Source organism: Burkholderia sp. KL41 (genome assembly GCF_057005415.2).
Genome location: NZ_CM174447.1, coordinates 1,718,483 through 1,829,724 on the forward strand (window position 1 = coordinate 1,718,483; position 111,242 = coordinate 1,829,724).

The 111,242-nt window shown below is 67.7% G+C and carries 114 protein-coding genes, 1 pseudogene and 1 riboswitch (2 of these 116 running past the window's edge); of the genes and pseudogenes, 76 read left to right on the forward strand and 39 right to left on the reverse strand.

Annotated features, from left to right (window positions below):
* The 4 genes from PQB87_RS25150 to PQB87_RS25165 form a co-directional block, all read left to right on the forward strand.
* A protein-coding gene (locus PQB87_RS25150; RefSeq protein ID WP_059683765.1) for a dihydrodipicolinate synthase family protein crosses the window boundary here: on the forward strand, positions 1-395 show its 3' end. Its footprint begins 538 nt before the window's first position; only the last 395 of its 933 coding nucleotides appear in the window; the start codon falls outside the window, past its left edge; its stop codon occupies positions 393-395.
* 64 nt (positions 396-459) lie between these two features.
* Complete coding sequence (locus tag PQB87_RS25155) at positions 460-2,046, forward strand: aldehyde dehydrogenase (NADP(+)) (RefSeq protein ID WP_059683764.1); 1,587 nt, start codon at positions 460-462, stop codon at positions 2,044-2,046.
* Positions 2,047-2,261: 215 nt separating this feature from the next.
* Complete coding sequence (locus PQB87_RS25160) at positions 2,262-3,392, forward strand: extracellular solute-binding protein (RefSeq protein WP_059683762.1); 1,131 nt, start codon at positions 2,262-2,264, stop codon at positions 3,390-3,392.
* Positions 3,389-5,179, forward strand: a complete 1,791-nt coding sequence (locus PQB87_RS25165) for a bifunctional diguanylate cyclase/phosphodiesterase (protein WP_489244174.1) — start codon at positions 3,389-3,391, stop codon at positions 5,177-5,179. The genes PQB87_RS25160 and PQB87_RS25165 overlap by 4 nt, the downstream gene beginning before the upstream one ends.
* 103 nt (positions 5,180-5,282) lie before the next feature.
* Here the strand turns inward: PQB87_RS25165 and PQB87_RS25170 are convergent, their stop codons facing one another.
* The 3 genes from PQB87_RS25170 to dsdA form a co-directional block, all read right to left on the reverse strand.
* Positions 5,283-5,582, reverse strand: a complete 300-nt coding sequence (locus PQB87_RS25170) for a DUF4148 domain-containing protein (protein WP_048025041.1) — start codon at positions 5,580-5,582, stop codon at positions 5,283-5,285.
* Between the two features lie 282 nt (positions 5,583-5,864).
* The gene (locus PQB87_RS25175; protein ID WP_027791787.1) at positions 5,865-6,119 is read right to left on the reverse strand and encodes a hypothetical protein; all 255 of its coding nucleotides are present in this window, start codon (positions 6,117-6,119) and stop codon (positions 5,865-5,867) included.
* A 55-nt stretch (positions 6,120-6,174) separates the two neighbouring features.
* Complete coding sequence (dsdA, locus tag PQB87_RS25180; RefSeq protein WP_489244176.1) at positions 6,175-7,500, reverse strand: D-serine ammonia-lyase; 1,326 nt, start codon at positions 7,498-7,500, stop codon at positions 6,175-6,177.
* A gap of 109 nt (positions 7,501-7,609) precedes the next feature.
* Here dsdA and PQB87_RS25185 point away from each other — a divergent pair, with 109 nt between their 5' ends.
* Positions 7,610-8,560, forward strand: coding sequence for a LysR substrate-binding domain-containing protein (locus PQB87_RS25185; RefSeq protein ID WP_111939970.1), 951 nt, complete (start codon positions 7,610-7,612; stop codon positions 8,558-8,560).
* Positions 8,561-8,929: 369 nt separating this feature from the next.
* On the opposite strand, the gene PQB87_RS25190 is transcribed toward PQB87_RS25185, so the two are convergent.
* Complete coding sequence (locus PQB87_RS25190) at positions 8,930-9,778, reverse strand: sulfite exporter TauE/SafE family protein (protein WP_059683756.1); 849 nt, start codon at positions 9,776-9,778, stop codon at positions 8,930-8,932.
* Between the two features lie 318 nt (positions 9,779-10,096).
* On the opposite strand from PQB87_RS25190, the gene PQB87_RS25195 reads away from it, so the two are divergent.
* Together PQB87_RS25195 and PQB87_RS25200 are read left to right on the forward strand one after the other, a co-directional pair.
* The gene (locus tag PQB87_RS25195) at positions 10,097-10,993 is read left to right on the forward strand and encodes a LysR family transcriptional regulator (protein WP_489244180.1); all 897 of its coding nucleotides are present in this window, start codon (positions 10,097-10,099) and stop codon (positions 10,991-10,993) included.
* Positions 10,994-11,116: 123 nt separating this feature from the next.
* Positions 11,117-11,749, forward strand: coding sequence for a LysE family translocator (locus tag PQB87_RS25200; protein WP_042977494.1), 633 nt, complete (start codon positions 11,117-11,119; stop codon positions 11,747-11,749).
* 76 nt (positions 11,750-11,825) lie between these two features.
* Here PQB87_RS25200 and yddG read toward each other — a convergent pair whose 3' ends face one another.
* Together yddG and PQB87_RS25210 are read right to left on the reverse strand one after the other, a co-directional pair.
* Positions 11,826-12,770 (reverse strand): aromatic amino acid DMT transporter YddG, encoded by a 945-nt coding sequence (gene yddG / locus PQB87_RS25205; protein WP_489244182.1) that lies wholly within the window; start codon positions 12,768-12,770, stop codon positions 11,826-11,828.
* Entirely contained in the window at positions 12,754-12,993 is a 240-nt protein-coding gene (locus PQB87_RS25210) for a hypothetical protein (RefSeq protein ID WP_489244184.1), read from the reverse strand. Before PQB87_RS25210 ends, yddG begins: the two co-directional genes overlap by 17 nt.
* Before the next feature lie 175 nt (positions 12,994-13,168).
* Here PQB87_RS25210 and PQB87_RS25215 point away from each other — a divergent pair, with 175 nt between their 5' ends.
* A complete protein-coding gene (locus PQB87_RS25215) occupies positions 13,169-13,780 on the forward strand; it encodes a C39 family peptidase (RefSeq protein WP_489244186.1) in 612 nt (203 codons plus the stop codon).
* A 66-nt stretch (positions 13,781-13,846) separates the two neighbouring features.
* On the opposite strand, the gene PQB87_RS25220 is transcribed toward PQB87_RS25215, so the two are convergent.
* Positions 13,847-15,532, reverse strand: coding sequence for a purple acid phosphatase family protein (locus PQB87_RS25220; protein WP_021162944.1), 1,686 nt, complete (start codon positions 15,530-15,532; stop codon positions 13,847-13,849).
* A gap of 322 nt (positions 15,533-15,854) precedes the next feature.
* Between PQB87_RS25220 and PQB87_RS25225 the strand changes: the two genes are divergently transcribed.
* The 4 genes from PQB87_RS25225 (at position 15,855) to PQB87_RS25240 (ending at position 18,088) form a co-directional block, all read left to right on the forward strand.
* Positions 15,855-16,154 carry a YXWGXW repeat-containing protein gene (locus PQB87_RS25225; protein ID WP_027791779.1) on the forward strand — a complete coding sequence of 100 codons (300 nt, stop codon included), beginning with the start codon at positions 15,855-15,857 and terminating at the stop codon, positions 16,152-16,154.
* Positions 16,155-16,404: 250 nt separating this feature from the next.
* Complete coding sequence (locus PQB87_RS25230) at positions 16,405-17,169, forward strand: RNA polymerase sigma factor (RefSeq protein WP_081057323.1); 765 nt, start codon at positions 16,405-16,407, stop codon at positions 17,167-17,169.
* Positions 17,166-17,588 carry a hypothetical protein gene (locus tag PQB87_RS25235; RefSeq protein ID WP_021162949.1) on the forward strand — a complete coding sequence of 141 codons (423 nt, stop codon included), beginning with the start codon at positions 17,166-17,168 and terminating at the stop codon, positions 17,586-17,588. The genes PQB87_RS25230 and PQB87_RS25235 overlap by 4 nt, the downstream gene beginning before the upstream one ends.
* On the forward strand, positions 17,585-18,088 hold the full coding sequence (locus tag PQB87_RS25240) for a periplasmic heavy metal sensor (protein WP_059650503.1): 504 nt from the start codon (positions 17,585-17,587) through the stop codon (positions 18,086-18,088). Before PQB87_RS25235 ends, PQB87_RS25240 begins: the two co-directional genes overlap by 4 nt.
* Before the next feature lie 168 nt (positions 18,089-18,256).
* Here the strand turns inward: PQB87_RS25240 and PQB87_RS25245 are convergent, their stop codons facing one another.
* Positions 18,257-19,114, reverse strand: a complete 858-nt coding sequence (locus PQB87_RS25245; RefSeq protein WP_489244190.1) for an alpha/beta hydrolase — start codon at positions 19,112-19,114, stop codon at positions 18,257-18,259.
* Positions 19,115-19,866: 752 nt separating this feature from the next.
* Here PQB87_RS25245 and PQB87_RS25250 point away from each other — a divergent pair.
* The 4 genes from PQB87_RS25250 (at position 19,867) to PQB87_RS25265 (ending at position 23,326) form a co-directional block, all read left to right on the forward strand.
* Positions 19,867-21,261, forward strand: a complete 1,395-nt coding sequence (locus tag PQB87_RS25250) for a DUF1800 domain-containing protein (protein WP_153489435.1) — start codon at positions 19,867-19,869, stop codon at positions 21,259-21,261.
* Positions 21,262-21,263: 2 nt separating this feature from the next.
* Positions 21,264-22,421, forward strand: coding sequence for a DUF1501 domain-containing protein (locus tag PQB87_RS25255; protein WP_431189270.1), 1,158 nt, complete (start codon positions 21,264-21,266; stop codon positions 22,419-22,421).
* A gap of 61 nt (positions 22,422-22,482) precedes the next feature.
* Positions 22,483-22,701 (forward strand): YXWGXW repeat-containing protein, encoded by a 219-nt coding sequence (locus tag PQB87_RS25260; RefSeq protein ID WP_027791772.1) that lies wholly within the window; start codon positions 22,483-22,485, stop codon positions 22,699-22,701.
* Between the two features lie 226 nt (positions 22,702-22,927).
* The gene (locus PQB87_RS25265; RefSeq protein ID WP_021162957.1) at positions 22,928-23,326 is read left to right on the forward strand and encodes a lysozyme inhibitor LprI family protein; all 399 of its coding nucleotides are present in this window, start codon (positions 22,928-22,930) and stop codon (positions 23,324-23,326) included.
* Between the two features lie 46 nt (positions 23,327-23,372).
* Here the strand turns inward: PQB87_RS25265 and PQB87_RS25270 are convergent, their stop codons facing one another.
* Positions 23,373-24,566, reverse strand: coding sequence for a tyrosine-type recombinase/integrase (locus tag PQB87_RS25270; RefSeq protein ID WP_489244192.1), 1,194 nt, complete (start codon positions 24,564-24,566; stop codon positions 23,373-23,375).
* A 624-nt stretch (positions 24,567-25,190) separates the two neighbouring features.
* Between PQB87_RS25270 and PQB87_RS25275 the strand changes: the two genes are divergently transcribed.
* Positions 25,191-25,571, forward strand: a complete 381-nt coding sequence (locus tag PQB87_RS25275) for a DUF4377 domain-containing protein (protein WP_059683736.1) — start codon at positions 25,191-25,193, stop codon at positions 25,569-25,571.
* A gap of 9 nt (positions 25,572-25,580) precedes the next feature.
* Here PQB87_RS25275 and PQB87_RS25280 read toward each other — a convergent pair whose 3' ends face one another.
* Positions 25,581-26,969, reverse strand: a complete 1,389-nt coding sequence (locus PQB87_RS25280; RefSeq protein ID WP_059683734.1) for a DHA2 family efflux MFS transporter permease subunit — start codon at positions 26,967-26,969, stop codon at positions 25,581-25,583.
* A gap of 150 nt (positions 26,970-27,119) precedes the next feature.
* Between PQB87_RS25280 and PQB87_RS25285 the strand changes: the two genes are divergently transcribed.
* The gene (locus PQB87_RS25285; protein WP_027791767.1) at positions 27,120-27,980 is read left to right on the forward strand and encodes a LysR family transcriptional regulator; all 861 of its coding nucleotides are present in this window, start codon (positions 27,120-27,122) and stop codon (positions 27,978-27,980) included.
* A 96-nt stretch (positions 27,981-28,076) separates the two neighbouring features.
* On the opposite strand, the gene PQB87_RS25290 is transcribed toward PQB87_RS25285, so the two are convergent.
* Positions 28,077-28,427 (reverse strand): VOC family protein, encoded by a 351-nt coding sequence (locus PQB87_RS25290; protein ID WP_011355015.1) that lies wholly within the window; start codon positions 28,425-28,427, stop codon positions 28,077-28,079.
* 260 nt (positions 28,428-28,687) lie between these two features.
* Between PQB87_RS25290 and PQB87_RS25295 the strand changes: the two genes are divergently transcribed.
* The 7 genes from PQB87_RS25295 to PQB87_RS25325 all read left to right on the forward strand — a co-directional run bounded on the left by PQB87_RS25295 (position 28,688) and on the right by PQB87_RS25325 (position 36,965).
* Positions 28,688-29,827 (forward strand): LLM class flavin-dependent oxidoreductase, encoded by a 1,140-nt coding sequence (locus PQB87_RS25295; protein ID WP_011355016.1) that lies wholly within the window; start codon positions 28,688-28,690, stop codon positions 29,825-29,827.
* Between the two features lie 170 nt (positions 29,828-29,997).
* Positions 29,998-31,191 carry an acyl-CoA dehydrogenase family protein gene (locus tag PQB87_RS25300; protein ID WP_489244196.1) on the forward strand — a complete coding sequence of 398 codons (1,194 nt, stop codon included), beginning with the start codon at positions 29,998-30,000 and terminating at the stop codon, positions 31,189-31,191.
* A gap of 10 nt (positions 31,192-31,201) precedes the next feature.
* Complete coding sequence (locus PQB87_RS25305; protein ID WP_489244198.1) at positions 31,202-32,962, forward strand: FAD-dependent oxidoreductase; 1,761 nt, start codon at positions 31,202-31,204, stop codon at positions 32,960-32,962.
* Complete coding sequence (locus PQB87_RS25310; protein WP_021159417.1) at positions 32,959-33,477, forward strand: flavin reductase family protein; 519 nt, start codon at positions 32,959-32,961, stop codon at positions 33,475-33,477. The genes PQB87_RS25305 and PQB87_RS25310 overlap by 4 nt, the downstream gene beginning before the upstream one ends.
* 15 nt (positions 33,478-33,492) lie before the next feature.
* A complete protein-coding gene (locus PQB87_RS25315; RefSeq protein WP_489244199.1) occupies positions 33,493-34,536 on the forward strand; it encodes a 2Fe-2S iron-sulfur cluster-binding protein in 1,044 nt (347 codons plus the stop codon).
* A gap of 39 nt (positions 34,537-34,575) precedes the next feature.
* Entirely contained in the window at positions 34,576-36,162 is a 1,587-nt protein-coding gene (locus PQB87_RS25320) for a FadD3 family acyl-CoA ligase (RefSeq protein ID WP_489244200.1), read from the forward strand.
* 29 nt (positions 36,163-36,191) lie between these two features.
* Positions 36,192-36,965: an SDR family NAD(P)-dependent oxidoreductase gene (locus PQB87_RS25325; protein ID WP_060217373.1), complete on the forward strand. Its 774-nt coding sequence runs from the start codon at positions 36,192-36,194 to the stop codon at positions 36,963-36,965.
* A 126-nt stretch (positions 36,966-37,091) separates the two neighbouring features.
* Here PQB87_RS25325 and PQB87_RS25330 read toward each other — a convergent pair whose 3' ends face one another.
* Positions 37,092-38,288 (reverse strand): acyltransferase family protein, encoded by a 1,197-nt coding sequence (locus PQB87_RS25330; RefSeq protein ID WP_489244202.1) that lies wholly within the window; start codon positions 38,286-38,288, stop codon positions 37,092-37,094.
* Positions 38,289-38,299: 11 nt separating this feature from the next.
* On the reverse strand, positions 38,300-39,043 hold the full coding sequence (locus PQB87_RS25335) for a class I SAM-dependent methyltransferase (RefSeq protein ID WP_194290317.1): 744 nt from the start codon (positions 39,041-39,043) through the stop codon (positions 38,300-38,302).
* 703 nt (positions 39,044-39,746) lie between these two features.
* Here PQB87_RS25335 and PQB87_RS25340 point away from each other — a divergent pair.
* The 23 genes from PQB87_RS25340 to infA all read left to right on the forward strand — a co-directional run bounded on the left by PQB87_RS25340 (position 39,747) and on the right by infA (position 62,570).
* Positions 39,747-40,424 carry a hypothetical protein gene (locus tag PQB87_RS25340; protein WP_059683723.1) on the forward strand — a complete coding sequence of 226 codons (678 nt, stop codon included), beginning with the start codon at positions 39,747-39,749 and terminating at the stop codon, positions 40,422-40,424.
* A 397-nt stretch (positions 40,425-40,821) separates the two neighbouring features.
* Positions 40,822-41,058, forward strand: a complete 237-nt coding sequence (locus PQB87_RS25345; protein WP_021159426.1) for a FitA-like ribbon-helix-helix domain-containing protein — start codon at positions 40,822-40,824, stop codon at positions 41,056-41,058.
* Positions 40,991-41,461, forward strand: coding sequence for a type II toxin-antitoxin system VapC family toxin (locus PQB87_RS25350; protein ID WP_175755016.1), 471 nt, complete (start codon positions 40,991-40,993; stop codon positions 41,459-41,461). Before PQB87_RS25345 ends, PQB87_RS25350 begins: the two co-directional genes overlap by 68 nt.
* A 199-nt stretch (positions 41,462-41,660) precedes the next feature.
* Positions 41,661-42,557, forward strand: a complete 897-nt coding sequence (locus PQB87_RS25355; protein WP_489244203.1) for a VOC family protein — start codon at positions 41,661-41,663, stop codon at positions 42,555-42,557.
* Between the two features lie 9 nt (positions 42,558-42,566).
* Positions 42,567-43,460, forward strand: a complete 894-nt coding sequence (locus tag PQB87_RS25360; RefSeq protein ID WP_059683718.1) for a CoA transferase subunit A — start codon at positions 42,567-42,569, stop codon at positions 43,458-43,460.
* Between the two features lie 10 nt (positions 43,461-43,470).
* Positions 43,471-44,268 carry a CoA-transferase subunit beta gene (locus PQB87_RS25365; RefSeq protein WP_119337901.1) on the forward strand — a complete coding sequence of 266 codons (798 nt, stop codon included), beginning with the start codon at positions 43,471-43,473 and terminating at the stop codon, positions 44,266-44,268.
* 8 nt (positions 44,269-44,276) lie between these two features.
* The gene (locus PQB87_RS25370; RefSeq protein ID WP_489244204.1) at positions 44,277-45,197 is read left to right on the forward strand and encodes an enoyl-CoA hydratase; all 921 of its coding nucleotides are present in this window, start codon (positions 44,277-44,279) and stop codon (positions 45,195-45,197) included.
* Entirely contained in the window at positions 45,194-46,294 is a 1,101-nt protein-coding gene (locus PQB87_RS25375; RefSeq protein WP_489244205.1) for an NAD(P)H-dependent flavin oxidoreductase, read from the forward strand. The genes PQB87_RS25370 and PQB87_RS25375 overlap by 4 nt, the downstream gene beginning before the upstream one ends.
* Positions 46,295-46,313: 19 nt before the next feature.
* On the forward strand, positions 46,314-47,129 hold the full coding sequence (locus PQB87_RS25380) for an enoyl-CoA hydratase family protein (RefSeq protein ID WP_059683711.1): 816 nt from the start codon (positions 46,314-46,316) through the stop codon (positions 47,127-47,129).
* Positions 47,126-48,295 carry an acyl-CoA dehydrogenase family protein gene (locus tag PQB87_RS25385; RefSeq protein ID WP_021159434.1) on the forward strand — a complete coding sequence of 390 codons (1,170 nt, stop codon included), beginning with the start codon at positions 47,126-47,128 and terminating at the stop codon, positions 48,293-48,295. Before PQB87_RS25380 ends, PQB87_RS25385 begins: the two co-directional genes overlap by 4 nt.
* Before the next feature lie 35 nt (positions 48,296-48,330).
* Positions 48,331-49,398, forward strand: a complete 1,068-nt coding sequence (locus PQB87_RS25390) for an acyl-CoA dehydrogenase family protein (RefSeq protein WP_060052538.1) — start codon at positions 48,331-48,333, stop codon at positions 49,396-49,398.
* Complete coding sequence (locus tag PQB87_RS25395) at positions 49,398-50,549, forward strand: acetyl-CoA C-acetyltransferase (protein ID WP_489244206.1); 1,152 nt, start codon at positions 49,398-49,400, stop codon at positions 50,547-50,549. Before PQB87_RS25390 ends, PQB87_RS25395 begins: the two co-directional genes overlap by 1 nt.
* A gap of 41 nt (positions 50,550-50,590) precedes the next feature.
* Complete coding sequence (locus PQB87_RS25400) at positions 50,591-51,469, forward strand: SDR family oxidoreductase (RefSeq protein ID WP_048025090.1); 879 nt, start codon at positions 50,591-50,593, stop codon at positions 51,467-51,469.
* A gap of 2 nt (positions 51,470-51,471) precedes the next feature.
* A complete protein-coding gene (locus PQB87_RS25405; RefSeq protein ID WP_489244207.1) occupies positions 51,472-52,803 on the forward strand; it encodes an acyl-CoA dehydrogenase family protein in 1,332 nt (443 codons plus the stop codon).
* On the forward strand, positions 52,800-54,002 hold the full coding sequence (locus tag PQB87_RS25410) for an acyl-CoA dehydrogenase family protein (RefSeq protein ID WP_059650534.1): 1,203 nt from the start codon (positions 52,800-52,802) through the stop codon (positions 54,000-54,002). The genes PQB87_RS25405 and PQB87_RS25410 overlap by 4 nt, the downstream gene beginning before the upstream one ends.
* Entirely contained in the window at positions 53,999-54,799 is an 801-nt protein-coding gene (locus PQB87_RS25415) for an SDR family oxidoreductase (RefSeq protein WP_089447760.1), read from the forward strand. The genes PQB87_RS25410 and PQB87_RS25415 overlap by 4 nt, the downstream gene beginning before the upstream one ends.
* Entirely contained in the window at positions 54,799-55,284 is a 486-nt protein-coding gene (locus PQB87_RS25420) for a MaoC family dehydratase (protein WP_111940070.1), read from the forward strand. The genes PQB87_RS25415 and PQB87_RS25420 overlap by 1 nt, the downstream gene beginning before the upstream one ends.
* A gap of 17 nt (positions 55,285-55,301) precedes the next feature.
* Positions 55,302-56,507 carry an acetyl-CoA C-acyltransferase gene (locus PQB87_RS25425; protein ID WP_027791721.1) on the forward strand — a complete coding sequence of 402 codons (1,206 nt, stop codon included), beginning with the start codon at positions 55,302-55,304 and terminating at the stop codon, positions 56,505-56,507.
* Positions 56,508-56,688: 181 nt separating this feature from the next.
* The gene (locus PQB87_RS25430) at positions 56,689-57,666 is read left to right on the forward strand and encodes a WD40/YVTN/BNR-like repeat-containing protein (RefSeq protein WP_111939991.1); all 978 of its coding nucleotides are present in this window, start codon (positions 56,689-56,691) and stop codon (positions 57,664-57,666) included.
* 64 nt (positions 57,667-57,730) lie between these two features.
* The gene (locus PQB87_RS25435) at positions 57,731-60,196 is read left to right on the forward strand and encodes an efflux RND transporter permease subunit (protein WP_489244208.1); all 2,466 of its coding nucleotides are present in this window, start codon (positions 57,731-57,733) and stop codon (positions 60,194-60,196) included.
* A gap of 68 nt (positions 60,197-60,264) precedes the next feature.
* Entirely contained in the window at positions 60,265-61,344 is a 1,080-nt protein-coding gene (locus PQB87_RS25440) for a 3-ketosteroid-9-alpha-monooxygenase, oxygenase component (protein ID WP_059683696.1), read from the forward strand.
* 290 nt (positions 61,345-61,634) lie between these two features.
* On the forward strand, positions 61,635-61,838 hold the full coding sequence (locus tag PQB87_RS25445; protein ID WP_006483056.1) for a cold-shock protein: 204 nt from the start codon (positions 61,635-61,637) through the stop codon (positions 61,836-61,838).
* Between the two features lie 468 nt (positions 61,839-62,306).
* Positions 62,307-62,570, forward strand: a complete 264-nt coding sequence (infA, locus tag PQB87_RS25450) for a translation initiation factor IF-1 (protein ID WP_027791717.1) — start codon at positions 62,307-62,309, stop codon at positions 62,568-62,570.
* Positions 62,571-62,739: 169 nt separating this feature from the next.
* Here infA and PQB87_RS25455 read toward each other — a convergent pair whose 3' ends face one another.
* Complete coding sequence (locus PQB87_RS25455; protein ID WP_489244209.1) at positions 62,740-63,375, reverse strand: alpha/beta fold hydrolase; 636 nt, start codon at positions 63,373-63,375, stop codon at positions 62,740-62,742.
* Between the two features lie 591 nt (positions 63,376-63,966).
* Here PQB87_RS25455 and PQB87_RS25460 point away from each other — a divergent pair.
* Positions 63,967-65,214, forward strand: a complete 1,248-nt coding sequence (locus PQB87_RS25460; protein ID WP_489244210.1) for an alkaline phosphatase family protein — start codon at positions 63,967-63,969, stop codon at positions 65,212-65,214.
* A complete protein-coding gene (locus PQB87_RS25465) occupies positions 65,211-65,453 on the forward strand; it encodes a hypothetical protein (RefSeq protein WP_489244211.1) in 243 nt (80 codons plus the stop codon). Before PQB87_RS25460 ends, PQB87_RS25465 begins: the two co-directional genes overlap by 4 nt.
* On the opposite strand, the pseudogene PQB87_RS25470 reads toward PQB87_RS25465, so the two are convergent.
* The 7 genes and pseudogenes from PQB87_RS25470 to PQB87_RS25500 all read right to left on the reverse strand — a co-directional run.
* Positions 65,454-65,645: pseudogene (locus PQB87_RS25470) on the reverse strand (MFS transporter); the annotation flags it as partial. It lies immediately after the preceding gene.
* Positions 65,646-65,648: 3 nt separating this feature from the next.
* Entirely contained in the window at positions 65,649-66,680 is a 1,032-nt protein-coding gene (gene dmpG / locus PQB87_RS25475) for a 4-hydroxy-2-oxovalerate aldolase (protein ID WP_272546824.1), read from the reverse strand.
* A gap of 16 nt (positions 66,681-66,696) precedes the next feature.
* Positions 66,697-67,596, reverse strand: a complete 900-nt coding sequence (locus PQB87_RS25480; RefSeq protein ID WP_027791711.1) for an acetaldehyde dehydrogenase (acetylating) — start codon at positions 67,594-67,596, stop codon at positions 66,697-66,699.
* Between the two features lie 13 nt (positions 67,597-67,609).
* Positions 67,610-68,392 (reverse strand): 2-oxopent-4-enoate hydratase, encoded by a 783-nt coding sequence (dmpE, locus tag PQB87_RS25485; protein ID WP_060061671.1) that lies wholly within the window; start codon positions 68,390-68,392, stop codon positions 67,610-67,612.
* Between the two features lie 102 nt (positions 68,393-68,494).
* On the reverse strand, positions 68,495-69,877 hold the full coding sequence (locus tag PQB87_RS25490; RefSeq protein ID WP_059683687.1) for a DUF1329 domain-containing protein: 1,383 nt from the start codon (positions 69,875-69,877) through the stop codon (positions 68,495-68,497).
* Between the two features lie 38 nt (positions 69,878-69,915).
* Entirely contained in the window at positions 69,916-71,481 is a 1,566-nt protein-coding gene (locus PQB87_RS25495; protein WP_222154289.1) for a DUF1302 domain-containing protein, read from the reverse strand.
* A gap of 153 nt (positions 71,482-71,634) precedes the next feature.
* A complete protein-coding gene (locus PQB87_RS25500; RefSeq protein WP_059683684.1) occupies positions 71,635-72,414 on the reverse strand; it encodes an SDR family oxidoreductase in 780 nt (259 codons plus the stop codon).
* A gap of 139 nt (positions 72,415-72,553) precedes the next feature.
* Here PQB87_RS25500 and PQB87_RS25505 point away from each other — a divergent pair, with 139 nt between their 5' ends.
* From PQB87_RS25505 to PQB87_RS25560, 12 genes are all read left to right on the forward strand, one after another.
* Positions 72,554-73,390 carry an alpha/beta fold hydrolase gene (locus PQB87_RS25505; RefSeq protein WP_059683683.1) on the forward strand — a complete coding sequence of 279 codons (837 nt, stop codon included), beginning with the start codon at positions 72,554-72,556 and terminating at the stop codon, positions 73,388-73,390.
* 66 nt (positions 73,391-73,456) lie between these two features.
* The gene (locus PQB87_RS25510) at positions 73,457-74,245 is read left to right on the forward strand and encodes an SDR family NAD(P)-dependent oxidoreductase (protein WP_021159456.1); all 789 of its coding nucleotides are present in this window, start codon (positions 73,457-73,459) and stop codon (positions 74,243-74,245) included.
* 32 nt (positions 74,246-74,277) lie between these two features.
* Positions 74,278-75,027: an electron transfer flavoprotein subunit beta/FixA family protein gene (locus PQB87_RS25515; protein WP_489244213.1), complete on the forward strand. Its 750-nt coding sequence runs from the start codon at positions 74,278-74,280 to the stop codon at positions 75,025-75,027.
* Between the two features lie 16 nt (positions 75,028-75,043).
* Positions 75,044-75,988: an electron transfer flavoprotein subunit alpha/FixB family protein gene (locus PQB87_RS25520; protein ID WP_489244215.1), complete on the forward strand. Its 945-nt coding sequence runs from the start codon at positions 75,044-75,046 to the stop codon at positions 75,986-75,988.
* 2 nt (positions 75,989-75,990) lie between these two features.
* Positions 75,991-76,518 carry an acyltransferase gene (locus PQB87_RS25525; RefSeq protein ID WP_059589114.1) on the forward strand — a complete coding sequence of 176 codons (528 nt, stop codon included), beginning with the start codon at positions 75,991-75,993 and terminating at the stop codon, positions 76,516-76,518.
* Between the two features lie 94 nt (positions 76,519-76,612).
* Entirely contained in the window at positions 76,613-76,861 is a 249-nt protein-coding gene (locus PQB87_RS25530) for a hypothetical protein (protein WP_059683678.1), read from the forward strand.
* Between the two features lie 42 nt (positions 76,862-76,903).
* A complete protein-coding gene (locus PQB87_RS25535) occupies positions 76,904-77,317 on the forward strand; it encodes a hypothetical protein (RefSeq protein ID WP_489244217.1) in 414 nt (137 codons plus the stop codon).
* Between the two features lie 39 nt (positions 77,318-77,356).
* Positions 77,357-77,656, forward strand: a complete 300-nt coding sequence (locus PQB87_RS25540) for a hypothetical protein (RefSeq protein ID WP_021164379.1) — start codon at positions 77,357-77,359, stop codon at positions 77,654-77,656.
* A gap of 178 nt (positions 77,657-77,834) precedes the next feature.
* Positions 77,835-78,479 carry a DUF1326 domain-containing protein gene (locus tag PQB87_RS25545; protein ID WP_027791701.1) on the forward strand — a complete coding sequence of 215 codons (645 nt, stop codon included), beginning with the start codon at positions 77,835-77,837 and terminating at the stop codon, positions 78,477-78,479.
* Positions 78,476-79,267 (forward strand): DUF2182 domain-containing protein, encoded by a 792-nt coding sequence (locus PQB87_RS25550; RefSeq protein WP_489244219.1) that lies wholly within the window; start codon positions 78,476-78,478, stop codon positions 79,265-79,267. Before PQB87_RS25545 ends, PQB87_RS25550 begins: the two co-directional genes overlap by 4 nt.
* Positions 79,268-79,333: 66 nt before the next feature.
* Positions 79,334-79,681: a copper-binding protein gene (locus PQB87_RS25555; RefSeq protein WP_059683673.1), complete on the forward strand. Its 348-nt coding sequence runs from the start codon at positions 79,334-79,336 to the stop codon at positions 79,679-79,681.
* A 280-nt stretch (positions 79,682-79,961) separates the two neighbouring features.
* Complete coding sequence (locus tag PQB87_RS25560; protein WP_489244220.1) at positions 79,962-81,428, forward strand: collagen-like triple helix repeat-containing protein; 1,467 nt, start codon at positions 79,962-79,964, stop codon at positions 81,426-81,428.
* A gap of 121 nt (positions 81,429-81,549) precedes the next feature.
* Here the strand turns inward: PQB87_RS25560 and PQB87_RS25565 are convergent, their stop codons facing one another.
* Complete coding sequence (locus tag PQB87_RS25565) at positions 81,550-82,011, reverse strand: Lrp/AsnC family transcriptional regulator (RefSeq protein WP_027791696.1); 462 nt, start codon at positions 82,009-82,011, stop codon at positions 81,550-81,552.
* A gap of 116 nt (positions 82,012-82,127) precedes the next feature.
* On the opposite strand from PQB87_RS25565, the gene PQB87_RS25570 reads away from it, so the two are divergent.
* Positions 82,128-82,760, forward strand: a complete 633-nt coding sequence (locus PQB87_RS25570; RefSeq protein ID WP_489244222.1) for a LysE family translocator — start codon at positions 82,128-82,130, stop codon at positions 82,758-82,760.
* Here PQB87_RS25570 and PQB87_RS25575 read toward each other — a convergent pair.
* The 7 genes from PQB87_RS25575 to PQB87_RS25605 all read right to left on the reverse strand — a co-directional run bounded on the left by PQB87_RS25575 (position 82,757) and on the right by PQB87_RS25605 (position 90,661).
* A complete protein-coding gene (locus PQB87_RS25575; protein ID WP_059683668.1) occupies positions 82,757-83,182 on the reverse strand; it encodes a DUF6331 family protein in 426 nt (141 codons plus the stop codon). The genes PQB87_RS25570 and PQB87_RS25575 overlap by 4 nt on opposite strands.
* A gap of 19 nt (positions 83,183-83,201) precedes the next feature.
* A complete protein-coding gene (locus tag PQB87_RS25580) occupies positions 83,202-84,197 on the reverse strand; it encodes an alpha/beta hydrolase (protein WP_489244223.1) in 996 nt (331 codons plus the stop codon).
* Between the two features lie 22 nt (positions 84,198-84,219).
* The gene (locus tag PQB87_RS25585; RefSeq protein WP_489244224.1) at positions 84,220-84,792 is read right to left on the reverse strand and encodes a TetR/AcrR family transcriptional regulator; all 573 of its coding nucleotides are present in this window, start codon (positions 84,790-84,792) and stop codon (positions 84,220-84,222) included.
* Positions 84,793-85,194: 402 nt separating this feature from the next.
* Positions 85,195-86,040: a GNAT family N-acetyltransferase gene (locus tag PQB87_RS25590; RefSeq protein ID WP_489244226.1), complete on the reverse strand. Its 846-nt coding sequence runs from the start codon at positions 86,038-86,040 to the stop codon at positions 85,195-85,197.
* Between the two features lie 204 nt (positions 86,041-86,244).
* A complete protein-coding gene (locus PQB87_RS25595; RefSeq protein ID WP_059650580.1) occupies positions 86,245-86,814 on the reverse strand; it encodes a YdeI/OmpD-associated family protein in 570 nt (189 codons plus the stop codon).
* Between the two features lie 235 nt (positions 86,815-87,049).
* Positions 87,050-88,978 carry a TonB-dependent receptor domain-containing protein gene (locus PQB87_RS25600; RefSeq protein ID WP_489244227.1) on the reverse strand — a complete coding sequence of 643 codons (1,929 nt, stop codon included), beginning with the start codon at positions 88,976-88,978 and terminating at the stop codon, positions 87,050-87,052.
* A gap of 342 nt (positions 88,979-89,320) precedes the next feature.
* Positions 89,321-89,513: riboswitch (cobalamin riboswitch) on the reverse strand.
* 89 nt (positions 89,514-89,602) lie between these two features.
* A complete protein-coding gene (locus PQB87_RS25605; protein WP_489244229.1) occupies positions 89,603-90,661 on the reverse strand; it encodes a helix-turn-helix transcriptional regulator in 1,059 nt (352 codons plus the stop codon).
* A 167-nt stretch (positions 90,662-90,828) separates the two neighbouring features.
* Here PQB87_RS25605 and PQB87_RS25610 point away from each other — a divergent pair, with 167 nt between their 5' ends.
* Genes PQB87_RS25610 through PQB87_RS25630 form a run of 5 tightly spaced genes read left to right on the forward strand, consistent with a single transcriptional unit; the run spans position 90,829 to position 94,593 of the window.
* A complete protein-coding gene (locus PQB87_RS25610; protein ID WP_134255826.1) occupies positions 90,829-91,173 on the forward strand; it encodes a hypothetical protein in 345 nt (114 codons plus the stop codon).
* Positions 91,163-91,819, forward strand: coding sequence for a Dabb family protein (locus PQB87_RS25615; RefSeq protein ID WP_489244231.1), 657 nt, complete (start codon positions 91,163-91,165; stop codon positions 91,817-91,819). Before PQB87_RS25610 ends, PQB87_RS25615 begins: the two co-directional genes overlap by 11 nt.
* Before the next feature lie 44 nt (positions 91,820-91,863).
* A complete protein-coding gene (locus PQB87_RS25620; RefSeq protein WP_489244233.1) occupies positions 91,864-92,856 on the forward strand; it encodes an NADP-dependent oxidoreductase in 993 nt (330 codons plus the stop codon).
* 31 nt (positions 92,857-92,887) lie between these two features.
* Entirely contained in the window at positions 92,888-93,763 is an 876-nt protein-coding gene (locus tag PQB87_RS25625) for an SDR family NAD(P)-dependent oxidoreductase (protein ID WP_301861512.1), read from the forward strand.
* Positions 93,764-93,768: 5 nt separating this feature from the next.
* The gene (locus tag PQB87_RS25630; protein ID WP_059677260.1) at positions 93,769-94,593 is read left to right on the forward strand and encodes an SDR family NAD(P)-dependent oxidoreductase; all 825 of its coding nucleotides are present in this window, start codon (positions 93,769-93,771) and stop codon (positions 94,591-94,593) included.
* A 33-nt stretch (positions 94,594-94,626) separates the two neighbouring features.
* On the opposite strand, the gene PQB87_RS25635 is transcribed toward PQB87_RS25630, so the two are convergent.
* From PQB87_RS25635 to PQB87_RS25655, 5 genes are all read right to left on the reverse strand, one after another.
* Positions 94,627-94,875, reverse strand: a complete 249-nt coding sequence (locus PQB87_RS25635) for a hypothetical protein (RefSeq protein WP_301861511.1) — start codon at positions 94,873-94,875, stop codon at positions 94,627-94,629.
* A gap of 151 nt (positions 94,876-95,026) precedes the next feature.
* The gene (locus PQB87_RS25640; protein WP_027791681.1) at positions 95,027-96,001 is read right to left on the reverse strand and encodes a threo-3-hydroxy-L-aspartate ammonia-lyase; all 975 of its coding nucleotides are present in this window, start codon (positions 95,999-96,001) and stop codon (positions 95,027-95,029) included.
* Between the two features lie 66 nt (positions 96,002-96,067).
* Entirely contained in the window at positions 96,068-96,706 is a 639-nt protein-coding gene (locus tag PQB87_RS25645) for a helix-turn-helix transcriptional regulator (protein WP_021162168.1), read from the reverse strand.
* A 69-nt stretch (positions 96,707-96,775) separates the two neighbouring features.
* A complete protein-coding gene (locus PQB87_RS25650; protein WP_059683646.1) occupies positions 96,776-97,279 on the reverse strand; it encodes a YbaK/prolyl-tRNA synthetase associated domain-containing protein in 504 nt (167 codons plus the stop codon).
* 315 nt (positions 97,280-97,594) lie between these two features.
* Entirely contained in the window at positions 97,595-97,729 is a 135-nt protein-coding gene (locus PQB87_RS25655; protein ID WP_256626316.1) for a hypothetical protein, read from the reverse strand.
* Positions 97,730-97,860: 131 nt separating this feature from the next.
* Between PQB87_RS25655 and PQB87_RS25660 the strand changes: the two genes are divergently transcribed.
* The 3 genes from PQB87_RS25660 (at position 97,861) to PQB87_RS25670 (ending at position 100,414) form a co-directional block, all read left to right on the forward strand.
* On the forward strand, positions 97,861-98,262 hold the full coding sequence (locus PQB87_RS25660; RefSeq protein WP_059683644.1) for a TetR family transcriptional regulator C-terminal domain-containing protein: 402 nt from the start codon (positions 97,861-97,863) through the stop codon (positions 98,260-98,262).
* Positions 98,263-98,403: 141 nt separating this feature from the next.
* Positions 98,404-99,273: a hypothetical protein gene (locus PQB87_RS25665; RefSeq protein ID WP_301861510.1), complete on the forward strand. Its 870-nt coding sequence runs from the start codon at positions 98,404-98,406 to the stop codon at positions 99,271-99,273.
* A gap of 175 nt (positions 99,274-99,448) precedes the next feature.
* On the forward strand, positions 99,449-100,414 hold the full coding sequence (locus PQB87_RS25670; RefSeq protein ID WP_301861509.1) for an alpha/beta hydrolase: 966 nt from the start codon (positions 99,449-99,451) through the stop codon (positions 100,412-100,414).
* A gap of 90 nt (positions 100,415-100,504) precedes the next feature.
* Here PQB87_RS25670 and PQB87_RS25675 read toward each other — a convergent pair whose 3' ends face one another.
* From PQB87_RS25675 to PQB87_RS25690, 4 genes are all read right to left on the reverse strand, one after another.
* Positions 100,505-101,896 (reverse strand): trypsin-like serine protease, encoded by a 1,392-nt coding sequence (locus PQB87_RS25675; RefSeq protein WP_301861508.1) that lies wholly within the window; start codon positions 101,894-101,896, stop codon positions 100,505-100,507.
* Entirely contained in the window at positions 101,893-103,293 is a 1,401-nt protein-coding gene (locus PQB87_RS25680) for a hypothetical protein (protein ID WP_175830170.1), read from the reverse strand. Before PQB87_RS25680 ends, PQB87_RS25675 begins: the two co-directional genes overlap by 4 nt.
* Positions 103,294-103,787: 494 nt before the next feature.
* Positions 103,788-104,504 (reverse strand): EthD domain-containing protein, encoded by a 717-nt coding sequence (locus PQB87_RS25685; protein ID WP_489244239.1) that lies wholly within the window; start codon positions 104,502-104,504, stop codon positions 103,788-103,790.
* A gap of 51 nt (positions 104,505-104,555) precedes the next feature.
* Positions 104,556-105,068: a nuclear transport factor 2 family protein gene (locus PQB87_RS25690; RefSeq protein ID WP_489244240.1), complete on the reverse strand. Its 513-nt coding sequence runs from the start codon at positions 105,066-105,068 to the stop codon at positions 104,556-104,558.
* A gap of 212 nt (positions 105,069-105,280) precedes the next feature.
* Here PQB87_RS25690 and PQB87_RS25695 point away from each other — a divergent pair, with 212 nt between their 5' ends.
* From PQB87_RS25695 to PQB87_RS25715, 5 genes are all read left to right on the forward strand, one after another.
* Positions 105,281-105,781 (forward strand): nuclear transport factor 2 family protein, encoded by a 501-nt coding sequence (locus tag PQB87_RS25695; RefSeq protein WP_489244242.1) that lies wholly within the window; start codon positions 105,281-105,283, stop codon positions 105,779-105,781.
* A gap of 50 nt (positions 105,782-105,831) precedes the next feature.
* Positions 105,832-106,698, forward strand: coding sequence for an SDR family NAD(P)-dependent oxidoreductase (locus tag PQB87_RS25700; protein WP_489244244.1), 867 nt, complete (start codon positions 105,832-105,834; stop codon positions 106,696-106,698).
* Positions 106,699-106,707: 9 nt separating this feature from the next.
* On the forward strand, positions 106,708-107,463 hold the full coding sequence (locus PQB87_RS25705; RefSeq protein WP_489244246.1) for an SDR family NAD(P)-dependent oxidoreductase: 756 nt from the start codon (positions 106,708-106,710) through the stop codon (positions 107,461-107,463).
* Positions 107,464-107,579: 116 nt separating this feature from the next.
* Entirely contained in the window at positions 107,580-108,356 is a 777-nt protein-coding gene (locus PQB87_RS25710) for a glucose 1-dehydrogenase (RefSeq protein ID WP_048025179.1), read from the forward strand.
* A 525-nt stretch (positions 108,357-108,881) separates the two neighbouring features.
* Positions 108,882-110,747: a phosphoenolpyruvate carboxykinase (GTP) gene (locus PQB87_RS25715; RefSeq protein WP_113046500.1), complete on the forward strand. Its 1,866-nt coding sequence runs from the start codon at positions 108,882-108,884 to the stop codon at positions 110,745-110,747.
* Between the two features lie 97 nt (positions 110,748-110,844).
* Here PQB87_RS25715 and PQB87_RS25720 read toward each other — a convergent pair whose 3' ends face one another.
* Positions 110,845-111,242 carry the end of an NAD-dependent epimerase/dehydratase family protein gene (locus PQB87_RS25720; protein WP_489244248.1) on the reverse strand. 511 nt of this gene lie beyond the right edge of the window, so the window shows 398 of its 909 coding nt (coding positions 512-909); its start codon lies off the right edge, out of view — the gene reads right to left on this strand; its stop codon occupies positions 110,845-110,847.

Genomic DNA, 111,242 nt, shown 5'->3' on the forward strand with positions numbered 1-111,242 from the left:
CGAAGCTGCGCGAGCTGATCGCGCTCGGCGGCGACGCGATCGTCGGGCCGTGGGACGGCGAGGAGGCGATCACGTTGATGGCCGATCTCGAAGCAGGCGCGACGGGGGCCATGACGGGCGGCGCGTATCCGGACGGGATCCGCCGGATCGTCGACGCATGGGCGGCCGGCCGTGCGGACGAAGCCGAGCGCGAGTACGGGCGCTGGCTGCCGCTCATCAATCACGAGAACCGCCAAGGCGGCATCGCGACCGCGAAGGTGCTGATGAAGGCGGGCGGCGTGATCGCGTCGGACGCCGTGCGTCATCCGCTGCCGTCGATGCATCCCGACACGCGCGCGAGCCTGCTGCGGATCGCCCGCTCGCTCGATCCGCTTGTGCTGCGCTGGGGCCGCTGAGCGCTGCGCGCGACGGCACGGTTCAACGATTTCACGATTCAACGATGTTCAACGAGGACGATTTATGCAGATTTCTGGCGCTTCCCTGATCGGTCGACGCAGCGCGGCCGGCGCCGCGGGATTCCAGGCGATCGACCCGGCGACCGGCGCGGTACTTGCCCCCGTGTTCGGCCGCGCATCGGCGCAGGACGTCGACGCAGCCTGCGTGCTGGCCGCACAGGCATTCGACGCGTATTCGCATACGTCGCTGCACGCGCGCGCGGCGTTTCTCGACACGATCGCCGAGAGGCTGCTCGCGCTCGGGGATTCACTGGTCGAGCGCTGCGTCGCGGAAAGCGGTCTGCCGCGCGCGCGCATCGAAGGCGAGCGCGCCCGCACCGTCGCGCAGCTTCGGATGTTCGCGCAGGTCGTGCGGGCGGGCGACTTTGTCGGCGTGCGCATCGATCCCGCGCAGCCGGCGCGTCAGCCGCTGCCGCGCGTCGACCTGCGCGTACAGCACGTCGCGCTGGGCCCCGTCGCCGTGTTCGGTGCGAGCAATTTCCCGCTGGCATTCTCGGTCGCGGGCGGCGACACGGCGTCGGCGCTGGCGGCCGGCTGCCCGGTGATCGTGAAGGCGCATCCCGCGCATCCGGGCACGTCGGCGCTCGTCGGTCGCGCGATTCAGCAAGCCGTGGAGGCATGTGCGATGCCGGATGGCACGTTCTCGCTGCTGTTCGACGACGGTTACGAGGTGGGTGCCGCGCTCGTGCGCGATCCACGCATCCAGGCGGTGGGCTTTACGGGCTCGCGCGGCGGCGGCGTCGCGCTGATGGCGCTCGCGGCTGCGCGACCGCAGCCGATACCCGTCTACGCGGAGATGAGCAGCGTGAATCCCGTGCTGCTGTTTGCGCATGCGCTCGACGCGCGCGCGGAGGCGATCGGCCGCGCATTTGCGGCGGCGCTGACGCTCGGCGTCGGTCAGTTCTGCACGAATCCGGGCCTGATTCTCGGCGTCGACGGCCCCGCGCTGCGGCGCTTCGAGGCCGCCGCCGCCGCCACGCTGGCCGATCTGCCCGCGGCTGCGATGCTTACGCCCGGCATTCACCGCGCGTACGACGAGGCGGTCGTGCGCCTTGGTGCGCAGGCCGGTGTCGAATTGCTTGCGCGCGGCGCGGCGGCCGATGACGGGATCCGTCATGCGGGCCGCGCGGCGCTGTTCGCGACGCAGGCCGACCGGTTCGCGCATCAGCCCGGGTTGCACGACGAAGTGTTCGGCCCCGCATCGCTCGTCGTGCGCTGCCCGGATCTCGACACGATGCATGCGCTCGTCGAGCGGCTCGACGGGCAGCTCACGACAGCGCTGCATGTCGACGACGGCGATCACGACGCGGCGCGTGCATTCATGCCGCTGCTCGAACGGCGCGCGGGGCGCATTCTCGTGAACGGCTTCGGCACGGGTGTCGAGGTCGCGCATGCGATGGTGCACGGCGGTCCGTATCCGGCGACGTCGGACGGCCGCTCGACATCGGTGGGCAGCCTCGCGATCGGCCGCTTCCTGCGCCCGGTCTGCTATCAGGACGTGCCCGATGCGCTGCTGCCCGATGCGCTGCGCGATGCGAATCCGCTGGGCGTGCCGCGCGCCATCGACGGACATCGCGATGCGCAAGCGTGACGGGCCGGTTCCCGAACCGGTGAAGCGACGACGGCGCGCTTTCGACTGATCATTGGCCGCTCGCCCGACGGCGTTTCATGCGTGTGCGGCGATGTGCCGGCGAAGCGGCGCCGTCGTCGCCGCGCACGCGCTGCGTGCGGCTTCTGCCGATTGCGCGGCGATGCGTTTTATGGTCTCGTTGCGGGATATCGCATCGACTCGAAAAAGGACGTCGAATGCAGCCGGGCGATTCACACGGGGTCCGATTAGTCAGGGGAATCGGCGCACGTACGCGCGCCCGCGGCGCCGTGCGCAGGCTGCTCATCATATTGACACTGGGCTTGCTCGCGCCCGGCCTGCCGGCTTTCGCCGACTCTCCCGAAACCGTCAACGACAACGTGCTGCGCGTGCTGGCCTGGCCCGGTTATGCGGACCGCGATGTCGTCAGCGCGTTCGAGGCGCAATTTCACGTACGCGTCGAAGTGACGTTCGTCGACTCCGACGAAGCGTTGTGGACGCGGATGCACAGCGCGGCGCCGCCGCCATACGACGTGCTGGCCGCAAACACGGCCGAGATCCAGCGCTACGCGCACGAACGTCTGCTCGCGCCGATCGACCTGTCGCGCATCCCGAACCGGCGGCGGCAGTTGCCGAACTTCCAGCAGCTCGCGACGATCGACGGGCTCGTGGAAGAGGGGGCTACCTATGCGATCCCGTTTACGTATTCGTCGATGGGGCTGATCTACGACCGCAAGCAGGTTTCCGCCGCACCGCGCTCGATGCGGGAGCTGTGGAATCCGCGCTACCGCGGCAAGGTGCTCGACTTCAACAGCGCACAGCACAATTTTTCGTTCGCGGCGCTGGCGCTCGGCTATTCCGATCCGTTCCGCCTGTCGCCCGCGCAGACGCTCGCCGTCGCGTACAAGCTGATCGACCTGCGCCGCAACCTGCTGACGTACTACACGCTTCCTGAAGAGGCGACCGCGCTGTTCGTCCAGCATCGCGCGGCGCTGATGTTCGGCAATTACGGCACGCAGCAGGTGGAACTGCTGCGGCGCGCCGGCGCGGACGTCGGCTACGTGATCCCGGACGAAGGTGCGCTCGCGTGGCTCGACTGCTGGGCCGTCACGCGCGGCGCGCAGCATCCCGAGCTCGCGTTCGCATGGATCAACTACATGCTGGAACCGGCGATCGGCGCGCTGCTGACCGAACGCCAGGGCCTCGCGAACACGCTCGCGCCGCCGCCGGGCCTCGACACCGGGCACCAGCATCTCGTCTGGCTCCAGCCCGTCGAGGACATCGCGCGGCGCGAATCGCTGTGGAGCCGCATCGTGTCGGGCGATCGTCCGGAGCGGTTCGGAAAATGATCCGGCTCGGGCTCACATCGAAACTGTCGGTGCTGTTCGCATGCATCGGCGTGATCGCGTCCGGCACGACCGGCTATTACGCGTATCGCGCGAACCGCGCGATGCTCGTGCAGGAGGCACAGCACAGCCTGCTGATGTCGACGCAACTGCTCGGGCAACGGTTCACCACCGCGCTGTCCGACGTCGCGGACGATGCGCTCGTGCTCGCGCAGATGCCGTCGTGCGCGCTGGTCTCGGGTGGCGACAACCGGGATGGCGCGCCACGCGCGCGGCTCGAGCAGGTGTTCTACAGCTTCATGAGAAATCACCCGGAATACCTGCAGGTTCGCCTGATCGCGCGCGGGGATTTCGGGCTCGAACGCATTCGCGTCGATCGCGATGCGCACGGCATCGTCGTGCTGCCGGACAGTGCGTTCCAGGAGAAAGGACAGTTTTCCTACGTATTCGATACGCTCGCGACGGCACCGGGTCATATCTACCTGTCGCCGATCGTGATCAACCACGAGACGGGAACGCACGCGGCCGAGGGGCTGCCGATCCTGCGCGTGGGCACGCCGGTCGTCGACGCGTCGGGCCAGACAGTCGGCGCACTCGTCGTCGATGTCGAACTGTCGCGCGTGTTCGACCGGCTCGAGCGCGATCTGCCGGAAGACTACGCGGTGTATCTCGCGAACGAGTGGGGCGATTTCCTCGTGCACCCCGATCCGTCGCAGACGTTCGGCTTCGATCGCGGGCGGCGCGTGCTGATGCAGGACCGCTTCGCCGTCACGCGCGCGCTGTTCGACAGCGCACGCACGAACGTTACCCTCAATGGCCTGACCGATCCCGCCGATGCGCCGGGGCAGATGTTCGCGTTCTCGCGCACGCCGTTCGGGCACGACGAGGGCAACCGCTTCGTCGTGCTCGGGATGGGGCGTCCGCTGGCCGACGTGCTGGTGCCGGCCGGCGTGCTCGGCGAACGGATCATCCGGATGGTGCTCGTGTCGAGCCTGATGGCGGTCATCCTCGCGATCCTGTTCGCGCGTGCGATCACGCGGCCGCTGCAGACGCTCGCGCGCGCGGCGACGCACGTGTTCGACGATCCGGCCGCCGAGCAGCTGCCGGTCGGGCGCGCCGACGAGATCGGCGTGCTCGCGCGCTGTTTCGACAGCATGCGCGTCGAGATCCGCACGCAGGTCGCGATGCTGCGCGCGAAGCAGCTGGAGCTCACGCACCTCGCCGGCCACGATGCGCTGACCGCGCTGCCGAACCGCCTGCTGTTCATGGAGCAGCTCGACGCCGCGATCCGGCGTGCGGCCGCGATGCATGAGGGGCTGGCCGTGATGTTCGTCGATCTCGACCGCTTCAAGCAGATCAACGACCAGCACGGGCACTCGGCCGGCGACCGCGCGCTCGTCGCGGTCGCCAAGCGGTTGAGCCTCGTGCTGCGCGGCGGCGACATGGTCGCGCGGCTCGGCGGCGACGAGTTCATCGTGCTGATTGCGGACGTGCGCTCGCCGGCGGTGATCGGCGACGTCGCGTCGCGCATCCAGCTCGTGATGGCTGAAGAACTGGAGTTCGGCGACCGGCGCATGGCCGTCGGCGCGAGCATCGGCGTCAGCGAGTTTCCGGCCGACGGCGCGTCCGCCGAGGAACTGCTCGTCAAGGCCGACGCGGCGATGTACGCGGCGAAGGCGTCTGCGCAATGCGCATACGTGCGCTACCAGGAACTGGTCGGCAGCGGGGGTGCCGCCGGCGGCGGGGCCGACGAAGCGACCGGCCGCGTTGCGTCGGGCGGAAGCCGGTGACGGCCGGCCGCACGGTACGTGCGATGCAGACGCAACGAGCCCGTCGCGGGACGGGCTCGTTGACGGTGCGGACTACCGCGCGCGAAGGCGCGCGGCGGCAGGCTTAGTGGCCGAAGTAGACCGAGTCGCGCGGGTTCTGCACCTTGACGGCCGGTGCGCCACCCTGGACGGTCGCGGCCGGTTGCGCACCGTAGCCGCTGTTGTCGGCGCCGCGCACGCGGGCTTGCGCGGCTTCGATGTCGGCCGGGTAGTGCGGGCTCGCCTGGCTCGGCTTGTAGCCGGCTTGTTCGAGCTGAACCAGTTCGTTCTTCACTTGCGCGCGGGTGACGGTGCTTTGGGCGAATGCGCCGAACGAAGCGGACAGGGCGACAGCGGCAACGACTGCGGAAACGAGCGATTTCATGATGACCTCCGATGTTTATTGGCTTTCCGCGTTCGACACCATGTCGTAAGCGGTTGATTACATCGTAGGCGCCGGTTGACCTAGGGTAAACGTGAGTTTTGGTGAAAGATCGTTGTCGCTGGAGTAATAATTCCGGGATATACGCGTTCCGTCCCTATTCGATGTTGCCGGATTTGCAAGGGAGCGGAGCGAATGCGCGCGACGCGGATGGCGTACACGGGCGGGTGCCCGGCGGCGAATGCGCGGGCGGAGAGGCGGCGGACGGATTGCGTTGCCGACGGGTCAGACGTCGTCGTCGATTTCCTTGCGTTCCCGGCGTTCCTCGTTGCCGCGGCGCGCGCGCAGGCGCTGGCGCGACAGCACGGCGATCACCTGCTGGGTCGGCGCGCCGGACGGCAGTTCGTTGCGGATGCGATCGGGCACCATGGGCAGGCCCGCGCGCTGCCGGCGCAGCGCCTTGGCGATTGCCCGGCGGCATTCGTCACCGTGGCAATCCCATTCATCGCGGATTCTCTGGCAATAACGGCATTGTTCCATCCGGACAGTCTAACGCGTCTTCGGGAACGGGGCTGGACGCGCCGGCCTGAGTGGATCACGCGCCGGGTGCGGCACCGGCGAGCGCTTTCGCATGCGACTGGAAGCGGCGATGTTCTTCCGGTGGTACGAGCGAGCCGCCCGTCGCCCAGATGACGTGCGTCGCCCGGCGCAGGTCGATCGCATGGCGATGCACGTAGTCCTTTCCGGCCGGGGAGTGCGTCAGCCAGCCGGGGCCGCCGACGGCAGCGGCGGCCGACGGCTCGAGTTCCACGCCCGTCGCGCGCCGGACCGCGAGCAACTGCGCGTAAAGCTGCGCGTCGCTGACGGTGAAGACGCCCGACAGCTGGGACGCCATCAGCGGGCTGACGAGGTGCGACGCCTGCGCGACTGCCAGGCCATCGGCCTCGGTCCGGTTGTCGAGCCCCGCGTCGTAGACGGAGACGGGCTTCCCGGGGCCGGCGGCCAGCTGGACCAGCATGCACGGCGAAGCGACGGGTTCCGCGAAAAAGCAATGCACGTGCTCGCCGAACAGCGCCTTGAGACCATAGGCGATGCCGCCCGGCGCGCCGCCGACGCCGCACGGGATATGGACGAAGAGCGGATGCGCCGCATCCACGTTGCGGCCTGCCCCGGCGAGCTGCGCGGCGAGATGCCGGGCACTGGCCGCGTAGCCGAGGAACAGCATCAGCGAGCCTTCGTCGTCGACGAAGTGGCTGCGCGGCTGATGGCGTGCCTGCGCGCGTCCCGCCGCGACGGCTTGCGCGTAGTCGCCGTCATGTTCGATCACGCGAACGCCGCGTGCTCTCAGGCGCGCCTTCTTCCACGGCTTCGCGTCGGTCGACATGTGAACGACCGACTTGAACCCCAGCGCGGCGGCCATCACGCCGATGCTCAGGCCGAGATTGCCGGTGCTGCCCACGATGACGGTGTGCGCGGCAAACAGTTCGCGTGCGGCGGTCGATGCGAGGAGCCGACGGTCGCCCGCGGGTTCGAGCAGGCCGTGTTCGAGCGCGATCGACTCCGCGAGCGCGAGCACTTCATGAAAGCCGCCGCGCGCCTTGATCGAGCCGGCGACCGGCAGTGCGTCGTCGCGCTTGATGAACCACGCGCCGTGTTCGTCCGCCGGGAGCGACAAGCTGCGCTGCAGGCTGTCTGCCGGCATCAGCGGCGATTCGATTTTTCCCGCGCTCGCCGCGAGTTCGGGAAACAGCTCGGCCATCAGCGGTTCGCAGCGCGCCAGCCGCGCTTCGGCCATCGCAATGGCGTCGATCGCCGGTGCGTCGTGCGGCAGCGGGCTGCCGGCATGGGGGTTCAGCCACAGCAGCGGGTGGCGAGATTGCAGCTTGGCTAATAGATCGGAAGGCTGGAGCGTGAAGGTCATGGATCGGTCTTGCGTCGGATGAACGGCGAATCAGGCTTGAATGCTACGATTCGAACCGGTTGCGCGAAAGCGCCGATTTCTAATGAATGCATTAGCCTGACTTATAACGATGCGACTCGATGGTTCGATCCTTGGTGCGTTGCTGTGCTTTGAAACGGCCGGCCGGTTGCTGAGCTTCACGAGGACGGCACAGGCGTTCAACCTGACGCAAAGCGCCGTGAGCCAGCAGATCCGGAACCTGGAGGACCGGCTGGGTTACCCGCTGTTCGTGCGTCAGGCGCGCGGGCTGAAGTTGACCGAGAAGGGCGCGACCCTGCTCGGAACGATGTCGAGCGCGTTCGGCGACATCCATCGCACGCTTCAGGCGCTCGGCATGCCGGATGCGCCGCTGCAGGTGAGCTGTCTGCCGTCGCTCGCGCTGCAATGGCTGATGCCGCGCCTGTCCGAATTTCATCGGCTGCAACCGGACGTGCCGGTTCGCGTGAAGGCCGAGTTTCAGGTGCTGGATCGTCAGGCCATGGAGACCGACGACATCGACGTGGCAGTGCGCTACGACCCGGTGCAATACGGGCGGCTGCATGCCGAGGCCATCCTCGACGAAATCCTGTTTCCGGTCGCCACGCCCGCGTATCTGGCGCAGCATCCGTCCTTTGCCGGCGGGGAGTCGCTGGACGGCGTCGTCCTGCTGCACGACGCGGCTCCGTGGGGCGGCGCACCCGAGTTCGTGGAGTGGCGCACGTGGCTGGAGGCGGTTCGTCCCGCGTGGATGGCGCATCTTGACGGCCCGCAGTTCAATTTCTCCAGCCTCGCAATCACGGCCGCGCTGAACCATCAGGGCGTCGCGATGGGGCGCGCCGCGCTGGTACACGACGAGATCGCGAGCGGACGGCTCGTGGATGTATTCGGCAGGCACGTGCGTGCGCCGGCGCGCTACATGCTGTTGTCACGCAATCCCGACGATCCGCGCACCACGGTTTTTTCGGACTGGCTCAAGGCCGAGTGCGCACGCTTCGATGCGGCTCGGTCACGCCTGCTTTCGAACGGAAGCCGGCACGGGTAGCCGAAGCCGCCGGATGGCTGGGTCGGAGTGCGAAGTAGTTGAGAAACGAGTGCCGCCGCACACTACGATTTCCCGTCCGTCTCCATACGGAATGCTTGCGCACGGACGCGGCTGGCGAGCGTTACTTGAGTTGCCAGATACCCCAGATGGCGATCAACAGGCCAAGGCCGAATCCGCAGCCGAGCAACACGTAGGTTTCCATTGCAGGTCTCTGAAAGCGTGGCAGCGCCGATGCGGACATCGGCGTGCGAGCAGGACAGTCGGTGACGTATCGTTCGCATCGTCGGGCGCGGCGATACGCCGGGTCCGCGAATACTACGCTCGGCAGCTTTCAGAACGCATGCGGGATCGATGGCAATCCGCCGCCCGTCATTGCTTGCCCGCGTGCGTGTTGTCCACCTGGGTAACGTGCGATCCGCCGTGCCGGAACACGCCCGATTTCCAGATCATCTGCGATGCCGCGACGAGCACGAAGAGCAGCACGACCATCCTGAAGCTGCGGGGCGACATCTTGTCCCGCAGCGGGCGAACGAGCCACATGCCGGCAATCGCCGGCAGGCTGGCCGCCGCCGAGATCGCGAGGTCGGCGGCGCTCGCGTGCGCGGCGCCGCTGAACGTCGTGAGCAGCGTGACGATCGACACCACGAGGATGATCGCGATCTGCTTCGTGAAGACGCGCCCGGTTGCGCCGGACGAAATCAGGTAGGTGGCGAGCAGCGGGCCGGGAACCGACGCGATGCTTTCCATCAGCGCGGCGCCGAAGCCGAGTGCGAAGCCGACGGGCTTCTGCCACGCGGGAGGCAGGTTGAGCTTCGGCGCGGCGAGCATCAGCGTCGCGGCGACGATCAGCAGTGCGCCGGACGCCGCCTGCGCATGACCCGGATTGAGCGAGAGCAGGATCGCGACACCGACGATATTGCCGATCACGGTGCCCGCGATCGGCGCGGCGATCTTGCGTGCCGTCGCCAGCACCTGGCCGCCTTCCAGCGCTTGCGGAATGTTGCCGAGGATGATCGGCATCGACAGCAGCAGCACCGCATGCCGGATCGGCAGGAACTGGCTGAGTATCGGCATCGCGATCAACGGCACACCGATGCCCGTGATCCCCTTGGCCATGCCGCCCAGCAGCAGCGCGACGGCGATGCCGGCCAGATCGAACGCGCCGAGCCCCTGCAGGCTGGAAACCAGCACACCTTCAGTCAGATTGAAATGCATCATGGATTGGCTTGTCGCGGCATATCCGGCAGCGAGCGCTGTCGAATGAGCCCGTTGCGGCGCGTGCGTGTTGCACGCATGTGTTCTGGATCGGCTTGACCGGGCGTCGATTGCACGGCGCCGCACCGTTGCGCGGCTGGGTGCGCAGGCAATCGACGCGCGGTTCGAGGATGCATCTTACCCGAGCGCTGCGGAGGGCATTCGGCGCGGGGCGCGGCATGCCGCCGGTATCGTCGGCGCGACTAGGTACGCGGTTCAATATAATTCATGACTGTGTGTCGCCTCATGCGCGATATGCATTCACTGGAACAAGGAGACCCGATGACGCTTGCGCAGTTGCAGGCCCTGGCGGCCGTGGTCGAACTCGGCTCGCTCACGGCCGCGGCCGACCGGCTGAGCCGCAGTCAATCCGCGATCAGTCATGCGCTGACCGAGCTGGAAGACCTCACGGAGGTCAAGCTGCTCTGGCGCGACCGGCAGCCGGTCGTCCTGACGGCGGCGGGTGAACGCCTGTGGCCGTACATCCAGAACGTGGTGCGCGAAGCGCAGTTGCTGCGCCAGCAGTTCAGCGTGTCGCGCGGCAAGCTCGAAGGGAAGCTGGTGGTCGCGTCGCTGCCAAGCGTGTCGCTGGCATTCGTCGTGCCTGCGCTCGAGGCGTTGAAGGAGATGCACCAGGGCGTGTCGGCGGTGCTGCTCGAAGGCACGGACAGCGAAGTCGAAGGGTGGATCGAGGACGGTACCGCCGACGTCGGCGTGGTGGCCGGCACGAAGACCTTCGCGCACACGCTGCCGCTGCTCGACGAGGACTTTGTCGCGGTGGCGGCGGATGACATGTTCACGGGCCGCAAGAGCGTGTCGGCGAAGCAGTTGTCCGCGGCTCCGTTCATTTTCTCGAAGGCAGGATGCGGGCCGGTGATCGCGGATTACTTCGCGCGCAGCGGCACGCCGCTGCACGCTGCATTCAACGTGGTCGAGATGCGCACCATCCTGTCGATGGCGGAGGCCGGCATGGGCGTGTCGATCGTTCCGCGCATCACGCTCACGTACACCCCGTTCGGCGGCCGCGTGCTGGCGCTTTCGCCGCGGCTGCATCGTTCCGTCCGGCTGTCGTGGAACACGTCCGGCAATGCGATCGCCGATGCGTTCGTGCGGCTCGTCGACGCGCAACGCGCGAAGGCGGCGAAGGCGATTCACGCGCGCGCGAAAAGGAGCCGGTAACGAACGGCCGGTGCGATGAAAAGCGCTCATGGGAGGCTTGCACTTTATTCATGCCGATGGTGGTCGAGATGCAATACATTGATCGAACTCGCCCCTGACCGCTTCGCCCCGAAGGAGATTGCCGTGCCGGCCTTGCCCACCTTGCTTGCATTCGGACTCGTGTCGCTCGGCATGGTGCTGACACCCGGGCCGAACATGATCTACCTGGTGTCGCGCTCGATCTGCCAGGGCCGCCGTGCCGGGCTGGTGTCGCTCGGCGGCGTCGCGCTGGGGTTCGTCTTCTACATGGTGTGCGCGGCGCTGGGCATCACCGCGCTGGTGTTGGCCGTGCCGTATGCGTACGACGTGCTGCGCTTTGCCGGTGCGCTTTATCTGGCGTACCTGGCGTGGCAGGCGCTGAAGCCGGGCGGCCGCTCGGCGTTCCAGGTCAGGCAACTGCCGCACGATAGCCGCGCCAGGCTTTTCACGATGGGCTTCGTCACGAACCTCGCGAATCCGAAGATCGCCGTGATGTATCTGTCGCTGCTGCCGCAGTTCATTTTGCCGGGGCACGGCAGCGTGCTCGCGCAATCGCTGGCGCTCGGCAGCGTGCAGATCGCGGTGAGCGTCAGCGTGAACGCGCTGATTGCCTGCATGGCCGGCGCCATCGCGGGTTTTCTGGCGGGGCGGCCGGTCTGGGCGTCGGTTCAGCGCTGGTTGATGGGCACGGTGCTGGCGGGACTCGCCGTGCGTATCGCACTGGAGTCGCGCAGCTGACGCGAGTGAGTGGCCGACGGGTTGCGGGATCGCAGGGTGCTTCCGAGTTGCATCTTGACGAACGCGCCCGGTTTCGTCAGCCCTGTCTGTTGCCCTGCGCTTCGTTGCCGGCCCGCACGGGCGCGGCTTTTGCGTTGCGCCGGCCGCGCGTCGCGAGCCAGCACAGGATCGACCCGCCGCATACCATCGATGCGCCTTGCCAGAATTCGATCGACAGCGGCGCATGCAGCAGCGTCGCGGCGAGCATGGCGGCGAGTACCGGGGTGAAATACGATGCGCCGACGATGATCGTCACGTTGCCGTGCATGATGCCGGTGTTCCAGGCCGCATAGCCGAACCCCAGCGCCGATGCCGCCAGCACGATGTAGATGGCCGCCTGCAGGCTGAACGTCATGCCGCCGCCGCCTTCGATCGCGAACTTGATCCAGAGCGCCAGCGCAACCAGCATGAAGAACGGCGTGACGCCGTTCTTGCCGTCGGCGATGCGCGCCGTCACCGTGCAATAGCCGGCCCAGATCAGCGCGCCGAAGAACGCGAGGCCGTAGCTCAGCGGATTGTCCGTGACGTTGTGCAGCATGCCGGCCGGATCGAGCCCCTGGTCGCCGCCGAGCACCCGGCAGATTCCGAGCATCGACAGCAGGACGCCGGGCACGACCAGCAGGTTGGCGCGCTGCTTGTTGAACACGATTGCCGCGACCAGCGTGAAGCTCGGCCACAGATAGTTGACCATCGCGACTTCGATCGCCTGCCGGCCGTTGCTGGCATAGCCGATCGACAGCGACAGGCACACCTCGTAGGAGACGAACAGCAGCCCGCCCCAGAGCAGATAGTTTTTCGGGAATCGGCTCAGGTCGGGGAACCCGACCGAAAACAGCAGAAGCACGGATGCCACGGTATAGATCATCGCGGCGCCACCGGTCGCGCCGAGGCTTTCGCTGACTCCACGAACGAGGGCGACCACGGAGGCCCACAACAACACCGCGCCGAGCCCGGCGAGCGTTGTCTTATTCTTGCGCTTCATGCGTCCTGCCTGTTTCAACATTCAAATTCGCTATCGGATGATTCGGTTCCGCCTGCGCGGGACCCACGGGTACGTCGATCCGGATGGTCTCGATCCCGGTGTGCCGGCCGCGCACCGGGATCGACATGTCACGGCCGCCGCCCCCGGACGCCTTGTCGCCGTCGAACGGCGTCGTCCCGTCGTCTTCGCCGAAGCAGTTGACGGTCGCGAACGTCTCGCTCATGGCGGAGTACGAGGCGCGCAGTCTACCGCGTGTCGTCGCGCAATGGCTTGTGACGGGCGTACGACAGGTTCCCGTGCGCCATCGCGGTATAGTCGCGCGGCAGATTCGCATCGAGCAGGTGGTCAGGTTTTCGTGGAAGCCAGTCGCCCGTATCGCGCTTTCAGGGAGGGAAGCCATGAAGGAAGTGCCGTATTTCTCGCAGTGGGAATCGATGCACCTGGTTTCGCGGTTCGTGTCCCGCGAATTGCGCGCGGAGGACGACCCGTTGTGGCATCGCTCCGGCGCAAGCACGCCGGAGGAATACGCGCAGTGGAGCCCGAACATCTGCGGTATCGCGTGCCTGAAGATGCTGCTCGCATACCGCTCGGACACGATCGTGCCGCTGCTCGAACTGGTACGCGAGGCCGTCGGGTTCGGCGTCTACCGGCCCGAACTCGGCGACACGGGCAAGCGTCTGCATTACCGGCCCTTCGTGCACTGGGTGCGCGAGCGCTACGGGATCGATGGCGATGTGGTGGAAGGAGTCGATTCGGCCGCGCTCGAACCGAAGCTGCATGACGGGCACATGCTGATGGCGTCGGTGCATCCCGGCATCCGGCACGACGGCTTCGAGCCGCCGTCGCGGGGCGGGCACCTGGTGCTCGTGTTCGGCGCGAATCGCGACACCGGCGACTGGCTGTTCCACAACCCGTCCGGGTTCGACGCGCGCACGCAGCGGAACGTGTCGATGCCGCGCGCCACGTTCGACCGCTATTTCGCGAACCGCGGCATCCTGATTGCCCCATGACGTTGCGCATGCAACGAATCCTGCGCGCGCAGCATCAGGCGCCCGTCGCAACGGGCGCCTGACCGATCACCGGTCGTTGCGCTTCTTGCTCAGCTCGATCGTCTCGAACAGCGCGTAGTCGGCGGTCGGGTGCTGGTCGGCGCCCGGCGCGTGGTAGTAGCGCATCGTGATCGTCGTATGCCCGCCCGGCTTGCCCGGGTCGTGGTCGAACACGGCAATCCCGTAGCCGGTACCCGTATCGCGACGCGCGGACCAGATCGCATCCTCGAGTGCATCGGCCGGCTGGCGCACGAACGTATTCGGCGCCGTGCCCGGCACCGGCCGGTTCGGCTTCGTGAACACCTTCGCCCGCGCAAAGCCGGTTGCCGGGTTCTCGCCGTATACGTCGAGCGGCGCGCTGGTGCCGCCGCCGCCCAGGATCAGGTGGATCGTGCCGTGGCTCGTGTCGAACGTCGTGCGGTCCGGGTCGTTCGATCCGACCGGGCGCGGCTGCAGCGTCTCGACCACTTCGCCGGTCGTCGCATCGACGCCCGCGCGGTGATTGCAGCCGCGTACCGGGTAGCTGCGCTCGTAGTCGTGATCGTGGCCGCACAGCACGAGGTCGACGCCGTAACGGTCGAACAGCGGCAGCCATGCTTCGCGAATGCCCTTGTCGGAACCGTTGCCCGTCTTCGACGAACTGAGCGCGTCCTGGTGCATCTGCACGACGATCCAGTCGATGTCGTCGTCGTGCGCGGCATGACGCAGCGTGTGTTCGAGCCAGCGCGTCTGCTCGCCGTTGCTGTAGCCGCGCACGTAGAACGACGTGCCGGGCTCGATCGGCGGGCGGCCCGTGCTCGCGGCCGGCACGAGCGGCGCGGGGCCGCCGACGAACGCGGCGGCATCCTGGTACACGACGTCGTCGGCGTCGAGCGACACGAACAGCACCGAGCTCACGCGGAAGCTGTACCAGCGGCCCGGGAAGCGCGTGCCGTTTTCCGGCAGCGTATAGCGAGCGAGATACGAGTCGAGCCCCTGCGGACCATTGTTGAACTCGATCTCATGGTTGCCGGGGCACGGCATCCACGGACGATTCGCGGCAGACGTCTGGTTGTTGTTGCCGAAATCGCGCCACACCTCGGGCTGGTGCGCGGGGTTCAGGTTCGCGTAGCAGAGGTCGCCGTTCAGCAGGTGGAACAGCGGCTGGAACTGCTCGACGGCCTGCACCGCGAAGCGGCTCTGCGGCGACGACAGCACCCACGCACCGTTCGGCGTCGCAAGGTCGCCGTAGCTCGTGAAGCGGAACGGCGCGCGGCCGCGCGGTGCGGTCGAGAAATTCGCGGAGAACGGCTGCGCGGCATTGCTGTCGTTGTCGGCCGTGATCTCGTAGCGGTAGCGCGTATTCGGCTTCAGGCCGTGCACGCGCGCGTGGTACGCGAACACGGTCTCGCCGTTCAGGCCGTCGGTGTACAGGCGCTGGACGCCATGCACGGTGCGCGGCGGCTCGCCGTCGGCGACGATGCGCGCGCGCGGATTGACGGCCGACGCGAGCGATGCCCACGAGATCACGACTTCCGACGTCGGGTCGTTGCCCCACGTCAGGTGGACCTGTTCGGGCGTGCCGTCCGGGGTCGACGCGGCGGCCCGGGCCGCCGCGAGGCCACCGGCGGCGGTGGCGAGGCCGGATACGCCGGCGAGTTTCAGGAAGCCGCGGCGCGAGACGGATGCGGCGGGCTCGTTCGGCTGGATCGGGGAGTTGTCCTGGTTCGACATGGTCGGTGTTTTCGTGGATGGAGACGCGAGATGCGGAACCACCCGGCCGTGCGTGAGCGTGGCCGGGGCGTGGGCCGGAAACGAGCGGGATCCCGGTGCCGCACATTGTCGGAGCGCAGTTTTGCCGGGTTGTGACAGCACGGCAGCCCCGCGGGAACCCCGGCACCTGCCGAGCTTGCGGATCGGGGCATCCTGCCCGCGCCGGCGCGCGTCCGCTTCGGCCGATATTTATTTGCCGACATCGCGACGGATTCTGATCACCTGCGCCGTTTAACGCATGAACGGCCGCTTCCGGTCGATACCTGCTACATCGGAGTCTTTCATGAAGCTTTCCATCCCGTTGCGGTTTGCCACGGCATGCGTGGCCGCGCTGGCTGCGTCCGCTGCGTTCGCGCAGGCCGTCATCGTCGCGCCTTACGCGCCGCCGCCGCCTCGCGTCGAAGTGATGCCGGCGCCGCGCGCGGGCTATGTGTGGGACCAGGGCCACTGGCACTGGCGCCAGGGTCGTTATGTCTGGATTCCAGGCCACTGGCAGGTGGTTCGCGTCGGTTATCACTGGGTGCCGGGCCACTGGGCCGCGCGCGGTCCGGCGTGGCGCTGGGTTCCGGGTCACTGGGCCTGATGCGCACGCCGCCGCACGGCACGCGGTGCCGGCGCGGCGGCGCATTCCCGCAACGTCATGAGTCGCAGCCATGCCCTATCGAACCGTGGTGATACTGGCAGCCGCAGCCATCGTGCTGGCCGGCTGTGTCGTGGTGCCGGCGCGTCCGGTCTATTACCGGCCCGCGCCGGTCGTCGTATATTGAGCGCGCCGGCCGCCGCTCGCGCGACCGGGCGGCCGGCATCCGATCGAACCGATCGACACGATCGCCATGCGGCCTGAAACGGATGCCGATGAAACGGACCTTGCCGATGCCGTGCGCGATGCGTGCGGCGATCCCGAACCGCCAGCGTGGCGGGGCCGGGTAATGGCGCGGCGCATGCAAGGAGAGCACGACGATGAGCTTCGGTCTGCCGGCGGGCGCATTGACGAGCGCGCCGCGGCACAGACGCGCGATGCGCTGGAGCGCCCCGCGTTGAGCGACGGCGATCCGGACGCCGCGCTGGTGGCACGGGTCGGCGCGCGCGACGCGTCGGCCGTGCGCGTGCTCGTCGCGCGCAAGCTGCCGCGGCTGCTCGCACTCGCGACGCGCATGCTCGGCGACCGCACGGAAGCCGAGGACGTCGCACAGGAGACGTTCTTGCGGATCTGGAAACAGGCGCCGGGCTGGCGCGAGGGCGAGGCGCGGTTCGACACGTGGCTGCATCGTGTCGTGCTGAACCTGTGCTACGACCGCTTGCGCGGCCGCCGCGAGGAACCGGTCGACGTGTTGCCCGACGTGCCCGATCCGCAACCGGAACCGGCCGCCCGCGCGGAGACCCGCTCGCGCGACGCGCGCGTGCGGCAGGCGCTCGCGGCGTTGCCGGCGCGGCAGCGCGAAGCGCTCGTGCTCCAGTACTATCAGGACATGTCGAACATCGAGGCGGCCGACCTGATGGGCATTACCGTCGACGCGCTGGAAAGCCTGCTTGCGCGCGCGCGGCGAAACTTGCGCGCGCAACTGGCCGGCGATTCACCTAGCGAGGACATCCGATGACACCCGAACGATTTCGTACCATCGTCGCCGCGTACGGCTCGGATGCGCGGCGCTGGCCGGACGGCGAGCGCGCGGCTGCCGAGGCATGGGCGCGCGCGCATCCGGGCGACGCGTTGGCGGCGCTGGACGAGGCCGCCGAACTCGACGCGTGGCTCGCCAACGATACGGTCGCACCGCCCGCGCCGGCGCTCGTCGAGCGCATCGTCGCGACGGCGCCGGCCCCGGCGCCGCGGCGCACGCGGCGGCGGGGCACCGTGTGGTGGTCGGGCGCGGCATTCGCGGGCGTGGGCCTGGCCGGCGCGCTCGCGGGCGCGGTGGCCGTGTCGATGCTGATGCTCGGGAGCGTGCCGCCTGCGCACGAGCAGGGCTACCTGACAACGACGTTCGGCGGACCGAGCGTGGACTGGAGTGATGAATGAGTGAGCGTGGCTGGAAATTCGTTCTCGTCGGTTCGGTCGTGCTGAACGTATTCATGCTCGGCGCGATCGGCGGCGGCGCGTATCAGTGGTTCTCGACGCATCGCGACCTGCGGGCCGCGGGCGCACCTGCTTCGCGCACCGCATTGCGTTTCGCCGCGGACGAGTTGCCGGACACGCGCCAGCAGGAATTCGCCGCCGCGCTGAAGGCGGCACGCAAGGACGGTCGCGATTTCGCGCGGGAAGGGCGCGACGACCGGATCACCGTGCTGGATCTGCTCGCCGCGCCGCAACTCGATCGCACGGCGATCGACGCCGCGCTCGACCGCACGCGTGCGGCCGATACCGCGCTGCGTGCGCAGGTGGAGCGCAGCGTCGTCGATTTCGCGGCGACGCTGACGCCGGACGAGCGCGCGAAGTTCGTCGACGGGTTGCGGCGTAGCGGCAATTGGCGGTTGCCGCCGAAATTGCAGAAGAAGCAGGGCGAGGCGGGGAGTCAGTAAGGAAATGCTGCGCGGGGGACGTGCGGCGGCGCGCCTTTCCTGCGCTGTGCAATGCGTACGCGGAACACCGGTCGGCGATGCTTTCAGGCACGCGTTCGCGAACGATCGCAACGCGACCGCGACCGCGACCGCGACCGCGACCACGGCCACTTGACGCGGCGGGGACGTTCAACGTGCCAGCATCCAGGCGGAGATCGCGTCGACCACGCCGCTCTCCAGGCCATTGAAGCCGTGATAGGCGAACGCTTCGCATGGATCGCCCCGGGACGTGCCGCCCGACACGATCATCCGTTCGGCCTTCGGCGACGCATCCAGTTTCTTCAACAGCGTATCAGTGTCGGACACGGGGCAATGCTTGCAGCCGTCCTTCTCGTGGTGAACGACGAGCACCGGAATCCTGAGGCTGGCCAGGTTCATGTCGGTGACCGCGGTACCGCCTCGATCTTCACGAAGGATGGTGGACGTCAGCACGATACCGTCCGGCCCGCCGCCGCCGGCCAGCGCGATCGCAACGGCAGCGGCGGACTGGGTGCCGCGGCTCGTCCCGACCAGCCAGACCGGTACGTGCAGTTGCTCCCTCAACCACGCGATCACGGCACGCGCGTCGTCGGCGTGTTCCTTCGAGAGTCGAAAGCCGTTGAGGTAGGGCGCGGATTGCCGGTCGCTCGGTGCATCGATGACCGCGACAGCGATACCGTCATTCACGAACAGCTGCCTGGCGCGGACGAGAAAGTTGCCTGCGCCCCATCCGAACCGGCCGGACGGGTCCAGTTGCAGCCCGCCGTGTCCGCCGGCGTAAAGGATGGCCGCGGCTTTCGGCGCATCCGGCGCGATGAAGAGAAACCGCTGGGTGACCCCGGGACGGGTCGGGACGTCGACGACCCTCGGCTGACCCTGCGCGTGAGCGGGATAACCGTGCAGCGCCAACACCATGGCGAGCAGCCACGCGCGTGCCCGGCGCAGAGGCGGACGCTTCGCACCGAAGCAACGAAACCGCGCGTGCAAGCTGACAGGAAGTGGGTTCATCGTAGCGGTGGCCGGCGCATTCCGCCGTGGCCGGCCGGAGTGCGGCAGCTTCTCCTGTTCAATGTAGCGGCGCCACGTCGACGCGAGTGTGTCGGGCCGTGGCTGCCCGAACCGTCGTGTTCCACCGGACGCGCGGCATTCAAGGCGATTCGGCACACTGAACGATTTCGCCGGTGTAGCGCTTGAGGTCGCGTGCGTCGTCCTTCATGCGAATCGATCGGCAAAGGCGACAACGGGAGCGGGCAGCAGGATGGCGAGCAGCTTGGTCACGGCCGATCTCCTGTGGCTCGAATTCTTGCTCCGGGGCGGGGCGACGATACCTCCGTGACCCGGAGCGATACATTCCATTGAGTCTAGGCCGCTTTCCGGGAACGGCAAGCGCCGGGCGGATATCGGCGACAAGGCGGCATTCGACCCGTCCAGGGTTTCGGCCGACGCACGTTCCGGCCGGGGCCATGCCGGTCAGGCTGGCGAAAGCCTGTCGGCCGAATGTCGAAGCGTGCCCGTCCCTCGGCGGGGCACGGGGCGGCGTTGCGGCGGCTGAGCGATCCGTCGATGCGCTGCCACCGTCGGTTGAATCCGCGCAGGAAACTCGAACGGCGACACACACGCATTCAAGTCCGCGCAGGAAACTCGCACGCCGACACACACGTTTTCAACCCCGCGCGCCAAACCCGAAATATTCGTCTTCCCGGCGACGGATTTCCCGCCGGCCGACGTTTAACACGGGTACGCATCGCAAGAGCCCCGCCATGGACCACCCGAACGACATCACCCCGGCCGCGATCGCGCTGAACCGCTTCGGTCTCGGCGCGCGGGCCGATGAAGCGCCGCCTGCCGACCCGAAGGCGGCGCTCGTCGCGCAGTTCGACCGTTACGAAGCGCGGCCGGCCGCGTGGGCCGGCGAGCCCGACGCGGTGGCGCTCGCCACGCGCTTCGCGAACGCGCGCAATGCGATGACCGGCGACGATCCCGCAACGAAGCGCGCGACCGAGCAGTCGATCCGGCGCGACGGCAACGACACGTATCGCAGCGCCGTCGTCGCGCGGGTCAACAGCGCGTTGAACACGTCCGCGCCGTTCGTCGAGCGTCTCGTGCATTTCTGGGCGAACCATTTCGCGGTATCGGTCGACAAGGGGCCGGTGGCGGCCTACGCGGGCGCGTTCGAACGCGACGCGATCCGCCCGCACGTGCTCGGCCGTTTCGAGGACATGCTGGTCGCCGTCGAGCAGCATCCCGCGATGCAGCTGTTCCTCGACCAGGCGCGCTCGGTCGGCCCCGACAGCCCGGCCGCGCTGCGTGCCGAAGCGCGCAATCCGTCGGGCAGGCGCGGGCTCAACGAGAATCTCGCGCGCGAAATCATGGAGCTGCATACGCTTGGCGTACGCACGGGTTATACGCAAGCCGACGTGACGGAATTCGCGCGCGCGCTGACCGGCTGGAGCATCGCCGGCGGGCGCGGCCCGCAGCCCGGCGATGCGGCGCCCGGCGCGTTCGTGTTTCGCCCGAAACTGCACGAGCCCGGCGTGCGGACCGTGATGGGGCGCAGCTACGACCAGCCCGGCGAATCGCAGGCCCGCGCGATCCTGCACGACCTCGCGCATTCGGAGGCGACCGGTCGGCATATCGCGTTCCAGCTCGCCCGTCATTTCGTCGCCGACAATCCGCCGCCCGCGCTGACCGACCGGCTCGCCCGCGCATTCGACGCGAGCGGCGGCGATTTGCCGACCGTCTATCGCGCGCTCGTCGACGCGCCCGATGCGTGGTCGCCGGTCAACCGCAAGTTCAAGACCCCGTGGGAGTGGGCCGTTTCTTCGCTGCGCGGGCTCGGCTGGCACGACACGGGCGACCTGAAGGCCGCGCCGCTGCTCGCGCAGCTCGGCCAGCCGGTGTGGCGGCCGGGCTCGCCGGCCGGCTACGACGACGTGGCCGCGAGCTGGGCCGCGCCCGACGCGCTCGTGCGCCGCGTCGAGCTGGCGCAGCGGCTGGCCGCGCGCACGGGCGACCGGCTCGATCCACGCACGCTCGGCAACACGCTGCTCGCGGGTTCGTTGAGCGCGCCGACGGCGACCGCGCTGTCGCGTGCCGAAAGCGCGACCACGTCGCTCGCCTTGCTGCTCGTATCGCCCGATTTCCAACGGAGATGACCATGGCACTGTCCCGCCGACAATTCCTGCGCGTGGCGGCCGCCGGCGCCGGCGCGATGCTCGTCGCGCCGCGGATCGTGTTCGCGAACGTCGAGACTGACCGGCGCTTCGTGTTCGTGATCCAGCGCGGCGCCGCCGACGGCCTGAACACCCTGGTGCCGTATGCCGAACCCGCGTATGCGTCGCTGCGCGGCCCACTGGCGATCGACACGGCGGCCGCGACGCGGCTCGACGGCACGTTCGCGTTGCATCCGTCGCTCGTGCAGACCGCGCAGTTGTACCGCGACGGGCAGGCGCTGTTCGTTCATGCGATCGCGTCGCCGTATCGCGACCGCTCGCATTTCGACGGCCAGAACGTGCTCGAGACGGGGGGCCGCGCGCCGTACCAGGTGAAGGACGGGTGGCTGAACCGGCTCGCCGCGCTGCTGCCGGCGACACGCGAAAGCGCGATCGCGTTCGCACCGACCGTGCCGCTCGCGCTGCGCGGCACCGTGCAGGCGGCGTCGTACGCGCCGTCCGGTTTGCCGGCCGCGCCGGACGACCTGCTCGCGCGCGTGTCGGCGCTCTACGAGGCCGACGCGCAGCTCGGCCCGCTGTGGCAATCGGCGATGGATGCGCGCGGCCTCGCCGGCGATGCGCATGCGCGGCAGGATCCGGCGGGTGTCGGCAAGCTCGCCGCGACGTTTCTCGCGCGCGACGACGGCCCGCGCATCGCGATGATCGAAACGGGTGGCTGGGACACGCACAGTGCGCAGAACGGACGGCTCGCGAATCAGCTGAAAGCGCTCGACACGATGCTCGCCGCGCTGCGCGACGGCCTCGGGCCCGCATGGCAGCAGACCACGGTGCTGGTGGCGACCGAGTTCGGCCGCACGGCCGCCGCGAACGGCACGGGCGGCACCGATCACGGGCAGGCGTCGGTCGCGATGCTCGCGGGCGGCGCGGTCGCGGGCGGCCGCGTGATCGCCGACTGGCCGGGTTTGCGGCCGGGCGACCTGTACGAAGGACGCGACCTGAAGCCGACCGCGTCGCTCGACGCGCTGATCTCGGGCGCCGCCGCCGAAAGCCTGCGGCTCGATCCGCACCGCACCGCGTCCGCGCTGTTCGCCGAAAGCGGCGCGATGCGGCCGATGAGCGGGCTGATTCGCGGCACGGCGTGATGCGCCGGGTTGCCGCTTCCGCGCCGATTCATTCACGACACAAAAGGGAGAATGCAAGATGATGAAGATCCGCTCCGTTTCGCTCACCGTGCTGGTAGCGGCCAGTGCGACGTTGATGTCCGCCTGCGTGGTCGAGCCCGTGCGGCCGCCGCAGCCGGCGCCGGTCGTCGAGGTGCCGCCGCCGATGCCCGCGCCGGGCTATCGCTGGGCGAAAGGGCATTACCGGTGGGCCGGCAATCACTGGGCGTGGGTGCCCGGGCACTGGGTGGGCGTGTACTGATCGGGCGTGACGTGCCGCGCGGCGTGCGGCGAGGGTGCGGGGAAGCGGCGCTGCGTATTGAACTGCGATGCGCGTTGCCCTAAGCTGCCGGATCGTGGCGACGGGCAACCGGCGACGGGCATCCGGCGACGGGCATCCGGCGACGGGCTTCCGGCGACGCGCATTCCCGTTCGTCCGCCACGGCGAGCCGATCCGCGGCCGCCGGTTTCTTCGTTACGGCACCCACATGAAAGCATGGCTCGTTGCGCTGGCCGTCGTCGCCGGCATGACCGGCGCGCACGCCGCGTCGTTCAACTGCACGAAGGCGTCCACGTTCGTGGAGCGTGAAATCTGCACCAATCCGACGTTGTCGCGTCTCGACGATGCGCTCAACGCGGATTTCCAGCACATGCTCTACGACTTCAGCAACTATCCGGTCGAGGATCCGCCCGAGTACGAGCAGTTCATGGCGACGCAGAGGGCGTGGCTGAAGACGCGTAACCGCTGCACGACGACGCAGTGCCTGATCGACAGCTACCGCAAGCGCATCGACGTGCTGTGCGGCCAGATCGACGTGCCGGCGAAAAGCGACCGCGCGAAATGCCGCAGCAACGGCGGCCTGGGCGGGCTCGAACTCGATCACTGAGCGCCGGCGTGGCGTGCGAGCCGGGAGCCGCCAGGCCGGTGCGCGCCTACCATCCGATCCGGTGTTTCTCCTCCGTCTCGCGATGCCGCCAGTCGTCGTCCGCATGCAGGTACTGGCTCGTCGTCGTGAGCGACGCGTGGCCGAGGTTGTCGCGCACGAGCCGCAGGTCGATGCGGCCGTCGGCCATGTGCGAGCCCGCGCTGTGGCGCAGCCAGTGCGCGGATGCCTGTTCGAGCACGCGTGCCTGCTGCTCGCCGGCTTCGCCGTTCGCGCGCAGCCGGTCGGCCGCGTGCCGGAACACCTGCTTCACGATCCGGTGCAGCGCCGCGCGCGTGAGCGGCTTGCGTGCCTGGCCGACCGGCAGCACGAGCGGCGTGGGCTCGCCGTCGGACGGCAACGCGGGCAGGCCGTGCGCGCGCCGGTAGCGCGACAGCTCGGCCATCATTTCGTCGGTGGCCGGCACGAGCCGCTGCCGGCCGCCTTTGCCCGTCACGTCGAGCCACCAGCGGTCGCGCCCGTCCGCGTCGCGCCGGCAGAAGAACTGGCCCATCGTCGTGTCGGCCGCTTCGGTGATGCGCAGCCCGCCGAGATACAGCAGCGTGAACAGCCACCGCGCGCGGTCCGCGTGGAAGCCTGCCCGCGCGTCGTCGCGCGGCATCGCGGCGATCGCCTCCTTGACCGACTGCCACAGCGGTTGCCCGAGATGGCGCGTGACGCGCGGTGCGGGCCGGCGCTGCCGCTGGCGCGACAACGCGAGCGGATTGCCGGCCAGGTAACCGGCCTGCACGAGCCACGAGAACATCACGTTCAGGATCACCAGCGCCTGCCGCTGGCTGGCCGCCGACAGCGGCCCGTAGAACGGCCGCCAGCGCGGATCGTCGCGCGGATGCTTGCGTCCGCCGTTCGCGCACCACAGCTCGGCCGGCGCGGGCGCGAGCAGGAACTGCCGGTAGACGATCAGATCTTCGTGCGTGAGCGACGACAGCGGCTTGCCGCACGCGATCACGGCCCACAGCAGCAGGCGCTCGGCTTCCTTGCGGTAATTCTGGAACGTGGTCGGTGTGTCGACGAAGCGCGCGAGCCAGGCGCGCACCGCGTCGAGGTCGTTGGTCGCGGCAATCTGCGGATGCGTGCCGGTCGAGCGGTTGGTGCCCGTGCGTCCGTCGAGCGCGGCCGGCACGGTCAGCGCATCGATCGGCAGCGGGCGCAGCGCGGCGTCGGACGGAACGGGTGAGGTCATGCGAAACGGGGTGCGTTGAGCGGATCGTACGCGTGGAGGCGGGCGGACGAACGCGGCGCGATCAGGCGAATCAGGAAGCGTCGATGGTACACGATCATCACACGGCGAACCCGCCGTCGACGGCGATCGCCTGACGGGTAATGAAGCGCGCGGCGGGCGAGCACAGCCGCGTCATCGTTTTCGCGATGTGGCGGTGACTCGCCGAGCCGCGCCATCCGCGTGGCCGGTGTGCGTTGCGCGTTGTCGTCGCGGTTTTCCGGGCGGCCGGTGCTCGCCGAACCGGCGATGCCGCCCGGGCACACGCGGAAACGGCACTCGATTCCGTCGGGCGTGCGCAGGCCCGCGCTGGGCGAGATACGGCGGCAGGGCCGCGGGCGCCGCGGTCATTCGGGTTGTCTCCTGTTGCGGGCACCGGGCCGGCAGGGCTGAACAGGCCGCGTCGCCCGGCGTGCGCGTGCGAGCCGCCGGCGGTGATGCGCGCGGCTGAACCGGATCACGGTAGCGTACCGGCGCGGGCGACATCCCGCGAATGAAGGTGGTGGTCCGATATCTGTAAGGTGTTTGTGAACTTTCTTGCGGCGAGGGTTTCTAATCGGCCCGCCAACGTTTCCTGAGGAACATCAGATGATTCGCCAATCCAGAACGCTGCTCGGCGCGGCCGTCATTGCCGGCAGCACGCTCCTCGCCGGATGTCAGACCGACGCGGTCGCCACGGCGCCGAACGCGGTGCGCCCGGCCGACGGCAAGCCGGTGACCAGGACCGTCCAAGTCGCGCCGCAATCCGCGCGATGCACGGGCGTCGCGCCGATGGAGTGCCTGCAGGTGCGAAACGGCCCGAACGAGCCGTGGAGCCTGTGGTACGCGGGCATCGAAGGCTTCGCTTACCAGCCCGGATACCTGTACACGCTTGAAATCGACGAATACCGCGTGGCTCAGCCGCCGGCCGACGGCTCGTCGATTCGCTGGGTGCTCAAGCGCGTCGTCGAGCGCCGTCAGGTGAACTGACGGCCGCGCTCACGCGGACGGGCGCGCTGCGGCACCGGCCGCCGGCGCGACCGTGTCGATCCGCCGGAACACGACGGACGACAGCAGCGTCACCCCACCCATGCACGCGAACGACAGCATGAATCCGTGCGCCATCGAGCCCCGACTGGCGGCAAACAGGCTGACGAGGCCGCCGCCGATCGACACGCCGAGCCCCATCGCCAGCATCTGCATCATCGTGAACAGGCTGTTGCCGCTGCCGGCGTCGGCATGCGACAACCCCTTGAGCGTCACGCCGTTCATCGCCGCGAACTGCATCGAGTTCGCGGTGCCGAACACGATCAGCAGCGCGCTTTCCAGTAGCGGCGCGGGCCGCACCGACACCAGCGCGAACCCCGCGATCGCGCACCCGACGATCCCCGTATTCACGACCAGGAACGCTGCATAGCCGAAGCGCTTCACGAGCGGCGCGATCCAGCGTTTCGCGATGACCCCCGCGATCGCGGCCGGCAGCATCATCAGCCCCGATTGCAGCGGCGTATAGCCGAGCTGCACCTGCATCAGCAGCGGCAGCATGAACGGCACCGAGCTCGTGCCGATCCGGCACAGCAGGTTGCCGAGCAGCCCCGAACCGAAATTCGGCTCGCGGAACAGCCCGAGCCGGAACAGCGGCTGCGCGCGGCGCCGCGCGTGCGGCAGGTACGCGAGCGCGCTCGCCAGCCCGAGCACCGCGAGCCCGGCCGCCCATGCGGCGCGATGCGCGGGCATCGGCGGGTCGATCGCGAGCGACAGCGCGATCATCGCGACCGACAGCAGCGCACAGCCGACGAAATCGAAGGGCGGCGCTTGTGTCGCCTGGTCGTGCGGCAGGTAGCGCTGCACGGTAAGAAAGCCGACCACGCCGACCGGCACGTTGACGATGAACACCCAGTGCCACGAAATCGCCTGCGTGAGCCAGCCGCCGAGCGTCGGCCCGACGATCGGGCCGAGCTGGCCGGCGGTCGACACGAACGCGATCGCCGCGACGTACTGTTCGCCCGGCACGCGGCGCAGCACGGCGAGCCGCCCGATCGGCAGCAGCATCGAGCCGCCGATGCCCTGCAGCGCACGCGCGGCGACGAGCTGGCCGAGCGTATGCGACGCCGCGCAGCCGATCGATGCGAGCACGAACACGAGAATCGCAATCGAGAACACGCGGCGTGTGCCGAACCGGTCGGCCAGCCAGCCGGACGCCGGCGTGAGCATCGCCATCGTCAGCGTATAGACGACCACGACGGGCTGCATCGCGAGCGGCGACGCGTGCAGGCTTTGCGCGATCGAAGGCAGGGCGGTGTTGACGATCGTCGTGTCGAGCGACTGCATGAAGAACGCAGCGGCGACGATCCAGAGCAGCGCGGAGTGTGTGGGTTCCCGGGACATGGCGAATTCGATGGTGCGAAGGCCGGCGCGGGCGGCGCGTCGGCACGGCGCCAGCCGGTCTTCAAGCGCATGATGGTACCGATTCCGGTAGTCATCGGGAAGCTGCCTGAATACGTTGACTGTCATCGGAAACAACGATGACAATGCGGGATGCTCAATCCCGTCTGGCTCAAGACGTTCGCGACCGTCACGAACTGCCGCAGCTTCACCGAAGCGGGCCGGCAGCTCGGGCTCAACCAGTCGAGCGTCAGCGAACACATCCGTCGTCTCGAGGAAAGCGTCGGGCGGCGCCTGTTCGTGCGCGACACGCATTCGATCGCGATGACGGCCGACGGCGAGGCGCTGCTCGTGCATGCGAACGTGATCCTGCAGGCGCTGAACCGCGCGGAATCGCAATTCCGCAAGCCGAGGCTGCAGGGCCTGGTGCGGCTCGGCGCGCCGGACGATCTCGCGCTCGTCGCGTTGCCGGACGTGCTGGCCGGGTTTCGCGCCGCGCACCCGGACGTCGCGCTGGAGATCACCACCGGCATGACGAGCCGGCTCTACGAAGGGCTGGACGCGGGGGCGCTCGACCTGATGATCGGCAAGCGGCGGCTCGGCGAGCGGCGCGGCACGCCGCTCCTGCGCACGCGGCTCGAGTGGGTTGCGCGGCCCGGCACCGTCGTCGATCCGGAGCGGCCGCTGCCGCTCGTGCTGGTCGCCGAGCCGAGCGTGACGCGCGCGATCGTCCTGAACGCGCTCGCCGAGAAGGGCATCGGCTGGGAAGTCGTGTGCTCGAGCAGCAGCCAGCCGGGCTGCATCGCGGCCGCGCGCGCGGGGCTCGGCTTGACCGCGACGTCGCACTATTTGTCGACGGGCGGGCTGGCGCCGCTGGTCAACGGCGGCGCGCTGCCCGAGCTGCCCGACATCGAATTCATCGCACTGGCCGCGAAGCGGCTCAGCCAGCCGGCGCGCACGCTGCTCGAATTGCTGGAAGCGAGCGACCTGAGCACACCGGGCGCGAACGCGTAACGGGCTCGCCACGTGCGACGCGCCCGGTTCCGGCGCCCGCGCAACGCGATGTGACGCGCTCCGTCACGCGACCATCATGCGACCGCCATGCGACCATCATGCAGCCCGCTTCTGCGAAATCACCAGCAGCGCGCCGTTCTTGTCCTCCAGTACCGCGCGGTATTCGTGCGGCCCGGCCTGCACGGGCACGCGCACCGACGCGCCGGCCTTCACGACCCGCGCCATCGCCGCATACAGGTCGTCGTCCTCGTCGACGCGCAGCGTGAGCGCCGCGCGCTCGACGATCTGCTCGTCGCCCGCGACCAGCGCGATCGTCAGCGGGCCGCCGTCGAGCGCGCAATAACGATCGCCGTCGCGGAACTTCACGTTCAGGCCCAGCCCGTCGACGAACAGCGGCAGCGCCGTGTCGATGTCGTCGACGGGATACAGCAGCATCGATACCTTCATCCCGGATCTCCCTTGTCTTGATGTGGGCGGCGTGCAACGTGCCGCCGTTCGATGCTAGCGCGCCGTTCGCGCGCTCACGCAGTCCGATCGGATGACCGTGAAACCCCTCTGTCCCCGCATGCGTGCCGATACTCCGAACAGACGATGCCCGCGCCCGGCCGCGCGCCGACACTCCCATCCGTGGACCGTCGCTATTCGTCCGTATCGTGCGGGCGGGCTGCGCGACCCCGACTCGTCCAACATACATGGAGACGCACGCAATGAAGTTTTCCCTCATCTACGAAGCCCAGACCACCGACGCATCGCGCGAGGGCGACCACCGGGTGTTCAAGGAGACGGTCGAACAGGCGCTGCTCGCCGAGCAGGTCGGCTTCGACACGATCTGGTGCGTCGAGCACACGTCGCTGACCAACTATGCGCATATGAGCGCGCCGGAAACCTTCCTTGCGTACCTGGCCGGCCGCACGACGCGCATCGGCCTCGGCCACGGCGTCGTGTGCCTGCCGCCCGCGATGAACCACCCGATCAAGGTCGCCGAGCGCGTCGCGCTGCTCGACATCCTGTCGGGCGGCCGCGTGCACTTCGGTGTCGGCAAGGGCGGGAGCCAGCAGGAAGCCGGCGCGTTCGGCTACGACCTCAACGAGCTGCAGCCGATGATCGACGAATCGATGTACCTCGTGCCGAAGATGTTCGTGCAGGACGAGATCGAGCACGACGGCAAGTACATCAAGATCCCGAAGCGTCCGATCCACCCGAAGCCGTTCCAGGACCCGCACCCGCCGATGTACCTCGCGTGCACCAACACCGACGCGCTGCTGCGCGCCGGCCAGCGCGGGATGGGCGCGCTGGTGCTCGGCTTCGGCGGCCCCGATGAAGTCGCGAAGAAGAACGCCGTGTATCGCGAAGCGTGGGCGAACCGCAAGCCGGAAGACCAGGTCGGCTTCCGCCCGACCCAGCACCTCGCGGCGCTGTGCCCGACGGTCGTGATGGCCGACGGCCAGGCCGCCCGCAAGATCGGCATCCGCGGTCAGCGCTACTTCATGGAATCGCTCGCGTACTGGTACACGGGCGGCGAGCGTCCGGACCCGGCGAAGTGGGGCGACGACCTCGTGCAGGCCGACACCGGCGAGATGGTGATCCGCTCGCGCTTCGCGTCGGAGGAAGTCGTCGTGAACTTCGCCGATCCGGCGCTCGCGATGATGAACCCGAACCACGCGTACGGCACGGTGGACGACTGCATCGGCTATGTCGGCCGCCTGCAGGAAGCCGGCGTGGACGAAGTGCTGTTCCTGTGCCAGATGGGCACGGTGCCGCACGAAGCGCAGATGGAGACGATCCGCAATATCGGCGAGCACGTGATCCCGTTCTTCAACAAGGAGAAGGAGCGGGCCTGCGCGTAAGGCGGGGCGGGCCGCGCCCGTCGTCCCGTCCGGTCGGACGATGCGGCGCGGTCGCGCGACGCCGACCATCGGTGGTGGCGAGCATCGCCCGCGGCCAGGCCGCGCAGAACAACCATGAACGAGAGCGGGGCGGGCGCCGCGGCGCAGCCCCCGTTCCACAGGAGACATTCGTGCATCGCGACAACGATTCGAACGCATTGGCCGCCACGCTGGTCGCCCGGGCCGAGGCGCTGGCGCCGACGCTGGCCGGCCGCGCCGCGCAGGCGGAAGCGCAGGGCCGCATCCCGGCCGAGACGATCGCCGACATGCAGGCCGCCGGTTTCTTCAAGGTGCTGCAGCCGAAGCGCTACGGCGGCTACGAGCTCGATCCGCAGGCCTTCTTCGACATCCAGATGGCACTCGCGCGCGGCTGCATGTCGACCGCGTGGGTGTACGGCGTCGTCGGCGTGCACAACTGGCAGCTCGCGCTGTTCGACGAGCGCGCGCAGCAGGACGTGTGGGGCAACGACCCGGCGACGCTGATCGCGTCGACCTACATGCCGGTCGGCCGCGTCACGCCGGTCGACGGCGGTTTTCGCCTGTCGGGCCACTGGAAGTTCTCGAGCGGCAGCGAACTGTGCGAATGGGTGTTCCTCGGCGCGCTGGTGCCGCCGGCCGAGGCCGGCCAGCCGCCCGAATACCGCACCTTCCTGCTGCCGAAATCCGACTACCGGATCGAGCAGGACTGGGACGTGCTCGGCCTGCGCGCGACGGGCAGCCACGACATCGTCGTCGACGACGTGTTCGTGCCCGCGTACCGCACGCACAAGGCGATCGACGGGATGATGGGCACGAGCCCGGGCCTTGCCGTCAACGATGCACCGCTGTTCAGGCTGCCGTTCGCGCAGATCTTCGTGCGCGCCGTGTGCACGTCGTGCATCGGCGCGTTGCAGGGCGCGCTCGACGATTTCACCGGTTATGCGGCCACGCGCGTGTCGGCCAACAGCGGCGCGAAGACGACCGACGATCCGGGCGCGCAGAACGCGTGCGCGAACGCGGCCGTCGCGATCGACGAGATGAAGGTGCTGCTCAAGCGCAATTTCGCGGAACTGATGGCGTCGGTGACCGGCGGCCCGGTCGTGTCGATCGAGCGCCGCGTGCATTTCCGCTACCAGTCCGCCCAGGTCGCCGAGCGCTGCGCGCAGGCGGCGAACGTGCTGCTGCGCTACGCGGGCGGCAACGGCATCTATCACCGCAATCCGCTGGTGCGCCGCTTCCTCGACCTGCATGCGGCCCGCGCGCATTACGCGAACAACGTCGACCGTTTCGGCCAGAACCTCGGCGCCGTGATGCTCGGCCGCGAGAACACCGACTTCTTCATCTGACGGAGACGCGATGAACGACCCGCAAGCACAGCAATACGTGTTCGACGTGGTGGTCGTCGGTTCGGGCGCGGGCGCGCTGCTCGCCGCGTGCCGCGCGGCCGACCGCGGCCTGTCCGTCGTCGTGATCGAGAGGACGGCGCTGTACGGCGGCACGTCGGCCGTGTCGGGCGGCGGCATCTGGGTGCCGTGCAACCACCATATCGCCGAGCTGGGCGCGACCGATTCGCGCGAGGCCGCGCGCGGCTACATCGAAGCCTGCGTGGCCGGCGCGTCGACGCCCGAGAAGCTCGACACGTATCTCGACCGCGCGCCGGAGATGCTGCGCTACCTGGAATCGAAGACCCCGGTGCGCTACCAGTCGCTGCCGAAGTACGCGGACTATTTCCAGAAGGTGCCGGGCGCGATGCCGGGTTATCGCGCGCTCGATCCGCTGCCGTTCGACGGCGCGCTGCTCGGCGACGAGCTCGACCGGCTGCGGCCGCCGTCGCCCGGCACGCTGATCGGCGGGCGCGTGGCGGTGACGTCGAAGGAAGCGCACACGCTGTTCTCGCGCGGGCCCGGCTTCATGAAGCTCGCGATCGCACAGTTCGGCCGTTACTGGCTCGATATCGGCATGCGCCGCCGCACGCGGCGCGACCGGCGCCTGACGCTCGGCAACGCGCTGATCGGCGGGCTGCGCCGCGCGCTGCTCGAGCGCAACGTGCCGGTGTGGCTCGACACGCCGATGCGCGACCTGCTCGACGCGGACGGCCGCGTGACGGGCGTGCGCGCGCAGCGTTTCGGGCAGCCCGTGACGATCGCCGCGCGACGCGGCGTGATCCTCGGCGCGGGCGGTTTCGAGCGCAACCAGCCGATGCGCGAACGCTACCTGCCGCAGCCGACGCAGGCGCAGTGGAGCGCGACGCCGCCTGCCAACACCGGCGATGCGATCGCCGAAGGCCATCGGCTCGGCGGCGCGCTGGCGCTGATGGAGCACGTGTGGGGCGCACCGACGGTCGGGGTCGCCGGCGAGGAGAAACAGCGCGCGCTGTTCGTCGAACGCAACCTGCCGGGCTGCGTGATCGTCAACAGCCTCGGCAAGCGCTTCGTCAACGAAGCCGCGCCGTATTCCGAATTCGTGCCGGCGATGTATCGCGACCATGCGCGCACCGGTGCGAGCGTGCCCGCATGGATGGTGTTCGACGCGCGGTTTCGCCGCAAGTATCCGTGCGGGCCGATCATGCCGGCGTCGATGATGCCCGATGCGCGGATTCCGGCGGCGTTTCGCGACGTGCTCGTGAAGGCCGACACGATCGACGCGCTGGCCGCGCGCATCGGCGTCGACGCGGCCGGGCTGCACGACACGCTGCGCGACATGGCGCGCTACGCGGCGACCGGAATCGACGAGGCGTTCGGCAAGGGCGACAACGCGTTCGACACGTACTACGGCGATCCGCGGAACGAGCCGAACCCGTGCCTCGGGCCGGTCGATCAGGCGCCGTTCTACGCGGTGCGGATCGACGCGGGCGACATCGGCACGAAGGGCGGGCTCGTCACCGACGCGCTGGCCCGCGTGCTGCGCGCCGACGGCGAGCCGATCGCCGGCCTTTACGCGATCGGCAACACCAGCGCGTCGATGATGGGCGCGAGCTACCCCGGCGCGGGCTCGACGCTCGGCCCGGCGATGACCTTCGGTTTCATCGCCGCCGACCACCTGGCCGCGCACGCGACCGACGCCGGCGCCCGGCCGGCCCGGCCATCCACGACTGAACTTGACGGAGTCCAAAGATGAGCGATCTCACCCCCCATCCGCTGCGCACCGACATGCTGCTCGCGATGCGCCGCCTCGCGCGCTCCGTCACGGTCATCAGCAGCGCGCACGACGGCCGGCGCTACTCGATGTCCGCGACGGCGGTCGATTCGCTGTCGACCGATCCGCCTTCGCTGCTGATCTGCATCAACCGCACCGCGTCGCTGTATCCGCCGCTCGATGCGGGCGCACCGTTCTGCGTGAACGTGCTGTCGGCCCGCCACGAAGGCATCGCGATCGACTGCAGCGGCCGGCTGAAGGGCGAAGCGCGCTTCACGACCGGCGACTGGCACACGTCGCCGCACGGCGTGCCCTATCTGCGCGATTCGCAGGCGAGCCTCGTTTGCGAGCAGGACGGCCGCTTCGAATACGGCACGCATACGGTGTTCATCGGGCGCATTCGCGAGGTGCTGATGTGCGGCGACGTCGATCCGCTCGTCTATCTCGACGGCGCCTACACGACGCCCGGCGCGCCGGTGGCCCGTGCGGCCGCGTGACGTGAGGAGCCGGCGATGAGCGATTCGCGCTTCCATCGGCTGACCGTCGCCGAAGTGATTGCCGAAAGCGACGACGCGTGCTCGTTCGTGTTCGACGTGCCGGCCGCGTTGCGCGACGCATTCGCGTACCGGCCCGGGCAGTTCCTGACGCTGAACGTGCCGTGCGCGGACGCAACCGTTGCGCGCTGCTATTCGCTGTCGAGCGCGCCCGGCATCGACGCCGCGCCGAAGATCACCGTCAAGCGCGTGCGCGACGGCCGGGCGTCGAACTGGCTGTGCGACCGCGTGCGGGCGGGCGACACGCTCGAGGTGCTGCCGCCGGCCGGCGTGTTCACGCCGCGCGCACTCGACGGCGACCTGCTGCTGTTCGCGGGCGGCAGCGGCATCACGCCCGTGCTGTCGATCCTGAAATCGGCGCTCGTGCACGGGCGCGGGATGCTGACGCTGATCTACGCGAACCGCGATGAACGCTCGGTGATTTTCCGCGACGAACTGCAGCAGCTCGTGCAGCGCCATCCCGGGCGCGTGCGCGTGATTCACTGGCTCGACAGCGTGCAGGGCATTCCGCAGCAGCGCCATCTCGAGGAACTCGCGCGGCCGTTCAGCCGGCAGGAGACGTTCATCTGCGGGCCCGCGCTGTTCATGGAGAACGCGCTGGCCGCGATGCTCGGCCTCGGGCTGCCGCGTGCGCGCGTGCATGTCGAGCGGTTCGCGTCGTTGCCCGATGCACCGGCGCAGGCCGCGACTACAGCGGCAACGGCGGCAGCGTCGGCGCCCGGCGACGGTGCGGCGATCGAGACGGTGCTCGACGGCGACGCGTTCGCGTTCGACAGCGCGCCCGGCGAAACGCTGCTCGACGCGATGCTGCGCGCGGGTGTGCCGGCGCCGAATTCCTGCCGGATGGGGCAATGCGGCGCGTGCATGTGCCGGATCGAGCGCGGCGAGGTCGCGCTCGACAGCAACCACGTGCTCGACGACGACGAGATCGCGGCCGGCTGGACGCTCGCCTGTTGCGCACGGCCCGCGAGCGATGCACTGCGCGTGGTGTTTCCCGACTGAGCCGACGCGCGCCGGCGGCGCGCACGGCCACCCTGATCTATGACGATGGACAACGAAATCCTGACCACGCCCGCGCTGATCGCGCGGGCAGCCGCGCGCCACGGCGCGCATCCGGCGATCGAGTCGGAGCACGGCCGGCTGACCTACGCGGAACTCGACACGGCCCGCCTCGACGCGGCTCGCGCGCTGCTCGCGAGCGGCATCGAGGCCGGCGACCGCATCGCGGTATGGGCGCCGAACCTGCCGCAATGGATCGTCGCGGCGCTGGCGATCCACACCGTCGGCGCGATCCTCGTGCCGGTCAACACGCGGATGAAGGGGATGGAGGTGGGCGGCATCCTGCACGACGGCGGCGCGCGGCTGCTGTTCTGCTGCGGCACGTTCCTCGGCGAATCCTATCCGGCGATGCTCGCGCCGCACCGCCCCGCGACGCTCGAACGTGTCGTCGTGTTCGATGGCGAACCGCCGCGCGGCGCGCATGACGAGACCTGGAACGCGTTCCTCGCGCGCGGCGCCGAGGTGCCGCTGGACGCGGTGCGCGAACGCGAGGCACAAGTGACGCCCGACACCGTGATGGACCTGATGTTCACGTCCGGCACGACGGGCCGCCCGAAGGGCGTGATGACCGCGCACGGCCAGAACCTGCGCGCCGCGCAGGCATGGGCGGCGATCGCCGGCGTGCGTCCTGACGACCGCTACCTGATCGTCAATCCGTTCTTCCACACGTTCGGCTACAAGGCGGGCTGGCTCGCCGCGCTGTCGAGCGGTGCGACCGTGCTGCCGCATCTCGTGTTCCAGCCGGCCGACGTGCTGCGGCGCGTTGCCGTCGACCGCATATCGGTACTGCCCGGCCCGCCGACGCTGTACTACGCGCTGCTCGACGCGCCCGATCGGGCGACGCACGACCTGTCGTCGCTGCGGATCGCGGTCACGGGCGCGGCGGCGATCTCCCCGAGCCTGATCGAACGGATGCGCGCCGAGCTCGGCTTCGAGACGGTGCTGACCGGCTACGGGCTGACCGAATCGTGCGGCTTCGCGACGCTGTGCCGTCAAGGCGACGATGCGCAGACGGTCGCCTGTACGTCCGGCCGGCCGATGCCGGATGTCGAATTACGCATCGCGGGGCCGGGCGGCGCGCCGCTCGGGCCGGACGAGACCGGCGAGATCTGGGTGCGCGGCTACAACGTGATGCGCGGCTATTTCAACCAGCCGGACGCGACGCGCGAAACCGTCGATCCCGATGGCTGGCTGCATACGGGCGATCTCGGCTGCGTCGACGCGAACGGCAACCTGAAGATCACCGACCGCATCAAGGACATGTTCATCGTCGGCGGCTTCAACTGCTATCCGGCAGAGATCGAGCGGCTGCTCGCCGCGCATCCGGCGATCGCGCAGGTCGCGCTGGTCGGCGTGCCCGATACGCGGCTCGGCGAGGTCGGGCACGCGTATGTCGTGCTGCGGCCGGGCGCGCATGCCGACGCCGACGAATTGAACGACTGGGCGCGCCGCAACATGGCGAACTACAAGGTGCCGCGCTATTTCACGTTCGTCGGGCAACTGCCGACGAGTGCGGCCGGGAAGGTGCTGAAGTACCGCCTGCGGGCGGGGACCGAGGCGGCGGCCTGAGCGCCGCCGTACACGAACGGGATGAACGCATGAACGACAACGGGTTTCCGCAGGGTGCGGTGCTGGTGTTCGGCGGCAGCGGCGGGATCGGGCAGGGTGTCGCGCTCGAGTTCGCGCGGGCCGGCGTGCCGGTCGCGGTGGGCTACCGCAGCAAGGCCGACGTGGCCGAGCGGGTCGCGCGCGACATTCGCGGCGAGGGTGTCGCGGCCACCACGCACTGCGTGGACGTGACCGATCCCGCACAGGTCGACGCCGCGTTCGCGGCCGCGATCGGCGCGCATGGCCGCGTGCACACGGTGGTCTGGGCGGCCGGGCCGTTCGTGAACCAGCGTCATATCGGCGACATGACGCACGACGACTGGCGCCGCGCGATCGACGTCGAGACGATCGGCTTCTTCGTGGCGGCGAAGGCCGCGCTGCCGCACTTCCGTGCGTCGGGCGGCGGATCGTTCGTGACGCTCGGGTCGGCCGGGCATCTGCGCTGGCCCGACCGCGACGGGCTGTCGGTCGCACCGAAGGCGGCGAACGAGGCGCTGGTGAAAGGGCTGGCGCGCGAGGAAGGGCGCTACGACATTCGCGCGAATTCGATTCTGGTCGGCGTGATCGAGGCCGGGATGTTTCCGGTGCTGCTCGAACAGGGGCAGTTCGACCAGGCGTGGATCGACGAGACGCAGAAGATGCTCGCGCTCAAGCGCTGGGGGAAGGCGCACGATGTCGGGCGGGCGGCGGTGTTCCTGGCGTCGGATCGGGCTGGTTACATTACCGGGCAGCAGTTGAATGTTTCGGGTGGGTATGGGGTGTAGCGCGGAGATTGACACATCGGAAGGGCCGCTCGTTGCGAGCGGCCTTTTGCATGACGGAGCCCGGGTAATTCCTGCCGCGTCGCGGCAGATGTCGGCACGGACTTGCCGATGCCGTCAGGTGTCGAATCAGCGTGAGCTCGATGCCCCCGGCGACAGGAAATCGGTTGCGTTTTTGCCCAGCGTGATGCCCGGACGTTCCACGAATCGGTGGATGAGTGTCGATATCAGGAACGAGCCCGGTAAAGTAACTGCCAGCAGGACGAGCGTCCTGAGGTTGCCGTGCGCGGCCAAGCTGGGAAACGCACCGGACAGCGCTAATCCGGTAAACGAAATAAAGAAGCCGTGAAAAAGATACATGCCGTATGAAGCGTCGGACATCGCGTGGGCAATCCGTCCGCCGAGGATTTTGTCGATGGGCTGCAGCAGCGATGACACGGATTGACTGTTGACCGTCAGCCCATAGAGCGATGCGGAAATGACCGGAAGTACCCAGGACTGGGTTGCGTAGCTCGACGTTTGAGCGAACGGCAAAAGCAACGCCAGCATGCCGATCAGGATCGTTGCGATTCTGCCGGTGCCGAATGGAATTTCGGCGATGAGCATGCCGGTCACGAACAGCGAGAGCTTCAATGGCAGGAAGCCCGGCTCGGGATATACGCCCGAGAGCGCGTGGCTTGCAGCGAGCGCGATGATCGCCAATCCGACCGACGCGGCCAATGGACCGATTTTTCGCATCAGCAGATAGAGCAACGGAAAGATGAGATAGAACTGCATCTCGAGGCTGAGACTCCAGTCGGGAAGCATGGTCGCAAACGTGTATTTCGGTACTGCGCCGAAAACGAACGTGGCATGCGCGAGCAGGTTGGCTGCGGTGAATTTGATCGTGTAGGGATCGTAAGTGCCGCCGACTCCCCAGAACTCCGGGTTCATCAATTGCAGGGCCTTGTAGCCGTCGAGAAAAGGTGCCGACGCGACGACCGCGAACGCGAGCGACAGGTAATAGGCCGGCGCAATGCGAAAGTACCTGCGGATATAGAACCGGATCCAGGTAGCGGGCTGCGTCATGGGCTCGACCGATGCCCGGCGACGGGCATTGTAGGCCATCAGAAAGCCCGATATCGTCATGAACAGATCGACAGCGATTTTCGGGTCCGGTATTGCGGTAAGCGTCCAGCCACCCCAGATCATGCAATGGGCGATCACGACCCAGGTCGCGGCAACGCCGCGCAAGCCGTTCAGGTAGGGGACGTCGCTCGGTATCCTGAAGTCGCGGGGAATCGGAGTGCGCGGTTGCGCACCCGTGTCATTCTGATGGATTGTCACTGATGTATCGGCTAAAGCTTCTGGATCACACAACCGATGTAGTCGGAATGATCGGGAGACAGTTCAACGATTCGCGCGGTGCCTTCAATCGCCTGCGAGACACTGAAGGTGTCCGTTCGGTCTGAAATCCTGAAGTCGCGCCCTTCGACGTGGAAGTTCCATTGATGGAAGCCTTCCCAGTTCTCGGTCAACGCTTCGTTAGCTGCATGCTCCGTCGCGACGTAGCCGCCGGGTTTCGTCACGGCGATCATTTGCCGAAACGCTTCGATCGGATTGTAGCTATGGTCGAGCGTGTTCTTCGCATACGTCAGGTCGAATGTATTCTGCGGGAACATCGTGCTCAGGCATTCGCTTTCACACTGTCGGGTTTTGATAAGAGGGAGCCCGGCGGGGAAGTTCAGGCGGCTGTACAGGTCGCCCAGCGCGTCGACCGCGGTGATATTCAGCGGTATGCCGTTCATTTTCTTGCCAAGCACCGTCATTGGGCCGGCGCCTACGTCGAGGATCTTCGGGTTCCGGATGCCGTTCAGAAGCTCGGCGATCCATTCGTGTATTTCGGTATCGGGGTTGATACGGAACTGAAAGTCTTCCGGCCATGCACCACCCTTCGTCTCCAACCACTTTGACCAGAATTCGATTTCGTTATCGATTCCGCTAGACCACTGCATTTTTCGCATTGTGTCCGCCCAGAGGGTATGGACGGACGATTCTATCATCCGATTGCAAGTTGTCCCGGACGCTGAAATTTCAGGCATCGCAACAATCCGTACCGCGTTTCGATTCCGCGCTGCGTACCGATCGGACTGCGATTCGCGCACTGGTTCTTTCGCGTGACCCCGGGAGTCAGCACGCGCGAGCATCCGTATTCACCCTGCCTCGTCGCGGACGATTACGCATCTGCATTGTGTGCCAAGGCTCGAGGTCACTTCTTTGCAACGCTTTCTTCAATACATTTCGCCACAAACGATTGACTGCAACGACGACTCACACCTGCTGAGGGCTGTCCAGCCTTGACCAACGAGCGTTGCGACATCGATGAGCGACACGCCGGATCGCACGCTCCGGCATCGTCTGCCGAATAAGGATGCGTTCCTGAAACATTTCCTCCGATTACAACCGGCGTGAGCTTCCGTGTTTTGCGGTGACCCTTGTCCCGCTTCGATTTGCGCCGCATGGCACGTGCCTTGCGGTTGACCCGGTGCCGCTGGCGCAAACGAATTTCGCGAGAACGACGAACGCGTCGGCGGCATGCAACGACATCGAAACAAACGGGGAATCGGATCGGGCCGCGGGGGCCGCCTGTCACGGCGTACCAGCCGCGCATGTCATATCGGTCATGCGCATGGGCAACGTGTTCCCGATCCGTCGAACAGCAAGCGTGCTTGCAAGGTGTCGTGCCGGGGTTCGCATCACGCATGGCGACGCAGGCCGCATGCGTTGGCGAGGCGCGCCCGGCACATGTCGGGGGAGGCGCCCGTGAAAACGACAGTGAACCAATGGGCATTCGTCGCGGTGGTGTTTGCCGCGAGTGCGCATGCGCAGGAAATCTACCTGCAGGGCGGTACGCAGGGCGTCGGCATCGGCGCGGCCGTGAGCTTCAATTCGATGCTCGGTGCGCATGCGGATTTCAATGCGATCGATCTTTCGCATGACTTCACGGTGGCCGGCAATCGCTACCAGGACGACCTGAAGCTGCGCCAGGGCGGCTTGTACGCGGACATCTTTCCGTGGCGAGGCAGCGGCTTCCGCGCGACGCTCGGGCTACGCTTCAACGACGACGAGCTTCGCGGCGTATCTGTGCCGACCAATGGCACTTACGTGTTCGGCGGCAAGCGTTATCCGGCGCTGCCGGGGATGTACGCGGTGGCCGAAGCGCGCTATCCGACCGTGATGCCGTACTTCGGGATCGGTTACGGGCACCGGCCGGCGTCGAAAGGGTTGGGATTCGTCGCCGATCTCGGCGTTGCGTACGGGATACCGAAATGCTCGTACACGCTGTCGCCGGAACTGGCGGCCGCGGCCGGGCCCGCGAAGAGCCAGATCCTGGCCGCGAGCGGGCTGGATTCGCTGCGGCAGGTGATGTCGCGCTACCGGTGGTATCCGGTGTTGCAGATCGGCATTTCGTATCGGTTCTGAGCGGCGGGGCGTCGTTGCGTGTGCCGGGCGGGGAATGGCCGGCATCGCCGATCAGGCCGGGCCAACGGATGTCGGCACGCGAGGGCCGACGATCCTCGCGAGCACCGCGCGCGGAGTCGGTGAATGCAGCCGTCCCGCATCGATCGGCGCGCGCCCGCGCAGGCCGTTCAGCCGTGACTAGCCGATCGGCCGTCTTTCCCGCCGTTCCGATCCGGCTTACCTTTTCAAACAGCAGTTCGACGTGTCGGGCGAGCGGCGCATGCCGAAAGGGTTCATGCGGCCCGTTGCCGTTCGCTAACGCCGACCACCGTCCTCCTTCCGTTGCTGGCGATGATAGCAATGATTGCAATTCCCGGTCATGGCGCTATCATTGATATCAATCTGGATGGAGGGAATCATGGCAAATCTACTGGTGCGTAACGTGGATGACAATATCGTTCAGAGCCTGCGCGAGCGGGCTGCGGCAAATGGCCGGAGTGCCGAGGCCGAACATCGGGCCATTCTGGCCGATGCGCTCGGCCGGCCGAAGCGAAAGACATTTGCGCAAGTGCTGATGAGCATGCCCGATGTCGGCGAAGACGCGGATTTTCAACGTATTCAGGATTCCGGCGAGGCCAGGCGTGTATTTGATTGATACCAACGTCATCAGTGAAATCAGGAAGGGCAAGCGAACCAACCGTGGCGTGCGGGCGTTCTTCAGGCAGGCCGCGGCGGACGCCAGCCCGCTTTACCTGTCCGTCGTGACAGTTGCTGAACTTCGCCGCGGCGTCGACCTGATCCGCCATCGCGGCGATCACCCCCAGGCGTCGGCGCTCGAGGCCTGGGTGGCAACCATCCTGGCCGGCTATGCACCGAACATCCTGCCCGTCGACATCGAGATCAGCCAGACGTGGGGGCATTTGCGCGTGCCCGATCCGACGCACGAACTCGACAAGCTGATCGCGGCCACCGCGCTGATCAACGATCTCACCGTGGTTACGCGCAACGTCGCGGATTTCGCCCGCACCGGCGTCAGGTTGCTGAACCCGTTCGACTGATCCGGGTTGCCGCGTCGCGGCAACCTGTACCGGCTCCCCGTCTCCTTCCGCAGGCATGGCCCGTTCCGCCGGGCTGCCGCGCGCGTCTGCGCCGCTCCGATTCCCCGCCGCCTCTCGTCCCAACAGACGATGTAACACCACCCCCGACCGGCCAGAATCCTTTCACGAACAACGGATTCTGAACCAGGAGGAGGCCGACATGATCGATGTCCGTGCACTTGGCTATGTCGTCGTCGAGGCGACGCGCGTCGATGCGTGGCGCCGCTACGCGGAAGACGTGCTGGGCATGCAGGCGCTCGACGCGCCCGACGGTGCGTTGTACCTGAAGATGGACGAGCGCGATTTCCGCTACGTGATCGTCCCCGGCTCGACCGACCGCTATTTCGCGTCGGGCTGGGAACTGCCCGACGGCGCCGCATTCGACGCCGCGCTTGCGGTGCTGCAGCGGGCAGGCGTCGAGCCGATCCGCGCGACGCCCGCCGAAGCCGCGCTGCGCCGCGTGCAGGCGATGGCGTGGTGCACCGACCCGTCCGGCAACCGCCACGAGCTGTACTGGGGCGCGCGCTGCGATTTCCGCCGTTTCGTGTCGCCGCTGGGTGTTGCGCACTTCGTCACCGGCGACATGGGGCTCGGCCACGCGGTGCTGCCCGCGCCGGAGTTCGACGCGACCGACGCGTTCGTGCGCGGCGTGCTCGGCTTCGAGCTGTCCGACATCTATCGCGTGAAATTCACGCCCGATCCCGCCGAACCTGAAAAGCGCATCCACTTCATGCACTGCCGCAACGCGCGCCATCACAGCCTCGCGCTGTTCGAGATGGCCGTGCCGTCGGGCTGCGTGCACGTGATGGCCGAAGTCGACTCGATGGACGAAGTCGGCCGCGCGCTCGACCGCGTCGCCGCGCACGACGTGAAGATGTCCGCGACGCTCGGCCGTCACTGCAACGACCAGATGATCTCTTTCTACATGAAGACCCCCGGCGGCTTCGATCTCGAATACGGCTTCGGCGGCCTCACGGTCGACTGGTCGAAGCACGCGGTGTTCGAGGCCACGAAGGTGAGCCAGTGGGGCCACGATTTCAGCATCGGATACCGGTAAGCCAGCAGGATGACGATGAAACCTCTCGACAAGACGATGTCCGCGCGCGACGTGGTCGCGCAACTCGCCGACGGCATGACGATCGGCATCGGCGGATGGGGGCCGCGGCGCAAGCCGATGGCGCTGGTGCGCGAAATCGCGCGCTCGAACCTGAAGGACCTGACGATCGTCGCGTACGGCGGCGCCGATGTCGGGCTGCTGTGCGCGGCCGGCAAGGTACGCAAGGTGGTGTTCGGCTTCGTGTCGCTCGACGTGATCCCGCTCGAACCGCAATTCCGTCGTGCGCGTGAACAGGGCCGCATCGACGTGCTGGAACTCGACGAAGGGATGCTGCAGCTCGGCCTGCGCGCGGCCGCCGCCCGGCTGCCGTTCCTGCCGACGCGTGCCGGGCTCGGCACCGCGCTGCTCGATCACGCGCCGCAACTGCGCACGGTGCAGTCGCCTTACGACGACGGCGAAACGCTGCTCGCGATGCCGGCGATCGATCTCGACGTCGCGCTGCTGCACGTGAACGCGGCCGACCGGATGGGCAACACGCGTATCGACGGCCCCGATCCGTTCTTCGACGCGTGGATGGCACGTGCCGCGCAGCGTTGCTACGTGTCGGCGGAAACGGTCGACGCGTCGCTCGCGAGCGAAGACCTCGACGCAGCGAAACGCAATCCGTTCGAGCGCTCGCTCGTCACCGGCGTCGTGCACGCGCCGGGCGGCGCACACCCGACGTCGTGCGGGCCGGCCTACGGCTGGGACCTGCCGCACCTGCGCGCGTACTGCGCCAGTGCGGAAGACGATGCGAAGACGGCGGCGTACCTGCGCGACGTGGTCGGCCAGGACGAACGCCAGTACCTCGAAGGCGTCGGCGGGCTGTCGCACGTGACGACGCTGCCGTTGCCGATTCTGTAAAGGAGCGCCTGTGAGCGAATCTCTCGACCATTCCCTCGCGGAACTGATGATCGTCGCGTCCGCGCGACTCTGGCGCGACGACGGCGAAGTGCTGGCGACCGGCATCGGCACGGGCCCGCGGCTCGCGGCCGGCCTCGCGCGGCTTGCGTACAACAACGGGCTGATGCTGACCGACGGCGAAGCGTATCTCGTCGAGGAGCCGGTGCCGCTCGGCCCGCGCCCCGACGGCTACCGCGTGAAGGCGAGCGGCTGGATGACCTACGAACGCGTGTTCGACTGCCTGTGGCACGGCCGCCGCCACGCGCTCGTGATGCCGACGCAGATCGACCGTTTCGGCCAGGCCAACATCTCGTGGCTCGGCGACGACTACGCGCGCCCGAAAACCCAGCTGCTCGGCGCGCGCGGCTTCCCCGGCAACACGACGAACCACGCGAACTCGTTCTTCGTCAGCGGCCACGGCAAGCGCACGTTCGTCGCGGGCGAAGTCGACATGGTGTGCACGGTCGGCCACAACCCGGCGCGCCGGTTGCCCGGGATGAAAACCTTCGTCGACCTGCGCAGCATCGTCACCGACCTGTGCGTGATGGATTTCGGCGGCCCCGACCACGCGATCCGCGTGCGCTCGCTGCACCCGGGCGTGAGCTTCGACGAGGTGCAGGACGCGACGGGCTTTCCGTTGATCGCGCATCCGGAGCTCGGCACGACGGCCGCGCCGAACGCGGAAGACCTGCGCATCGTGCGCGCGCTCGATCCGCACAACCTGCGCGCGACGATCGTGCGCAACAATCCGGCGCCGCGCCGGGGATGAGGTCCCACATGGAAGCGACCCAGATGACGTTCGGCGACGGTGTCGTCGACTACGCGGTCGACGGCGGCATCGCGACGATCACGATGAACCGCCCCGAGTATCACAACGCGCAGAACTCGAAGATGACGTATGCGCTCGACGCGGCGTTCCGGCGCGCGGCGCACGACGACGCGGTGAAGGCGATCGTGCTCGCGGGCGCCGGCAAGCATTTCTCGGCGGGCCACGATATCGGCACGCCGGGCCGCGACATCCACGAGTCGTTCGATCGCGCATCGCTGTGGTACGACCACGTCGACAAGGACGGCGGCGAATTCCTCTATGCACGCGAGCAGGAGGTCTACCTCGGGATGTGCCGGCGCTGGCGCGACCTGCCGAAGCCGACGATCGCGATGGTGCAGGGCGCATGTATCGCGGGCGGGCTGATGCTCGCGTGGGTGTGCGACCTGATCGTCGCGTCCGAGGATGCGTTTTTCGCCGATCCGGTCGTGCGGATGGGGATTCCGGGCGTCGAGTATTTCGCGCATGCGTACGAACTGAACCCGCGCATCGCGAAGGAATTCCTGTTCCTCGGCGAACGGATGCCGGCCGAGCGTGCGTACCAGATGGGGATGGTCAACCGCGTCGTGCCGCGCGAACGGCTGCACGACGCGACCTATGCGATCGCCGCGAAGGTCGCGACGATGCCGCGCCTCGGGCTCGCGCTGACCAAGCAGGCACTGAATCACGTCGAGGAACTGCAGGGCAAGCGCGCGGCGATGGATGCGGCGTTCGCGTGGCATCACTTCGCGCATGCGCACAACGAGCTCGTGAGCGGCGACCGTCTCGGCGGCTACGACGCGCGCAGCATGGCCAGTTCGCAGCGTCAGCCGAACGGCGTTGATCGCGGCGACGCGCCCGCACCGGTCGCCGTCAACGGAGCGGCCGCATGAGCACGACGCTTCAAGGCCCGCTGCAAACGCCTTTGTGCGACCTGCTCGGCTGCCGTTATCCGATCGTGCAGACCGCGATGGGCTGGGTGGCCGATGCGCGGCTCGTCGCGGCGACCGCGAACGCCGGCGGCTTCGGCTTCCTGGCCGGCGCGACGCTCGAACCCGAGCAGGTCGAGGCCGAGATCCTGAAAGTGAAGTCGCTGACGGACAAGCCGTTCGGCATCAATTTCCACATGTTCCAGAAGAACGCGCAGCAGGTCGTCGAGCTGGCGATCCGGCACCGGCTGCGCGCGGTGAGCTACGGCCGCGGGCCGGATGCAAAGACGATCCGCCGCTTCAAGGACGCCGGCATTGTCTGCATGCCGACCGTCGGCGCACCGAAGCATGCGGTGAAGGCGGTCGAGCTCGGCGCGGACATCGTGACGGTGCAGGGCGCGGAAGGCGGCGGCCACACGGGCTCGGTGCCGACCACGCTGCTGCTGCCGAAGGTGCTCGATGCGGTGCGGGTGCCGGTGGTCGCGGCCGGCGGGTTCTTCGACGGGCGCGGGCTGGCTGCCGCGCTCGCGTACGGCGCGGCCGGCATCGCGATGGGCACGCGCTTCCTGATGAGCGCCGAATCGCCGGTGCCGCGCGAGACGCTCGAACGCTACGTCGCGGTCGGCGACCCGGCGCGCATCCGCGTGTCGGACGCGCTCGACGGGCTGCCGCAACGGATGATCGACAACCCGTACCTGCTGAAGCTCGAACGCTTCGGCCCGCTGCGCCGCACGCTGTTCGCGCTGAAGACGGCCGACGCATGGCGCCGCCAGAACGGCCTGAGCACGGGCGACATGCTCGGCCTCGCGATCAAGGCGCTGCGCTCGCACGACTACACGGCGAGCCAGACGCTGATGGCGGCGAACGCGCCGTTCCTGATCCAGCGCGCGATCGTCGAGGGCCGCCCCGATGAAGGCGTGCTACCGAGCGGCCAGGCGGCCGCGATGATCGGCGTGATCGAACCGTGCGACGCGCTGATCGCACGGATCGTCGCGGAAGCCGGCGAGCGACTCGACGCACTGGCCGCGCTGCGCGGCACGGCGGCAGCGCAGGGCGCATGAACAACATCACAGGGAGGCAATGGAGATGACAGGATCCAACCAACCGGCCGGCGCGATGCCGTTCCGGATCGATCGCGCCGACGGCATCGCCGAACTGGTGATCGCCCATCCACCCGTGAACGCGCTCGACGCGCAGGGCTGGCATGCGCTCTCCCGCGCGCTCGATGCGCTCGGCGAGGACGACGAGGTCCGCGTGATCGTCGTGCGCGGCGAGGGGCGCGGCTTCTGCGCGGGCGTCGACATCAAGGAGCTGGCCGCGCATCCGGAACGGATCGTGGCGGTCAACGCGGGCAATTACGAGACGTTCCGCGCGGTGCACCGCAACCCGAAGCCGGTGATCGCGGCCGTGCACGGTTTCGTGCTCGGCGGCGGGATCGGCATCTGCGGCGCGGCGGACATCGTCGTCGCGGCCGACTGCGCGCGCTTCGGCGTGCCCGAGATCGACCGTGGCGCGATGGGCGGCGGCGCGCACCTGCAGCGGCTGTTCGGCGTGCAGAAGGTGCGCGCGATGTACTTCACGGGCGAGATGATCGACGCGGCCGAAGCATACCGGCTCGGTGCGGTCGAGCAGGTCGTGACGCGCGACACGCTGCGCGACGCGGCGCTCGCGCTCGCCCGCAAGATCGCGGAGAAGAGCCCGGCGATGGTGCGGCTCGCGAAGGAGGCGCTGAACGGCGTCGAGGACGGCGATCTCGAGGACAAGTACCGCTGGGAGCAGGGCTTCACGCTGCAGGCGTACATGACGAACGATTCGACCGAAGCGCGCGCCGCGTTCGTCGAGAAGCGCGACGCGCGTTTCGATGCGCAGGCCACCGTCGAGGAGGCACGTGCATGAACCTGACCTACACGCCGCAGCAACAGGCGTTTCGCGCGGAGATCCGCGAATGGCTCGCCGCGCACGTGCCGCGCGAGCGGCTGCCGAGCTTCGACACCGAGGAAGGCTTCGCCGCGCACCGCGAATGGGAGCGCACGCTGCACTCGGGCCGCTGGAGCATGGTCACGTGGCCGCGCGAGCTGGGCGGGCGCGGCTGCGACCTGATCGAGTGGCTGATCTTCGAGGAAGAGTACTGGCGTGCCGACGCGCCGATGCGCGTGAACCAGAACGGCATCTTCCTGCTCGGCCCGACGCTGATGGATTTCGGCACCGCGGAGCAGAAGGCGCGTTTCCTGCCCGCGATGGCGGCCGGCGAGCACGTATGGGCACAGGGCTGGTCGGAGCCGAATGCAGGTTCCGACATGGCCGCGATTCGCACGACGGCCGCCCGGATCGGCGACGAATACGTGTTGAACGGCCAGAAGATCTGGTCGACGCGCGCGGTGTGGGCCGACTGGCTGTTCGGGCTGTTCCGCAGCGACCCGGAATCGTCACGCCACCACGGGCTCACGTTCCTGATGGTGCCGCTGTCCGCGCCGGGCATCACGGTGCGGCCGATCCGCCAGCTGAACGGGCAGACGGGCTTCGCGGAAATCTTCTTCGACGACGTGCGCGTGCCGGTCGAGAACCGGCTCGCGGCCGAAGGCGCGGGCTGGCAGGTCGCGATGGCGACGGCCGGCTTCGAGCGCGGGCTGATGCTGCGTTCGCCCGCGCGCTTCCAGCGCACCGCGCAGGCGCTGCGCGACCTGTATCTCGCCCATCGCGACAGCGCGGATCGAGATCCGACGCTGCGCGAGCGCGTGGTACAGGCGTGGATGGATGCGCAGGCGTATGCGCTGTCGACCTACGCGACCGCGAGCCGGTTGCTGAAGGGCGGCCATATCGGCGCGGAGTCGAGCACCAACAAGGTGTTCTGGTCGGAGCTCGACCTGCGCATGCACCAGACCGCGCTCGACATTCTCGGCGCGCACGGCGAGGTCGTCCCGCAGACGGCCGCGCAGCACGCGACGCTCGGCCACTGGCTCGACGGCTTCCTGTTCGCGCAGGCCGGCACGATCTACGCGGGCACCAACGAGATCCAGCGGAACATCGTCGCCGAACGGATGCTCGGCATGCCGCGCGCATGACGGCGCCGGCGCCACCCTCACTGAACGGACATCGTATGGATTTCGTATTCGATGAAGACCAGGAAGCGCTCGCGGACAGCGTGAAGCGCCTGCTGATGACCGAGATGACGCCCGAGCTGATCCGCGAGCTCTGGGCCACGCCGACCGGGCGTTCGGACGACCTGTGGGCGCTGTTCGCGTCGCAGGGGCTGACCGCCGTGTCGGTGCCCGAGGCGCACGGCGGCCTCGGCCTGAGCGAAGCGGAATGGGCGCTGCTCGCGCAGACCTACGGTTACTTCGGCAGCCCCGAGCCGTTGCTCGACACGGCGCTCGTCTCGGCCGGCGTGCTCGCGCGGCTGCCGGCGAGCGACTGGCGCGACGCGCTGCTGCGCGACATCGCCGAAGGGCGCGCGCGCGTCGCGCTCGTGCATCCGGCGAACCCGTATGCGGCCGACGTGCACGTCGCGCAGACGCTCCTGTGCGAGCACCGTGGCGAGCTGCACCGCGTCGATCCCGCGCAGTGCGCGTGGCGCGCGGTGGACAGCGTCGACCCGTCGCGGCGGCTGTTCACGCTCGACTGGGAGCCGTCGGCGGCCACGCGCATCGCAGGCGCCGACGAAGCCGCGCCGCTGCTGGACCGTGCGCTCGACCACGGCGCGTTCGCGGTCGCCGCGCAACTGCTCGGCCTCACGCAGCGCGTGCTCGACGTCGCGATCGACTACAGCGCGCAACGCAAGCAGTTCGGCAAGGCGATCGGGTCGTACCAGGCGCTCAAGCATCTGCTTGCCGATGTCGCGATCCGCTACGAGTTCGCGCGGCCGGTGGTCGCGCGCGCCGCGCAGGCGATCGCCGACGATCACCCGCAGCGCGCGGTGTTCGTGTCCCACGCGAAGCTCGCGGCGACGTCGGCCGCGCAGCTCGCCGCGCGTCACTCGATGCAGGTGCACGGGGCGATCGGCTACACGTGGGAGCTCGACCTGCAGATCTTCATGAAGCGCATCTGGGCGCTCTCCGGCAGCTGGGGCGACAGCGCGTTCCACAAGGCCCGCGTGGCCGACGCGATCCTCGGCGACGCGTTGCCGATCGGCCCCGCGCAGACCTTCGACCTCGAGGAATCCAACTGATGAGACAAGCCTATATCGTCGACGCGCTGCGCACGCCGACCGGCCGCCGCAAGGGCGGGCTCGCGCACGTGCATGCGGCCGACCTCGGCGGCTTCGTGCTGAAGACGCTCGTCGAGCGCAACGCGATTCCCGCCGACGAATACGACGACGTGGTATTCGGCTGCGTCGACACGATCGGCCCGCTCGCGGGCAACATCGCACGCACCTGCTGGCTCGCGGCCGGGTTGCCGCTGCAGGTGCCGGGCGTGACGGTCGACCGCCAGTGCGGCTCGTCGCAGCAGGCCGTGCATTTCGCCGCACAGGCCGTGATGAGCGGCGTGCAGGACGTGGTGGTCGCGGGCGGCGTGCAGACGATGACGCAGATCCCGATTTCTTCCGCGATGACCTGCGCGGCCCCGCTCGGCTTCGACGACCCGTTCTCGGGCAGCACCGGCTGGCGCGCGCGCTTCGGCGATGCGCCGGTGTCGCAGTTCGTCGCCGCGCAGCGGATCGCCGATCACTGGAACCTGTCGCGCGATGCGATGGAGCGCTATGCGCTCGAAAGCCATCGCCGTGCGGTCGCCGCGATCGAGGCCGGTCATTTCAAGCGGGAAATCGTGCCGCTCGAAGGCGTACTGCACGACGAGACGCCGCGCCCCGACACGTCGCTGGAAAAGATGGCGACGCTCGAGCCGCTGACGCCGGGCGGCTCGCTGACGGCCGCCGTCGCGAGCCAGACCTGCGACGCGGCCGCGGCGCTGCTGATCGTGTCGGAGGGCGCGTTGAAGCGCTACGGCCTCACGCCGCGCGCGCGCATCCATCACCTGAGCGTGCTGGGCGACGATCCGCTGTGGATGCTCACCGCGCCGATCCCGGCGACGAAGGCCGCGTTGAAGAAGAGCGGGCTCGACTGGTCGCAGATCGACGTCGTCGAGATGAACGAGGCGTTCGCGTCGGTCGCACAGGCGTGGCTGGCCGATACGCGTTTCCCGCATGAAAAGACCAACCCGAACGGCGGCGGCATCGCGCTCGGCCATCCGCTCGGCGCGACCGGTGCGCGGCTGATGACGACGCTGCTGCACGAGCTGGAACGCACCGGCAGTCGTTACGGATTGCAGACGATGTGCGAAGGCGGCGGCCTCGCGAACGTCACGATCATCGAGCGCCTGTGAGCGCGTCACTTTCACGATCTCACGATCCAAGAGGCACCAGCATGGGAATCTGTAACGGACGCACCGTCATCATCACCGGCGCGGGCGGCGGGCTCGGGCGCGAATATGCGCTCGCGTTCGCGGCCGAAGGCGCGGCGGTCGTCGTCAACGACATCCGGCGCGAGGCCGCGCAGGCCGTGTGCGACGAGATCGCACGACGCGGCGGCAACGCGCTTGCGAATGCGGACGACATCACGCGCGTCGAAACGGCGCAGCGGATCGTCGACGCGGCCCGCGAAGCGTTCGGCGATGTGCACGTGCTCGTCAACAACGCGGGCATCTGCCGCGACAAGATGTTCACGAGCATGACCGAAACCGACTGGGACGACGTGATGCGCGTGCATCTGCGTGGCCACTTCTGCCTGTCGAGCGTGCTGGCGCGTGTGTGGCGCGATGCCGCGAAGGCCGGCCACGCGGTCGACGCGCGGATCGTCAACACGAGTTCCGGCGCCGGCCTGCAAGGCTCGATCGGCCAGTCGAACTACGGCGCGGCGAAGGCCGGCATCGCCGCGCTCACGCTGATGCAGGCGGCCGAGTTGCAGCGCTACGGCGTGCGCGTGAACGCGCTCGCGCCGGCCGCGCGCACGTCGATGACCGAAGGCGTGTTCGCCGACATGATGAAGAAGCCCGAGGACGGCGGCTTCGACTATTTCGACCCGGCCAACGTCGCGCCGCTCGTCGTGTGGCTCGGCAGCGCGCTGTCGGCCGACGTGACGGGCCAGGTGTTCGAGGTCGCGGGCGGGATGATCGCGGTCGCGGAAGGCTGGCGCACGGGCCCGAGCGTCGACCGCGGCGCGCGCTGGGCGGCGGCCGAGGTCGGCCCGGCGGTCGCGCGGCTGCTCGCCGACGCGCGGCCCGCGCAGCGCGTGTACGGGAGCTGAGCATGGATCTGGCGCTCACCGACGAACAGGCGATGATCCGCGACGCGGCCGCCGACGTGCTCGCCGAACGCAGCGCGTCCGCCGACGTGCGCCGCGCACTCGAGCAATCGGCCGGCCGCGACGATGCGCTGTGGGCTGCATTGGCGGGCGAACTCGGCTGGAACGCGCTCGCGCTGCCGGAGGCGGCGGGCGGGCTCGGGCTCGGCGCGGTCGAGCAGACGGTGCTGATGGAACAGCTGGGCCGGCGCATCGCGTGCGTGCCGTATTTTTCGACCGCGTGCCTCGCGGCGACCGCGCTGGGCGGCTGCGACACGTCGCTGGCGACCGGCTGGCTCGCGAAGATCGCCGAAGGCGCGTGCAGCGCGACGCTGGCGCTGCCGTTCGACTGGCTATTCGGCGAGCCAGGTGGCGCGCGGGTCGGCCGGCCATATGGCCGGCCGGGTGCCAATGCGTTCGGCGCATCTTTCGGCGACTCGTGCGACGAACCGGCCAGTGCGCGATCGCTTCCGTTCATCGCGGAAGAAACCGCGGCTGGCTTCGCACTGTCCGGCGTCGCAGCACAAGTGCTCGACGGTGCGCGCGCCGACCTGCTGCTGGTTCCGGCGCGGATCGCGAACGAAGGGCAGTCGGTCGGCCTGTTCGCGATCGACATGACCACCGGCGCGGCCGGCGTTGCGGTGACGCCGCTCGACACGCTCGACGCGACGAGGCCGCTCGCACGGATTGCGCTCGACGACGTGCGCGTGAGCCGCGACGCGCTGATTGCAGGCCGCGACGCGGCGCAGGTGCTCGAACGCGCCGCATGGTTCGCGGCGCTCGCGCTGGCCGCCGAACAACTCGGCGGCGCACAGCAATGCCTCGACCTGACGCTCGACTACACGAGCCAGCGCGTGCAGTTCGGCCGCGCGATCGCGTCGTTCCAGGCCGTCAAGCACCGTTGCGCGCAGATGATGGTGCTGATCGAATCGGCGCGCTCGGCCGTGCTCGGCGCCGCGCACGCATGGGACGCGGAAGCCGGCAGCGTGGTGCCGGGCAACGCATTGCGTGCCGACATCGCCGCGGCGAAATCCGCCGCGAACGACGCGTATGCGTTCTGCGCCCAGGAAGCGATCCAGTTGCACGGCGGCGTCGGCTTCACGTGGGAATACGACCCCCATCTCTACTTCAAGCGCGCGCAGGCGTCGGGCGCGCAGTTCGGCAGCACGCCGCAACTGCTCGAATGGATCGCATGCCATGCGATCGAAGGCGGCGCATCGCAGCGTGGCGAAGCGTTCGAGCCACCGGCTGCAGCCGCATCCCGTCCGTCCGCCGCACGCGCAGGAGCCCTTCAATGAACAGCGAAACGCGCGAACAGCAATTGCGGCACGAAGTGGCCGACTGGGTGCAATCGCACCTGACCGGCGAATTCGCGTGCCTGAAATATCGCGGCGGCCCCGGCGACGAGGAAGCGTTTCCCGACCTGCGCAAGGCATGGGAGCGGGAACTGGCGCAGGGCGGCTGGACCGGCCTTGGCTGGCCGACCGCCGCCGGCGGGCGCGGCTTCTCGGTGGCCGAACAGGTGATCTTCCACGAGGAATACGCGCGCGCCGGAGGCCCGGGAAGGATGGGCCACATCGGCGAAGGGCTGCTCGGGCCGACGCTCGTCGCCTGCGGCACCGACGACCAGCGCGCGCGCTTCCTGCCCGGCATTCTCGCCGGCACGCAGTTCTGGTGCCAGGGCTATTCGGAGCCGGGCGCGGGTTCCGACCTGGCCAACGTGCGCACGCGTGCCGAACAGGATGCGGACGGAACGTGGCGCGTCCACGGCCAGAAGGTCTGGACGTCGCTCGCACACGATTCCGACTGGATCTTCGTGCTCGCGCGCACCGATCCCGCGTCGAAGGGCAACAAGGGGCTGTCGTTCCTGCTGATGCCGCTCGACCAGCCGGGCATCGAGATCCGGCCGATCAGGCAGCTCAACGGCGGCGCGGAATTCAACGAAGTGTTCTTCGACGGCGCGCGCGCGGAAGCACGCGACCTCGTCGGCGCGCCCGGCGACGGCTGGCGGATCGCGATGACGCTGCTCGGTTTCGAACGCGGGATGTCGACGCTCGGCCAGCAGATGCAGTTCGTCCGCGAACTCGAATGGGTGATCGACGCCGCGCGCGAATCGGGCGCGGACCGCGACCCGGTGCTGCGGCAGCGGATCGGCCGCGCGTGGGCCGGGCTGCGCGTGATGCGCTACAACGCGCTGCGCATGCTGTCCGGCGCCGACGACGCCGATGGCGGTGCCACCGCGCCGCTGCGCCGCGAGGCATTGATCTACAAGTATTTCTGGTCGAACTGGCACCGCGACCTCGGCCAGCTTGCGATGGATGCGCTCGGGCCCCGCGCGAACGTGATCGATCCGGCCGACGAGAAGCTCACCCATCTGCAGCGCGTATTCCTGTTCTCCCGTGCGGACACGATCTACGCGGGTACCAACGAAATCCAGCTCAACATCATGGCCGAGCGCGGGCTCGGCATGCCCAGGGAACCACGAGGCACAGCATGACCGAACCCCAGATCCAGAAAGCGCCGGCCTACGTGCCGGGCCACCAGCTGCTCGCCGGCAAATCGGTGCTGATCACGGCCGCCGCCGGCGCCGGCATCGGCTTCGCGGCCGCGCGCCGCTGCGCGGAGGAAGGCTGCCGCGCGCTGTTCATCTCCGACATCCACGAAAAGCGCCTCGAACAGGCCGTCGAAACGCTGCGTGCCGAAACGGGGCTGCAACAGGTCTACGGCCGCCTGTGCAACGTCGCGGTGGAGGCCGACGTGCAGGCGCTGGTCGCGGAGGCCCAGGACAAGCTCGACGGCGTCGACGTGCTGATCAACAACGCGGGGCTCGGCGGGTCGACCCGCATCGTCGATATGGACGATGCCGAATGGTCGCGCGTGATCGACATTAGCCTCACCGGGACGTTCCGGATGACGCGCGCGATGCTGCCGCACATGCAGGCCCGCGGCCGTGGCGCGATCGTCAACAACGCATCGGTGCTCGGCTGGCGCGCGCAGGCGGAACAGGCGCACTACGCGGCCGCGAAGGCGGGTGTGATGGCGCTCACGCGCTGCGCGGCGCTCGAGGCGTCGCCCTACGGCGTGCGCATCAACGCGGTCGCGCCGAGCATCGCGATGCACGATTTTCTGAAGAAGTCGGCCCCGGCCGACCTGCTGAATCAACTGGCGTCGCGCGAAGCCTTCGGGCGCGCCGCCGAAGTCTGGGAGGTCGCGAACGTGATGGTGTTCCTTGCAAGCGATTACGCGTCGTACATGACGGGCGAAGTGCTGTCGGTCAGCAGCCAGCACGCATGATGAGCACGACCCTCGACCCCGTGCGCGCGACGCCCCGCGTGTTCGCGCATCCCGGCGAACTCGCGGCGGCCGTCGGCAACACGCTCGGCGCGAGCGCGTGGCTCGCGATCGACCAGATCCGCATCGACGGCTTCGCCGACGCGACCGGCGATCACCAGTGGGTGCACGTCGATCCGGTGCGCGCGAAGGACGGCCCGTTCGGCGCGTGCATCGCGCACGGCTACCTGACGCTGTCGCTCGTCAATCATTTCCTGCCGCAGATCGTGCGCATCGACGGCGCGCGGCTCGGCGTCAACTACGGCTGCGACAGGATCCGTTTCCCCGCGCCGGTGAAGGTCGGCGCGCGCGTGCGCGGCGTCGGCGAGCTGCTGCGCGTCGAGCCGCTCGACGGCGGCGTGCAGGCATGGATTCGCGTGACCGTCGAGATCGAAGGCGAAGCGAAACCCGGCTGCGTGGCCGACACGATCAGCCGTTATTACTTCTAGATTCAGAGAGCCAGCCCATGGAAGACGCAGTCATCGTTTCCGTCGCACGCACGCCGATCGGCAAGGCGTTTCGCGGCATGTTCAACGACACCGAGGCGCCCGCGCTGGGCGGCCACGTGGTGCGCACCGCGCTCGAGCGCGCGGGCGTCGCGCCGGCCGACGTCGACGACGTGCTGATCGGCTGCGCCGCGCAGCAGGGCACGCAGGGCTACAACATCGGCCGCCTGTCGGCGGCGGCGGCCGGGCTGCCGGCTTCGGTGCCCGGCATGGCGATCGACCGCATGTGCTCGTCGGGCCTGATGTCGATCGCGAGCGCCGCGCGCAGCATCGGCGCGGGCGATGCGCGGATCGTCGTCGCGGGCGGCGTCGAGTCGATCTCGCTCACGCAGAACAAGCACAAGAACGCGTATCGCGCGCGTTCGCAGGCCGTGCTCGACCACCAGCCGGCCGCGTACATGGCGATGATGGAGACGGCCGAGATCGTGTCGCGCCGCTACGGAATCTCGCGTGCGGCGCAGGACGAATTCGCGCTGCAGAGCCACCAGCGCACGGCCGACGCCCAGGCGGCCGGCCGCTTCGATGCGGAAATTGCGCCGCTCGACGTGCGGCGCGCGCTGTTCGACAAGGAAGGCAATCCGGCCGGCCACGAGGATCTGCGTGCGGCGCGCGACGAAGGCGTGCGCGCCGACACGACGGCCGAACGGCTCGCGGGGCTGAAGCCGTCGTGGAGCGGCGGCAAGGTCGTCGAGCAGGGCGAGTTCGTGACGGCCGGCAATGCGTCGCAGCTGTCGGACGGCGCGGCGGCCGTGGTCGTGATGTCGCGCAGCGAGGCGCTACGCCGTGGGCTGACGCCGCTCGGCGCGTTCCGCGGCCTCGCGGTGGCCGGCTGCGAGCCCGACGAGATGGGCATCGGCCCGGTGTTCGCGATTCCGAAGCTGCTGGCGCGCTTCGGCATGACCGTCGGCGACATCGGGCTGTGGGAGCTGAACGAGGCGTTCGCGTGCCAGGCGCTGTACTGCCGCGACACGCTCGGCATTCCCGACGCCCGGCTGAACGTCGACGGCGGTGCGATCGCGCTCGGCCATCCGTTCGGGATGTCGGGTACGCGGATGACGATGCACGCACTGCTCGAAGGCGCGCGGCGCGGCGTACGGCACGCGGTCGTGACGATGTGCATCGGCGGCGGGATGGGTGCCGCCGCGCTGTTCGAGGTCGGCGCATAGCGCACGTAGCGCACGTAGCGGACATAGCGGCACGCGGATGGGCCGCGCCGCACACGCGGCGAACCATTCACGAACGACGATTCGAGGCCGCGGCCATGACCGGCGGCCCGGAGACTTGCAGGCGACGGTCGTCGGCGCGCATGCGCCAACGGCCGTCGAACGCAGAAACAGGAGACAAGCAATGAAACGAACCTTGCCCGGACTCGCGATGTCGGCGCTCGTGCTCGGCGCCGCGCTGTTCGCGTTTTCGCCGCGCCCGCTGCCGGCGTTCCCGGTCACCGCGATCCATGCGGACCGGCTGCAGATCAACGGGCTCGCCCGGGCCGGCGCGCGCATCGTCGCGGTCGGCGAACGCGGCGTGATCCTGCTGAGCGACGATTCGGGCGCCCGCTGGCGGCCGGCGTCGGTCACGCCCGACCAGGCATCGACGCTCACGCAGGTGCGTTTCATCACGCCGACGCTCGGGATCGCGGTCGGCCACGACGGCCGGATCGTCCGCAGCGACGACGCCGGCATGCACTGGCGTGAAGTGCACATCGACCATGAGCATTCCGATCCGCTGCTGTCCGTGTGGGGCGCGGCGGGCGGCCCGCTGTTCGCGGCCGGCAGCTTCGGCCAGCTGCTGCGCTCGGACGACGCGGGCCTCACGTGGCAGCCGCTGAAGACGCCGGCCGGCGACCGTCACCTCAACGCGATCGTCGGCGACGGCCACGGCAACCTGCTGGTCGCGGGCGAGAGCGGCACGCTGCTGCGCTCGACCGACAACGGCGCGACGTGGGACAAGCTGCCGTCGCCGTACGCCGGTTCGCTGTTCGGCGCGCTGATGCTCGCGAACGGCGACTGGGTCGCGTACGGGATGCGCGGCAACGTGGTGCGCAGCACCGATCGCGGCGCGACCTGGACGCATGTGGACAGCCACGTGCCGGTGTCGTACTTCGGCGCGACCCAGCTCGCCGACGGCGAACTCGTGCTGGTGGGCCAGGGCGGCGCGATCGTCGCGTCGCGCGACGGCGGGCTGACCTTCGACGTGCGCAAGCTCGGCGGCGTGCAGAGTCTCGCGGCCGTGCTCGACATGGGCCACGGCGCGCTGCTGCTCGGCGGCGAGGCCGGCGTCGCGCCGCTGGCCGGCGCGCTTGCGTCGACGCCGTCGCCGTCCTGACGCCGGCCGCCCGCACCGCCAGCTTCCGTTCGTTTCGCATCGTCCGTCCCGACCCGAGAATTCCATGAACGACCTGTCACGTCCTCCCGAAGCCGTTTCCGCGTCGCGTCTCGCCGCGTTCGTCGAGCGCTGCGCCGACACGATCATCCGTCGGCGCAAGCTGCTGATGCTGCTGTGCGTCGCGGTGACGCTCGCGCTCGGCTTGTCGGCCACGCGCCTGAAGCTCGATCCGGGCTTCAACAAGATGATCCCGATGCAGCACCCGTACATGCAGGTGTTCGAGCGCTATGCGGGTGCGTTCCCCGGCGCGAACACGATCCTCGTGAGCCTGCGCTGGAAGGGCGACGGCGACATCTACAACCAGACGTTCATGGACGCGCTGCGCCACGCGACCGACGACGTCTTCTTCATCCCCGGCGTGAACCGCTCGCGCGTGTTCTCGCTGTTCACGCCGAACGTCCACTACACGGAAGTGACCGAGGCCGGCTTTCGCGGCGACGTGGTCGTGCCCGGCCAGTTCTCGAGCGCGAACCCGGACGATCTCGCGAAGGTGCGCCGCAACGTCGCGCGTTCGGGGCAGATCGGCCGCCTCGTCGGCAACGACCTGAAATCGGCGCTGATCCGCGCGGAACTGCGCGAGACAGACCCGGCCACCGGCAAGCGGCTCGACTACAGCGCGGTCGCGCGTCAGCTCGAGGAAATCCGCGCGCGTTATGCGAAGCAGGGCATCGACGTGAACATCATCGGTTTCGCGAAGCTGGTGGGCGACGTCGAGAACGGGATCGCGGGCGTGATGGCGTTCTTCGCGCTCGCGTTCCTCGTGACGGCCGCGCTGCTGTTTGCCTACACGCGCTCGCTGAAGACCACCGTGCTGGCGCTCGTCGTCGCGCTGCTGCCGGTCGTGTGGCTGCTCGGCGCGCTGCCGCTGCTCGGGCTCGGCATCGACCCGATGTCGATCCTCGTGCCGTTCCTGATCTTCTCGATCGGCGTGTCGCACGCGGTGCAGATGACCAACGCGTGGAAGCAGGCGCTGGTGCGCGGCGCGTCGCCGGCCGACGCCGCGCGCGACGCGTTCCGCAAGCTGTTCGTGCCGGGCACGGTCGCGCTGCTGACCAACGCGCTCGGCTTCATGGTCATCATGCGGATCAGGATCGACATCGTGCGCGAGCTCGGCATTACCGCGTGCCTCGGCGTGCTGCTGATGATCGTCACCAACAAGGTGTTCCTGCCGATCCTGCTGTCGTACACGCGCCTCGAACGCGGCACCTTGGCGCGCGCGCAGCGCACGGCGGCGGCCGGCGGCAGCGGGAGGTGGTCGCGCTTCGCGGTATTCGCGCGGCCGGCGCCCGCGCTCGGCGTGTTCGCGGTGGCGCTGGCGCTGCTCGCGTACGGCACGCTCGAATCGCGCAAGCTGGAGATCGGCGACATCGGCACCGGCGCGCCGGAGCTGCGCGCGAACTCGCGCTACAACATCGACAACGCGGCGATCACGCACCAGTACAACATCGGCGTGGACGTGCTGTCGGTGATCGTCGAGACGACCGGCTTCGACGACGCGTGCCTGCATTACCCGGTGATGAGCGCGATCGAGCAGTTCGAGATGAACATGCGCGGCGTGGCCGGCGTGCAGTCGGTGACGAGCGTGTCGTCGCAGGGCAAGGTGTTCATCGCCGCATTCAACGAGGGCAACCCGCGCTGGGCCGCGCTGCCGCGCTCGAGCGACGGGCTCACGCAAGGCTCCAACGCGTTCGACCCCGACAACGGGATGAACACCGCGAACTGCAAGGCGATCCAGGTCCTGATCTACACGAAGAATCACGAAGGCACGACCATCGCGCACATCGTCGACGAGATCAAGCGTTTCGCGGCCGAGAACCCGACGCCGAACGTCGCGTTCCGGCTCGCGGGCGGCAACGTCGGCGTGATGGCGGCGACCAACGAGGCGGTCGGCGACGCGGAGATCGCAATGCTGCTGTCGATCTTCGGCGCGATCGCGCTGCTCTGCGCGGTCACGTTCCGCTCGTGGCGCGCGGTGCTGTGCATCATCGTGCCGCTCACGCTCGTGTCGATCCTGTGCAATGCGGTGATGGCGCTTCTCGGCATCGGGCTGAAGGTCGCGACGCTGCCGGTGATCACGCTCGGCGTGGGCGTGGGCGTCGACTACGGGATCTACCTGTACGAACGCCTGCAGCACGATCTCCGCCACGGCGAGACGCTGCCGGACGCGTTCGCCGACGCGATGCGCCAGCGCGGCACGGCCGCGCTGTTCACGGCCGTCACGATGTTCATCGGCGTCGGCACGTGGGCGTTTTCCGCGCTGAAGTTCCAGGTCGACATGGGCGTGCTGCTCGCGTTCATGTTCCTCGTGAACCTGTTCGGCGCCGTGTTCCTGCTGCCCGCGCTCGCCGCATGGCTCGGCGTCGAGCGTGCCGAGCGCCGCGTGCAGCAGGCGCACGCGCAGCCGTCGCCGGCGGCTCCGGCAACGCTGAAACCGTCGCCCGCGCTCGAACCCGGCAACCCGATGCGCTGACCGGCGCCCCCATTTCCCCCTGCGCGCGGCCGGCCGCCGCGCGTTGTCCACAAGAGGAGTCAACCCACATGTCCGCACGCCCTTACAAGATCGAAGCCCAGCCGCTCGCGCAGCGCTATGCGCGCGGCTGGCACTGCCTCGGGCTCGCCCGCGACTACAAGGACGGCAAGCCGCATACGCTGAATGCCTTCGGCCGCAAGCTCGCCGTGTTCGCCGATTCGACCGGCAAGGTCAACGTCGTCGACGCGTACTGCCCGCACATGGGCGCCGACCTGAGCCTCGGCACGGTGCAGGGCGACAACCTCGTGTGCCCGTTCCACGGCTGGGCGTGGAGCGGCGAAGGGCAGTGCGCATCGATTCCGTACTGCAAGCGGATCCCGCCGAAGGCGCGCATCGGCACATGGCCGACCTGCGAGGAAAACAACCTGCTGTTCGTATGGAACGACCCGGAAGGCAACGCACCGCCGCCCGAAGTCGCGATACCGCGCCTCGACGTGTGCTTCTCCGACGAATGGTCGGGCTGGGTCGTCGACAAGATGGTGATCCAGGCCAACTGCCGCGAGCTGGTCGACAACATCTCGGACGTCGCGCACTTCGCGACCGTGCACCGCGCGCCGATCGACTATTTCGCGAACCTGTTCGAGGACCACAAGGCGACGCAGCTGATGGTCGGCCGCAGCGAGAAGCTCGGCGGCGACGCCCTGACCGCGCTGTCGACGTATTTCGGGCCGGCCGTGCACATCACGCAGATGACGGGGCAGAGCGGCGGGCAGCCGATCCACTCGGTGCTGCTGAACTGCCACGTGCCGATCGACATGAACAGCTTCGAGCTGCGCTACGGCGTGATCGTGAAGAAGGTGGCCGGGCTGTCCGACGAGCAGAACACGGAGATCGCGAACGCGTACGTGAAGGAAGCGCAGCGCGCGTTCTACGAGGACGTCGACATCTGGCACAGCAAGACGCGGATCGACAACCCGCTGCTGTGCGAGGGCGACGGGCCGCTGTACCAGATGCGCGACTGGTATTCGCAGTTCTACCTGGACGTGGCGGACGTGCGGCCGACGAGCGTCGCGCGCAAGGCATTCGAGATGCGGATTCGCGAAGGTGATGCACCGCCGGCGCTGCATCACGTGTTCGAGCCGCGGTAAGAACCGGCGGGCCGTCCGCCGGCCGGAAAGCGGGGGCGCATCGAAATGCGTCCCGTCGGCCGGCAACACCCGCCGCGCAAGGCGCACGCGGCGGGTGGGCTTGTGCGCCGCATCAAAATGACTTGACGAAACGGCCGCTACCGCGTAGTGTCCATGGCCGAAGTGTTCAAGAAGTTCGATTGCTCATCATTGGCCGCACTCCGTGCGGCGGTCGTTGGTCTCTCCCTCTTTTGAGTCTTTCTGTGCCCGTTGCGGGCGCATGTTCAATTATTCGTATTAAGGAAGTATTTGTGGATACCGGTACCGTCAAGTGGTTCAACGAAACCAAGGGCTTTGGTTTCATCTCCCCGGACAACGGCGGCGACGATCTGTTCGCCCATTTCTCTGAAATTCGCGGCACGGGCTTCAAGACCCTGGCCGAAGGCCAGAAGGTCAGCTTCGAAGTGAAGCGCGGCCCGAAGGGTCTGCAAGCGTCGAACATCACGCCGCAGTAAGCCGCATCGGCAGCGGCCGCCAAACGGTGGCCGCCGCCGGACGGATTGGCGCGCACGGCGCCGCTTCGGCGGCAGCCGGCGCGTTTCCGATGCGCACGACCGATGCATCGCGACATTCACGATGCATCGGTCGTGTCGCCTCCCTCATCGCATGCCTGAACGGCGAGCGACGCAACGCCCTCGCGAAGCGCCCGCCGCTTCGCCAGCGCATCACCGCTTCAACGCATCAACCCGAGCAGACCGCCGCCATGCCTTGCCGGCGCGGTCCCGACTTGCGCGGCGCTTTATGCGCCGCCGCCACCGACCGCCTGAACGCCGCAACGCGCCGGGCTCCGATCGCAAGACAGGCCCATGGCCCGTCTGAACGAACCGATCCCCGGCAGCCTGCCGGCCGCCGTCCCGTTGCGGGACACGGCGCCGGGCAGATCGCCGCGGCTGCGGTCAATTACCTTGTCTGGAGGAATTGGTTTGGCAAAAGAAGAACTGCTGGAACTGGACGGAATCGTCGACGAAGTGCTGCCGGACAGCAAATACCGTGTCACGCTGGAAAACGGCGTCGTGGTGGGCGCATACGCGTCGGGCCGCATGCGCAAGAACCACATCCGCATTCTCGCAGGCGACCGCGTGACGCTGGAACTGTCGGTCTATGACCTCACCAAGGGCCGCATCAACTTCCGGCACAAGGACGCGAATTCGCCGCGTCCGCAGCGCACCGGCGGGCCGCGTCGTTAAGCGGCAACGATCGGGCGCGCAGCCGCGTGCCGATCGAATCCCGTCCGGCCCGCGCGGCCGGACGAACCGGATGGACGGCCCGTTGCTTGCCGTTTACCGGCCGCCGGCGGCGTCGTCATGCCGCAGCGGCCCACATCGCCTTCACCGGCCGCCGCGCGTGCGCCAACGCTCAGGCAGCCGCGTCCCGCAGGAAATCCTCGATGACCATCGCGAAATACGGCGGGCACTCCTGCATCGGGTAATGCCCGCTATTCGGTATCGTCGCGACCCGCGCGTTCGGGTGCCACGCGAGGAACGTCGCCTGCATCGCCGCTTCGTCGAGCCCCGGATCCTTGTCGCCGACGATCACCAGGAAGCGCGTGTCGAGCCCGCGGATATCGTCGACGAAATCCGTTCCGGTCAGCATGTCGAGATACGCGAGCCGGCAGGCCGGCGCCACGCGCTCGCGGTTCTGCCGCAGCTTCAGGTCGGCCCAGCGCGCTGACAATCCACCCGTCACGAATCGCATGAGCCGGCGAAACGCATCGTCATCGACGGCCGTGCTCGCGAAGAACGCGCGTGCGTCGTCGTTCAGGCGGTTGCCGGCGGCCGACACCGGGCACACGGCGATCGCGCTCTTGATGCGGGAGGGCGCATCGGCGGCGAGCCGTTGTGTCGCCATGCCCGTCATCGAATGGCCGATCACGTGAAAGCGCGGCCAGCCGAGACGGTCCGCGAGCGCGAGGCAGTCGGCCGAGATCTCGTCGACGGTACAGTTGCCGCTCAGGTGGATGGATTCGCCGTAGCCGCGCAGGTCGACGAACACGTACGTGAATGTCGATTCGTCGAGATACGGGAGCAGCGCCGCGTAGTTCGCATGGTCGCCGAGCTAGTCGTGCAGGACCATCACGCATTCGGGGCCGGTACCGTGCCGCAGGTAGCCGAGGCCGTCGTGGTCGGCGTTCGGCCCGGAGGAGAGGGTGTCGATACGGTTCATTTCAAGGCGTTTCCTTTTGGTGGGTGAACCAAAACGAAACGCCCTCCCGGCGGACCGGGAGGGCGTCTTGAAAGTGCGTCGATCGTATCGGGCCGACCGGCGAAAGTCAACGTTCGATGCACCGTCCCGCCCGATACGTCGATGCGGCGCGCATTGGCCGTTGTCGTCCGACAGCCGCACCGCGATCGTCAGCCCGATGTCGTGACGCGGAAAACCGCGCCGGCCTGCGGCTGACCGCACGCGCGGCGACGCGGTTCGCGTTCGGCTCGCGTATGGCTTTACGTGCGGGCCGGCGCGGTCGTACACTCGTCGGCAATTCGCGGCCCGCGCCGCGCGTGCGGCTTTCAATTCCTTCAGCGTCTTTCAGCGGGCCAACGGCCGTGCCAGCCGGACTTTCGTCGCGCGACGCCAGGAGGCGCCATGAGTGCAGACGCAGCCCCCGCATCCCCGTCGGTTCAGGACCGCATCCGGCACGTGTTCGTGCTGATGCTCGAGAACCGCTCCTTCGACCACCTGTTCGCGCTGTCGGGCTACCCCGGCATCGTCGCCGCGTCGCCGGGCAACAGCAACGCGTATGGCGGCGCGGTCTATCCGTTCGGCGGCGGCGCGCCCGACCGGATGCCGACCGATCCTTGCCACGAATTCACCGACGTGCTCGAGCAGCTCTGCGGCGCGGGCGTGCCGTTCGTGAAAGGGCAGGCCTATCCGCCGGTCCGCAATACCGGATTCGTGTCGAACTACGCGACGTCGCGTTCCGAAGGCAAGCCGCCGCAGCCGGCCGACGCGGGCAAGATCATGCAGGGCGTCGACATCGCGACGCAGGCGCCGTCGCTGCACGCGCTCGCGAACGCGTTCGTGCTGTGCGACGCGTGGCACGCGTCGATGCCCGGGCCGACCTGGCCGAATCGCTTTTTCCTGCACGGCGCGTCGTCGGCCGGGCTCGACCATTCGCCGACCAAGGAGGAAATGGCCGGGTGGGACGCGTTCGACGGTTTCCCGTATCCGAAGGGTTCGATCTTCGCCGCGCTCGGCGACGACAACTGGCGCATCTACCAGGACCAGACGGGCAATCCGGTCGGCCACGTGCCGCAGGTGGCGTCGCTGAAGGGCATCAGCTTCTTCGACATCGACGACCTCGCGCATTTCGAGGCCGATCTCGCGGCGGGCTATACGGCGCGCTATACGTTCATCGAGCCCGGTTACGGCGACATCGTGCACGGCACCTACCAGAACGGCAGCTCGCAGCATCCGATGGACGGCCTCGCCGGTGGCGACCAGCTCGTCGCGCGCGTGTACAACGCGATCCGCAATTCGCCGGTGTGGAGCAGCAGCCTGCTCGTGATCTGCTACGACGAGCACGGCGGCTTCTACGATTCGGTCGGGCCGGGCGCTGCGCCGCCGCCGAACGATGGCGCGGCGGCGACGCTGAACGCGAGCGGCTTCGGGTTCGACGTGTACGGCGTGCGGGTGCCGGCGATCGTGATTTCGCCGTGGGTCGCGGCCGGGCGGGTCGACCATACGGTGTACGACCATGCGTCGGTCGCCGCGACGCTCGAGCGGCTGTTCGGCCTGGCGCCGCTGACCGACCGCGACCGTCTCGCGAACGACCTGCTGGCGCTCGTGACGACTACGTGCCGGACGGATTGTCCGCAAAGGATCGGAACATGAGTACGACATTGGACCCGCGCGATGCGCTGCCCGTGCGCGACGGCACGAGCCTGATCGCGTACCTGCACATCCTGAAGAAAGCGCATGCGGCGCTGGTCGGCCATGACAAGGCCCATCAGCGCTTCAGCGAGATCGTGACGCGAGGGCAGGCGCGGCAATACATCGAGGAACTGATGCCGTCGCTGCTGCGGGCGCGCGAAGCGCATCGGCGGCGCAGGCACGGCGGGAAGCATCGGTGATGCGGCGAGCGGCACCGATACCGAAGGCGCGAGCGTGCACAGCAGTGATGCGACGGTGAAGGGGGCCGTGCCCGCGATGAAGATGCGGCGCCGGCCGTGCAAATCGGCGAGCAGCCGGCCCGTCGGCAGCAGTGCCGCGCAAGCGAGGTTGTCGATGCCGACAACCCGTTGCACTGCGCCGACGCCCGCGTTCGCTTACGCCGCCACCTCCCGCGCCCGCACCATCGTCAGCGCCGCATCCTCGATCATGTCCTCCTGCCCGCCGACGAGCCGCTGCCGGCCCAGTTCGACGAGGATGTCGCGTGCGGGAATCCCGTACTTCGCTTCCGCGCGCTTCGCGAACAGCAGGAACGACGAGTAGACGCCCGCATAGCCGAGCGTCAGCGCATCGCGGTCGAGGCGGATCGGCGCATCCATGATCGGCACGACGAGATCCTCGGCGACGTCCGAGATCGCGAACACGTCGACGCCCGTCTCGATCCCCATCCGGTCGCACACCGCGACGAACACTTCCATCGGCGTGTTGCCCGCGCCGGCGCCGAGGCCGGCCGCGGCCGCATCAATCCGGTTCGCACCGGCCGCCACGGCCGCGACCGAGTTCGCGACTCCCATCGCGAGGTTGTGATGGCCGTGGAAGCCCAGCTCCGTCTCCGGCTTCAGCGCGTCGCGCACCTGGCCGATCCGCGCGGTCACGTCGTCGGGCAGCATGTGGCCGGCCGAATCGGTGATGTAGATGCAGTTCGCGCCGTACGATTCCATCAGCTTCGCCTGCACGACGAGCTGCGCCGGCGACGACATGTGCGCCATCATCAGGAAGCCGACCGTATCGAGGCCGAGCGTGCGCGCGAGGCCGATGTGCTGTTCCGATACGTCCGCTTCGGTGCAGTGCGTCGCGACGCGGATCGTGCCGACGCCGAGTTCGTGCGCCATGCGCAGATGCTCGACGGTGCCGATGCCGGGCAGCAGCAGCGCCGACACCTTCGCCTGCTTCAGCTCCGGGATCACGGCGCCCAGGTACGCCTCGTCGGTGTGCGCGGGGAAACCGTAGTTGACCGAGGCGCCGCCGAGCCCGTCGCCGTGCGTGACCTCGATCAGCGGCACGCCGGCCGCGTCGAGCCCGCGCGCGATATTGCGCATCTGGTCGAGCGTGATCTGGTGGCGCTTCGGGTGCATCCCGTCGCGCAGCGACATGTCGTGGACGGTGATCTTCTTGCCTGCAAGTGACATCGTGTGACTCCTCGACTCAAGCTGTGGCGGCCGTCGCGGCCAGCATCTGTTCGGCGAAACGCTCGGCCGTGGCGGCCGCGGCGGCGGTCATGATGTCGAGGTTGCCCGCGTACTTCGGCAGGTAGTCGCCGAGCCCTTCGACCTCCATGAACACCGACACGCGATTGCCGTCGAACACCGGGCCGTTCTTCAGCGTGTAGCCGGGCACGTAGCGCTGCACTTCCTTGACCATCGCATGCACGGACGCGGTGATCGCGTCGACGTCGGGCGGGCCGTCGGTCAGGCAGTGGATCGTGTCGCGCATGATCAGCGGCGGCTCGGCCGGGTTGATCACGATGATCGCCTTGCCCTTGCGTGCGCCGCCGACCTGTTCGATCGCGCCGGACGTCGTGCGCGTGAATTCGTCGATGTTCTTGCGCGTGCCGGGGCCGACCGAGCGCGACGATACCGTCGCGACGATCTCGCCGTATGCGACCGGTTGCACGCGCGACACCGCGTACACCATCGGGATCGTCGCCTGGCCGCCGCACGTGACCATGTTCACGTTCGCCTGCGCGCTGTCGAGATGCGCGTCGAGGTTCACCGGCGGCACGCAGTACGGCCCGATCGCGGCGGGCGTCAGGTCGATCATCTTCACGCCGAGCGCGGTGAGCTTGTCGGAGTTGTCGCGGTGCACGTAGGCCGACGTCGCGTCGAACGCGATGCGGATCTCGTCGGCGGCGACGTGCGGCAGCAGCCCGTCGACGCCCTTGTCGGTGGTCTTCAGGCCGAACTCGCGTGCGCGCGCGAGGCCGTCGGAGGCCGGATCGATGCCGACCATCCACACGGGTTCGAGCACCGGCGAGCGGCGCAGCTTGACCAGCAGGTCGGTGCCGATGTTGCCCGGCCCGATCAGTGCGCATTTGATTTTTTTCATCAGGATGGTTCCTTTAGATAAAGCGGACGTCGCAACTGCCGATGCCGGAGATATGCATCGACAGCGCGTCGCCGGCCGTGACCGGAATCAGTTTCGCGAGCGAGCCGGACAGCACGATCTCGCCGGCGAGCAGCGGTACGTCATACGCGGCGAGCGTGTTCGCGAGCCACGCGACCGCGTCGGCGGGATGGCCGAGCGCCGCGTCGCCGCGGCCTTGCGCGACGGGCTCGCCGTTCTTCTCGATCGTCATCTCGCACGCGGCGAGATCGAGCGTGCGCGGGTCGACGCGCGTTTCGCCGAGCACGTACACGCCGCACGACGCGTTGTCGGCGACGGTGTCCTCGATGCGGATCGCCCAGTCGCGGATGCGCGAGTCGACGATCTCGAAGCAGGGCGCGACGGCGGCCGTCGCGGCGATCACGTCGGTGCGGTCGATGCCGGGGCCGCGCAGGTCGCGCGCGAGGATGAACGCGATCTCGCCCTCGGCGCGCGGGGCGATCAGCGAATCGGCGGCGATCGCCTCGCCGGCCGCGTAGTGCATGCCCGACAGCAGGATGCCGAAATCGGGCTGGCGCACGTTCAGCATGTCCTGCACGGCCTGGCTCGTCACGCCGATCTTCTTGCCGACGACCGCTTCGCCGTGTTCGACGCGGCGTTCGATGAAGCGCTGCTGGATGCGGTACGCGTCGTCGAGCGACAGGCGGCGCGCACGGCCCGACAGCGGCGCGACCGGTGCGCGCGCGTGCCATGCGGCGTACAGCTCGTCGCCGAGCGTCGTATGCAGGCAGGAAGACATGAAAGGGCCCTCGAATGGAAATGGCCGCCGTCACGGGCGGCGTCGTGCGCCGGAGCGGGGCTCCGGCGCGTGGCTCGCGGGCATGCCGCGTCGGTCGGTCGATCAGTTGCCCGAACTGCGGATCGCGTCAGGCGAGAAATACGCCTCGTTGAACTGCGGGCTGTTGTCGAGCTTCGGCATCGGGCCTTCGTTCGTCAGTCGGTCGGCCATGTACGCGCCGGAGATCAGGTCGTGGAAGAACACCGCGCTCGGGTAGAACACCTTGGCGTCGTAGGCGTACAGCGACGTCGCGACGTTGGTGCGCCACAGCTGGCCGCGCGCGTCGTAGTTGTCCGCGAGCAGCGATTGCCACGAATCCTCGTCGATGTACAGCACGCGCTTCGCGTACTGGTGACGGTAGCCGCTCTTCAGCGTGGCCTGCAGCACCCACACGCGATGAAGTTCGTAGCGGATGTAGCTCGGGTTCTCGTGGCCCTTGGTCAGCAGTTCGCCGTACTTCACCGCGCTGTCCATCACCTTGTAGTTGTTGTACGGCACGTAGATCTCGCGCTTGCCGACGATCTTCCAGTCGTAGCGATCGCCGGGGCCGTTGTACAGGCGGTCGTCGTCGACCGTGCGGAAGCCGCCCGGGCCCTGCGGCTGGTCGTAGCCGTATTCAGGCGCCTGGCGCACGCGCCGCGTGCCGGGGTTGTACATCCACGTGCGCGACGAGTTGTCCGCGCCGGCCTTGTCCCAGTTCGTGAAGCCGACGATCAGCGAGCCGCGATCGGACAGCGGCAGCTCCGTCGCGTTGCGGTAGTACGTGCGGTTGTTCAGGTCGCTCTTTACGTCGTACTTGCCGACGTTGCGCGGCGAGTAGATGTCGTAGCGCACCTTGCCCCACGCGATGTTGCCGTCGGAGTAGACGACTGCCTGGTCGTAGGTGGCCTGCTCGGTGCCGATCGACGACGAGAAGCGCTGGTTCCACAGCAATTCGGCGGCGGTCTTCGGGATCGGATAGGGCACCGTCGGCGGCGCGTTCGTGAGGCCGTTCGCGTCGGACGTCATCGTCGAATCCGGCGCATACGTGCGAATGTCCTTGTAGACGGAATCCGGGTAGCGGAAGTCGCGGTGGGTCGGGTAGACGTTGATCTTGAACGTGGCCGGATAGCGCTTGAACATCGCCTTCTGGCCGTCGGTCAGGTGCTCGGCGTACTGCGCCATGTTCTCCGCGGTGATCGTCGCGACCGGCTTCTCGCTTGCGTACGGATCGGGGTAACGGCTGCCGCGCTTGTACTGCACGTCCGGCGGCGTGCCGAGCCACTTGCCCGACCACTCGGGCACGCCGCTGTCCTTGCTCGCGGCGCGCACGGCGCCCATCGGGGTCAACTGGCCGTCGAGCGCCTTCAGGTCGTCCGGCGTGACCTTCGGGTACGACGCCGTCGCGGCGAGTGCGCACGCGGCGATCACCGACGCGCGCAGGAGGGGGAGACGAATTCGCTTCATGACAAATCCTCTTGCTGAGTGACGAGCGGCCGGGCCGCTCAGAAGTGGTAGGTGGCCGTGGCCAGCACGTAGTCGCGATCCGCGAGCGGGCGCGTGACCGGGTTCGGCGAGCCGAGGAACTTCGCGTAGACGAGCGACAGCTGCAGGTTGCTCAGGCGCGTGAACGTCACGCCGGCCGTCACGCGGTGGTCGCCCTGGCCCGTCAGCGAGCCGAGCGCGCCGGCGAGCGGCGACGTGCCCGTCAGGTCGTGCGTGTAGGTCAGCGGCACGTCGAGATCCCAGCCGTTGAACACGTTCTTGTAGCTGAGCGTCCACGCGATCTCCATCGCGAGCGCGTTGCGCGAATTCGCGAGCGTGGTCGACCCGCCTTGCTCCGAGATGCTGCCCGCGTGCACGTACGTGAGTTCGCCGATCAGCGACTGCGAATTCGCGAGGAAACTCGGCCCGATCGAGTAGATGCCGGACAGGTTGGTCTGCAGCACGTTCGCGCGCGTCGACTGCGGGCCCATCGCGGTATTGACGAGCACGGCCGCGCCCTGGCGGTACGACACTTCGCCCGCGACGTTCACGGGGCCGACCTGCGTCGAGAAGCTCGCACCGGTCAGCTTGATGTTGTTGAAGTAGGTCTGCTGGTACTGGAGCGTCGGGAAGTACGTCGTGACGACACTCGGGTTCATGTCGTTGTAGTGCAGGTGATACACGCCCAGCTCCGTGTCGCCGAACACGCGGAAGCGCGCGCCGATCCCCCACTGGTTGCGCGCGCTCGGCTTGTCGTCGGCGCCGCGCGGAATGATCATCCCGCCCGGGCCGATGATGAACTGCGCGCCCGGGCCGACCACGTCCGAATAGCTCCAGTAGGTGCCCGGCGCGGTGAGGCGGTTCTCCTTGAACGCGAACTGGTAGTACGCGAGCAGGCTGAAGTTCGGCGTGATCTGCCACTGCGTCGAGATCTGCGGCACCGGCAGCAGGATGTCCTTCACCTCGGCGCCGGCCATATACGACTTGGTCGCGTCGGCGGGGCCCTGCGCGCCCGCGATGTTCGGGAAGAACAGGCTTTCGCCCCATGCGACCACTTGATCGCCGACCTTCACGTTCAGGCTCGTCGAGCCGATATGGAACGTGTTGTACGCATACGCGGCGAGCAGCGTCGTGTGGCCGCCCGACCAGTAGCGCGCGTCGCTCGTGAAGTTGTTGTACTGGCCCGAGTGGTTCACGGTGCCCGGCGCGTCGTTGTAGTTCGGGCGGTGGTACGCCTGGTCGTAGAACGTGTCGGCACGCACGAACACACCCCAGTCGTCGTGCTTCAGGTTCACTTCGCCGAGCAGGCTGACCTGGTTCTCGATCAGCTTGTTCTTCGCGAAGTTGCGGTCGCCGTCGTCGCCGTTGATGTTCGCCGGCGTGAGGAGATTGCCGCTCGGTGCGCGGGTGCGCATGCCGAGGCCGTAACTGAGCGTGAACGTGTAGTCCAGCGTCGTGTCGGCGCCCAGCTCGATCGTGCTGCCGGCGTGCGCGTTGGGAACGGCGCACGTCAGCAGCGCGGCGGCCAGCGTCGACAGCGTGGCGGTTGCCCGCTTGTCGGTACGGCGCGAAATCCGTTGATGCATGGTGTCTCCTCTTGGGGGTATCGACGACGGTCGACTATGTGTTGTCGTGAGAGGCAGAGTAGGGAGATCGCGGTAGCAGGGAATCGTCAAAATGAACTAGATGACTTCCCTAGGACTGGCAACGATCGCGCGATGCCGCGTGCGCGACGCGTGTCATCGCGCGTTGGCCTGTGTCGCCGACAGGAACGCGGGCCGTTCGCCGCCGCCGTCGAGCCGCAGGTTCGCGCCCGACGTGTACGACGCGTCGGGCGACGCGAGAAAGAGGCATGCGGAGGCAACGTCGTCGGGTGTCGCGAGGCGGCCGGCGGGAATCGTCGCGCGGATCGCGTCGAGCGCATCGTCGTCGCCGTAGTGGCCTTCGGTGGCCGATTCCGTCTGCACGAGGCTCGGGCTGATCGCACACACGCGCACCCGCGGCGCCCACTCGACCGCGAGCGACGTGACCGCATTGACGAGGCCCGCTTTCGCGGCGCCGTACGCGGCCGTGCCGGGCGACGGCCGCGACGCGCTGACGCTCGCGATGAACAGCATCACGCCGCCTTCGGGCTGCGGCTGCATGATCGCGTTCACGCGCTGCGCGAGCTGCAGCGGTGCGATCAGGTTCAGCCGCACGATCGATTCGGTGAAGCGCGGCGACGCATCGGCCGCAAGCGCGAACGGCGAGCCACCCGCGTTGTTGACGAGCACGTCGAGGCCGCCGGCCTCCGCGCGGATCGTCGCGAGCATCGCGTCGACCTGCTCGATGTCGCGCAGGTCGGCCGCGACGAATGCCGCCGTGCGGCCGCCGGCCGCGGGCGGCGTGTCGGGCGCGCTGCGTCCGCAGACGAACACGCGCGCGCCCGCCGCGAGAAACCGTTCGGCGATGCGCCGCCCGATGCCCTTGGTGCCGCCCGTCACGAGCACCGTCTTGCCGCTGTAGTCGAATCCGTTCATCGTCTGCCTCCGTTTCGGTGGGCCGATGATAGGAAGAAGCGCGCGCGGCTTCGTAGTCTGAAAGGATGATGCCGGCCGGCGCCGGCGACGCAATCATCGTGGTCAGGCATCCATCGAACGACGAAGGAGACAACCCGCGATGACGATCCCCACGACGCCGCCGGCCGGCATCTTCACCGACGTGCCGGGCGGCCTGCGCCTGCACCATTACGAGGCGGGCGAGGGCCGGCCCGTGGTGTTCATCCACGGCAGCGGCCCGGGCGCCAGCGGTTTCAGCAACTTCAAGCACAACGTGCCCGCGTTCGCGGCGGCCGGCCATCGCGCGATCGTCGTCGACCTGCCGGGCTACGGGCAGTCGTCGAAGCCGTCCGACGTCGCCTATACGCTCGATTTTTTCGTCGGCGCGCTGCATGCGCAACTGGACGCGCTCGGGATCGGGCCGGCCGTGCTGCTCGGCAATTCGCTCGGCGGCGCGATCGCGCTCAAGTACGCGCTCGACTACCCGGACGAAGTCGACGGGCTGATCATGATGGCGCCGGGCGGCGTCGAGGATCGCGACACCTATTTCCGGATGGAAGGCATCCAGCGGATGGTGAAGCTGTTCACCAATCGCCAGATGAATGACGACACGATGCGCGAGCTGCTGACGCTGCTCGTGCACGATCCGGCGATCGTCACCGACGCGCTCGTGGCCGAGCGGATGAAGGTGTGCGTCGAGCAGCCGACCGAAGTGCTCTCGACGATGAGCGTGCCGAACCTGACCGGTGCGCTCGGCGACCTGCGCTGCCCGGTGCTGGGTTTCTGGGGAACGGACGACCGTTTCAATCCGGTCGGCGGCGCGCTGAAGTTCCTCGAACGCTGCCGCGACGCGCGTTTCGTGCTGATGAACCGGTGCGGCCACTGGGTGATGGTGGAACACGCCGACTATTTCAATCGGGAATGCCTCGATTTTCTTGCGGCGCGGAATACGCGATAACGCCGGATGCCCGCGAGGGCCTGCCCCGATGCGGGCGGGCCGTCTGATCACATACATGGAGACGACATGAAGCTCATCGAAGACCTGTTCGACCTGCGCGGCAAGGTGGCCGCGATCACCGGCGGCGCGCGCGGCATCGGCGCGGAGACCGCGCGCACGCTGGCCGCGGCCGGTGCGAGCGTCGCGATTCTCGACGTGCTGTCGCAACCGGCGGAAGCGCTCGTCGAGGAAATCCGCGCGCAGGGCGGCCAGGCCGCGTTCTGGGCGCTCGACGTGACGCAGGAAGCCGACGTGGCACGCGTGTTCGGCGAGATCGTCGCGCGCTTCGGGCGCCTCGACGTGCTCGTGAACAACGCGGGCATCGAAGGCCACAACGTGCCGACGCACGAGCTCACGCTCGCGCAGTGGCAGCGCGTGCAGGACGTGAACGTGAACGGCGTGTTCCTGTGCACGCGTGCCGCGATTCCGCATATCGACGCGGCCGGCGGCGGGTCGATCGTGAACCTGTCGTCGATGTACGGGATCGTCGGCGGCCCCGACGTGCCCGCGTACCACGCGTCGAAGGCCGCGGTGCGGATGATGGCGAAGGTCGACGCGATGCTGTACGCGGCGAAGAACATCCGCGCGAACTCGGTACACCCCGGCTATATCCGCACGCCGATGCTCGAGGACGCGTTCCGCCAGATGGGGCAGGACCCGGACAACGTGTTCGGTTATCTGCAGACGCACGTGCCGATGGCGAAGATCGGCAGCCCGCGCGACATCGCGGCCGGCATCCTGTATCTCGTGTCGCCGGCCGGCCGTTACGTGACGGGCGCGGAGCTCGTGATCGACGGCGGTTATACCGCGCGCTGACGCGGCTATTGCATCACAAGGGAGGCGTGCAGTTGAAAGTGCTCGTGGCAGTGAAACGCGTGGTCGACGCGAACGTGAAGGTCGGCGTGAAATCCGACCGGACGGGCGTCGACATCGCGAACGTGAAGATGTCGATGAACCCGTTCGACGAGATCGCGGTGGAGGAGGCCGTGCGGTTGAAGGAGGCCGGTGTCGTGACCGAAGTGGTCGCGGTGTCGGTCGGCGTCGCGCAGGCGCAGGAAACGCTGCGCACGGCGCTCGCGATCGGCGCGGATCGCGCGATCCTCGTCGAATCGAACGACAGCGTAGAACCGCTGGGCGTCGCGAAGGTGTTGAAGGCGCTGGTCGACAAGGAACAGCCGTCGCTCGTGATCCTCGGCAAGCAGGCGATCGACGACGATTCGAACCAGACCGGGCAGATGCTGGCTGCGCTGGCCGGTTTGCCGCAGGCGACGTTTGCGTCGAAGGTGGTGGTAGCCGACGGGCGTGCGACGGTTGCACGCGAAGTCGACGGCGGCGCGGAAACGCTGTCGCTTCGACTGCCGGCCGTGGTGACCACCGACCTGCGTTTGAACGAGCCGCGCTACGTGACCTTGCCGAACATCATGAAGGCGAAGAAGAAGCCGCTTGAGATCGCGCAGCCCGGCGACCTTGGCGTGGATGTGACGCCGCGTTTGAAAGTGCTCAACGTGAACGAGCCGCCGAAGCGCGCAGCCGGCATGAAGGTGCCGGACGTGCAGACGCTGGTCGCGAAGCTGAAGACCGAAGCCAGGGTGCTGTAACAGGGAACGCAACGAAATGACGATTCTGGTAATTGCGGAACACGACAACGCATCGATCAAGGCCGCGACGCTCAATGCGGTGGCGGCTGCGCAGGCGCTCGGCGCGGCAGGCGGCGGTGACGTGCATGTTCTGGTCGCGGGCCACGACGCGCAAGCGGCGGCCGACGCGGCAGCGAAGATCGCCGGGGTATCGAAGGTGCTGCTGGCCGACGCCCCGCAACTCGAAGCGGGCCTCGCGGAAAACGTCGAAGCGACCGCGCTGAACATCGCGAAGGACTATTCGCACATCCTCGCGCCGGCGACTGCATACGGCAAGAACATCGCGCCGCGTATTGCCGCGAAGCTGGACGTCGCGCAGGTCTCCGAGATCACGGCGGTCGTGTCGGTCGACACGTTCGAGCGCCCGATCTACGCGGGCAACGCGATCGCGACGGTGCAGTCGGGCGACCCGGTCAAGGTCATCACGGTGCGCGCGACCGGCTTCGATCCGGTTGCAGCGGAAGGCGGCAGCGCGTCGGTCGAGAAGATCGAAGCGGCGGCAGACACAGGCAAGTCGCAGTTCGTGAGCCGTGAAGTGACGAAGCTGGACCGTCCGGAACTCACGAGCGCAAGCATCATCGTGTCGGGCGGCCGTGGTCTGGGCAGCGGCGAGAACTACACGAAGGTGCTGGAGCCGCTGGCGGACAAATTGAGCGCAGCGCTCGGCGCATCGCGCGCGGCAGTCGACGCCGGCTACGTGCCGAACGACTACCAGGTCGGCCAGACCGGCAAGATCGTCGCACCGCAGCTGTACATCGCGGTGGGCATCTCGGGTGCGATCCAGCATCTGGCCGGCATGAAGGATTCGAAGGTGATCGTCGCGATCAACAAGGATCCGGAAGCGCCGATCTTCAGCGTGGCCGACTACGGCGTGGTCGGCGACCTGTTCACGCTCGTGCCGGAAGCGGTCGCGGCGCTCTGACGATGCCGCTGTTCGAATTCAACGGGATGCGGCCGCGCGTCGATTCGTCCGCTTACGTCGACCCGAGCGCGGTCGTGATCGGCGACGTGACGATCGGCGCACGCTGCTACATCGGCCCGCATGCGAGCCTGCGCGGCGACTTCGGCGCGATCGTCGTCGAAGACGGCAGCAACGTGCAGGATGGCTGCGTGCTGCACGTCGGGATCGGCGAGACGTGCCGGCTCGGCGTCAACAGCCACATCGGCCACGGCGCGATCGTGCATGGCGCGACGCTCGAACCCGACACGATGATCGGAATGAATGCGGTCGTGATGGACGGCGCGACCATCGGCGCCACGACGATCGTCGCCGCGTGCGCATTCGTGAAGGCCGGCTACGACGTGCCGCGCGGCGTGCTGCTCGCGGGCATGCCGGGGCGCGTCGTGCGTCGGCTGAGCGACGCGGAGATCGACGCGAAGGCGAACGGCACGCGGATTTATCAGCAGCTGGCGGCGGATTGCCTGAGGACGATCAGGCGGATCGACGCGTGAGCGAAGGGCATCCGGGGGCAGGATGCGACGGATTGCCGGGCAGGTTGCCGTTGCCGTAAGATCGGCACTGGCTTTCCACCGGCATTCGCGTCACATGAAAAAGAACGTCCGTTTGCGGCTCACGGTCATCGCGTCGGCTTTTGCTGTCTACAGCGTTTATATGCACATCCAGCAGTTCATCAGCGGCTGCGTGTGGGTCAGGGGCCATCAGCGCTGCAGCTTCGAAAACAGCACGAATTTCGAAGGCTGGATGGATCTCGACCTGATGATCGCCTGTTGCTGGGTCGCCGCGGCGGTGGTGGGCTGGATTTCCGTCGTGCAGGCCACGAAGAAGCCGGGTTGAAGGCGGGCACTTCCGTCGCGCGAATCCGGTTTCTGTCAATCCGTGACAACGATCATCGGCGCCGCGCGGTCCGTGATCGACACGCATGTGCGGCTGCTCGAGGAGGCGACCGGCGTATCGTTGCTCGAGCGCGCGCCACGCGGGCTGCGGCTGACGCTGACGCCGGCCGGCAAGATACTGCCGGCGCCCCCTGCGCAAGACGCCGCCGGAATGCCGGCAGGTCGACCTCGTGTTCCGCCCCCATTCGATCGGGACGATGAAGCGCGTTGCCGGCGCAAGCGAAAGCATCGCGATCCTGAGCAAGTTCGATATCGCCGCGTAGTACCGTCAGCGATCCCGACTTGCCGGCCGATCCGCGATGCCGCGTTTCGCCGCGACGTGCTTGCGCTTGCGCGCCGCGAACGGCGCGGCCTGCTGCCGGCCGGCGTTGTGCTTTTCCCCTCCGCGCCGGGATAATGATCCGGCGTCGCGCGCGATGCGCGAGGGGAGGCTCCCATGCAATTTCCGACGGGATCGGTGGTCGCGCTCAGTTCGGCCGCCGCGACGATGTTTTCGATGGGCATGCTGTTTCTCGGCTACTGGGGATTGCACGAACCGTTGCCCTGGCGGTTCGGCGATTACGTCGTGATCGTGCTCGCGCTCGCGGGTTTCGCGTGCCTCGCCAGCGTGCCGTTTCTCGCGACTTCGCCGATGAAGACCGCCGGCGACGAGTCGCGGATGCTCGTCGCGCGGCGCGTGTTTCTGTGCGGCGCAAGTGCCGTGTGGTGTGCGATCGTCGCGTCGCTGGTCGTGTGACGTGCGGGCGTGACGTCTCGACCTGGGCGGCTGTCCGCGAGCCGGTCGACGCGTCATGCGCGACACCGGAATTCGCGGGTTTCTCCTGTCGTATCGGTCATCCGTTCCCGCTTTGATTTCCCCGATGCCGTGCACTAGATTCGAAACGTTCATGTGTTACAGCGCGCGAGGTGAAGCCATGACGCCGTGGGAGATTCAGGGTACCGAAATGATGAGCTGCAATTGCTCATACGGATGTCCTTGCCAGTTCAATGCACCGCCGACCCACGGCGGATGCGAAGCAATGGGTGCGATTTCGATCGACAGCGGTCACTATGGCGACGTGGTGCTCGACGGCGTCAGGATTGCGGTCGTGTTTCAGTGGCCGGGGGCGGTCCACGAAGGCCGTGGCAAGTGCCAGCCGATCGTCGACGAGCGCGCGAGTCCGGCGCAGCGCGAAGCGGTGCTGAAGATCATGACCGGTCAGGATACCGATCCGTTTGCGACGATGTTCGCGGTATTCGCGTCGACGCTCGAGCACGCGTTCGAGCCGATCTTCACGAAGATCGATTTCGACGTCGATGTCGATGCGCGGCACGGCCGGATTCATGTCGACGGCGTGTTCGACGTCGCGGGCGATCCGATCCGCAACCCGGTGACAGGCGCCGAGCATCGCGCGCGGATCGACCTGCCGAACGGTTTCGAGTACGAACTCGCCGAGATCGGTTCGGGCACCGGGCGCTCGCAAGGCAACATCGTGCTGAACCTCGACGGAACCTATGCGCAGTTCGCGCGGCTGCACCTGAACAACCACGGGCTGATCCGGCATCGCGCGGCGGCATGACCCCGTTCGACACCTGGCTCGGGCGCGAGCGCGTCGTCACGCTGCTCGGCATGGCCGCGCTCGTCGGCGTGTGCTGGTTCTACCTGTGGACCGGCGCGGGCACCGGCATGTCGGCGCTGCAGATGACGGCGATCGCGCTCTTTCCGCATCGGCTGGCGGGCGACATGGGCAGCATGGATCCGTCGCTGCCGACCGTGATCGCGATGTGGTGGGTGATGATGATCGCGATGATGACGCCCAGCGCGGCGCCGCTCGTGATGCTGTACCGGCGCGTGCTCAGGCATCGCGGCGCGGACGGCGCGGCGGCTGCGTTGACGTCGATGTCGCTGCTGGCCGGCTATCTGGCCGCGTGGCTCGCGTTCTCGGTCGGCGCGGCGTTGCTGCAGGAATTGCTGCAGCCGGCCGGGCTGATCTCCGCGATGATGCTGTGGTCGAAGAGTGCGGTGCTTTCCGCGGCCGTGCTCGCGCTGGCCGGGCTCTATCAATTCTCGCCGCTGAAACGTGCATGCCTTCGGCAATGCCGCGCGCCGGCCGCCTTTCTGGTTGCGCACTGGCGTCCGGGCATCGCCGGCAGTTTCCTGCTCGGTGCGCGACACGGGATGTATTGCGTCGGGTGCTGCGGGTTGCTGATGGCGCTGCTGTTCGTCGGCGGCGTGATGAACGTCGTGTGGATCGCCGCGCTGTCGGTGTTCGTGTTCGCGGAAAAAATCCTGCCCGGCGGCGAGCGCGCCGGGCGCGTGCTGGGCGTCGTGCTGATCGCATGGGCCGGTGCGACGTTGTTCGTTTGAGCCGGGTATCCGCGTCGCGGCCTCGATGAACAACGGGAATGTCTTCGGGGCCGCGGGGGACGATCGATGAAGACCTGCTTTCACGCTTTCGCCGCGTGGTGCGCGGCGGCAGTCGTTGCGATGCCGGCGTTCGCGGGCAGCGACATGCCTGCGATGAGCATGGGGAGTTCGAAGATGTCGGCGCCGGATGCGGCGCTGACCGATGCCGAGGTCAAGGAGATCGATGCCGGGCGTGGGCTGGTCATGTTGAAGCATGGCGCGCTCGACAACGTCGGGATGCCGCCGATGACGATGGCGTTCAAGGTCGGCGATGCGGCGATGCTGACGTCGCTTCATGTCGACGACAAGGTCAGGGTACGGGTCGAAAGCGTGAACGGCACGCTTACGATTGTGAAGATCGTGAAGCGTCGGTGACGACGCGGGGTATGTGCAATGTGCCGGGACCGGCGGTGTGCGGTCCCGGCCGTTTTTTTTGCGTCGTGCTACGTAACGCCGGATCGGTGTTACGTCGGTGCTGCCGGAACGCACGGCCGGATCGAACGCCGCGGGTGGAGGCGCGGGCGATGTGCTGCGCGGGAGTATGGCGCCGGCAGGGGCGCTGCGGTGCGCCGGCGGGATCGGTACTGGAACCGACGGGCATGGCACGCTAGATGCTTGCAGGAAGGATCGCGCTGAATTGTGGACGGGGGCTTCCATGCAAAATCATTTCATCAAGGCGAACGTTGCGCTCGCCGCGATTGCCGCGGCGTGTGCGCTGGCGGCGTGCGGCGGCAGCGATGTCACGGCGCCGAAGCCGGGTGGCAACAACATCGGAACGAGTACGAGCGGGACGGGCGGGACGAGTGGAACCAGTGGCACGAGCGGCACGAGCGGAACCAGTGGCACGAGTGGGACTAGTGGCACGAGTGGGACTAGCGGAACGAGTGGAACCAGCGGCACGAGCGGAACCAGCGGCACGAGTGGAACCAGCGGCACGAGTGGAACCAGCGGCACGAGTGGAACCAGCGGCACGAGTGGAACCAGCGGCACGAGTGGAACCAGCGGCACGAGTGGAACCAGCGGCACGAGTGGAACCAGCGGCACGAGCGGAACCAGTGGCACGAGCGGAACCAGTGGCACGAGTGGGACCAGCGGAACGAGCGGAACGAGCGGAACGAGCGGAACCAGCGGAACCAGCGGAACCAGCGGAACGAGTGGAACCAGCGGAACGAGTGGAACGAGTGGAACGAGTGGAACGAGTGGGACGAGTGGAACGAGTGGGACTAGCGGAACCGGCGGCACCAGCGGCACCAGCGGAACCCCCGGCACGAACGGCATCGTCAGTTCCGTCGGCGTGGTCGTCATGGATGCCGGCGCCACGATCAGCGGCGTGAGCCCGCCCGGAGTCGGCAAGGGCGTGACCACCGGCCTCGGCAACACGGTCACGGGCGTGGGCACGATCGTCCGCGACACGTCGAACGCCGTGAGCAACGGCATCGGCCAGACCGGTTTCACGGCGAACCCCGTCGGCACGACGGTCGCCGGGCTCGGCTCCATCGTCGGCTCGGTCGGCAATCCGGTCGCCGGCCTCGGCGACACGGTGAAGGCGCTCGGCGCCGGCCCGCTGTCGCCACTGGCGCCGCTCACGACACCGGTCGGCGGCCTGCTCGACACCGTGTCCGGCGGCATCAAGACGGGCGGCGCCATGCTCGGCTCGGCCCTGTCGTCGGGCCCGGTCCAGCAGACGACGCAGGCGATCAGCACGGCGATCACGCCGCTCGTCACGACCGTCGGCCAGGTCACGCAGCAGGTCGGCACGGCGACCGGCCTCGGGCAGCCGGTTGCGGGCCTGCTCGGACAGATCGGCGGCGCGATCACGTCGGCGGGATGGAAGGTGACGTCCACGTCGCCCCAGCCGCTGGTCGGCGGCGTCGGCGGGCTCGTTCGCGCGGTCGGCAACACCGTGACCAATGTGGGCGGCCTCGTGAACCCGAGCGGCGCGAACGGCGCGGTGCCGGTGGCGGGCCTGGTGACGAGCGTGGTCGGCGGCATGCCGGCGACCGTTCACAACGGTTCCGCGACCGGCGCGGACGGCGGCTCGCCGCTGGGTGCGCTCGCCAATCCGCTCGCGCCCATCACGGGGCTGGTGGGCGGCCTGCTTGGCGGCGTGGCCGGCAAGTAGCCGATCGGTCCGGATCGTCACGGCGGTAACCGGCCAGATGAAGAGTGGCCGCCGGTTACCGCCGGCCGGGTTTCTTGATGGTCTCCTGCGGAAAGCGGATCGGGCGGGGCCGCTCGATGCGTCAATCGCGAACGATGTCGCGCGGCGACGGCGGCCGCGCCAATCCGCGTGCGGGCAGCGGCGTCGACATCACGATCGACGTGCGTGTTTCGCCGTACAGGTTGATGCGTTCGATCAGTTGTTCGAGATGGGTCATGCTGATCGCGACGAGTCGCATCACATACGAGTCCGCGCCCGTCACGTGATGGCATTCGACGACTTCGGGAATCGTCTCCAGCAACCGGAGGAATTTCGCTTTCGCCGGTTGCGGCACCGTGATGCCGATCAGCGCGCTGACCGGATAGCCTGCGGCGGCAGGATTGATCCGCGCGGTGTAGCCCTCGACGACGCCGGCCGCTTCAAGGCGCTTCACGCGCTCCGTCACCGCCGGCACCGACAGATGCACCTGGCGCGCCAGCTCCGTGTAGCTGATGCGGCCGTTGGCCTGCAGCAGCGCCAGTACCTTCCAGTCCAGGTCGTCCATCGCGGTGGAATTTTTTAAGGTGGAGCCGCCATTTTTCCTTAAAAACCGCATTCAGCGATGACCGGATTTTCCCTACGATGCCTGTTCAACGCGTCACAAGTCGCAAGGAGCAGGCGATGCTGTTCATCAAGTCCGTCGTCATGGGGCTGTCGATCGCGGTGCCGGTCGGCCCGATCGGCATTCTGTGCATCCAGCGCAGCCTGAGCCGCGGTTTTCAGGCGGGATTCGCGACGGGCGTCGGCGCCGCGTGCGCCGATGCGATCTATGGCCTGCTCGGTGCGCTCGGCATCGCGGGTATCGTCACGGCGTTCCCGATGCTGACCGTCGGGTTGAAAATCGCCGGCGGCGCATTCCTCGTGTGGCTGGCGTGGACCATCGCGCGCCAGGCGCCGGCCGCGTCGACGGCGCAACGCGACCTGCCGCGCACGACCGTCCTGCGCGATTTCCTGACGACGTTCGGCCTGACGCTGTCGAACCCGATGACGATCCTGTCGTTCGTCGGGATCTTCGCGGCGCTCGGCCCGCTGTCGGGGGCGCGGGAAGGCGCGATGTGGCCGGCCGTGGCGCTGATGGTCGCCGGTGTGTTCATCGGCTCCGCAACGTGGTGGCTGTGCCTGAGCGGTACGACCGCCGCGCTGCGCACGCGGATGTCGTTCGCGTTCATGCACGGGCTGTCGCGCGTGTCGGCCGCGGTCGTCGCGGTGTTCGGCGTGGTTCAGGTGGTCGCGGGCGTGCGCGGCGTCGTTTAGGTCGATGCGTCGCGCGCATCGCGCTGCGACCGGATCGCGTCGATAGTCGTCCGGATATGCGCGAGCAACTCGAGTAACACCGCCTTCCTGAAAAACTGGTTCATCCGCGTGCTGACGACGAGATCGGACGGCAACGCGTCGATCGCGCGCTGAACCGACAGCAGATCGTCGGCGAGCCGTGCCAGCGCAGCGCGATCGAGCGTGCTCACGGCAACCGCGATCTCGTCCGGCCAGAAACCGAATGCGTCGATGCCGCAGCATGCGGCGACACAGTCCGTCTCCAGTGCATCGATCAACGACATGACCCCGGCCAGACAGGGATCGATCGCGACCGCCTGCGCCTGCCCGCCCGACAGATCGCCGAATTCGATCCAGCGATCCGGGCCGATGCCGATGTCGTCCTTGTGGGGTTTGCCGTTCATCGTCCGACGCTCGACGGATTCAATTCAATGCAGGCAAATGCGCGCGCACGAAGCGCGCGATTTCCTGGCCCAGTTCCATGTCTTCGGGCGCGCCCATGAACCCGCCATGCGGCATGCCTTCGAACAGGTGAAGCTCGGTCGGTACCTGCGCGCGCCGCAATGCGCGGTGCAGGCGGACCGCGTTCGACAGGAACAGGTCGCGCGTGCCGCTCTGGATGAAGGTCGGCGGGAAACCGGCAGCGAAATCGCCGAACAGCGGTGACAGATACGGATGCGCGAGATCGGCGCCGTTCGCGTAGAGCAGGTTGTTCGGCATCAGCGACGTCGGCAACACCACGTCGACGAGGCGGTTGGTCTCGAAGCTGTCGCCGGATTCGGTCAGGTCGACTTCCGGCGACAGCAGCACCAGCGCGGCCGGGAGCGGCAACCCTTCGTCGCGGGCGCGCAGCACCATCGCGGCGGCGAGGTTGCCGCCCGCCGAGCGCCCGCCGATGACGATGTTTTCCGGTGCGTGGCGCTCCAGCACGGACGCATACGCGGCGATGCAATCGTCGAGTGCGGCCGGATACGGATGTTCGGGCGGCAGGCGATAGTCGACGCCGTAGCATCGAATGCCGAGCCGGTCGGCTTGCATCTGCGCGCCGGCGCGGCATGCGGCGCCGCCGCCGAGAACCAGCGCACCGCCATGCAGGTCGATGTACGCGCATTCGCCGGAAGCCATTGCCTCGGGCGTGGCGACGTGCACGTCCGCAGCGCCGGCCCGGATCGTCTCCACGCTTGAACGCAGATGACCGCCGAGCTGCTCGATGGCCGCCGCGTAGTGCGCGTCGGCGGCCGCCTTCACGCGCATCCATGCGTCGAAATCGTCCGGGGCAGGCATCACGTGCAGCGCGTTCAGCGGCACGCCGTCGCTGCCGACCAGCCGTTGCAACGCGGCTCGCGCCTCTTCGCTGATCGAGGCCGGGAAGGGGACGACACGGCTCGGCAGGACCACGCCGTCGGGTTGGTCTTTCATCGATTCAGCTCCGTTGGGCGAGTCATGCGGCGCAAGGCCAGTGGCGCAGCATCACGTCCAGCGCATCGAGACTGCGCAACCACGACGCGTCGGAAGCCGGTGCGCTGTGCGAGAACCCGCCGGCGCTTTCGAGTGTGACGTAGCCCATGAAAAAGCCGCCGAGCAGCCGGATCGCATGCGGCTGCTCGGCTTCCGGCATGTCGTAGCTGCGCAGCACGGCCGAGGTCATCCTGACGAGCCGGCCGCCGGCGCTTTCAGTGGCGCGCTCGACGCTCAGCGGGTGGCGCGCGGCTGCAAAACGGCCGGGGTGCTCGCGCGCGTAGTCGCGATAGACGTTGGCGAGCGCTGTCAGCGCGTCCTTGGCGCTACGGCCGGCCAGTGCTTCGGTTGCGCGATCGGCGAGTTCCCTCAGCGCGAAGAGTGCGATCCGGCTCTTGAGGTCGTCGAAACTCGGGACATGGGAGTACAGGCTGGCGAGCTTGACGTCGAAGTGACGCGCGAGCGCTGCGCCGGTCAGGTGCTCGAAGTCGGTCTCATCGGCGAGCTGTGCGCCGGCTTCGACGAGTTTGTCCAGGGTGATGCCGGCGCGTGCCATGACGGATGCTATTCAAGTTAGTCAAGCGGCTAATTGTATTAGGTTTGGTGGGGTTGTCAATTTTCCGGGCGTACCGCTTCTGCCTGTGCGTCATTGGGGTGACGTGTTCCGGTGCGTCGAAGCGCTATGGCTTCATGTGATCGGGGATGGCCGCTTTGGTCGGGTGTCGTGCGTCAGGAAGCGGAGACAAACACGTGCCGGGCATGTAAGCCATATCCACCCGGCTGTCGCGGCGATCGGGATCTGCGTCGTCTGCGCATCACCCGTTCCGACGGGTGGCCCGTTGATGCCCGCACGATGCCCGTACCTGCCGTACAAGGGCCGTAGAGGGCGGAATTACCCAGCCACGCTTGCTGACGTTGCATCGCGTAGCGACTTGGGCGTCCGCCCTGTTCGTGACGATTACCCCAGCTCGAACGACGTCACCCCGAACACGCGATCGATTGCAATCGACGGCGCGTCTTGCGTGTACATCCGCGCGGTTTCGAAGACGCTCGTCATGCCGTGCCGTTCCGCCAGCGCGACGGCTGCGGGGTTCGTTTCCGGCACGTCGAGCACGATGACCTCGCCGGGCATGCGCGCGGCCAGCGCGCGAAACAGCCCGGTGGCAACGCCTGCGTCGTCGGCGAACAGCGGGCCGACCTTGCAGCCCGCCTTGCAGCGGCGCACGACACCGTATCCGGCGATACGGCCGGCGTCGACGGTCACGAGCGCGACGGCATCCGGCTGCGCGATCCACGCGGAGACGAAACGCGCGCGTGCCGCTGGAAAGCACCGGCGGTCGTAGGCGAGCAACTGCTCGAACGGCACGTCGGCCGCGGCGGTCACGTGCGCGCACCCGATGCCGTCCACGCGCCCCTGATAGCGGATGTTGCGGTACGCGAGCGCGAATCCGGACTTCCGGTAGTTCGCCTGCTGGGCCACGACACCATCGAGTCCGATGTTGCGATCGGCGAGGTAACGCATGCCGTGCTGCCAGATTCGGATGCCGAAGCCCTTGCCGCGAAACCCGGGTTTCACGATGTAGAGGCCGATGAAACCAAAGCGTTCGTCGTAGGCGACGGCGGCGAGGCACGCGACGGGCTCGCCACGCCAGACGCCGACGAAGAACCCGGCCGGGTCCGCTTCCCAGAAACAGGAAGGATCATGCAGGCCGGGGTTCCAGCCTTCCGCCGCCGCCCATTCGATCGACATGGCTACCTCGTCGGCCGACATGGTGCGCACGATGAAGTCTTCGTGTTGATCCATGATTCACCCCGGTCGCAGCGCTAGGGAATGCGCGTTGCGTTACGTGAAATGTATCGAGGAAGCGTGAGCCGGCAGCCCCGTGGCTGCCGGCCGGATCATCATAGTCCGAAGAATGGAACGAGTGTGTGATGACCGATGCCGAGCCGAAGCGGCCATGACGGGTTGTATCCCCCACGTTCGGGAAAATCTCCGTCGGCGAAAAACTCATGGATGGAACGTTTCGCCACGCATCAGCATGTCGATGAACTCCCCGATTTTGCGCGCCCTTGTTTCGGGCTTTTTGGCATTCTGTATGCGATACAGGATCGCATAGCGGTTACGGCTGTTCAGGGTTGCGAAGAATTTTTTGGCTCCGGGATTGGCGTCCAGGGCCGCCTGCAGGTCGTCCGGCACGGTCGAGTTGCTGGCCGACGTATAAGCAGCGTTCCAGCGGCCGTCCTTCCTGGCCTTCTCGATTTCGCCCATGCCGGGCGGGCGCATTCTGCCTGCGGCGATCAGTGCTTCGGCCCGGTCCTTGTTGAGTTGCGACCACAGGCTTTTGGCAGTGCGTGGGGTGAAACGTTGTAACCAGTATTGGTCGTTCCCGGCCCGCTTTTGACCATCGATCCAGCCATGGCAGAGGGCGCTTTCCAGCGCCTGTTCGTAGGTGACGGTTCGCTGCCCGGTGCCTTTTTTCGCGAGACGCAGCCATGCGCCGGTTGACGTGCTGCCGTTTTCCCCTAACCAGCTTTCCCATTCGATCTGACTGGCAAACGTGAGCGTGCATTCGGTCATGTCGATGTCCTGAATGGTGAGTACATCTACGGGGAAGGCGTCCGCAGTCTAACAGTGTTGATACGGACATTGACGCCCGTGGCGCGACCGAAAGACCGGCAGATCCGCAGTCACCAGCCCGTAGACGGGTTTGGGTCGCAATACCGTTTCCCATACCCGGTGACGGAAGCATCAAACTCTGCTTCCCGACGGGAGACCTTGCCGCCCACCGCGCCAAGGTCTCCTCAATCACCCGTCAGAACGTGTAACTCACTTTCCCGAACGCCGTCCGCCCAAGCGTGTTGTATCCATACGCGGTCATGTACTGCCGGTCGAACAGGTTCGACACCGTCGCCGACACCGTCAGGTGCGAATTGATCCGGTACGACGCGCGCAGGCCCACCGTCAGGTACGACGGCAGATAGGTCGAGTTGGCCGGATCGTCGAACGTCGTGCCGCCGTAAAGCAGCGACGCCCCCGTGCTCAACGCATGCAGGTGGAGTTCATCCCACGTGTGATCGATGTTGACGCTGACCGTCTGGCGCGGACGGCGGCTGAGCCAGGAGTCGTTGGTCTCGTCCTGCGGATTGAGGATCCCGACCGCGACGCTCACCGGCGTCGAGCGGCCGATCGTCCCCTTGTACGACAGGTCGATGCCGCGAATATGCGCGCGACCGATGTTCATCGGCGAGAACGTCGCCGGGTTGTACGCGATCAGGTTGGTGACCCGCGTGTCGTAGATCGCGGCCGTGAACGTACCGTACGACGTGTTCGCATCGACCGCGGCCTCGACCGACGTGTTGCGTTCCGGGCTGAGATCCGGATTGCCGTAGCCGGGGTAGTACAGGTCGTTGAACGTCGGCAGCTTGAACGCATTGCCGTACGACACGCGCGCCGTATACACCGGCGTGATCGCCCACGACAGCGCCGCGTTACCCGTATTCACCGACTGCCCGGCGATGATTTCATGGCGCCCCGCGAGGAACATCGTCACGCTGCCGAGCGTCGCCGACTGATGCAGCGAGAACGCGGAATCGTTGCGCGTCGGTATGCCGCCCGGCATATCGACCGGCAGGAACGCCTGCTCGCGCGTGAAGTCGTAGGCGAGCTTGGTCTCGCCCGACAGCGGCAGCCCGAACAGGTGGAACCCGCGTTCCTGATGCGTCAACGACGTCGACGTGCTGATGCGCTGCGAATTGATCTGGTCGGTCGGGATGGCCGGATCGCTCGCGTAGAGGAACTGGCGATCGTTCGCATAACCGAACGACTGGTCGAGCTGCGTGTCGGGTGTGATGTCGAGATGGAACGCGATACCGGTCGTCAGCTGATGATCGAGCTGGCGGTTCGCATAACCGCTGTTGTCGTAGGACAGATCGGACCGGTGATACAGCGCGAACGTCGAGATCGACCAGTTGTCGCGCGCGTAGCCGAGGCGCGCATCGAGATCCTGCGCGTGGTACGGGTTGCGGCCGGCCTCATGGTACGGCAGCACGGGCCGCGTCGAGTCGATGCCGGCCGTGTTGTACGAGCGCAGGCCGAGCGAGTAGGTGAGCCCGCCGAGCGCGGCGAGCGGCCCGGTCGACGGCACCGTGCCCGACGTGCGGAGCTGCGTGTCGAACGTCTTGTTCGACCCGCCGCCGAACGACACGGTCGTCTGGTTCGGCTGGTTGGCGGCGCGGCGCGTGAAGAGCTGCACGACGCCGCCCATCGCATTGGCGCCGAACGACGCGGCAGCCGGCCCCGAAATCACTTCCACACGTTCGAACGCTTCGGTCGGCAAGTCGGCCCACGGCGCGATGCCGGTGGTCGGCGAGCCGATCCGGATGCCGTCGATGAACACGGCGACCTGGTTGGCCGACGAGCCGCGGATGCTGACCGACGCGGACGAACCGGGGCCGCCGTTCTGCGAGACGGTCACGCCGGGCAGCGTCGCAAGCGCCTGCGTGATGCTCGGGTCGCTCGGCGACAGCCGGTCGAGATCGGTGCGCGTGAGCACCTGGGTCGTCGCATAACGCTGGTCGAACGACTCGGGCAGGCGCCGCGTGTCGGTCACGTCGATCGTCGGCAGGTCGGTGCCTTCGGCGGCCGGGGCCGGTTGCGAAACCGCGGTGTCGCCGGCGGCGTGGGCGAGGGGCGAGAGGAGCGCGGTCGCGGCGGACGTGGCAAGGAGGTGTCGAATCTTCATGAGGCTGTCGTTGTCGTCGGGCTGCGCTGGCGTCGATCGTGAGCGGGCGGCGGGCAGCACCGGTCTTGTTATCGGTGATCGGGTTATCGCGCGACCGGGCCGGGCAGGCCGGTGTCGCGGGCGTCGGCGCGGCGCACGCCGGCGGACGCAGTCGATGGGGGACGGCACGTGCGTGCGGGCGGGCCGTGCAGGCCGGCGGCGTGCCGGCGCGGCGCTTCCGGTGCGGAAGCGGATGCGGTAACAATGGACATCGGGCGGATCCTGAGGTCGGGCCGTCCATGCAGCGGGCGACCGCCAACGGCGGTGCCTGGCGCTCCGGGACACCCCGCCCGGTGCGGCTGCCTGGACCTCGGGTCGATGGCAGGTCTCCTGGCTCGCGGGTCGTCATTCGTGCGGGCCTTCCCGGTTTCCCAGTGGCACGCAGTGGCACGAATTCACCGCTCACAGTTGCGGGGGCAGCCGCAGATTCGAGGCATGGCCTCTCCTGCGTTCCCTTTTGATCCCGTCTCCGGGCACCATCAGCGCGCAAGGGTAATGGCGTGCGCGCCGCTACGTCAAATATCCGGCGACGCAGGGATGCGAAAAAACGTCATTGCCGGGCAAATCCTTTCGAAATCCTTTCCTTCATGCGTCGGCGCCGCGTTTCATGTCTGATGAAACAGGGTGGTTCGACGCCGTGCGATCGCGCCTGAACCGGCTCGGCGCGACCCCTGTCCACCGGACGAACGCGCGGCGAAACGCCTCCTCGCCGCCGAACCCGAGATGCGCGGCAATCCGCGCGACCGGCCAGTCCGATTCGCGCAGGCAGCGTTGCGCGGCTTCGGCGAGACACTGCTCCTTCAGCGCGTGATAACCGGTGTGCTCGGCCATCAGCCGCCGCCGCAACGTCGCCTCGCTGACCCCGAGCCACGCGGCCGGTTCGGCGAGTGCCGGCAACGCCTGTTCGTGCGCGAGCGCCGCATCGAGGAAACCGCGCACCTGCTGCGTCCACGACACGACGGCCGGTGCCGCATCGATCAGGCGAAACGGAAAATCGACGAGAAACGCGTCGAGCTCGGCCGGCTGCCGGATCACGCGGCACGCGAGCCGCGCCGCATCGAACGCGAAACCGTAGGTCTTGCGGCCCACTTCAACCGGCGCATTGAACAGTCCGAGCAGTGGCATCGCGTCGTCGCGGCGCGGATGGCCGAGCCACACGTCGGTCGGCCGCAACGGCTGCCCGATCAGCCAGCCGAACAGCTGCAGGTAGCAGAACAGCCCGGTCAGGTCGACCAGGCACGCGGCCGGGCTGCGCGTACGCCGCAGCGAATCCATCCGGAACAGCGCACGCCCATCGCGCATCGCAAGCGTCAGGTGACCGGCGCGCGGCTGCAGCATTTCGCAGAACTCGGCCGCACAGCGGATCGCGTCGGCGAGCGTTGCGCAACTCAGCAGGCAGCGGCACATCAGGTCGACTTCGCGCTTGCGCATCGGCGGGTGACCGTCGCCGCGCGCGACCCGCGCCTCGAGCCGCTCGATCGCGTCGCGGTACAGCGCGACGAAATCGCCCGGTGTCGTCGCCGGTCGAGGTGGCTGCGCATCGCGGTCGGCCGGCGGCGCGCCGCTGCGCGTGAGTTCGCTCAGCAGGCGCGCGCCGAGGCCCGGCAGGATACGGCCGCGGGCCGGCATGGCGCGCTGTTTCATGAGTTTCCCGATCTGATCGTTGCGACAGGGGCCGGTGAGCGGGCCGGTAGGGGCCCGCTCATCGCCGCCACGCAAGAATGCTATCCACGCCGGCCACCCGCGGCCTCGCCGGAACGGCGTAGGCCGGCCGCCGATCCTTGTCACGAACGACTACGGACGACACGCGAATGATCCAGATCGTAGACGAAATCACGCTCGCGCCCGAGCGCATTCCCGACGTGCTTGCGCTGCTGCGCGACCGCTACCTGCCGGGCCACGCGGCACGCGGGCTGACGGCGGCTGGCCACTGGGTGTCGCCGCCCGTCGCGGTGCCGGGGCAGCCGAGCACGCTGTGGCTGACCTGGCACGTGGCCGATGCGCCGGCCTACTACCGGATGCGCGCGCTGACGGATGCCGGCGTGGTCGGTTTCTGGATGGCGGTCGACGCGCTGTGCGACGTGCGCCGCCGCCATGTGATGACGGACGCCGATGCGCCGCTGCCCGCGCTGACGGAGGTCGATCATGCGGCATGACACGGCACAGGTGTTCGTGTCGGCGGATTGCGACGCCGGTGGCATCGAACGCGCGTTGCACGAAGCGGCACACGCGCTGGCCGGCGCGAAACGCGTGGTGCTGGCGCGCAATCTGGACGGCAGTTGGGGCGCGGGCGACTACACGCTCGACGTGCTGCGCGACGATTCGGCGGCCAATGGCACAGCCAACTGCGCGGCCGACGGCACGGCGGATTTCGCCACGCTCGCGCAACTGCCGGGCATCGTACGCATCGACGGCGCCGTGTGCCGCGCGATCGGCGGCGGCCTGCGCGAGCCCGCGCTGCGCGACGGCGTGTGGCGCACGCTGATGCTGCGCGTGCGGCCGCAGGCCGGCGCCGCGCAGGTCGCCGCGCTCGAACGCGAACTGCTGCGCATGCCCGCGTTCATGCCCGGCATCCGCAACTGGCGCCTGAGCCGGATCGCGACCCCGGGCGCATGGACACACGTGTGGCAGCAGGAATTCGCGCACGTCGGCGATCTGCTCGGCGAATACCTGATGCATCCGTATCACTGGGGCTGGGTCGACCGCCGGTTCGATGCCGAAAGCCCCGACTGGACCGTCGATGCGATCTCGCATGCGTTCTGTCCGCTCGCGTCGAGCCTGCTGGCCGAGACGGCGGCGTGACGCGGCGCGAACGTCAAGCCGACAACACCCCTGGAGACACGAAGATGCGAGCCCTGTTGATCGACCGCGCGGGTCATTCCGACGCGTTGCGGATGGCCGACGTGCCGGCACCGACGCCGGGCCCCGGCGACGTGCTGATCCGCGTTGCCTTTGCGGGCGTCAATCCCGCCGACTGGAAATGCCGCGAAGGCTACCTCGGCGCATTCATGCAGTACACGTTTCCGTTCGTGATCGGCTTCGACGCGGCGGGCGTGGTCGAAGCGGTCGGCGACGGCGTCGACGGTTTCGCGCCCGGCATGCGGGTGTTCGCGCAGACCGACGTCGGCGCGGGGCGCTGGGGCGCGTATGCGGAATACGTGGCGGTGCGCCACGACTCGGTCGTGCGCGTGCCCGACGCGGTGAGCCTCGCGGAAGCCGCCACGGTGCCGACCCCCGCGCTTGCCGCGTGGGCCGGCCTGTTCGACGACGGCGGGCTGCGGGCCGGACAGACCGTGCTGGTGCACGGCGGCGCGGGCGCGGTCGGCACGTTCGCGATCCAGCTCGCGGCGCAGGCCGGCGCGCGGGTCGCGGCGACGTGTTCCGCGCGCAACCGCGAGACGATCGAATCGCTGGGCGCCGCGGCAAGCATCGACTATCGCGCGCAGGACATCGCGGCGGCGCTGCGCGCATGGGCGCCCGGCGGGGTCGACCTCGTGCTCGACGCGGTCGGCGGCGACACGCTGCCCGACGCGCTCGACCTGCTGGCACCGGGCGGCACGCTGGTGAACATCATGACGCTCGCACCGGGCGATGCGCAGCGGCTGGCCGCGACGGCCGCCGAAGCCGCCCGGCGTGGCCTGCGCACCGCGATGACCTACAGCCGGATGCCGAGCGGCGCCACGCTCGGCCGGATCGCGGCGCAACTCGAGCGGTGCGCACTGCGCGTGCCGCGCTTCGACCGATTTCCGCTCGAACAGGCGGCCCATGCCCTCGATCTCGTTCAAACGGGCGAGGCGAAAACGAAGCTGGTGCTTCATGTTGCGGATATCGCCGGTTGAGCGGCCCGCACGCCCATCACAGGAGACAACGATGACCGATACCCGAACCGGCGTACTGGCCGGCAAGTGCGCGCTCGTGACCGGCGCAAGCCGCGGCATTGGCCGTGCGATCGCGCAGCGCCTGGCATCCGAAGGCGCGACCGTCGTCGTGACGGCACGCAGCCTCGCGCAATCGGCCACGACCGCCGGCACGCTCGCCGAAACGGTCGCGCTGATCGAGCAGGCGGGCGGTCGCGCGCTCGCGCTCGCGGCCGACCTGTCGAACGCGGCCGAGCGCGACGCGCTCGTCGGGCGCGCGGCGCAGGCGGCCGGCGGCTTCGACATCCTCGTCAACAACGCGGGCGTGGCGGACTATGCGTGCGTCGACGCGATGCCGATGACGATGTTCGACACGACGATCGAACACTATCTGCGGATTCCGTTCGCGCTGGCGCAGGCCGCGATCCCGCTGATGCGTGCGCGCGGCGCCGGCTGGATCGTGAACGTCGGCTCGGTGACGGCGCTGCCGCCGCTGCGCCCGTTCGACGATTTCTCGCGTGCGGGCGGCGCGACCGTCTACGCGGCGGCGAAGGCGGCGCTGTCGCGCTTCACGCAGGGGCTCGCGGCCGAACTCGAAGCCGACGGCATCGCGGTGAATCTCGTCGCGCCGAGCACGGCGATCCGCACGCCGGGCGCCGCGCGCTACATCCCCGAAGGCTATCCGACCGAGGATGTCGCGTATCTCGCGGAAACCGCGCTCGCGCTGTGCAGCCTGCCGGCGCGCGAACGCACCGGCCTCGTCACGCACAGCCTGCATTTCCCGCTCGCGCAGCAGCTCGAGGTGCATTCGCTCGACGGCCGCACGGTGCTGCCGCCGCCGGTGATTCCCGCGTACGCGCATCCCCACATCGACCCCACAGGACTCTGATCGACATGACGAACCCGATTCGCTTCGACGGCGGCACCGCCGTGATCACCGGCGCGGCCAGCGGCATCGGCAGCGGGCTTGCACGCCATGCTGCCGGGCTCGGCATGCGCGTCGTGCTGGCCGATCTCGACCCGGCGAAGCTCGACGCATTCGCCGCGACGCTCGACACCGACGTGCTGTGCGTGCCGACCGACGTCAGCCGGCCGGAAGCCGTCGACGCGCTGGCGGAAGCCGCGTGGCAGCGCTTCGGCGGCGTCGACCTGCTGTTCAACAACGCGGGCGTGATGGCGACCGGCTTCAGCTGGGAAATCACACCGGAGCGCTTCGAGCGCAGCTTCGCGATCAACGTGCACGGCGTGCTGAACGGGATCCGCAGCTTCGTGCCGCGGATGCTCGAACGCAACGTGCCGGCGCGCATCGTGAATACCGCGTCGGTGGGCGGGTTCCTGCCGAGCCCGCTGATGTCGCCTTATTCGGCGACGAAATTCGCGGTGGTCGCGCTGACCGAATCGCTGTACGGAGAACTGAAGATGCTCGGTGCGCCGGTCGGCGTGTCGTTGCTTGCGCCTGGCCCCGTGCAATCGGGCATCTTCAACGACCCGTTCGGCGCGGTGCACGACCGGCCCGAAGTGCGCGGCTTCGTCGACACGATGCGCTCGATGCTGAACGCGCACGGGCTCACGCCCGACGCGTTCGCCGAGCGGGTGTTCGACGGCATCCGTGCCGGGCGCTACTGGCTGATTCCGCAACCGGAGACGATCGACGGCGCGCTGCAGCGGCGCACCGACGACATTCTGGCCGCGCGCGATCCGTCGTTGCCGTCGTTCTGAGGGCCGGGCGGCATTGGCGCCCGGCGCGAGCCGTCACATGTGCGTGCCGGAATGCGTGCGACCGCTCGGGTCGCCGCCGCGATCGGGGGGCGTATTGTTCTGATCGATCTTCGCGAGCACGAAGCCGGCGTGCGGCAACGCGGCGGGCGAGCGGTGCGTCGCTTGCGCGACGGCGTCGTACGGCGACGCGGCGGGAAAACCGGATGACGTCACGCCCGGTTGAGCGAACGCCGAAAGGGAAGCGGCCGCCAGGGCGGCGGCGACGATCGCGTGCGTTTTCATGGTGGCTCCTTCACGACTGACTGCGCGACTGACTGCGCGACTGACTGCGGTGCAACGTAATCAGTCTAGGGCGCGAAACTTAACGCGGCGTGAAGGAGCGATGCGGCGGAGTGCGGCGCGGATCACGGAATGGTCATGCGCGCCGCGATGGTCACGCCGACGCGGACACCAGCGTGCAGAAGTTCTCGAGATCGACGTTGCCGCCGCTGATCACCACGCCGACGCGCTTGCCCTGCAGCGCATCCTTCATCCGTCGCACGGCGGCGAACGACAGGCAGCCGGTCGGCTCGACCACAATCTTCATACGCGTGGCGAAGAAACGCATGCAGTCGACCAGTTCCGCGTCGGTCGCGGTGAGGATGTCGTCGACGTCGCGGCGGATGATCGGGAACGTCAGGTTGCCGAGGTGCTGCGTCTGCGCGCCGTCGGCGATCGTGCGCGGCGTGTCGATATGCACGATCGCGCCGGAGCGGAACGATTGCTGGCCGTCGTTGCCGGCTTCCGGCTCGACGCCGTACAGCGTCGCGTGCGGCGACAGCGCGCGCGTCGCGAGCGCGGTACCCGACAGCAACCCGCCGCCGCCGAGCGGCGTGAATACCGCGTCGAGCGGGCCGACTTCGTCGAACAGTTCCTTGGCCGCCGTGCCCTGGCCGGCGATCACGTCCGGGTGGTCGTAGGGCGGGATCAGCGTGAGCCCGTGCCGCGCCGCGAGATCGCGCCCGATCTGCTCGCGATCCTCGGTGTAGCGGTCGTAGGTCACGACCTTGCCGCCGTAGCCGCGCGTCGCGGCGATCTTCGCGGCCGGCGCGTCCTGCGGCATCACGATCGTCGCGGGAATGCCGAGGATGCGCGCCGACAGCGCGATCGCCTGCGCATGGTTGCCGGACGAGAACGCGACGACGCCGTTGCGGCGCTGCTCCGCGTCGAAGCGCGACAGCGCGTTGAACGCGCCGCGGAACTTGAACGCGCCCATGCGCTGCAGGTTCTCGCACTTGAAGAACACCTGCGCGCCGAGCGCTTCGTCGATCGTCCGCGACGTCATCACCGGCGTGCGGTGCGCATGGCCTTCGAGCCGGGCCGCGGCGGCGGCAACGTCGTCGTACGTGGGGAGAGTCGGAGCGTTCATGGTCGTTTGGGGTCGGAAAGGTCAGTCAACAGGGACGCCGCGCGCACGGCGCGCCGGAATCCGGAATCATTTCGCATCGTTGTAGACGGTCGCGCGCGAGACGCCGAGATGCTGCGACACGATTTCCATCGCGCGGCGCACTTCGAGGAAACCGTCGGCTTTCAGCGCCTGCATCAGCTCGCGGCGCTGGTCGGTCTTCAGTTCGCGCGGCGTCGTCGCGAGGCGCATTGCGAATGCGTCGATGCGTTGCCGGATCGCGTCCGCGCCGGCCGGGTCGAGCGTTTCGGCGACGGCTTCGCCGTCCGTGCTGCAGAACTGGTTCAGCATGCCCTGGAAGCCGCGGAACAGCGTGGTGTCGGCGTTCAGGCACAGCGCGGCCACGTAGCGGCCGGTCGAATCCTTGATGCCGATCGACGTGCTTTTCGCGGTGCGGCCGTCGGCGAAGCGGTTCGGGTAGTTCGCGAGCACTTGCGGGAAATCGTCATCCGCGATGCGGGCGAGGCCGAGCTCGGTCGCGGGATCGCCGACTGCGCGTCCCGACAGGTTGTTGTGGATCGCGAGAATCGCGTGCTTCGGCGTGCGCAGGTCGTGAACCACGACCTCGGTGAACGGCGCGAACATCGCGCCGAGCCCTTCGGCAATGCGCTGCACCTGTTCGATCAGCGATGCCTGCTCGGACGGCGCCTTGTTCCGGGTGGTGGTCATGGTGGTTTCGCGTTCGGGGTTCGGATCGATTTGACGGCGTCGGGAAATGGGCGACCGGCGGCGGGCGGGTTACTCGCCGTCCGCCGCTTGCGGCCGCGTGATGTCGGCGAGCAGCGGCTGCGCGATCCGCACGTAGTCGGCCGCGTCGAGTACGACGGAGCGGTCGAGGCGGCCCGCGTTGAATGCAATCTCGGTGTTGTGTTCGACCAGTGCGGGATCGACGACGAGCGTCACACCGGTGTCGAACACGAACGGCGGCACGGCGCCCATCACGCAGCGCGTGACGGCGGCCGCGAGATCGGGCGATGCGAGTGTCGCCTTGCGACGGCCGACCGCATCGGCGACCTTGCGGAAATCGATCTTCAGGTGGCCGGGAATCACCGCGAGCGCAGTGGCGTCGCCGCCGTCCTTGAACGTGCACAGCATCGCCTTCGCACCCTGTTCGGGGCGTGTGCCGCGCAGCGCGGCGATCGCGTCGGATTTTCCCTCGGCCGGATGTTCCAGCACGCGGAATCGTGCGCCGGACGTGTTCAGCAGATCGCAAAGCGTGTCGAAAACGGGGTAGTCGCTCATGTCGCTCAGGGCAGGCGGGGCCGGGGAATCGAGGCGCGCCAGGGGCGAATGCTTCGGCGTGCCAGTCGATGGATTGTCCAATTATAGACGTTTTGTCATGGGCGTGGCAAAGGTGCGTGCGGGCGGGGCGTGGAGGGCGCTGCGGGTGGAAAAGGGATCGACAAACAGTTGCGTTGCGCAATGTTGATGAGCGCCGGGGAATTGCCGGCGTGCGGCCCGTTGAAGGATGAGGACTTCGGGCGAGGGGAATCGCGACGGGATTCCGGCGCCAGCGTCATGCCGCCGGCCAGGACGGGAACGCGCGATCCCCCGCCGTTACTTCGTCAATCCTCGCTCCTCCCATCGGTCCCAGGTCTTCAGCGCTTGACGGGCCGCCCTGCCGAACAGGAACGACAGCGTGTCGCTCTTCATCGACATCGATTTGCGGTTCACGATCCAGAAGTCCGTCAAGGCCGTTTGCTTCCCGCTCAGCATGTCCGCGATCGTCCGGCCGTTGAGGTGCGTCAGGGCGACGCCGTGACCGAAACATCCACCCGAGTAGATGATGCGTTCGTCGTCGATGAAACCGATTTTCCGCGACGATGGAGGCCTACGCCAATACGTACGACAGTGTCAGCGCGGACACGTCGCTGACAGCCGAGGGCCGCCTGGAGAAAGTGGTCAGGTTGTTGCTCGAGGACGGCAAGCAGCCCCGGACGCAAAGCCTGTTCGTGAACTTCTGGGCACTGGCGCAGACTCAGGAGTTCGCGCGGAAAATGCTCGAAGAGGGATACGGGTTTCAACGGCGCGTGATCGCCGGATTCATCGAGGCCGTGAACCCGGCGCTGTCGCAAGCCGCGCTCGCGAGGCGAGCCGCGCTGGTTACCGCGCAGATCGAGGGGCTCATCGTGTTGATACCGCAAAGAAACCGTTTCCCGTCTGATATCAAGGGAATCGAGGACGATGCGGTGATGGCCGTTCTGGCTTTAGCCAAGGCGCCATGAATTGAATCGCTGCGATGCGGTTCGACGTCTCCGGCATCGGCTCGAGTGGTCGAAGCCCGTCGAGTCAGGCGCAGAGACGTTGACGCGACGAAACTTGCTTGCAACTGGCTGGAAACAGGATCTACGAGGAGAACACGGGCAATGTCGATCGGCATGCAGGAAGCGCGCGGAGATGCTTCATCCTTTGGGCGGCGATATTCACGCGCCCGAAGAAGCAGGAAACTCGACTTTTCCATCCAAACGGTGCTGACGCTCGTCCTGGCGCTGGTTGCGCACTGCGCGTTTGCGTCGAGCAACGTGACCGACGACGAGCAGCAACAAGCTGCGTTGCGTACCCTGATGGGCACGGACCCGGCCCCGGCAGACAGTGTGAAGGGTGTCGCGCTGTCACCATGGGCGCATGGTCCATCGGCTTCCGGGCCGCTTTGGGTCGTGGCCGCATTGGTCCAGCGCCCGACCGAGACCGTCGACGCGGAGTTGTGGACAGGTGTGCTGACCCGCGACGGGCAAGGGTTCCGCCTGCTCGCGAGCGATCGGAGCGAGCGCGTCGATACGTCGCCGATGTTATGGAGTGCCTTCCTGGCCATGGACGTCATTCCCTACCGGATCAGCGCGCAGGAAACTGCCTTTGGCGTGCTCTTTGGCAATAACTACACGTCGACCGCACATAGCGATTCGACCGGGATACTGAGCCTGTACCGTTATCGCGATGGTCGCGTGACGCCCGTCTTCTCCGCGCTTACCGACTGGTCGACCTATGACAAGGACGGGGCGGCGGAATGTGAGGAGAAGAACGACGGAAAACGCGGGAAGCCGGGCGATGCCCGGCGGGATTCCTGTGATGCGGAAAATACGACGGAGACGCATTACGTGCTGTCGTTCAGTCCTCACATGACGAACGGGCACTACGACCTCCTTGTGCGCCCCAAGGGAAAGGCCGGGGCGGGCAAGTCCGCGCGTTTTACCTGGAACGGGAAGACGTATCAGCCGCGCCGGTTCACGGGTGACTGACGGGCAAGAACGGGGCGGCCTCGGTCAATTGCATCCGACAGGCGTCGGCCAGGTACGACGGCTTGAACGAGCCGCTTCCGTCGTTGGCAATTGATCGCCGTGTTGCCAGGACGTCGTTGCCATCCCGGGAAGACGTCGAGGGTTTCATGCGCGGCCGGGGCCGATGGTGACGGCGATGTTCGCAAGCATCACAATGGCTCTCGCCCTTCATTCGAGAGATCCTTTACAAACCATGCAGACGGAAATCGAAGCGCCGGGCCCGGCCGGCCCGTTGAAAGGCACGCTGTTGTCCCCGGGTTCCGGCGATGCCCCGGTGGTGCTGATCGTGCCGGGCTCGGGCCCGACCGACAGGAACGGTAACGCGCCGAACGGGATTCAGCCGTCGACCTACCGATTGCTCGCGGAAGGATTGCGCGATGAAGGAATCGCATCGGTTCGAATCGACAAGCGCGGCATGTACGGCAGCGCGTCGGCGATACCGGATGCCGATGACGTCACGATCGACGAGTACGCGGCCGACGTCCGTTCGTGGGTCGCCGCCATTCGCGCGCGGACGCGAGCTTCCCGGGTGTGGCTGTTGGGGCATAGCGAGGGCGGATGGGTGGCGTTGTCGGCTGCCCGGCAAATGGACGACATCGGCGGCCTGATCCTGGTATCGACGGCAGGGCGCCCGCTAGGGCCCGTGTTGAGGCAACAACTGCAATCGAATCCGGCAAATGCGCCGATTCTTGCCAATGCAATGTCGATCGTCGAATCCCTGGAGGCAGGTGAACGGGTAGACGCAGCCAGGATCGACCCGGCACTCATGCCGTTGTTCAGGCCGCAAGTCCAGCGCTTCCTGATGAGCGAGTTGATCCTCGATCCGGCAGCGCTGCTGGCCGGTTACATGAAGCCCGTGCTCATCGTGCAGGGGGCGCGGGATATCCAGGTCACCGTACAGGACGCGGAACTTCTGAAGCAGGCCGATCCGCAGGCCGAAATGGCGCTGATCGCCGACGCCAATCATGTGCTCAAGACGGTTCGCACGTCGGCGCTGCAGGAAAACCTCGCCGCTTATTCGAACCCGGATCTGCCGCTGGCGGATGGCGTGGTGGCGGCAATTTCGGCGTTCGTGCATGCGGCGACGGCGAGTCGGGGCTAGTCGTGGTCGAATCCGGTTCGCTCGTCGCTGCCGGGCGGCAACGCGAATATCAGCAAGTGCCTCTGAACATTTCCCGACGAAATACTGGCATCAACATCCATGAATGTCATTGTGTGCCGCGTCGCATAGAAACTGTCTCGATTCCTCCGTAATGAGAGAGTTGATGCTTGCCTGACCGACGCAATTCGCGGCGCTACCTTGCTGCGCAGGTCCGTCGAACGCACCGGCATAGACCATCCGGCTCACGATGGCGACGAGTTCATGCGTCTCGTTCTGAGCGCCATTGAGATGCCCGGAGAATATTGCGCCTCCTGAATCTCCAATGCAATTGGTGCCGACGCCCGCTGGCTGTAGATATATCCATCCGCCGCTGCCCGGATTCCGTGTCGACTCCGACAAGGAATTCCATCCCAACTGAGGGTTGTCGCCGGGAACATCGTTGATCGAACCGGTGAATCCATAACCTATGATCGAAATCGGTGTGTTGACCGGGGGGGACTTTCGAGTCAGCGACACGATGTGTTCAGTCGGCGCTCCGTCATAATCGACCGCCAGAATCGCCTGGTCCGCGACCGCATCGGGTGTAGCTTTCGCCGGCGTGGCGGCCCAACGTGGACTGACGAAGATCTGTGTGATGCCGCGCGCCTTTCGTCCCTTGATAGAGACCGTCGAACCGTCCAGCGCCGTCGTGGAGAACCCGTCCTTCCCGGTCTCGCCGTACTTGTAGAACCGGAGGCGATCGGGCGCAAGCTTCTGATTGTTGGCCTCATCCGTTACGCAATGCGCTGCGGTAATGATCCAGTTGCGGGTCGCCAACGTTCCCGAGCATTGGTATTTTCCGTCCAGGCTGATCGCCACGACGTCATCGAAGCCCGAAAACTCGTAAGGCGTTGCCACGTGGCTGTTGGCTGGATGTATATCGTGTTTGCCGACAAGTGGCGGGACATACTTCGGGTCTTTGCCGGTGTTCGGGCAAATCACCTGAATGTCCGGCCCCCCGAGGTGAAGGGCGGCCAGCGCCGGAATGCTGTACTGCTGCGCCATGCGACGCTTGAGATCCGGATCTACCTCGACGCTTGCCGCTGCAAGGGCCAACGTCGATCGTGAAGAGGCCAGGAGCGTGCCGCAATTACCCGCAGCGTTCGCCAACGTCAGCAGTGCGGCTCGGGTTTTGACTTCATCATCGAAGTCGAGCTTGACATCGCGTGGTATGGTGCCGTTCGCGATCTGCTCGACGTTGACTCGTGTCCGAAGAAACGCAGTCAACGTATTCATCACGGGAGCGGGCAGTGCGGCAGATGCGGGCAGTGCCGCGCGCGCTGCATCAGGTTTGCCGAGTGCTCCTGCGACAAGCGGTATGACGGCGTGCGTCACCCGCGCATTCTCATCCGCGGCCTGACCGTGCGCGTTCAGCGATACGGCCGCGAGCAGCGTTGCCGCTGTTGTCAATCTTCTGGGACGCGACGCGCTTTCCGCCATCATTGACATTTCCCCACGACGGTTCCGTTTGCATCGCGGACAGCCTTTTGCGCGCTCAGGCACTCGGAGATGGCCTTGTTGTCATTGGTGACCTTCTTGGCAGCATCCTGCGCCGCGTTCGCCTCGGCGGCGGCTGCATCCGTGCGGGCTTTCGCGCGAGCATCACGCGCCTTCTGGAGCGCATCGAGATCGGTGTTGGCGGTGCTGGCAGCATCCGGTACGGTCGCGTTCGACTTCAGTCCAAGCTTGTTGATGGCGCCATCCGACGACAGTGCGATCGTCGCGGTTTGAGTCTCGAACATTCTGTTTCGGAGCGGGAGGATCACATAGGAGCCGAGTTGAGGCACCGTTTCTTCGCTCACGTGAAATACACCGTGGGTGCTGTACCCGGACGATTCGGAACCACCGGGCATGGGATTGGGGCAGGCCTCGTCGCATGCTTGCAGGAGGCCGTAGGCAGGCTCGCGAAGGATGATTCCTTGGGTGGACGCGCTATCGATGTTCACTTTTTTCTGCACCACGACCGGGTCGATGCGAAGTTCGGTCCGCAGTGATTTGACGATCACGTCATCCTGTCCGGCCGGAATCTCGATCGTGTCCTCATTCTGGTCTCTATTATTCAGTGCCTTATAACCGCGTGGGGTAAGCCATCTATCCAGGATTCGCCTGGGGTAGAAGTGCCCGGAAATTTCGGGATGTTTAGGATCAGGCGTATCGCTCAGTTGAGGCCGCCACACGAACACCGTGCTGAAGGTCGTGGGGGAATTGCTGTCCGGCGCGCTGGCTGCCTGCGTTGCGGAAGCAGTATCGGTGGCACTGGCAGTTGCGGGTTTCGCGGCACCCTTGGTTTTTCCAGAGCCTTGAGCTTGCGATTTGGCTTGCGCGTTCAAAGCCTTGAGCACGTCGGCCTTGCACATGTCCTGGGTGGTCGGGGGCGCCCCGGCGTTGGTCAGCGTCACACCGCCGGCCAGCGATGCGACCCGTAGCGCGGTTCCAACCAAAGCTGTGATTGTGGGGCCGGTCTTGTCCGCGATCGTGGCATTTATCGACTTCAGCGTCGAATTGTCGAAATTCTCTACCGTCAGATCCGTATCTTTGAAGAAATTTCTGAGCGATGAATAGGGAATGTAGTAACGCTCCGAGGGATCGGGCTGTGTCTCGGACGTGATGGTGATTTGTTTGTTTACCTGGATATGGAGCGATCCATTTTTCAGTAGTTCACACTGAGTGATCGTGTACTTGGCCGAGACGATATATATTTTCTGCGGAAGGGAATAGGGGATGCCGTAAATCGGTGAGGAGTCGTCCGGACGTTTGACTGAATAAACGGAAGTGCAGGACGAAAGAACGAAGGGGACGCTCGAAACAAAAATGAGCCAGGCAGCAAGTTTCTTCGCCATTTTTGACTTCCCCCTTCTTTTTTGGTTTTCTTCAGGACGAAATGTCGTCCGACATTTGACTGATTGTTAAGGCCGGAGCGAGCAAAAAATGCCGATGTTGAGAGGGAGAATAGGAAACGATTCAGGCTTTGTCTAGAGGAATGGCGATGCGATATGCGTGCTGTCTGGATCGCACGTCTCGATTGTTCTCAGGACGACCTGATAACAAGGGTAAGCCGCGAAGCGAAACGTTGTCGGCGGGCATTCGCACGGGTGACGAAGCGCCTTGGCCGATCATCCCCGGTTCAGGATAACGGGGCTGGCATGTAATCGATATCGTATCGATTGGAACCGTATCCATCTCTGACGCTTCAGGGCGATCGCATAACGCGGGTATAGACATTGGACATTTGGGATCGAAGTAGGCCGGTGCCACGCAATTGCATGCCGCCGGCCCGCAAAGGGACACCACACCGAATTTCACCGAAATGGATCGCCCCCCACGCCCCCCGATCTCACCCCCGCACTGCCTTCACCACATACTGGCTCGTCGGCACCACATCGATCTTGTCGAAGTCGATGAAGCGCCCACAGCTGTCCATCATCTCGGCCACATTGCGCTGGAATTTTTCGTCATCGCCGACCGCATCGAAAAACGCATGCGGATCGGTCATTGCCGCGGCGGGAAAGCACTCCTCGACGATCGCGTCATAACCGGGCGCCGCATGCGTGAGCGCGCGCACGACGACGTTCTGCACGTACAGGAAATTGTCCTGCGTATCGATCGCGACGCGCGTGTGATGCCCGTGCCACACGTCGAGCCATGCTTCGTGCGTGAGGCGCGGCGGCCGCTTCAGGAACGCGAGCTGCGAGAAGCCCGTGGTGCGCTCGCCCGGCCGTGCCGGAAAGCGCGTATTCGGAATCGGTTGCGACTCCGTGACGAGATACGCAGCCATGTGCGGGACGACCGCACGCACCGCGTCGTCGAACGGCTGGCGGAACATCGCGTTTGCGCTATCGACCCACACCGCGACGATCCCGTCGATGCCCGGGTGCGTGTTGGTCTGCTTCAGGCCGGCGGCCGGCGCGACGTCCGTATCCGCGACGTTTACCTGCACGCCGTGCGCACCGAGCGACAGCAGCTTGTCGGCGAGTGGCGCGCGCACCGTGCGGTTCCACTGATCGGGCGCAGCCTGCGCGTCGCGCCACAACACGTAAATGACTTTCTCCATTGCTCCGGCTCCAGAGGGTAATGACGGGATCGGCGGCGTTGCCGCCGGGGTTCAGGAAGCGATTTCAGGCGATCCGGCCGACGGGGGGGCGTCCGGTGCGAACCGGTTCGCGGTCAGCGTGAACGACGGCGGAATCGGCGACGTGACGGTTTCGAACAGGCGCTCGTGGCGCGTCGCGTGAATGCGCCACGCGCCATCGCGTTTCACGTACTGGTCGTCGTAGAACGCAGTGCCGTGCAGCAGGTAGTTGTCCTCGAGATTGATCGCGTGGTCCTCGAGAAACCACACGCCGCACGCATGATCGGCCGAGACCAGCGTGAGCTCGGGGTGATGGCCGTGATGCATCGTCAGGAAAGTCGGCTTGCCGATCAGCTCGCGCAGGCTCGACACGAACGCGTCGCGGCCGTCGTACACGTAGCGGCCGCCGTACAGGCGGGCCTCGCAGTCTTCGGTCACGCAATCCGCGAGCAGCGCCCAGTCGTGCGTGTCGACCGCGCGGAAATACCGGTACTTCAACTGTCGGATCTGCTCGTACTCATGGAGCGTGCGGGTCGTGTCGTCCATCGCCGGGTCTCGTGGTGGTGTCGTTCGATGGTAGGAACGAAGCCGACTGCATCACATCGTCTGTTCGGACGAACGCGCCGTCCGCATGCGCCCCGCGCTGCGAGGACGAATCGCGGGTTTCATCCGAACGGGTGATGGCCGACGCTTCGCGCGGCGATAACGTGGCATCGACGCGGCCATCGAACCGCGCCGGCACCGAACAAGGAGACAGGATGACCCTCATCGAATCGCTGGAAGCGCGTGTGCGCCGGCTCGAGGATGCCGACGCGATCCGCCGGCTGAAGGCGCGCTACTTCACGTGCTGCGACCGCAAGGACCCGCAAGGGATGCGCGACTGCTTCGTGCCCGGACACGTGCACATCGACTACGGCCGCATCGGCACGTTCGACACGCGCGACGCGCTCGTCGACGTATTCGTGCAACTCGGCTGCCATCCGCACATCGTCGAGATGCATCACGGCGTGAATCCCGAGATCGACGTGCTCGACGACGTGCATGCGCGCGGCACGTGGGGCCTGCACTACCAGGTGATCGACACGAACGCGCGAATGCTCACGCAGCTCGGCGCGTACTACGACGACGAATACCGGAAGGTCGACGGCGAATGGAAGATCGCGGGCACGCGCTGCGTCGTCACGTCGACGCTGTCGGCCCGTTACGAAGGCGATGCGCCGGGCGTGCTGTTCGCCGGTGCGCAGCCGCCGGCCGCCTGACGCACGCCAGCGCCTTGCACATGGCGCACATTCCACAGGAGACATCGAACATGACACAGAACCACGATGCGCCGCTCGCCGTCGTGACGGGCGCATCGCGCGGCGCGGGCAAGGGCATCGCGCGCGCGCTCGGTGCGGCCGGCATGACCGTCTACGTCACGGGCCGCTCGCAGAACGAAGGCGATGCGCCGCTGCCCGGCACGATCCACGAGACCGCACGCGAGATCGATGCGCTCGGCGGCCGCGGAATCGCGGTGGCGTGCGACCACGCGGACGACGCGCAGGTGAAGGCGCTGTTCGAGCGCGTCGAACGTGAAAGCGGGCGGCTCGACATTCTCGTCAACAACGCGACCTACCTGCACGATCAACTGATCCTGCCGGGCCCGTTCTGGGAGAAGTCGCTCGACCTCGTCAACATCCTCGATGTCGGGCTGCGCTCGGCCTATGTCGCGAGCTGGCACGCGGCGGCGCTGATGGTGAAGCGTCGCAGCGGGCTGATCGCGTTCACGTCGTCGTTCGGCGCGAGCTGTTACATGCACGGGGCGGCCTACGGCGCGCAGAAATCCGGTGTCGACAAGTTCGCGAAGGACATGGCCGTCGACCTGAAGCCGTTCGACGTCGCGGCCGTGTCGATCTGGATGGGCCCGTTGCGCACCGAGCGCACGACGCGCGTGTGGGAAGAACACCCGGATCTGTACAAGGAATTCTCGCTCGTCGCGGAAAGCCCGGAATTCACGGGCCGCGTGATTCACGCGATCCACGGCGATCCGCAGCGCATGGCGTTGTCGGGGCAGGTGCTCGTCGGCGCGGAAGCCGCGTTGCGGTACGGCATCGCCGATCTCGACGGCAAGCAGCCGCCGTCGTATCGCGAGCTGCTCGGCGGGCCCGTACAGGCCCATCCGGCGATCGTCGCCTGAGGAGCGCACATGGGCATCCTGAAAGGCAAGGTCGCGCTCGTGACGGGCGCGGGGCAGGGCGTCGGCCAGGGCGTCGCGCAGGCGCTCGCGGCGGAAGGCGCGCACGTCGCGGTGGTCGGTCGTACCCGCGACAAGCTGCTCGCGACCTGCGAGGCGATTCGCGCGCGTGGCGGCGTGGCCGAGCCGTTCGTGTGCGACGTGATGAACGCCGCGCAGATCGTGGCGTGCGTCGACAGCGTCGTTGCGCGCTTCGGCGGCGTGCAGATCCTGATCAACAACGCGCAGGTCGTGCCGCTCGGCCGCCTGCTCGACGTAACCGATGCGGATTTCCTCGCGGGGCTCGAGTCGGGGCCGATCGCGACGCTGCGCATGATGCGCGCGTGCCATCCGCATCTGAAGGGCGACGGCGTGATCGTCAATTTCGCTTCGTCGGCCGCGGTGCGCTGGGATGCGTCCGGCTACGGCGCGTACGCGGCGACCAAGGAGGCGATTCGTGCGCTGACGCGCGCGGCTGCCTGCGAGTGGGGCATGGACGGGATCCGCGTGAACGCGGTCGCACCACACGCGTTGTCGCCGGGCCTGAAAGGCTGGGTCGACGCGAACCCGCAGGAAGCCGCCGCGTTTTTCCGCACGATTCCGCTCGGCCGCGTAGGCGACTGCGAGCAGGACATCGGGCGCGCGATCGTGTTTCTGGCGAGCCGCGACGCGGCGTACCTGACGGGCGCGACGCTGCCGCTCGACGGCGGGCAGGCGTACTGGGGCTGACGACGCCGGCTGACGGCGCGCGGCGCGCGGCACCGGCCGCGTGCCAATCATGGTCCGGTAAGTGCGCGCACGCCTGCGCACGGCGGCCGGCAAACCGGAATCGAAGAGAGGACGACATGGGTCGACTGGAAGGAAAGGTAGCGATCGTCACGGGCGGTGCGCGTGGCATGGGCGCGGCGACGTGCCGGCTGTTCGTCGCGGAGGGCGCGCGCGTCGTGATCGGCGACGTGCTCGATGCGGAAGGCGAAGCGCTCGCGCGCGAGCTCGGCGACGCGGCGCGCTTCATGCGGCTCGACGTCGCCGACGAAGCGAGCTGGGTGCGCGTGACCGAAGCGACGGTCGAGCAGTTCGGCCGTATCGACGTGCTGGTCAACAATGCGGCCGTGCTGACGTTCGGCGGCATCACCGAGCTGTCGAAACGCGATTTCGAGCGTGCGGTGTCGATCAACCTCGTCGGCACGTTCGTCGGGATCCGGACGATCGCGCCGCGCATGATCGCGCAGAAAAGCGGGTCGATCGTCAACATCTCGTCGGTGGACGGGCTGCGCGGCGTGAACGCACTGGCCGCGTATGTGTCGAGCAAGTGGGGCGTGCGCGGGCTGACGAAGGTCGCGGCGCTCGAACTCGGCCATCAGGGCGTGCGCGTGAATTCGATCCATCCGGGCGGCGTGAATACCGCGATGTCGAACCCGACCGGCGCGCCGCTCGAGGAAATCAACAAGCACTATGCGAACGTGCCGCTGCAACGCGTCGGCCTGCCCGATGAAATCGCGCGCGCGACGCTGTTCCTCGCGAGCGACGAAGCGTCGTACTGCAACGGCGCCGAGCTGGCCGTCGACGGCGGGATGGCGGCAGGCGCGTATTACCCCGGATTGCCGGGCGCACCGTTTTGAGCGGATGGGCCTGCCGCACGTTCACGTCGGATGTTTGTGTACGCAACCTAATTCAGGGTTTGCCTGACTAGCGAAAACGTGAATTCGCACGGCCCGCGCGCTCGCTGGCTAAACGCGGGCGCGGCGGGCCGGATTTGCCGCTTCCGCGAAACCCTTGTTGGACGGCCGTCCCGGCCGTTTCACTCCCGAAACGTGCGCGATGGCGTTGTAAAAATAATTCACAGGCAACCGGCGTGCCGGTTCGCCGGCATGGTTGTTTCTTGTTGCAACGCAACGTTTGCCGAATAACGGCGATGGTATGCTGGTCGCCATGGAGTTGTACGGCAGGTTGCTTGCATGGCGAAACTCGCGTTCGCACCTTCTAACGAGACGTCACCTTCTCTCGCACGCATCGCGGCATCGACACGCGCTCCGCTCGCGTGTCCCGTCCTGCGCGCCGCCGCACCCTGCGCTCCAATCGCATCCCCCATCTCGCGGGCTCGCCCCGCACCCCCCATCCTCGCCCAATAATCTGGAGACACCCTCATGTCGCAAAACAATCTGGCCGAAGCGACACACGGCCCGCTGATCGCTCCGCCGGCTTTCGTCAAACATCGCAAGCTGATCGACTGGGTGTCGCGCATCGCGGCACTCACGGAGCCCGAGCGCGTCGTGTGGTGTGACGGTTCGCAGGAAGAAAACGACGCGCTGTGCCAGGCGATGGTCGACCAGGGCACGCTCAAGCGGCTGAACCCGGCGAAGCGCCCGAACTCGTATCTCGCGCAATCCGATCCGTCCGACGTCGCGCGCGTCGAGGATCGCACGTTCATCTGCGCGGCATCGCGCGACGACGTCGGCCCGACCAACAACTGGATCGCGCCCGCCGAAATGCGCGAGACGCTCAACGGCCTGTTCCGCGGCTCGATGCGCGGCCGCACGCTGTACGTCGTGCCGTTCTCGATGGGCCCGCTCGGCTCGCCGATCGCGCACGTCGGCGTCGAGCTGTCCGACAGCCCGTACGTCGCCGTGAACATGCGGATCATGACGCGCATGGGCCGCGAGGTGTATGACGTGCTGGGCGAGGACGGCGATTTCGTGCCGTGCGTGCACAGCGTCGGCCATCCGCTCGAAGCCGGCCAGCAGGACGTTCCGTGGCCGTGCAACCCGGTCAAGTACATCGTGCATTTTCCCGAGACGCGCGAGATCTGGAGTTTCGGTTCGGGCTACGGCGGCAACGCGCTGCTCGGCAAGAAGTGTTTCGCGCTGCGTATCGCATCGACGATGGGGCGCGACCAGGGCTGGCTCGCCGAACACATGCTGATCCTCGGCGTGACGTCGCCGGCCGGCAAGAAGTATCACGTCGCGGCCGCATTCCCGTCCGCGTGCGGCAAGACGAACTTCGCGATGCTGATTCCGCCGCAGGGCTTCGATGGCTGGAAGGTCACGACGATCGGCGACGACATCGCGTGGCTGAAGCCGGGCCGCGACGGCCGACTGTATGCGATCAACCCGGAAGCCGGCTTCTTCGGTGTCGCGCCGGGCACGGGCGTGAAGACCAACCCGAACGCAATCTCGACGCTCACCGAAAACGTGATCTTCACGAACGTCGCGCTGACGGAAGACGGCGACGTGTGGTGGGAAGGGCTGACCGACACGCCGCCCGCGAAGCTGACCGACTGGCAGGGCAACCCGTGGACGCCGGAGATCGGCAAGGAGACGGGCCGCAAGGCGGCGCATCCGAATTCGCGCTTCACGGCGCCGGCCGCGCAGTGCCCGTCGATCGACGACGACTGGGAAAACCCGGCCGGCGTGCCGATCGACGCGTTCATCTTCGGCGGCCGCCGTTCGACGACCGTGCCGCTCGTGACCGAGGCGCGCGACTGGGTCGAAGGCGTGTACATGGCCGCGACGATGGGCTCGGAGACGACCGCCGCGGCGGTCGGCCAGCAGGGCATCGTGCGCCGCGATCCGTTCGCGATGCTGCCTTTCTGTGGTTACAACGTCAGCGATTATTTCGCGCACTGGCTGAAGCTCGGCAAGCAGCTCGAAGGCGCCGGCGCGAAACTGCCGAAGATCTACTGCGTGAACTGGTTCCGCAAGGATGCGAACGGCAAGTTCGTGTGGCCGGGCTTCGGCGAGAACATGCGCGTGCTGAAGTGGATGCTCGACCGTCTCGAAGGCACGGGTGGCGGCGGTGAGCATGCGTTCGGCGTGTCGCCGGCGTATGAGGACCTGCACTGGGACGGCCTCGATTTCACGCGCGAGCAGTTCGACGCGGTGACGTCGATGAACGCCGACGAATGGCGTGAGGAACTGAAGCTGCATGCGGCGCTGTTCGACATGCTGAAGCTGCGCCTGCCGGCCGAAATGACCGACACGATGAAGAAGATCGAGCAGCGTATCGGCGCCTGACGGCCCGCATCGACGTTGTCGTTCCGACGTCCCGCCGCCGGCATTCGTTGTCGGCGGCGGGACGTTTTTGCATTCGCGCCGCACACGCGCCGTTTGCCTACTGCGCGCGGCAATGCGCAACGACTTCATCGACCGCACGCTGCACATCGCCGCGCCGGTAGCGCAGCAGCGCGCTGTCGGCGGGATCGGGCTCGTACGACACGACGTTGCCGCGCCCCGTGTAGATCGCGATGTCGGGCAACAGCGGATGCTCCTGGTCGAGCGACGGGACGTCCCGCGGATTGCCCGCCGCGCGGAAGAAGGCCGCGAAGTAGTCGGCGAAGCTGAGGTTCTCGTCGCCGACGAGGTAGGCCTTGCCTGCTTCGCCGCGCTGCAGCGCGCCCCAGATCGCTTCCGACAGCGATTGCGTCGAGATGAAGTTGCTGCCGCCGGCCGGCCCGAACACGGGCAGCCCCGCGAACCGGCCTTGCGCATAGCCCGTGTAGGCAGCGAACA

Excerpts from the sequence above, each read along its gene's own strand:
- PQB87_RS25255 (WP_431189270.1), top strand. The coding sequence starts at position 21,264 with ATGGCACTGTCCCGCCGACAATTCCTGCGCGTGGCGGCCGCCGGCGCC.
- PQB87_RS25230 (WP_081057323.1), top strand. The coding sequence starts at position 16,405 with ATGCGGCCTGAAACGGATGCCGATGAAACGGACCTTGCCGATGCCGTG.
- PQB87_RS25640 (WP_027791681.1), bottom strand. The coding sequence starts at position 96,001 with ATGAACGCTCCGACTCTCCCCACGTACGACGACGTTGCCGCCGCCGCG.
- PQB87_RS25540 (WP_021164379.1), top strand. The coding sequence starts at position 77,357 with ATGCAATTTCCGACGGGATCGGTGGTCGCGCTCAGTTCGGCCGCCGCG.
- PQB87_RS25380 (WP_059683711.1), top strand. The coding sequence starts at position 46,314 with ATGGAGATGACAGGATCCAACCAACCGGCCGGCGCGATGCCGTTCCGG.
- PQB87_RS25665 (WP_301861510.1), top strand. The coding sequence starts at position 98,404 with ATGTCGATCGGCATGCAGGAAGCGCGCGGAGATGCTTCATCCTTTGGG.
- PQB87_RS25690 (WP_489244240.1), bottom strand. The coding sequence starts at position 105,068 with ATGGACGACACGACCCGCACGCTCCATGAGTACGAGCAGATCCGACAG.
- PQB87_RS25560 (WP_489244220.1), top strand. The coding sequence starts at position 79,962 with ATGCAAAATCATTTCATCAAGGCGAACGTTGCGCTCGCCGCGATTGCC.
- PQB87_RS25340 (WP_059683723.1), top strand. The coding sequence starts at position 39,747 with ATGTCGGGGGAGGCGCCCGTGAAAACGACAGTGAACCAATGGGCATTC.
- PQB87_RS25395 (WP_489244206.1), top strand. The coding sequence starts at position 49,398 with ATGAGACAAGCCTATATCGTCGACGCGCTGCGCACGCCGACCGGCCGC.
- PQB87_RS25250 (WP_153489435.1), top strand. The coding sequence starts at position 19,867 with ATGGACCACCCGAACGACATCACCCCGGCCGCGATCGCGCTGAACCGC.
- PQB87_RS25160 (WP_059683762.1), top strand. The coding sequence starts at position 2,262 with ATGCAGCCGGGCGATTCACACGGGGTCCGATTAGTCAGGGGAATCGGC.
- PQB87_RS25495 (WP_222154289.1), bottom strand. The coding sequence starts at position 71,481 with ATGCATCAACGGATTTCGCGCCGTACCGACAAGCGGGCAACCGCCACG.
- PQB87_RS25225 (WP_027791779.1), top strand. The coding sequence starts at position 15,855 with ATGAAGCTTTCCATCCCGTTGCGGTTTGCCACGGCATGCGTGGCCGCG.
- PQB87_RS25370 (WP_489244204.1), top strand. The coding sequence starts at position 44,277 with ATGGAAGCGACCCAGATGACGTTCGGCGACGGTGTCGTCGACTACGCG.
- PQB87_RS25185 (WP_111939970.1), top strand. The coding sequence starts at position 7,610 with ATGCGACTCGATGGTTCGATCCTTGGTGCGTTGCTGTGCTTTGAAACG.
- dmpE (WP_060061671.1), bottom strand. The coding sequence starts at position 68,392 with ATGTCTTCCTGCCTGCATACGACGCTCGGCGACGAGCTGTACGCCGCA.
- PQB87_RS25400 (WP_048025090.1), top strand. The coding sequence starts at position 50,591 with ATGGGAATCTGTAACGGACGCACCGTCATCATCACCGGCGCGGGCGGC.
- PQB87_RS25580 (WP_489244223.1), bottom strand. The coding sequence starts at position 84,197 with ATGAAAGACCAACCCGACGGCGTGGTCCTGCCGAGCCGTGTCGTCCCC.
- PQB87_RS25295 (WP_011355016.1), top strand. The coding sequence starts at position 28,688 with ATGAAGTTTTCCCTCATCTACGAAGCCCAGACCACCGACGCATCGCGC.
- PQB87_RS25385 (WP_021159434.1), top strand. The coding sequence starts at position 47,126 with ATGAACCTGACCTACACGCCGCAGCAACAGGCGTTTCGCGCGGAGATC.
- PQB87_RS25375 (WP_489244205.1), top strand. The coding sequence starts at position 45,194 with ATGAGCACGACGCTTCAAGGCCCGCTGCAAACGCCTTTGTGCGACCTG.
- PQB87_RS25530 (WP_059683678.1), top strand. The coding sequence starts at position 76,613 with ATGAAAAAGAACGTCCGTTTGCGGCTCACGGTCATCGCGTCGGCTTTT.
- PQB87_RS25310 (WP_021159417.1), top strand. The coding sequence starts at position 32,959 with ATGAGCGATCTCACCCCCCATCCGCTGCGCACCGACATGCTGCTCGCG.
- PQB87_RS25440 (WP_059683696.1), top strand. The coding sequence starts at position 60,265 with ATGTCCGCACGCCCTTACAAGATCGAAGCCCAGCCGCTCGCGCAGCGC.
- PQB87_RS25680 (WP_175830170.1), bottom strand. The coding sequence starts at position 103,293 with ATGGCGAAGAAACTTGCTGCCTGGCTCATTTTTGTTTCGAGCGTCCCC.
- PQB87_RS25190 (WP_059683756.1), bottom strand. The coding sequence starts at position 9,778 with ATGATGCATTTCAATCTGACTGAAGGTGTGCTGGTTTCCAGCCTGCAG.
- PQB87_RS25480 (WP_027791711.1), bottom strand. The coding sequence starts at position 67,596 with ATGAAAAAAATCAAATGCGCACTGATCGGGCCGGGCAACATCGGCACC.
- PQB87_RS25410 (WP_059650534.1), top strand. The coding sequence starts at position 52,800 with ATGAACAGCGAAACGCGCGAACAGCAATTGCGGCACGAAGTGGCCGAC.
- PQB87_RS25635 (WP_301861511.1), bottom strand. The coding sequence starts at position 94,875 with ATGAAAACGCACGCGATCGTCGCCGCCGCCCTGGCGGCCGCTTCCCTT.
- yddG (WP_489244182.1), bottom strand. The coding sequence starts at position 12,770 with ATGAAGCGCAAGAATAAGACAACGCTCGCCGGGCTCGGCGCGGTGTTG.
- PQB87_RS25165 (WP_489244174.1), top strand. The coding sequence starts at position 3,389 with ATGATCCGGCTCGGGCTCACATCGAAACTGTCGGTGCTGTTCGCATGC.
- PQB87_RS25215 (WP_489244186.1), top strand. The coding sequence starts at position 13,169 with ATGAAGGAAGTGCCGTATTTCTCGCAGTGGGAATCGATGCACCTGGTT.
- PQB87_RS25550 (WP_489244219.1), top strand. The coding sequence starts at position 78,476 with ATGACCCCGTTCGACACCTGGCTCGGGCGCGAGCGCGTCGTCACGCTG.
- PQB87_RS25245 (WP_489244190.1), bottom strand. The coding sequence starts at position 19,114 with ATGAACCCACTTCCTGTCAGCTTGCACGCGCGGTTTCGTTGCTTCGGT.
- PQB87_RS25710 (WP_048025179.1), top strand. The coding sequence starts at position 107,580 with ATGGGTCGACTGGAAGGAAAGGTAGCGATCGTCACGGGCGGTGCGCGT.
- PQB87_RS25685 (WP_489244239.1), bottom strand. The coding sequence starts at position 104,504 with ATGGAGAAAGTCATTTACGTGTTGTGGCGCGACGCGCAGGCTGCGCCC.
- PQB87_RS25700 (WP_489244244.1), top strand. The coding sequence starts at position 105,832 with ATGACACAGAACCACGATGCGCCGCTCGCCGTCGTGACGGGCGCATCG.
- PQB87_RS25360 (WP_059683718.1), top strand. The coding sequence starts at position 42,567 with ATGACGATGAAACCTCTCGACAAGACGATGTCCGCGCGCGACGTGGTC.
- PQB87_RS25415 (WP_089447760.1), top strand. The coding sequence starts at position 53,999 with ATGACCGAACCCCAGATCCAGAAAGCGCCGGCCTACGTGCCGGGCCAC.
- PQB87_RS25490 (WP_059683687.1), bottom strand. The coding sequence starts at position 69,877 with ATGAAGCGAATTCGTCTCCCCCTCCTGCGCGCGTCGGTGATCGCCGCG.
- PQB87_RS25320 (WP_489244200.1), top strand. The coding sequence starts at position 34,576 with ATGACGATGGACAACGAAATCCTGACCACGCCCGCGCTGATCGCGCGG.
- PQB87_RS25500 (WP_059683684.1), bottom strand. The coding sequence starts at position 72,414 with ATGAACGGATTCGACTACAGCGGCAAGACGGTGCTCGTGACGGGCGGC.
- PQB87_RS25695 (WP_489244242.1), top strand. The coding sequence starts at position 105,281 with ATGACCCTCATCGAATCGCTGGAAGCGCGTGTGCGCCGGCTCGAGGAT.
- PQB87_RS25465 (WP_489244211.1), top strand. The coding sequence starts at position 65,211 with ATGAGTACGACATTGGACCCGCGCGATGCGCTGCCCGTGCGCGACGGC.
- PQB87_RS25600 (WP_489244227.1), bottom strand. The coding sequence starts at position 88,978 with ATGAAGATTCGACACCTCCTTGCCACGTCCGCCGCGACCGCGCTCCTC.
- PQB87_RS25325 (WP_060217373.1), top strand. The coding sequence starts at position 36,192 with ATGAACGACAACGGGTTTCCGCAGGGTGCGGTGCTGGTGTTCGGCGGC.
- PQB87_RS25175 (WP_027791787.1), bottom strand. The coding sequence starts at position 6,119 with ATGGAACAATGCCGTTATTGCCAGAGAATCCGCGATGAATGGGATTGC.
- PQB87_RS25275 (WP_059683736.1), top strand. The coding sequence starts at position 25,191 with ATGATTCGCCAATCCAGAACGCTGCTCGGCGCGGCCGTCATTGCCGGC.
- PQB87_RS25405 (WP_489244207.1), top strand. The coding sequence starts at position 51,472 with ATGGATCTGGCGCTCACCGACGAACAGGCGATGATCCGCGACGCGGCC.
- PQB87_RS25240 (WP_059650503.1), top strand. The coding sequence starts at position 17,585 with ATGAGTGAGCGTGGCTGGAAATTCGTTCTCGTCGGTTCGGTCGTGCTG.
- PQB87_RS25675 (WP_301861508.1), bottom strand. The coding sequence starts at position 101,896 with ATGATGGCGGAAAGCGCGTCGCGTCCCAGAAGATTGACAACAGCGGCA.
- PQB87_RS25155 (WP_059683764.1), top strand. The coding sequence starts at position 460 with ATGCAGATTTCTGGCGCTTCCCTGATCGGTCGACGCAGCGCGGCCGGC.
- PQB87_RS25630 (WP_059677260.1), top strand. The coding sequence starts at position 93,769 with ATGACGAACCCGATTCGCTTCGACGGCGGCACCGCCGTGATCACCGGC.
- PQB87_RS25565 (WP_027791696.1), bottom strand. The coding sequence starts at position 82,011 with ATGGACGACCTGGACTGGAAGGTACTGGCGCTGCTGCAGGCCAACGGC.
- PQB87_RS25350 (WP_175755016.1), top strand. The coding sequence starts at position 40,991 with ATGTCGGCGAAGACGCGGATTTTCAACGTATTCAGGATTCCGGCGAGG.
- PQB87_RS25570 (WP_489244222.1), top strand. The coding sequence starts at position 82,128 with ATGCTGTTCATCAAGTCCGTCGTCATGGGGCTGTCGATCGCGGTGCCG.
- PQB87_RS25315 (WP_489244199.1), top strand. The coding sequence starts at position 33,493 with ATGAGCGATTCGCGCTTCCATCGGCTGACCGTCGCCGAAGTGATTGCC.
- PQB87_RS25595 (WP_059650580.1), bottom strand. The coding sequence starts at position 86,814 with ATGACCGAATGCACGCTCACGTTTGCCAGTCAGATCGAATGGGAAAGC.
- PQB87_RS25355 (WP_489244203.1), top strand. The coding sequence starts at position 41,661 with ATGATCGATGTCCGTGCACTTGGCTATGTCGTCGTCGAGGCGACGCGC.
- dmpG (WP_272546824.1), bottom strand. The coding sequence starts at position 66,680 with ATGTCACTTGCAGGCAAGAAGATCACCGTCCACGACATGTCGCTGCGC.
- PQB87_RS25545 (WP_027791701.1), top strand. The coding sequence starts at position 77,835 with ATGACGCCGTGGGAGATTCAGGGTACCGAAATGATGAGCTGCAATTGC.
- PQB87_RS25520 (WP_489244215.1), top strand. The coding sequence starts at position 75,044 with ATGACGATTCTGGTAATTGCGGAACACGACAACGCATCGATCAAGGCC.
- PQB87_RS25660 (WP_059683644.1), top strand. The coding sequence starts at position 97,861 with ATGGAGGCCTACGCCAATACGTACGACAGTGTCAGCGCGGACACGTCG.
- PQB87_RS25170 (WP_048025041.1), bottom strand. The coding sequence starts at position 5,582 with ATGAAATCGCTCGTTTCCGCAGTCGTTGCCGCTGTCGCCCTGTCCGCT.
- PQB87_RS25195 (WP_489244180.1), top strand. The coding sequence starts at position 10,097 with ATGACGCTTGCGCAGTTGCAGGCCCTGGCGGCCGTGGTCGAACTCGGC.
- PQB87_RS25285 (WP_027791767.1), top strand. The coding sequence starts at position 27,120 with ATGCTCAATCCCGTCTGGCTCAAGACGTTCGCGACCGTCACGAACTGC.
- PQB87_RS25260 (WP_027791772.1), top strand. The coding sequence starts at position 22,483 with ATGAAGATCCGCTCCGTTTCGCTCACCGTGCTGGTAGCGGCCAGTGCG.
- PQB87_RS25235 (WP_021162949.1), top strand. The coding sequence starts at position 17,166 with ATGACACCCGAACGATTTCGTACCATCGTCGCCGCGTACGGCTCGGAT.
- PQB87_RS25610 (WP_134255826.1), top strand. The coding sequence starts at position 90,829 with ATGATCCAGATCGTAGACGAAATCACGCTCGCGCCCGAGCGCATTCCC.
- PQB87_RS25305 (WP_489244198.1), top strand. The coding sequence starts at position 31,202 with ATGAACGACCCGCAAGCACAGCAATACGTGTTCGACGTGGTGGTCGTC.
- PQB87_RS25390 (WP_060052538.1), top strand. The coding sequence starts at position 48,331 with ATGGATTTCGTATTCGATGAAGACCAGGAAGCGCTCGCGGACAGCGTG.
- PQB87_RS25575 (WP_059683668.1), bottom strand. The coding sequence starts at position 83,182 with ATGAACGGCAAACCCCACAAGGACGACATCGGCATCGGCCCGGATCGC.
- PQB87_RS25425 (WP_027791721.1), top strand. The coding sequence starts at position 55,302 with ATGGAAGACGCAGTCATCGTTTCCGTCGCACGCACGCCGATCGGCAAG.
- PQB87_RS25460 (WP_489244210.1), top strand. The coding sequence starts at position 63,967 with ATGAGTGCAGACGCAGCCCCCGCATCCCCGTCGGTTCAGGACCGCATC.
- PQB87_RS25280 (WP_059683734.1), bottom strand. The coding sequence starts at position 26,969 with ATGTCCCGGGAACCCACACACTCCGCGCTGCTCTGGATCGTCGCCGCT.
- PQB87_RS25505 (WP_059683683.1), top strand. The coding sequence starts at position 72,554 with ATGACGATCCCCACGACGCCGCCGGCCGGCATCTTCACCGACGTGCCG.
- PQB87_RS25210 (WP_489244184.1), bottom strand. The coding sequence starts at position 12,993 with ATGAGCGAGACGTTCGCGACCGTCAACTGCTTCGGCGAAGACGACGGG.
- PQB87_RS25585 (WP_489244224.1), bottom strand. The coding sequence starts at position 84,792 with ATGGCACGCGCCGGCATCACCCTGGACAAACTCGTCGAAGCCGGCGCA.
- PQB87_RS25615 (WP_489244231.1), top strand. The coding sequence starts at position 91,163 with ATGCGGCATGACACGGCACAGGTGTTCGTGTCGGCGGATTGCGACGCC.
- PQB87_RS25555 (WP_059683673.1), top strand. The coding sequence starts at position 79,334 with ATGAAGACCTGCTTTCACGCTTTCGCCGCGTGGTGCGCGGCGGCAGTC.
- PQB87_RS25420 (WP_111940070.1), top strand. The coding sequence starts at position 54,799 with ATGAGCACGACCCTCGACCCCGTGCGCGCGACGCCCCGCGTGTTCGCG.
- PQB87_RS25650 (WP_059683646.1), bottom strand. The coding sequence starts at position 97,279 with ATGAGCGACTACCCCGTTTTCGACACGCTTTGCGATCTGCTGAACACG.
- PQB87_RS25625 (WP_301861512.1), top strand. The coding sequence starts at position 92,888 with ATGACCGATACCCGAACCGGCGTACTGGCCGGCAAGTGCGCGCTCGTG.
- PQB87_RS25715 (WP_113046500.1), top strand. The coding sequence starts at position 108,882 with ATGTCGCAAAACAATCTGGCCGAAGCGACACACGGCCCGCTGATCGCT.
- PQB87_RS25620 (WP_489244233.1), top strand. The coding sequence starts at position 91,864 with ATGCGAGCCCTGTTGATCGACCGCGCGGGTCATTCCGACGCGTTGCGG.
- dsdA (WP_489244176.1), bottom strand. The coding sequence starts at position 7,500 with ATGACCTTCACGCTCCAGCCTTCCGATCTATTAGCCAAGCTGCAATCT.
- PQB87_RS25705 (WP_489244246.1), top strand. The coding sequence starts at position 106,708 with ATGGGCATCCTGAAAGGCAAGGTCGCGCTCGTGACGGGCGCGGGGCAG.
- PQB87_RS25430 (WP_111939991.1), top strand. The coding sequence starts at position 56,689 with ATGAAACGAACCTTGCCCGGACTCGCGATGTCGGCGCTCGTGCTCGGC.
- PQB87_RS25510 (WP_021159456.1), top strand. The coding sequence starts at position 73,457 with ATGAAGCTCATCGAAGACCTGTTCGACCTGCGCGGCAAGGTGGCCGCG.
- PQB87_RS25670 (WP_301861509.1), top strand. The coding sequence starts at position 99,449 with ATGTTCGCAAGCATCACAATGGCTCTCGCCCTTCATTCGAGAGATCCT.
- PQB87_RS25605 (WP_489244229.1), bottom strand. The coding sequence starts at position 90,661 with ATGAAACAGCGCGCCATGCCGGCCCGCGGCCGTATCCTGCCGGGCCTC.
- PQB87_RS25270 (WP_489244192.1), bottom strand. The coding sequence starts at position 24,566 with ATGACCTCACCCGTTCCGTCCGACGCCGCGCTGCGCCCGCTGCCGATC.
- PQB87_RS25290 (WP_011355015.1), bottom strand. The coding sequence starts at position 28,427 with ATGAAGGTATCGATGCTGCTGTATCCCGTCGACGACATCGACACGGCG.
- PQB87_RS25525 (WP_059589114.1), top strand. The coding sequence starts at position 75,991 with ATGCCGCTGTTCGAATTCAACGGGATGCGGCCGCGCGTCGATTCGTCC.
- PQB87_RS25435 (WP_489244208.1), top strand. The coding sequence starts at position 57,731 with ATGAACGACCTGTCACGTCCTCCCGAAGCCGTTTCCGCGTCGCGTCTC.
- PQB87_RS25345 (WP_021159426.1), top strand. The coding sequence starts at position 40,822 with ATGGCAAATCTACTGGTGCGTAACGTGGATGACAATATCGTTCAGAGC.
- PQB87_RS25645 (WP_021162168.1), bottom strand. The coding sequence starts at position 96,706 with ATGACCACCACCCGGAACAAGGCGCCGTCCGAGCAGGCATCGCTGATC.
- PQB87_RS25590 (WP_489244226.1), bottom strand. The coding sequence starts at position 86,040 with ATGGATCAACACGAAGACTTCATCGTGCGCACCATGTCGGCCGACGAG.
- PQB87_RS25220 (WP_021162944.1), bottom strand. The coding sequence starts at position 15,532 with ATGTCGAACCAGGACAACTCCCCGATCCAGCCGAACGAGCCCGCCGCA.
- PQB87_RS25265 (WP_021162957.1), top strand. The coding sequence starts at position 22,928 with ATGAAAGCATGGCTCGTTGCGCTGGCCGTCGTCGCCGGCATGACCGGC.
- PQB87_RS25335 (WP_194290317.1), bottom strand. The coding sequence starts at position 39,043 with ATGCCTGAAATTTCAGCGTCCGGGACAACTTGCAATCGGATGATAGAA.